Source organism: Cronobacter sp. JZ38 (assembly GCF_008932145.1).
Lineage (GTDB): Bacteria > Pseudomonadota > Gammaproteobacteria > Enterobacterales > Enterobacteriaceae > Cronobacter > Cronobacter muytjensii.
The window spans coordinates 57672-173014 of sequence record NZ_CP017662.1 but is presented as its reverse complement, the minus strand read 5'-3'; the positions used below and the strand labels follow the sequence as shown (position 1 = coordinate 173014).

General features: G+C 56.4%; 99 protein-coding genes and 5 pseudogenes (2 of these 104 cut by a window edge). 64 read left to right on the top strand and 40 right to left on the bottom strand.

All coding sequences use genetic code 11. The features are described 5' to 3' along the window. The 44 genes and pseudogenes from tssG to BJP61_RS00535 all read left to right on the top strand — a co-directional run. Positions 1-397 carry the final stretch of a type VI secretion system baseplate subunit TssG gene (tssG, locus tag BJP61_RS00740; protein WP_161579410.1) on the top strand. 647 nt of this gene lie to the left of the window's left edge, so the window shows 397 of its 1044 coding nt (coding positions 648-1044); its start codon lies off the left edge, out of view; the stop codon is at positions 395-397. A 218-nt stretch (positions 398-615) separates the two neighbouring features. Next, positions 616-3231 (top strand): type VI secretion system ATPase TssH, encoded by a 2616-nt coding sequence (gene tssH / locus BJP61_RS00735; protein WP_075192951.1) that lies wholly within the window; start codon positions 616-618, stop codon positions 3229-3231. Positions 3232-3261: 30 nt separating this feature from the next. Further along, complete coding sequence (locus BJP61_RS00730) at positions 3262-4692, top strand: serine/threonine-protein kinase (protein ID WP_171997607.1); 1431 nt, start codon at positions 3262-3264, stop codon at positions 4690-4692. A 125-nt stretch (positions 4693-4817) separates the two neighbouring features. Next, positions 4818-6284 carry a phospholipase gene (locus BJP61_RS00725; RefSeq protein WP_171997605.1) on the top strand — a complete coding sequence of 489 codons (1467 nt, stop codon included), beginning with the start codon at positions 4818-4820 and terminating at the stop codon, positions 6282-6284. Beyond that, positions 6281-7039, top strand: coding sequence for an ankyrin repeat domain-containing protein (locus BJP61_RS00720; protein ID WP_171997603.1), 759 nt, complete (start codon positions 6281-6283; stop codon positions 7037-7039). The genes BJP61_RS00725 and BJP61_RS00720 overlap by 4 nt, the downstream gene beginning before the upstream one ends. A gap of 145 nt (positions 7040-7184) precedes the next feature. Further along, positions 7185-9437 carry a type VI secretion system tip protein TssI/VgrG gene (gene tssI, locus BJP61_RS00715; RefSeq protein ID WP_171997601.1) on the top strand — a complete coding sequence of 751 codons (2253 nt, stop codon included), beginning with the start codon at positions 7185-7187 and terminating at the stop codon, positions 9435-9437. 5 nt (positions 9438-9442) lie between these two features. After that, positions 9443-9790: a DUF3592 domain-containing protein gene (locus tag BJP61_RS00710; RefSeq protein ID WP_105660850.1), complete on the top strand. Its 348-nt coding sequence runs from the start codon at positions 9443-9445 to the stop codon at positions 9788-9790. A 152-nt stretch (positions 9791-9942) separates the two neighbouring features. Then, positions 9943-10176, top strand: a complete 234-nt coding sequence (locus BJP61_RS21620) for a hypothetical protein (protein ID WP_255485433.1) — start codon at positions 9943-9945, stop codon at positions 10174-10176. A gap of 301 nt (positions 10177-10477) precedes the next feature. After that, positions 10478-10861: a DUF3592 domain-containing protein gene (locus BJP61_RS00700; RefSeq protein WP_171997599.1), complete on the top strand. Its 384-nt coding sequence runs from the start codon at positions 10478-10480 to the stop codon at positions 10859-10861. 140 nt (positions 10862-11001) lie between these two features. Further along, the gene (locus BJP61_RS00695) at positions 11002-11334 is read left to right on the top strand and encodes a hypothetical protein (RefSeq protein ID WP_171997597.1); all 333 of its coding nucleotides are present in this window, start codon (positions 11002-11004) and stop codon (positions 11332-11334) included. 204 nt (positions 11335-11538) lie between these two features. Then, positions 11539-11910, top strand: a complete 372-nt coding sequence (locus tag BJP61_RS00690) for a hypothetical protein (RefSeq protein ID WP_171997595.1) — start codon at positions 11539-11541, stop codon at positions 11908-11910. A gap of 321 nt (positions 11911-12231) precedes the next feature. After that, positions 12232-12597: a DUF3592 domain-containing protein gene (locus BJP61_RS00685; RefSeq protein WP_171997593.1), complete on the top strand. Its 366-nt coding sequence runs from the start codon at positions 12232-12234 to the stop codon at positions 12595-12597. A 147-nt stretch (positions 12598-12744) separates the two neighbouring features. Further along, complete coding sequence (locus BJP61_RS00680; protein ID WP_171997591.1) at positions 12745-15285, top strand: DUF2169 domain-containing protein; 2541 nt, start codon at positions 12745-12747, stop codon at positions 15283-15285. Beyond that, positions 15282-16352 (top strand): pentapeptide repeat-containing protein, encoded by a 1071-nt coding sequence (locus BJP61_RS00675; RefSeq protein ID WP_171997589.1) that lies wholly within the window; start codon positions 15282-15284, stop codon positions 16350-16352. Before BJP61_RS00680 ends, BJP61_RS00675 begins: the two co-directional genes overlap by 4 nt. Positions 16353-16361: 9 nt before the next feature. Further along, positions 16362-16967 (top strand): DUF3540 domain-containing protein, encoded by a 606-nt coding sequence (locus BJP61_RS00670; RefSeq protein ID WP_171997587.1) that lies wholly within the window; start codon positions 16362-16364, stop codon positions 16965-16967. 5 nt (positions 16968-16972) lie between these two features. Next, entirely contained in the window at positions 16973-17365 is a 393-nt protein-coding gene (locus tag BJP61_RS00665; RefSeq protein ID WP_007679141.1) for a DUF4150 domain-containing protein, read from the top strand. A 177-nt stretch (positions 17366-17542) separates the two neighbouring features. After that, positions 17543-17992 carry a hypothetical protein gene (locus BJP61_RS00660; RefSeq protein WP_105632240.1) on the top strand — a complete coding sequence of 150 codons (450 nt, stop codon included), beginning with the start codon at positions 17543-17545 and terminating at the stop codon, positions 17990-17992. Positions 17993-18278: 286 nt separating this feature from the next. Next, the gene (locus BJP61_RS00655; protein WP_171997585.1) at positions 18279-19040 is read left to right on the top strand and encodes an ankyrin repeat domain-containing protein; all 762 of its coding nucleotides are present in this window, start codon (positions 18279-18281) and stop codon (positions 19038-19040) included. 145 nt (positions 19041-19185) lie between these two features. Beyond that, positions 19186-21777 carry a type VI secretion system tip protein TssI/VgrG gene (gene tssI, locus BJP61_RS00650; protein ID WP_171997583.1) on the top strand — a complete coding sequence of 864 codons (2592 nt, stop codon included), beginning with the start codon at positions 19186-19188 and terminating at the stop codon, positions 21775-21777. A 44-nt stretch (positions 21778-21821) separates the two neighbouring features. Next, complete coding sequence (locus BJP61_RS00645; protein ID WP_255485430.1) at positions 21822-22343, top strand: hypothetical protein; 522 nt, start codon at positions 21822-21824, stop codon at positions 22341-22343. 66 nt (positions 22344-22409) lie between these two features. Next, positions 22410-22835 carry a DcrB-related protein gene (locus BJP61_RS00640; RefSeq protein ID WP_038875639.1) on the top strand — a complete coding sequence of 142 codons (426 nt, stop codon included), beginning with the start codon at positions 22410-22412 and terminating at the stop codon, positions 22833-22835. A 13-nt stretch (positions 22836-22848) separates the two neighbouring features. After that, positions 22849-26834 (top strand): annotated as a pseudogene (locus BJP61_RS00635) (DUF6531 domain-containing protein); the annotation flags it as partial. Positions 26835-26858: 24 nt separating this feature from the next. Next, positions 26859-27239, top strand: coding sequence for a hypothetical protein (locus tag BJP61_RS21615; RefSeq protein WP_255485538.1), 381 nt, complete (start codon positions 26859-26861; stop codon positions 27237-27239). Next, positions 27236-28237: a hypothetical protein gene (locus tag BJP61_RS00630; protein ID WP_171997581.1), complete on the top strand. Its 1002-nt coding sequence runs from the start codon at positions 27236-27238 to the stop codon at positions 28235-28237. Before BJP61_RS21615 ends, BJP61_RS00630 begins: the two co-directional genes overlap by 4 nt. 111 nt (positions 28238-28348) lie before the next feature. After that, positions 28349-28857: pseudogene (locus tag BJP61_RS21610) on the top strand (RHS repeat-associated core domain-containing protein); the annotation flags it as partial. After that, positions 28834-29355, top strand: coding sequence for a hypothetical protein (locus tag BJP61_RS21605; protein ID WP_255485529.1), 522 nt, complete (start codon positions 28834-28836; stop codon positions 29353-29355). The pseudogene BJP61_RS21610 and the gene BJP61_RS21605, both read left to right, overlap by 24 nt. Further along, positions 29356-29601, top strand: coding sequence for a hypothetical protein (locus BJP61_RS00620; protein WP_105720452.1), 246 nt, complete (start codon positions 29356-29358; stop codon positions 29599-29601). Between the two features lie 623 nt (positions 29602-30224). Then, positions 30225-30395: a hypothetical protein gene (locus BJP61_RS21600; protein WP_171997579.1), complete on the top strand. Its 171-nt coding sequence runs from the start codon at positions 30225-30227 to the stop codon at positions 30393-30395. A 451-nt stretch (positions 30396-30846) separates the two neighbouring features. Beyond that, positions 30847-31830 (top strand): hypothetical protein, encoded by a 984-nt coding sequence (locus BJP61_RS00610; protein ID WP_161580526.1) that lies wholly within the window; start codon positions 30847-30849, stop codon positions 31828-31830. A gap of 153 nt (positions 31831-31983) precedes the next feature. Continuing rightward, positions 31984-32667, top strand: a pseudogene (locus BJP61_RS00605) (RHS repeat-associated core domain-containing protein); the annotation flags it as partial. Positions 32668-33117: 450 nt separating this feature from the next. Next, positions 33118-33501, top strand: a complete 384-nt coding sequence (locus BJP61_RS00600) for a hypothetical protein (protein WP_171997577.1) — start codon at positions 33118-33120, stop codon at positions 33499-33501. A 238-nt stretch (positions 33502-33739) separates the two neighbouring features. Further along, positions 33740-34081: a hypothetical protein gene (locus BJP61_RS00595; protein ID WP_171997575.1), complete on the top strand. Its 342-nt coding sequence runs from the start codon at positions 33740-33742 to the stop codon at positions 34079-34081. Between the two features lie 800 nt (positions 34082-34881). Continuing rightward, entirely contained in the window at positions 34882-35394 is a 513-nt protein-coding gene (locus BJP61_RS00590; protein ID WP_171997573.1) for a hypothetical protein, read from the top strand. 733 nt (positions 35395-36127) lie between these two features. Next, positions 36128-38056: a type VI secretion system tip protein TssI/VgrG gene (gene tssI, locus BJP61_RS00585; protein ID WP_171997571.1), complete on the top strand. Its 1929-nt coding sequence runs from the start codon at positions 36128-36130 to the stop codon at positions 38054-38056. Beyond that, a complete protein-coding gene (locus BJP61_RS00580; RefSeq protein WP_171997569.1) occupies positions 38053-38484 on the top strand; it encodes a DcrB-related protein in 432 nt (143 codons plus the stop codon). The genes tssI (BJP61_RS00585) and BJP61_RS00580 overlap by 4 nt, the downstream gene beginning before the upstream one ends. A 2-nt stretch (positions 38485-38486) precedes the next feature. Beyond that, positions 38487-43037 carry an RHS repeat-associated core domain-containing protein gene (locus BJP61_RS00575; RefSeq protein WP_171997567.1) on the top strand — a complete coding sequence of 1517 codons (4551 nt, stop codon included), beginning with the start codon at positions 38487-38489 and terminating at the stop codon, positions 43035-43037. Positions 43038-43044: 7 nt separating this feature from the next. Beyond that, entirely contained in the window at positions 43045-43395 is a 351-nt protein-coding gene (locus BJP61_RS00570) for a hypothetical protein (protein ID WP_161591558.1), read from the top strand. Between the two features lie 432 nt (positions 43396-43827). Continuing rightward, positions 43828-44073 carry a hypothetical protein gene (locus BJP61_RS00565; RefSeq protein ID WP_171997565.1) on the top strand — a complete coding sequence of 82 codons (246 nt, stop codon included), beginning with the start codon at positions 43828-43830 and terminating at the stop codon, positions 44071-44073. A gap of 123 nt (positions 44074-44196) precedes the next feature. Next, positions 44197-46251, top strand: a pseudogene (locus tag BJP61_RS00560) (RHS repeat-associated core domain-containing protein); the annotation flags it as partial. Between the two features lie 403 nt (positions 46252-46654). Then, positions 46655-46948, top strand: coding sequence for a hypothetical protein (locus BJP61_RS00555; RefSeq protein WP_171997563.1), 294 nt, complete (start codon positions 46655-46657; stop codon positions 46946-46948). Positions 46949-47139: 191 nt separating this feature from the next. Then, on the top strand, positions 47140-47298 hold the full coding sequence (locus tag BJP61_RS21595) for an SMI1/KNR4 family protein (RefSeq protein WP_346341555.1): 159 nt from the start codon (positions 47140-47142) through the stop codon (positions 47296-47298). A gap of 372 nt (positions 47299-47670) precedes the next feature. Beyond that, entirely contained in the window at positions 47671-48204 is a 534-nt protein-coding gene (locus tag BJP61_RS00545; RefSeq protein WP_161581003.1) for an SMI1/KNR4 family protein, read from the top strand. A gap of 308 nt (positions 48205-48512) precedes the next feature. Further along, entirely contained in the window at positions 48513-48953 is a 441-nt protein-coding gene (locus tag BJP61_RS00540) for an SMI1/KNR4 family protein (RefSeq protein WP_171997561.1), read from the top strand. A 588-nt stretch (positions 48954-49541) separates the two neighbouring features. Then, a complete protein-coding gene (locus BJP61_RS00535) occupies positions 49542-49949 on the top strand; it encodes a DcrB-related protein (protein ID WP_038866112.1) in 408 nt (135 codons plus the stop codon). Between the two features lie 60 nt (positions 49950-50009). Here the strand turns inward: BJP61_RS00535 and tpiA are convergent, their stop codons facing one another. Continuing rightward, the gene (gene tpiA / locus BJP61_RS00530; RefSeq protein ID WP_038866110.1) at positions 50010-50777 is read right to left on the bottom strand and encodes a triose-phosphate isomerase; all 768 of its coding nucleotides are present in this window, start codon (positions 50775-50777) and stop codon (positions 50010-50012) included. A 106-nt stretch (positions 50778-50883) separates the two neighbouring features. Then, positions 50884-51483, bottom strand: coding sequence for a YiiQ family protein (locus BJP61_RS00525; RefSeq protein ID WP_171997559.1), 600 nt, complete (start codon positions 51481-51483; stop codon positions 50884-50886). 114 nt (positions 51484-51597) lie between these two features. On the opposite strand from BJP61_RS00525, the gene BJP61_RS00520 reads away from it, so the two are divergent. Further along, positions 51598-52017: a DUF805 domain-containing protein gene (locus tag BJP61_RS00520; RefSeq protein WP_075193919.1), complete on the top strand. Its 420-nt coding sequence runs from the start codon at positions 51598-51600 to the stop codon at positions 52015-52017. On the opposite strand, the gene fpr is transcribed toward BJP61_RS00520, so the two are convergent. The 5 genes from fpr to BJP61_RS00495 all read right to left on the bottom strand — a co-directional run bounded on the left by fpr (position 52018) and on the right by BJP61_RS00495 (position 57818). Continuing rightward, a complete protein-coding gene (gene fpr, locus BJP61_RS00515; RefSeq protein WP_038866103.1) occupies positions 52018-52764 on the bottom strand; it encodes a ferredoxin--NADP(+) reductase in 747 nt (248 codons plus the stop codon). It abuts the gene before it with no gap. A 93-nt stretch (positions 52765-52857) separates the two neighbouring features. Then, entirely contained in the window at positions 52858-53868 is a 1011-nt protein-coding gene (gene glpX / locus BJP61_RS00510) for a class II fructose-bisphosphatase (protein ID WP_171997557.1), read from the bottom strand. 110 nt (positions 53869-53978) lie between these two features. Next, on the bottom strand, positions 53979-54518 hold the full coding sequence (mtlR, locus tag BJP61_RS00505) for a mannitol operon repressor MtlR (RefSeq protein WP_038866099.1): 540 nt from the start codon (positions 54516-54518) through the stop codon (positions 53979-53981). A gap of 48 nt (positions 54519-54566) precedes the next feature. Then, on the bottom strand, positions 54567-55715 hold the full coding sequence (gene mtlD / locus BJP61_RS00500; RefSeq protein ID WP_171997555.1) for a mannitol-1-phosphate 5-dehydrogenase: 1149 nt from the start codon (positions 55713-55715) through the stop codon (positions 54567-54569). A 186-nt stretch (positions 55716-55901) separates the two neighbouring features. Continuing rightward, a complete protein-coding gene (locus BJP61_RS00495) occupies positions 55902-57818 on the bottom strand; it encodes a PTS mannitol transporter subunit IICBA (protein WP_075193916.1) in 1917 nt (638 codons plus the stop codon). A 533-nt stretch (positions 57819-58351) separates the two neighbouring features. On the opposite strand from BJP61_RS00495, the gene BJP61_RS00490 reads away from it, so the two are divergent. The 4 genes from BJP61_RS00490 to yiaY all read left to right on the top strand — a co-directional run bounded on the left by BJP61_RS00490 (position 58352) and on the right by yiaY (position 63677). Next, positions 58352-58960 (top strand): glutathione S-transferase, encoded by a 609-nt coding sequence (locus BJP61_RS00490; RefSeq protein ID WP_171997553.1) that lies wholly within the window; start codon positions 58352-58354, stop codon positions 58958-58960. 119 nt (positions 58961-59079) lie between these two features. After that, the gene (gene selA / locus BJP61_RS00485; protein WP_171997552.1) at positions 59080-60462 is read left to right on the top strand and encodes an L-seryl-tRNA(Sec) selenium transferase; all 1383 of its coding nucleotides are present in this window, start codon (positions 59080-59082) and stop codon (positions 60460-60462) included. Beyond that, positions 60459-62306 (top strand): selenocysteine-specific translation elongation factor, encoded by a 1848-nt coding sequence (selB, locus tag BJP61_RS00480; RefSeq protein ID WP_171997551.1) that lies wholly within the window; start codon positions 60459-60461, stop codon positions 62304-62306. Before selA ends, selB begins: the two co-directional genes overlap by 4 nt. A 219-nt stretch (positions 62307-62525) precedes the next feature. After that, complete coding sequence (gene yiaY / locus BJP61_RS00475) at positions 62526-63677, top strand: L-threonine dehydrogenase (protein WP_171997550.1); 1152 nt, start codon at positions 62526-62528, stop codon at positions 63675-63677. A 24-nt stretch (positions 63678-63701) separates the two neighbouring features. Here the strand turns inward: yiaY and BJP61_RS00470 are convergent, their stop codons facing one another. Then, positions 63702-64574: an ROK family protein gene (locus tag BJP61_RS00470; RefSeq protein WP_038866083.1), complete on the bottom strand. Its 873-nt coding sequence runs from the start codon at positions 64572-64574 to the stop codon at positions 63702-63704. A gap of 156 nt (positions 64575-64730) precedes the next feature. Here BJP61_RS00470 and BJP61_RS00465 point away from each other — a divergent pair, with 156 nt between their 5' ends. After that, positions 64731-65333 carry a LysE family transporter gene (locus tag BJP61_RS00465; protein WP_171997549.1) on the top strand — a complete coding sequence of 201 codons (603 nt, stop codon included), beginning with the start codon at positions 64731-64733 and terminating at the stop codon, positions 65331-65333. A 22-nt stretch (positions 65334-65355) separates the two neighbouring features. Here the strand turns inward: BJP61_RS00465 and BJP61_RS00460 are convergent, their stop codons facing one another. Beyond that, entirely contained in the window at positions 65356-67323 is a 1968-nt protein-coding gene (locus BJP61_RS00460; protein ID WP_171997548.1) for a glycoside hydrolase family 127 protein, read from the bottom strand. Between the two features lie 11 nt (positions 67324-67334). Beyond that, positions 67335-68738: an MFS transporter gene (locus BJP61_RS00455; RefSeq protein WP_171997547.1), complete on the bottom strand. Its 1404-nt coding sequence runs from the start codon at positions 68736-68738 to the stop codon at positions 67335-67337. A gap of 261 nt (positions 68739-68999) precedes the next feature. Here BJP61_RS00455 and BJP61_RS00450 point away from each other — a divergent pair. Next, positions 69000-69823: pseudogene (locus tag BJP61_RS00450) on the top strand (AraC family transcriptional regulator). Positions 69824-70198: 375 nt separating this feature from the next. Here BJP61_RS00450 and fdhE read toward each other — a convergent pair. The 4 genes from fdhE to fdnG are packed head-to-tail and all read right to left on the bottom strand — an operon-like array spanning position 70199 to position 75722. After that, positions 70199-71128: a formate dehydrogenase accessory protein FdhE gene (gene fdhE / locus BJP61_RS00445; RefSeq protein ID WP_038866071.1), complete on the bottom strand. Its 930-nt coding sequence runs from the start codon at positions 71126-71128 to the stop codon at positions 70199-70201. Beyond that, on the bottom strand, positions 71125-71760 hold the full coding sequence (gene fdoI, locus BJP61_RS00440; RefSeq protein WP_038866069.1) for a formate dehydrogenase cytochrome b556 subunit: 636 nt from the start codon (positions 71758-71760) through the stop codon (positions 71125-71127). Before fdoI ends, fdhE begins: the two co-directional genes overlap by 4 nt. Then, positions 71757-72659, bottom strand: a complete 903-nt coding sequence (fdxH, locus tag BJP61_RS00435; protein ID WP_007711061.1) for a formate dehydrogenase subunit beta — start codon at positions 72657-72659, stop codon at positions 71757-71759. Before fdxH ends, fdoI begins: the two co-directional genes overlap by 4 nt. Before the next feature lie 12 nt (positions 72660-72671). Next, entirely contained in the window at positions 72672-75722 is a 3051-nt protein-coding gene (gene fdnG / locus BJP61_RS00430) for a formate dehydrogenase-N subunit alpha (RefSeq protein WP_171997545.1), read from the bottom strand. Positions 75723-75887: 165 nt separating this feature from the next. Between fdnG and fdhD the strand changes: the two genes are divergently transcribed. Together fdhD and BJP61_RS00420 are read left to right on the top strand one after the other, a co-directional pair. Beyond that, complete coding sequence (fdhD, locus tag BJP61_RS00425) at positions 75888-76730, top strand: formate dehydrogenase accessory sulfurtransferase FdhD (RefSeq protein ID WP_171997543.1); 843 nt, start codon at positions 75888-75890, stop codon at positions 76728-76730. A gap of 130 nt (positions 76731-76860) precedes the next feature. Further along, positions 76861-77070: a DUF1471 domain-containing protein gene (locus BJP61_RS00420; RefSeq protein ID WP_007711067.1), complete on the top strand. Its 210-nt coding sequence runs from the start codon at positions 76861-76863 to the stop codon at positions 77068-77070. Positions 77071-77108: 38 nt separating this feature from the next. On the opposite strand, the gene BJP61_RS00415 is transcribed toward BJP61_RS00420, so the two are convergent. Both BJP61_RS00415 and BJP61_RS00410 read right to left on the bottom strand, forming a co-directional pair. After that, positions 77109-77432 (bottom strand): AzlD domain-containing protein, encoded by a 324-nt coding sequence (locus tag BJP61_RS00415; RefSeq protein ID WP_038866144.1) that lies wholly within the window; start codon positions 77430-77432, stop codon positions 77109-77111. Then, positions 77432-78094, bottom strand: coding sequence for an AzlC family ABC transporter permease (locus BJP61_RS00410; protein ID WP_053531588.1), 663 nt, complete (start codon positions 78092-78094; stop codon positions 77432-77434). Before BJP61_RS00410 ends, BJP61_RS00415 begins: the two co-directional genes overlap by 1 nt. Positions 78095-78195: 101 nt before the next feature. On the opposite strand from BJP61_RS00410, the gene BJP61_RS00405 reads away from it, so the two are divergent. The 4 genes from BJP61_RS00405 to BJP61_RS00390 all read left to right on the top strand — a co-directional run bounded on the left by BJP61_RS00405 (position 78196) and on the right by BJP61_RS00390 (position 83386). Beyond that, positions 78196-78744, top strand: a complete 549-nt coding sequence (locus BJP61_RS00405; RefSeq protein ID WP_038866038.1) for an XRE family transcriptional regulator — start codon at positions 78196-78198, stop codon at positions 78742-78744. Between the two features lie 74 nt (positions 78745-78818). Then, the gene (locus BJP61_RS00400; protein WP_171997541.1) at positions 78819-79826 is read left to right on the top strand and encodes a LacI family DNA-binding transcriptional regulator; all 1008 of its coding nucleotides are present in this window, start codon (positions 78819-78821) and stop codon (positions 79824-79826) included. 117 nt (positions 79827-79943) lie between these two features. Next, positions 79944-82067 carry an alpha-galactosidase gene (locus BJP61_RS00395; RefSeq protein ID WP_038866033.1) on the top strand — a complete coding sequence of 708 codons (2124 nt, stop codon included), beginning with the start codon at positions 79944-79946 and terminating at the stop codon, positions 82065-82067. A gap of 56 nt (positions 82068-82123) precedes the next feature. Then, positions 82124-83386, top strand: coding sequence for an MFS transporter (locus BJP61_RS00390; RefSeq protein WP_171997539.1), 1263 nt, complete (start codon positions 82124-82126; stop codon positions 83384-83386). Positions 83387-83511: 125 nt separating this feature from the next. Here the strand turns inward: BJP61_RS00390 and rhaM are convergent, their stop codons facing one another. The 9 genes from rhaM to rhaB all read right to left on the bottom strand — a co-directional run bounded on the left by rhaM (position 83512) and on the right by rhaB (position 93392). After that, the gene (gene rhaM / locus BJP61_RS00385; RefSeq protein ID WP_075193908.1) at positions 83512-83826 is read right to left on the bottom strand and encodes an L-rhamnose mutarotase; all 315 of its coding nucleotides are present in this window, start codon (positions 83824-83826) and stop codon (positions 83512-83514) included. Further along, positions 83823-84971, bottom strand: coding sequence for a lactaldehyde reductase (gene fucO / locus BJP61_RS00380; protein ID WP_038866029.1), 1149 nt, complete (start codon positions 84969-84971; stop codon positions 83823-83825). The genes rhaM and fucO overlap by 4 nt, the downstream gene beginning before the upstream one ends. Positions 84972-85042: 71 nt before the next feature. Beyond that, a complete protein-coding gene (locus BJP61_RS00375; RefSeq protein WP_075193907.1) occupies positions 85043-86053 on the bottom strand; it encodes an ABC transporter permease in 1011 nt (336 codons plus the stop codon). Beyond that, positions 86050-87051, bottom strand: a complete 1002-nt coding sequence (locus BJP61_RS00370) for an ABC transporter permease (protein ID WP_161581018.1) — start codon at positions 87049-87051, stop codon at positions 86050-86052. The genes BJP61_RS00375 and BJP61_RS00370 overlap by 4 nt, the downstream gene beginning before the upstream one ends. Continuing rightward, entirely contained in the window at positions 87051-88562 is a 1512-nt protein-coding gene (locus tag BJP61_RS00365) for a sugar ABC transporter ATP-binding protein (RefSeq protein ID WP_038866022.1), read from the bottom strand. Before BJP61_RS00365 ends, BJP61_RS00370 begins: the two co-directional genes overlap by 1 nt. Positions 88563-88740: 178 nt before the next feature. Next, entirely contained in the window at positions 88741-89733 is a 993-nt protein-coding gene (rhaS, locus tag BJP61_RS00360) for a rhamnose ABC transporter substrate-binding protein (protein ID WP_038866020.1), read from the bottom strand. Positions 89734-89832: 99 nt separating this feature from the next. Beyond that, positions 89833-90657: a rhamnulose-1-phosphate aldolase gene (gene rhaD, locus BJP61_RS00355; protein ID WP_038866017.1), complete on the bottom strand. Its 825-nt coding sequence runs from the start codon at positions 90655-90657 to the stop codon at positions 89833-89835. A 9-nt stretch (positions 90658-90666) separates the two neighbouring features. Further along, on the bottom strand, positions 90667-91923 hold the full coding sequence (locus BJP61_RS00350) for an L-rhamnose isomerase (protein WP_038866015.1): 1257 nt from the start codon (positions 91921-91923) through the stop codon (positions 90667-90669). Next, positions 91920-93392, bottom strand: a complete 1473-nt coding sequence (gene rhaB, locus BJP61_RS00345; protein ID WP_171997537.1) for a rhamnulokinase — start codon at positions 93390-93392, stop codon at positions 91920-91922. The genes BJP61_RS00350 and rhaB overlap by 4 nt, the downstream gene beginning before the upstream one ends. A 300-nt stretch (positions 93393-93692) precedes the next feature. Between rhaB and rhaS (BJP61_RS00340) the strand changes: the two genes are divergently transcribed. After that, positions 93693-94529 carry an HTH-type transcriptional activator RhaS gene (gene rhaS / locus BJP61_RS00340; protein WP_171999214.1) on the top strand — a complete coding sequence of 279 codons (837 nt, stop codon included), beginning with the start codon at positions 93693-93695 and terminating at the stop codon, positions 94527-94529. Between the two features lie 71 nt (positions 94530-94600). Next, the gene (rhaR, locus tag BJP61_RS00335) at positions 94601-95452 is read left to right on the top strand and encodes an HTH-type transcriptional activator RhaR (protein ID WP_171997535.1); all 852 of its coding nucleotides are present in this window, start codon (positions 94601-94603) and stop codon (positions 95450-95452) included. Here the strand turns inward: rhaR and rhaT are convergent. Further along, positions 95449-96486 carry an L-rhamnose/proton symporter RhaT gene (gene rhaT / locus BJP61_RS00330; protein WP_171997533.1) on the bottom strand — a complete coding sequence of 346 codons (1038 nt, stop codon included), beginning with the start codon at positions 96484-96486 and terminating at the stop codon, positions 95449-95451. The two genes, rhaR and rhaT, sit on opposite strands and share 4 nt — an antisense overlap. Before the next feature lie 372 nt (positions 96487-96858). Between rhaT and sodA the strand changes: the two genes are divergently transcribed. Together sodA and yiiM are read left to right on the top strand one after the other, a co-directional pair. Next, a complete protein-coding gene (gene sodA / locus BJP61_RS00325; RefSeq protein ID WP_032967551.1) occupies positions 96859-97479 on the top strand; it encodes a superoxide dismutase [Mn] in 621 nt (206 codons plus the stop codon). Positions 97480-97549: 70 nt separating this feature from the next. Beyond that, positions 97550-98227 (top strand): 6-hydroxyaminopurine reductase, encoded by a 678-nt coding sequence (gene yiiM / locus BJP61_RS00320; RefSeq protein WP_038866006.1) that lies wholly within the window; start codon positions 97550-97552, stop codon positions 98225-98227. Between the two features lie 114 nt (positions 98228-98341). Here the strand turns inward: yiiM and lldD are convergent, their stop codons facing one another. The 6 genes from lldD to BJP61_RS00290 form a co-directional block, all read right to left on the bottom strand. After that, positions 98342-99547 carry an FMN-dependent L-lactate dehydrogenase LldD gene (lldD, locus tag BJP61_RS00315; RefSeq protein ID WP_075193901.1) on the bottom strand — a complete coding sequence of 402 codons (1206 nt, stop codon included), beginning with the start codon at positions 99545-99547 and terminating at the stop codon, positions 98342-98344. After that, on the bottom strand, positions 99544-100332 hold the full coding sequence (gene lldR / locus BJP61_RS00310; protein ID WP_171997531.1) for a transcriptional regulator LldR: 789 nt from the start codon (positions 100330-100332) through the stop codon (positions 99544-99546). Before lldR ends, lldD begins: the two co-directional genes overlap by 4 nt. Next, complete coding sequence (lldP, locus tag BJP61_RS00305; RefSeq protein ID WP_038866000.1) at positions 100329-101984, bottom strand: L-lactate permease; 1656 nt, start codon at positions 101982-101984, stop codon at positions 100329-100331. The genes lldR and lldP overlap by 4 nt, the downstream gene beginning before the upstream one ends. Positions 101985-102352: 368 nt before the next feature. Further along, positions 102353-102715, bottom strand: a complete 363-nt coding sequence (locus BJP61_RS00300; RefSeq protein ID WP_038865998.1) for a YibL family ribosome-associated protein — start codon at positions 102713-102715, stop codon at positions 102353-102355. A 129-nt stretch (positions 102716-102844) separates the two neighbouring features. Next, positions 102845-104359, bottom strand: coding sequence for a glycerol kinase GlpK (gene glpK / locus BJP61_RS00295; RefSeq protein WP_038866043.1), 1515 nt, complete (start codon positions 104357-104359; stop codon positions 102845-102847). A gap of 22 nt (positions 104360-104381) precedes the next feature. Next, positions 104382-105230 carry an MIP/aquaporin family protein gene (locus BJP61_RS00290; RefSeq protein WP_038865996.1) on the bottom strand — a complete coding sequence of 283 codons (849 nt, stop codon included), beginning with the start codon at positions 105228-105230 and terminating at the stop codon, positions 104382-104384. Positions 105231-105664: 434 nt separating this feature from the next. Here BJP61_RS00290 and zapB point away from each other — a divergent pair, with 434 nt between their 5' ends. Continuing rightward, on the top strand, positions 105665-105904 hold the full coding sequence (gene zapB / locus BJP61_RS00285; RefSeq protein WP_007667757.1) for a septal ring assembly protein ZapB: 240 nt from the start codon (positions 105665-105667) through the stop codon (positions 105902-105904). A gap of 50 nt (positions 105905-105954) precedes the next feature. On the opposite strand, the gene rraA is transcribed toward zapB, so the two are convergent. The 7 genes from rraA to priA all read right to left on the bottom strand — a co-directional run bounded on the left by rraA (position 105955) and on the right by priA (position 114118). Continuing rightward, on the bottom strand, positions 105955-106440 hold the full coding sequence (gene rraA / locus BJP61_RS00280; protein WP_007729210.1) for a ribonuclease E activity regulator RraA: 486 nt from the start codon (positions 106438-106440) through the stop codon (positions 105955-105957). A gap of 92 nt (positions 106441-106532) precedes the next feature. After that, positions 106533-107465: a 1,4-dihydroxy-2-naphthoate polyprenyltransferase gene (gene menA, locus BJP61_RS00275; protein WP_075193899.1), complete on the bottom strand. Its 933-nt coding sequence runs from the start codon at positions 107463-107465 to the stop codon at positions 106533-106535. 180 nt (positions 107466-107645) lie between these two features. After that, positions 107646-108977: an HslU--HslV peptidase ATPase subunit gene (hslU, locus tag BJP61_RS00270; protein ID WP_004385733.1), complete on the bottom strand. Its 1332-nt coding sequence runs from the start codon at positions 108975-108977 to the stop codon at positions 107646-107648. Between the two features lie 9 nt (positions 108978-108986). Then, positions 108987-109517 (bottom strand): ATP-dependent protease subunit HslV, encoded by a 531-nt coding sequence (gene hslV / locus BJP61_RS00265; RefSeq protein ID WP_032967548.1) that lies wholly within the window; start codon positions 109515-109517, stop codon positions 108987-108989. Between the two features lie 91 nt (positions 109518-109608). Next, positions 109609-110643, bottom strand: a complete 1035-nt coding sequence (ftsN, locus tag BJP61_RS00260; protein WP_075193898.1) for a cell division protein FtsN — start codon at positions 110641-110643, stop codon at positions 109609-109611. A gap of 86 nt (positions 110644-110729) precedes the next feature. Continuing rightward, entirely contained in the window at positions 110730-111764 is a 1035-nt protein-coding gene (gene cytR, locus BJP61_RS00255) for a DNA-binding transcriptional regulator CytR (RefSeq protein ID WP_171997529.1), read from the bottom strand. Positions 111765-111922: 158 nt separating this feature from the next. Then, the gene (priA, locus tag BJP61_RS00250; protein WP_171997527.1) at positions 111923-114118 is read right to left on the bottom strand and encodes a primosomal protein N'; all 2196 of its coding nucleotides are present in this window, start codon (positions 114116-114118) and stop codon (positions 111923-111925) included. A gap of 203 nt (positions 114119-114321) precedes the next feature. Here priA and rpmE point away from each other — a divergent pair, with 203 nt between their 5' ends. Continuing rightward, a complete protein-coding gene (gene rpmE / locus BJP61_RS00245) occupies positions 114322-114534 on the top strand; it encodes a 50S ribosomal protein L31 (protein ID WP_004385728.1) in 213 nt (70 codons plus the stop codon). A gap of 92 nt (positions 114535-114626) precedes the next feature. On the opposite strand, the gene metJ is transcribed toward rpmE, so the two are convergent. Next, positions 114627-114944 (bottom strand): met regulon transcriptional regulator MetJ, encoded by a 318-nt coding sequence (gene metJ, locus BJP61_RS00240; protein WP_038865977.1) that lies wholly within the window; start codon positions 114942-114944, stop codon positions 114627-114629. A 281-nt stretch (positions 114945-115225) separates the two neighbouring features. On the opposite strand from metJ, the gene metB reads away from it, so the two are divergent. Continuing rightward, on the top strand, positions 115226-115343 hold the start of the coding sequence (metB, locus tag BJP61_RS00235; RefSeq protein WP_161581021.1) for a cystathionine gamma-synthase. The gene runs 1037 nt beyond the window's last position; 118 of the gene's 1155 nt are visible here — the first part of the coding sequence; the start codon lies at positions 115226-115228; its stop codon lies beyond the right edge, outside the window.

The following is a 115343-nucleotide window of genomic DNA, read 5'->3' as shown; positions in this document are numbered from 1 at the left end:
GACCATCGTACAGAACATCCCGCAGTGGATGCCGTTAACCGAACGTGAGAAAGCGCGGCTCGGCGCGGGCCGCCGGCTGCCGCGGCTCGGTGAGGCGGCGTTTCTCGGCGTGGCGGTGCGCGACGTACAGCATAAATTCCGTATCGAACTCGGCCCGCTGGATGAAGAGACGTACCAGCGTTTTCTGCCCGGCGAGCCGTGGGTTGAGGAGCTGCGCGACTGGGTGCGTCAGTACATGGGCATTGAGTACGAGTGGGAGGTGCGCGTTATCCTGCGCGCCGACGCGGTAAAAGGCGTCACGCCGGGCGGCACCGGCCGCCTGGGCTACAGCGCCTGGCTTGGTAAGCAGCCTGACCCACAGCCGCGCGGCGATCTGGTTTTTCGCGCGGAAAGGTAATCACGCTTCGCTCCGTTTTTACGCTGTCCTCGTCGGGGCGAGGAGTACAACATTTAACGTCATCTCCGCCTGCGTTTTTCTGAAAAATATCGGGCGTAAATTAAGCCAGACACCAGAATTCATGCCTGCCCCGAATCTGCCTTTTCCTGACAGGAAAACGGCCGGGGAGGGGCATTGTTATCTGACACACACTTCATCATCTTCAAACGGAACCGATCATGTCAGAAATCAGCCGTGCCGTACTGTTCGGCAAACTGGATACGCTGTTGTTTACCTCGCTGGAAAGCGCCACCTCCTTCTGCAAGCTGCGCGGCAACCCGTATGTGGAGCTGGCGCACTGGCTGCATCAGCTGATGCAGCAGCAGGACGGCGACTTACAACATCTGATCCGCCATTTTTCACTGGATGAAGAGGCGCTGAGCCGGGATATCGTGGCGGCGCTGGATCGCCTGCCGCGCGGCGCGAGTTCCGTTTCCGATCTCTCGGAGCATATCGACAGCGCGGTTGAGCGCGCGTGGGTGTACGGCTCGCTGAAATTCGGCGTGACGCGTATTCGCGGCGGGCATCTGCTGATCGGCATTCTGAAAACCTTCAACCTGGCCAATGTGCTGAAAGGCATCTCCAGTCAGTTCAACCGCATCAGCGCCGATCTGCTGGTGGAGCAGTTCGACGCCATTTTCGCAGGCAGCAAAGAGGCCCAGCAGGCGGTCGCCGCCGCGCCGGACGCGGCCGGTAACGCCCCGGTGCAACAGGGAACGCTGGCGCAGTACGGCCAGGATCTCACTGCGCGCGCCCGCGAAGGCAAAATCGACCCGGTCGTCGGGCGCGATGAAGAGATCCGCCAGATGGTGGATATTCTGATGCGTCGTCGTCAGAACAACCCGCTGCTGACCGGCGAGGCGGGCGTGGGTAAAACCGCGGTCGTGGAGGGCCTCGCGCTGCGCATCGCCGCAGGCGACGTGCCGGAGCCGCTGCAAAACGTTCAGCTGTGGCTGCTGGATATCGGCATGTTGCAGGCGGGCGCGGGCATGAAGGGCGAGTTCGAAGCGCGCCTGCAGGGTCTGATTAACGAAGTGCAGTCCAGCGCCACGCCGATTGTGCTGTTTATTGATGAAATCCACACGCTGATTGGCGCTGGCGGCCAGCAGGGCACCGGCGACGCCGCCAACCTGCTGAAACCGGCACTGGCGCGCGGCCAGTTGCGCACTATCGGCGCGACCACCTGGGCGGAATATAAAAAATACATTGAGAAAGACCCGGCGCTGACCCGCCGCTTCCAGACCGTGCAGGTGCACGAGCCGGACGAAGAAAAAGCCGTGCTGATGCTGCGCAGCACCGTGTCGCCGCTCGAAAAACATCACCGCGTGCTGCTGCTCGATGAAGCGGTCAGCGCAGCGGTGAAACTGTCTCACCGTTACATCCCCGCGCGTCAGCTGCCGGATAAAGCCGTCGCGCTGCTGGATACCGCCTGCGCCCGCGTCGCCGTCAGCCAGAGCGCGCCGCCGCCGCAGTTAGAAGATTGCCTGCACCGTATCGCGGCGCTGGATGTCGAAGCGGAAATCGCCGAGCGTGAAGCCCGCGTCGCCGTGGGCGACAACGATCGCGTGGCGCGTCTGAAGGCCGAGCGTGAGGCGCTGGAAGCCGAACGCGACGCCCTGACCGCCCGCTGGGAAGAGGAGCGCGCGCTGGTGGATGCCATCATCGCCCTGCGCGCCGAGCTGCATATGGCCGATGAAGAAGCCCAGCCTGCGCTGCGCGAGACGCTGGCGGAGCGCCAGAACGCGCTCGCCGCCGTCCAGGGCGACGCGCCGCTGCTGTTCGCCGCCGTGGACGCTAACGTGGTGGCGGCGGTGGTTTCCGACTGGACCGGCATCCCGCTGGGCCGCATGGTGAAAAACGAAATCGACGCGGTGCTGAACCTCGCCGACACGCTGAACCAGCGCGTTATCGGCCAGCGTCACGGGCTGGAGCTTATCGCCAAACGCGTGCGCACCTCCCGCGCGCGTCTGGATGATCCGAACAAACCGGTGGGCGTCTTTATGCTCTGCGGGCCTTCCGGCGTCGGTAAAACCGAAACCGCGCTGGCGCTGGCTGAGTCGCTGTACGGCGGCGAGCAGAACGTCATTACCATCAACATGAGCGAGTTCCAGGAAGCGCACACCGTCTCGACGCTCAAAGGCGCGCCTCCGGGTTATGTGGGGTACGGCGAAGGCGGCGTGCTGACTGAAGCGGTGCGTCGTCGTCCTTACAGCGTGGTGCTGCTGGATGAAATCGAAAAAGCGCACCCGGACGTGCATGAGATTTTCTTCCAGGTGTTCGATAAAGGCTGGATGGAGGATGGCGAAGGCCGCCATATCGACTTCCGTAATACGATTATTATCCTGACTTCGAACGTTGGCACTGACCTTATCAGCGCCATGTGCGCCGACCCGGAGCTGATGCCGGAGCCGGATGCGCTGAGCGGCGCGCTGCGCCAGCCGCTTTTGCAGGTTTTTCCGCCCGCACTGCTGGGCCGATTGCTGGTTGTGCCGTATTATCCGTTAAGCGACGCGATGCTGGCCGAGATTGTGAAATTGCAGCTTAAGCGGATCCAGCGTCGTCTTTCGGAAAATCACGGTATTATTTCCGAATTCGACGACAGCGTGATTACCCAGATTGTGGCGCGTTGCACCGAGGTGGAGTCCGGCGGCCGTATGGTCGATGCGATTCTTACCAACACCCTGCTGCCGCAGATGAGCCAGATATTGCTCACCGCCAGCGCGCAAGACGAGAAATACCGCCGTCTGCGCGTCACCTTCGAGCAGGGTGAGTTTCAGTGTCAGTTTGCGGCGTAACGCCATCATCAAGCAGAGAGTTTTCCAAACATGACGGATTACGAAAACAACCGGACTGTACCCAACGCCCTGCCGATTGGTTACCGTTTCAATGAGTTTGAAATTAAGGAAGTGATTGGTGGTGGCGGTTTCGGCATTGTCTATCGCGCCTGGGACCATCAGCTTGAGCGTACCATTGCGATTAAAGAGTTTATGCCGTCGTCGCTGGCGGTGCGTAATGACGACATGCGTCTGGTGTTGCGCAGCGACCGCTTCAGTAAGGCGTTTACCGCAGGCCTGAACAGCTTTATCCAGGAGGCGCGCCTGCTGGCGCGCTTCAACCACCCGAACCTGCTGCACGTGCTGCGCTTCTGGGTGCAAAACGACACCGCCTACATGGGCACCGTGTTCTACAGCGGCACGACGCTCTCGCGCCTGAGCAAACAGCATCCGGAAATGATCAACGAGGCGTGGATCCGCCGCACACTGCCGATGCTGTTCGGGGCCATCAAAACGATTCATGCCGAAGGCTACCTGCACCGCGATATCTCGCTGGATAACATCCAGATCCAGGATAACGGTCTGCCAGTGCTGCTCGATTTCGGCTCCGCGCGCCGCAGTATCGGTAATATCTCCGACGAGACCGAAACCATGCTGCGCCCGGGCTTCGCGCCGATTGAGCAGTACACCGACGACAACGAAAGCGAGCAGGGCCCGTGGACCGATATCTACGCGCTCGGCGCGGTGCTGCATACGCTGATCATGGGCTCGCCGCCGCCGGTGAGCGTGGTGCGCAGCATCGCCGACAGCTACCGTCCGCTTGCCGAACTGCGCCCGGAAGGCTACTCGCTGCCGCTGTTGCAGGCCATTGACCGCGCGCTGTCGCTGAAAATGGAAGACCGCCCGCAGTCGATTGATGAATTCGCCGCGCTGATTGAAATGCCGGTGGCCGGGCTGGACGACGTAATGAGCGTCAAAAAGCCGGGCACGATGCTGGTGCCGGTGGAAGAAGAAGAGACAACGCCTGCCGCCGAAACCGGCTGGCGCCGCTACAAAGTGCCGGGGCTGATTGCCGCAGGCGTGCTGGTGGGCCTGATTGCGGGCGGATTGCTGTTCAGCGGCGGCGCGGATAACCCGGCCCCGGAAACGGCCAGCAACGACAGCGCGCCGCGCGAGCAGGAGCCGGTTTCGCCGCCGGTGCAAAACACTACCACCGCGCCTGCGACCACCACGCAGGAGGCCACGCCCGCGCAGAACGCGCCGGTGCAGGGCGCGCTGGTGGCGCAAATCTACGTGCGCATGAGCGACGGCGAACAGCTCTCGCTTAACGGCAAAACGCAGACCGTAACGCCTGCCGAGAACGGCTTCGCCTCGCTGCAACTGCCGACCGGCGAGTATCAGCTGGTTATTAAAGGGCACGGGCAGGCGCGCAGCCAGACTATCAATGTTTCCCGTCCAGGCACCTGGCTTGTAAACCCATAAGGATGCCGGGAGGCGTTCAGGGCTGCGGGTTTGCGCAGCCCAACCCGCGACGCCTCCCGTCCTGACTCCGGCATGTTACTTCCTCTTAATGCCGGCAGGCGAATACCCGCTACAGGACAAAGCGTATGTACCACATCAAAATTGTCTCTATTTTCCGTGAGAACGTCCCGCCCGCGCGTTTTGAAAGGATCATGCGTCCTGACATCGCCGCGCAGTGGATAAACTCCGTACCGGATAACACCGTGCGCTCGCTGTTTTCGCGTTACGATCGGTTTCAACCGACGACCCGCTCCAGCCCGTATCAAACCGGGCGCGACCTTCGCAAGCTGGTGGCGCAGGAGTTCTGGTATGGCAACCTGGTGGCGATTGATGAAAGTTCGCGGCCCTGGTCGTCCACGACCGAGCTCTATTACATCAACCAGAAAGGGGAACTGACCCCCACGCACGCGCCGCGATCTTTGTCGTTCCCTTTAGGCTATATCATCGTTCGCTACGGCGAGATGGTGCGCGCTTATGGCACGCTTCCGCCGCCGACGGTCAGACCGGCGCAGGTGGTGAAATCGAAAGCCGCAGCGGGCCCTGAGCTGGCGACGCCGGGCAAAGACATGAAACAGACCGCCGCGCAGCTTAAAGCGATGACCAAGGCGGAACGCTGGCAGGCGCGTAAAGATCTCATCAGCAAGGGCAACGCCAGTATCTACCCCGATGCGCAGATAGCCGCGAAGCGCCTTGCGGATAACAACATCGCTGTCGAAAAAGCCAAGCTTGCGGAGAACGTCTACAAGACGGTAAACCCGCTGGAAACCACACCCGGCGTGCCGGAGGGTTGGAAAGATATCAGTAATGACGCTGATGCCCTGAATAAGCTCGGCCTGAAAAGCAAAATGCTGTATGACGACCCCGCCTCGCCCAATTTTCTGGCGCGCGTCTACGAGCCGGACCAGGCCGTCTTTGGCAACGATATGAACCCGACGGTGGTCTTCAGGGGCTCAAGGGAGCCAGAGTTTGCCTCTGTGGGAGATAACCTCTCTTCGCTGTGGAATAAAGGCGAGCTTGCGCCGGTGAAAAACGGCGCTGACTGGTCAAACAACTTTGCGCAAGGGGTGGGTAAAAATTCCACCTATTACCAGAGTGCGGTGGGTATTGGCGACACGCTGGCGAAATCGGGCCAGAACGTGGATATCGCCGGCCACTCGCTCGGCGGCGGCCTGGCATCCGCCACCGCCATGGCGAGCGGCAAACCGGCCTGGACCTTTAACGCCGCAGGGCTCAACAGCGGCACCGTGGAAAAATATGGCGGCACTGTGCTGGGTAAAACCGATGATATCCAGGCTTACCGCGTTGAGGGCGAGCTGTTGACGAAAGTGCAGGAAGTGAATGTCTGGGAAGATCTTAAGACAATGAAAGGCCTCCCCGGTCCGACCCTTCTTAAAGAAGGCGTTTCTGCACTTAGCCCAAACGCCGCAGGTATTCCGCACGATCTGCCTGGCGGTACGGGGAGCGCGCTTGAACGCCACGGCATCGGCCAGGCCATTAACTGTATTGAGCAGCAAAAAGACGAAGATATTGCCATCATCGGGAGTCGCCTGTGAAAACGCTTTTTTCATGCTGCCTCGCGCTGTGTTTTACCTTCATGATTCAGGGGTGTAAGCAAGATATGGATTTAAATCCGCAGGATTATTTCAGCGGCCAGCAACTGACGCTTGCGAAGGCTATCGAAGACGGCAACGTGGAAGACGTCGAAAAACTCGCGCCGCAAACCGAGCTTAATAAACCCGGCCAGCAGGAGATGACGCTGCTGTTCTGGGCGCTGGGTAACGCCATTGAGGATAAAAGCCCCGCCCGGTTAAAGATGATTACCTTGCTGGTTAAGGCCGGCGCCGATCCCCTGCAGCCGCGTCCGCAGGGACAAAGCAGCCCGGCTGAATTTGTGCTCAACGCTGACAGCGGCGTCTGGATCAAGGCGATGCTCGACGGCGGTTTATCACCGGATGCGAAAGATAAACAGTTCCATGAGCCTATTATTTTTGAAACCATCAAAGCCAAAAATACGGAAACGCTGAAAGCCATGCTGGATGCGGACGCGAATATCAACATCACCGATTCGCTCGGCAATACCGTGCTTATCGAGGCGCTGGATTTTCACGCCTACGACCATGTTCTGCTACTGCTGGACCGCGGTGCTGACCCGGAGATCCACGGTAAATTCGGCTGGACAATGGGCAACCAGCTTGAGCGCTTCCTGAAGCGGGCAAAAGCGGGCAGCGACGAGTATCAAAAGCTCACTGAAATAAAAGAGAAACTGATCGAGCACGGCGGGAAATGGCCGCCTGCCCCGGTTAAATAATCTCTGCACGGCCTTACCCGCTGACACACGCCTGCATAAGCCCCTGTTTATGCAGGCGTATTAGCCTCTGAAGCACGCGTTTGTCCCACTTCTCCTTTTGCTGCTACACACATCTGCACGCATAAAACATTACGGAATGAAGATTATGCTCAACCGAATCACCGTTCAGCTCCCGGTCGAGGGGCTGCTTTTCTGGAAACTCTCCGGGCGCGAGTCGCTGTCGGAGCCGTTTTTATTCACCCTGACGCTGCTCGGCACCGACGCACGCGCCGAGCGCAGCGCGCTGCTGGGCCAGCCGGTGACGGTGACCATCCCGACGCAGGCGCTGATGACGCCGCGCTACCTTAACGGCAAGGTCACCCGCGTGGCGGTGAGCGCGGTGGAGATGTCGGGCACCCGCTACGCGGCGTACGAGCTGACGGTGGAGCCGGACCTGTGGCCGATGCAGCGCGACCGCAACCTGCGTATCTTCCAGGGCCAGACGGTGCCGCAGATAGTGAAGACGCTGCTGGGCGAGAGCCGGGTGAACGTGGAGGAGCGGCTGTCGGGGAGCTACCGGGTGTGGGAATACTGCGTGCAGTACCAGGAGAGCAGCCTGGACTTCATGAGCCGGCTGCTGGAGCTGGAGGGCATCACCTACCACTTCCGCCACGAGCAGGACCGCCACACGCTGATTCTCACCGACGCCCCCGGCCAGTACGAGCCGTTCCCGGGCTACGAGACGATTCCGTACCACGTGACGCCGTCGGGCGGCACCACGGACGAAGAGGGCATCAGCCAGTGGGCGCTGGAGGACAGCGTGACGCCGGGCATCTACAGCCTCGACGACTACGACTTCCGCAAGCCGAACGCGTGGCTGTTCCAGGCGCGGCAGAACCCGAAATCGCCACAGCCGGGAAGCATCGACGTCTACGACTGGCCGGGGCGCTTTGTGGAGCACGGCCACGGGGAGTTCTACGCCCGCATCCGCCAGGAGCGGTGGCAGGTGGAGCACCGCCAGACGCAGGGCACGGCGACGGCGCTGGGTATCGCGCCGGGGCACACCTTTGTGCTGCGCAACGCGCCGTTCTTCGGCGACAACGGCGAGTACCTGACCACCGTCGCGCACTACCACTTCGAGGAGAACCGCTACGCGAGCGGGGCGGACAGCAACACCATTCACGAGACGCGCTTTGAGGTGATACCGGCGGACGTGCCGTACCGCCCGGCGCAGAAGACGCCATGGCCGCGCACGTACGGCCCGCAGACGGCGAAGGTAGTGGGCCCGCAGGGCGAGAGCATCTGGACGGACAAATACGGCCGGGTGAAGGTGAAGTTCCACTGGGACCGTCTGTCGAAGGGCGACGACACCAGTTCGAGCTGGGTGCGCGTGTCGAGCGCCTGGGCAGGCCAGGGCTTCGGTGGGGTACAGATACCTCGCGTGGGCGACGAAGTGGTGGTGGATTTCATCAACGGCGACCCGGACCGCCCGCTGATAACGGGGCGGGTGTACAACGAGGCGAGCATGCCGCCGTGGGAATTACCCGGTGATGCCACACGCATGGGCTTTATGACCCGCAGTAAAGACGGACATCGCGACAATGCCAGCTATCTTTTCTTTGAAGACAAGATGGGCGATGAGTTGCTGGATATGCATGCCGAGAAAAACATGAATATCTCGGTAGAAAACGACAAAACAGTCGCGATTGATGGCAGCCGCACCACGACTATCGGACGTGAGCAAAAAGATGAAGTGACGGGCGATGCTTCGTTTTACTATAAGCAGAAGCGTACGACGGTAGTCGATAATGTTGAGCTCAAAGATTTTAATAATAGCGAAATCATAAATATCAAAGAAGGTCGCAAACTGACGATCTCTGGTGGAGGTGAGTTAAATAACATTACCGGGAGCCAGACAACGACCATTGCGAAAGGTGACCAAAACACTACGATCAAGGATGGAAAGCAAGAAACCATTATTAGTACCGGTGGGCGTAATACAGAAATTAAAAATGGTGATCGTTTAATAGTTAGTAGTGGTGGTCAACATACTGAAATAAAAGGTGGCGTAAAAACAGTCATTGATGGTGGTTGGACACAGACTATAAAAACCGGTGAGACTTTGATTACATCGCCTAATAAAATAACAATAAAAAGTAGTGCTAGTGTTGAAATAGAAGCGCCGTTTTTATCAAGCGATGTAAAAGGGACGCAAATGTCTATTACGGGATTGTCGGGTGGTATAACAGGCATGTCATTTGGATTGACTGGCGTTGCCGTATCTCATAACATTGTAGATAGGTCTACAAAAAATATCGATTTGAGCGATGCAGAAGTTAAAGCTCGATTAAAAAATAAAATCGAAATCGCAAAGTCTGGTATTAAAACTTATCTTAATAACCTTTTTATTATAGGGTGAATTAAATGATTAACTCTGGTTCTGTAACAGTAATTTTAGCAATTATTATATTGGGGGGGCTTCTGTTTTCTTGTTATAACACTGGCGTTTCTTATGAGAAATTCCAAAAAGAAGGTATTCGCACAGAAGCTAAAATACTCAGTATGGAGAAAATCGGTGCTAGTGGAACAGGTAATACAAAGATGAAAATGAAGCTTCAGTTTGAATCAGAACAAGGTCCCGTCACCGTGACAGCGAAAGAGTATATATCTCCACAAAACCTGATAAAAATTATGCGGAATAATACAATATATATATATTACATGCCAAAAGATCCTAAGCAAGTTTTTCTGGTTCCGTTTGAAATGGAGTAACTTTTATAAATGGAGGGCTTCTGAATGGAACTCACAGAAAGTTTTGGCCTTATTATTACGCTCGGCGTTACTATTTTTATTATATATTTGGTTTTTCATACAGGTGTAGTACATGATGACTTTAAAAAAATGGTATTAAAACTGAAGCGGAAGTGACTAATATCAGGCAGATAGGATCATCAGGGGCTGGTTCTCCAAAATGCATTTTTTCACTACGTTTTTTTACAAAAAATAACACTGAGATTAACACTGAGCATACTGAGTTTGTATCAGTTTTGGATCTTACTGTTCTTGAAAGAGAGCGAAAGGTCGATATTTATTATAAAGAAAGCGATCCAAAAAAGGTATGGATGATTTTAAGCGAAGAAAAAGAGCGCGGACTATAAATTAATATTAAACTTAAGGACCTCTATAATAACTTTATGGAGGCCTTTTGAAATGAAAAATTTTAATGAGATGGTAATTTAAATGATGTGATAGAACATATTGGATGGCTGGTAATAACCGATGCTTTATCTTTTATGGTGTATCCAAACATGCATTCACGCCGAGAATAAGCTGATTTTAAGTAAATGAAATAAAAAATAAATGCCTTTAATCTCTTGCTAAGAATACAGTAAAGGATTCATTGACTTTGCATCGGTTCACTCTTCTTTTGTGGTTTAATTCTTGCTGTGATCTTTTATTATGTTTGATTCGTCTTCTTTTGCTAAAGGCTATGCGATTGTATTTCTGTCTGTTGTTGCAATAATAATATTAACTGTAATTGTTAAGGATATTAGAAGCAAAAAAATCAAAGATAATATTCGTCGTAATGGCATTTATGTGTTGGCTGAAATTATTAACGTAGAAAGCAATACTGGAAAAATTTCGCAGTATACAAATATAAGGTTATACTATCGATATAAAACAGAGCAAGGACGCGACATGTTAAATGAGGGTACTGCAGTAATCTTTACTTCTGATCTTAAAAAATATAGCCCCGGCGAGACTTTTCCTATTATATATAGCAAAACCAATCCAGACTTAGTCATAATTGAAATTGAAAACGCCTCTTTAAAACACAAGTAAATTTGTTTTTTATGAACGCGTAAAAGATAGCTATTTCTTCTATTTTTTCATCAATTATAATAGAGAGGGTCTGTAATTTTTCTTGTTTAATTGTTGACTGGTTAAATATCAGCCTGATTAGGCCGATTTTGGGAGTTAATATGACAATGGATGTTATTATCGCACTGTTGATGGTTGGAGTTCCGGCTTATATTGTTGGGAAGTCCTTTTATGACAATGCATTGATCGAGAAAAAAGGTACTACTATCACCGCAGTGGTTTTAAAATCGGAGCAGTTAAGCAGTAACGAAACTGGCAGTATAAACGGAGCCTTTATAGTAAAATTTAATGATGCCGAAAAAGGACCGACGATAATAGGATTCGAATCGACGATTCCCCAGTTATATGCGCCTCGTGCTCAGCCAGGATGTGAAATAAAAGTGAGGTATCTGGGGGAAGGCGACATAGTGAAAGCCTACTTCATTTTTGAATAAGGACGAAAGTAAAGAATGGACATTAAAGGCAGCGTAGGCAGGCATATTGGGAGCCTCGATTAATAGTCCGAAGTTAAGAGTGGAGTCGCCGCATTGAAATGCATAGGTGGTAAATTTGAAGTGCATATGTGATGTACATAAAGAAAAATCCGCACTTTCTCACAATATATTGCTGCTTAATAGATTTTAGTTAATCGAGGGATTATGAATACTCTATCTTATATCATGCCGAAATTAGCGTGGATCATACCTTTGGTAGCAATGTTTTTCGTTGCTTATGTTATATTTAAAAACAAGCAATCTGAGAAAATCGATGCATTTATCAAAGAAAATGGCGTTAATGTTGATGCTGTTATGGTGGAGATGGTTCCAGATAAGTACCAGAGAGTTAAAAATAAAATTGTTGCTGTAATTACAGTACAATATGAGTTTAAAGGGAAAAGCATAACCTCAAAACGTGGCCTTAGTTTTTATATAACGGACAAAGATAAATTTGAAGCTGGTAAGAAGATAAAAATAAGAATAAACCCTGGCAATCCGACACAATTTTACTACCCTGATTACCGAACATATTAAATAGAAGATTGAGCCTTATTATAAATGATCGGCTAGTTTTTTTGGTGGCTTACAGGTTGATAGAAAAAAGAACTACTGTGACGGCAGTAGTTTTAAAATCGGAGCAGTTAAGCAGTAACGAAACTGGCAGTATAAACGGAGCCTTTATTGTAAAATTCAATGATGCTGAAAAAGGGCCGACGATAATAGGATTTGAATCGACGATCCCCCAGCTATATGCGCCTCGTGTTCAGCCAGGATGTGAAATAAAAGTGAGATATCTGGGGGACGGCGACATAGTGAAGGCGAATTTCATTTTTGAATAAGGGATGAAGATAAAAAGTGCACTGGATTTTGTACGTTGTTTACGGCATTCCGATTGGGTTGTTTAGTTTTCTGATTGGTTATTTATTGATTCGGGACCGGAAGAGAAATCGCATTAAGCAGAACATACAGTGCAATGGTGTCGATACCACGGCGGTCATCACCAAAGCCCGGAGTCGTTCAGGTGGTGCGGGATGTCTCAACATTACGCTTGAAATTACCTACCGCACTGAAACAGGAGAAGAGGTTCGTAACCAAGCCGATGCAGTAATTAATGCTATGGATACGGCAAATTACCAGACCGGAAAAACCGTTGCGTTGCGCTATCTGAAAAGCGATCCGTTAAAGGTAATTTTGGATATTCCTCATCCATTGCGCCGTTGATTCACCCTTGCCGCCAGCGCGTACGGAGGCTGAGAAAGACCTCATCCTCTGGTTAACGCACTTATAAAAATAAGGCGTCAGTCATTTTCCTTCAGGGCCGTTGAGCTCTGTCTCTGCTTTCTTTGTCGTTCATAAAGGACACATGGCATGAAAATCGTTAAGCCCCTGCGCCTGAGCGTACTGAACCGGCCTTTTCGCTGGGAGGGGAAAAACTATCTGGGCGTATCGGTTATTGCCCTCGCGGACATGGGGCCCAGCCCAAAACTGCGGCCGGAGGTTGAGCTATGGCAACTGGCGGCGGGTGAGCTGCAAACCAGCGGTGGGATTATCGACATGGCCATCCCGAAAGTGCGCGCCGAGTTTCTGGCGACCGGCCATGCTTACACCCACCATCAGCAGGAAAAAACCGCGTGCGCAGTGCGTATAGATGTGGAGAACCTCAGTAAAACGCTGGCTGTCTTTGGCGATCGCTACTGGGCGGGCAGCAAAATGACGATGCCCCGACCTTTTGATGAGATGCGTCTTGACTGGAGCCGCGCCTACGGCGGCGAAGGTTATGAAGAAAACCCGCACGGCGTCGGGTTCCGGCCGGAAATCCATCAGGGGCATGAGTTTCGTCGTCTGCCGAATATCGAACCTTTCGAAGGGCGCATGATATCGCCAAAACAGAAGCCGGAGCCGGCAAGCTTCGGGCCGCTGGATATTCTCTGGCCGCGCCGGTTCGGCCGCATGGGCAAAAAGTATGACGCCAGCTGGCTGCAGAACGATTTCCCCGGCTTTGCGAAAGATATCGACTGGAAAGTGTTTAACGCCGCAAGCCCTGACCAGTGGTGGCAGGATCGGGATACGCTGCCGCCGCAGGCAAAATGGCGCATCTGGAATATGCACCCTGAAAAGCCGCTTCAGGAGGGTACGCTGCCGCCGTGGCAGGCACGCTGCTTTATCAATCGCCAGCGTGGCGATGAAACCCTTTTTGAAGAGGTGGCGCTGCGGGCGACCACCGTCTGGTTCTTCCCGCATCTCGAACAGATGATGCTGATCTGGCAGGGGCACATCCGCATTAATGAGGATGATGCGGCTGACGTGCTGCAACTCCTGCCAGCGATGGAAAAAGTGGGCGCGTCCCGTTCGGTGAATCACTACCGTAAGGTACTGGCCCAGCGCATGGATAAAGAGAAAGGGGCGCTGTTCGCCTTTCGCGAGAAAGATCTGGTGCCGGAGGATGCTATCGGCCCCTGGATTGACAGCGAAGTGGAAGAGTCCGCCAGCCCGATGCGCGACAACATGAATAATCGCGCCAGTCAGCTTCGCGAGCAGCACCGCGCCCGTATTGAAGCCAGCGGCGGTGACGTAAACGATCTGCTGGGAGATTTCGAAGAGCCCGCCATGCCGAAGCTGGATGAACTCCCCGAGTTTATCGAAAAGATGGAAAAGCAGGCCGCAGAGATGCAGGCGAAAGCCGAAGCGCGTAAGCGTGAAATGGAAGCGCGTTTTCCGCAGGGAAATAACGAAGATAACCAGCCGCGCGGCCCGGAAGCGATGCACCGTATGCAGGAGATGCTATATCGCAACCGCGACAGCCTCGGTGAGAAGAAGCTGGCGCAAAGTCGCGACGCGCTGCATCAGATGTACCTGATGTCCGTTCAGCACCAGCCGCCAGCACGCCGCCTGAAAGGCGATCTGGCGCAGATTATCCGTCAGCGCGCCGAACGCACGCTGGCGCAGGGCGGGGATTTCAGCGGTATGGATCTGACGGGCGTGGATTTCTCCGGTATGGATTTGCGTGGTGCGAATTTCAGTAAGGCGCTGCTGGAATGCGCCGACCTCAGTCAGTGCCAACTGGACGGGGCGAATTTCCACGGTGCGGTACTGGCGCGGGCCGAGCTGCATCATGCCTCACTGCGTGAGTGCAATTTCGAAGGCGCAAGCCTGTCGCTGGCCCAGTGCTGCCACAGCGATTTTAGCGGCGCACGTTTTAAAGACACGCAGTTGCAGGAGGCTCTGCTGGATGACTGCACGTTCGACGACGCCACGCTGGAAGGGCTTCTGTTACGGGAAACCTGGTTTACCCGCTGCCGGTTCCACCGGGCAACGCTCGACAGCTGCGTCTTCCTTGAGTTGACGTTGCCGGGGCTCGATTTCCAACAGGCGCGTCTGCATAAGACGACGTTTGTGAAATCAACGCTCGAAGCGGTGAATTTCAGCGAAGCGATGCTGGACGGCTGCTCCTTTGTGGAAACGCACGCCGACGAGGCCCGCTTTGTCAGCGCGACCTGGATAACCTGCGCGGCGGCATCGGAAAGTACGTTCAACCGTGCCGATTTCACCCATACGACGCTGCGGCAAAGCAACCTGCGCCAGACGGCGCTGTGTGGCGCAAGCTTTGCGCTGGCAAAACTTGAGAACACCGATCTCAGCGAAGCCGACTGCCGTGGCGCCAGTTTTGAGCGCGCCTGTATGGTGGGCAGCATGTTTATTCGTACGGATTTCCGTGGGGTGGATTTTACCAACGCCAACCTGATGGGGGCGTTGCTGCAAAAAAGCCAGCTGGGCGGTGCGGATTTCAACGGCGCTAATCTGTTCCGCGCGGATCTTTCCCAGTCGTTCACGAATGATGAGACCCGCATGAACGGCGCGTTTACCAAACGCGTAAAAACCCTGCCGAAGCGTGACGGAGAAGTGGTATGACAACGCTCAGCGCAGCGGAGCTGCAACAGAAAATCAAAAACGGCGAAGCCATCAGCGAACTCACATTAGACGGGCTCGATTTACAGGGCTGCGATTTGTCGGGAGGGATTTTTCAGGAAGTGTCGTTCACTGGCGCTAACCTTCGCGACGCAAAGCTACATGAGACGCTTTTTACCGAATGCACGTTGGATCAGGCGACTCTCAGCGGCGCGCATCTGGAGCAGACGGTCTTTAACCAGTGTGAGCTTAATAATATTCACGTGCGTGAAACGACGCTTAAAGAGTGTGTGTTCAACCAGTGCGCACTCAGTGGCAGCGATTTTTCACACAGCGCGTTGTTAAGCACGCAGTTTATGAACTGTACGCTTAACGACAGTCACTTCACGCAGGTGCAACTCGACCGTAGCGTCTTTTTTGAATCGCCACTGGAAAACGTCGTACTTAGCGGCTGCCAGAGTTTGATGGCCACGTTTTATGGCATCGATTTGCGTACCACGTCGCTGGAGCACGGCACGTTTGAGCGAACCGTCTTTTTTGACTGCGACCAGCGCGGCAAAAACTATTCGCAGCAGCAGTTTGTCGGTTGCCAGTTTACGGACTGCCAACTGGAAGGCGCGCGGTTTGAAGGCGCGCAACTGCCGCAGTGCAATTTCAAAGGCGCAACGCTTAAAGGTGCACAGCTTCAGCGCGTTAACGCCAGCCAGGCGCTGTTTATGGAAGCCGATCTGAGCGAGGCGCAGTGCCAGAACAGCGTGTTTGATCAGGCGATCTTCGTGGGCGCGACGCTGCAACAGACAGACTTCAGCCACAGCCGGTTATTCCAGTGCATTTTCCAGCAGGCGAGTGCGGCGGGTGCCCGGTTTATCCAGAGTGACCTGACCTACAGCGACTTTTCCGGTGCCGATCTGCGTCTTGCCGATTTACGCGGCGCCACTTTTTCCCGCACCCGTTTACACCGGGCGCGCCAGGACAATGCCCTGTTTTCCAATCGTCAGGGCATTCTGGAATATGACGAAGAATTATTGACGGCTGAAGCCTGGAGCGCGCAGCGCCAGAGCCGTATCTAAGGAGAGAACATGAGCAATATTAATCACAAGCTGGCCCAGACGATTACACCGCCTGTTCAGGCGTCCGGCACCGTTACCCACTGTTTCGCCGATGGCAGTCTGATGGTGGAAAGCGAAGGCCGCGGCTGGCACTGCCGCCGCGCCGCCAGTTGCGTTATCGCGCCGCAGGCGGGCGATACGGGGCTGATTGCCAGCGTCGATAATCAGCTTTGGTTGCTGGCGGTGCTGGAGCGCGCCAATCCACAAAGCGCGGAGCTTAGCGTACCGGGCGATCTGCATATCCGCAGCGCAGGTGAACTCAGCCTCAGCGGCGAGGCGCTACGCGTCAGCGCGCAGCAGGGTGACTGCCACATCAGCGAGATGAAATATAGCGGTGATAAGCTCTCGGCATGGGTAAGCCTTTCGCGCATCGTTGGCAAGCGCGCGGAGTCAGTCTGGCAGACGGTAACGCAGATAAGCCATAACCTGTTTCGCTCCACACGGCAGACAGAGCAGGTGCGCGCAGGCCAGCTGGATATGAAAGCTGAAGATTACGCACGACTGCATGCGCACAATACGGTGATTACGTCCAAAGCGATCACCAAAGTCGATTCTGAACAGATCCACATGGGGTAATCACTATGTTTGCTAACTGCCAGCTGTTTGGCATGGATTTGGCGTTTCCGGACGTCTGCCTGACGCCAATGCCTGCACCAACGCCGATCCCTTACCCTGATATCGCACTCGGCCCAACGGCCATCCCCAATGCGCTGAATATTCTCTTTATGGGCATGCCCGCGCATAACATGGCAACGGTCACGCCGCTCACCAATGGTGATAACCCAGGTGTAGCGACGGGTGTCGCCTCAGGTACGGTCATGGGACCGTCGCGCCACCTGACGGGCGCGTTTACCGTTCTGCTTAAAGGTACGCCCGCCACGCGCCTGACCAGCGTCAGCCTGCAAAACTCAACCAACGCTGTGGGGATGCGTATTGTCCCCAGCCAGTTCAAAGTGTTAATGCTCGCCCCCTGATTCGGCGACTGGTCGCTCAGAGAAAAGTCCCCGGAGCCGGGCTTTTGCTGCAGGCAGGGGCCCGGCTTTTCTGCCTGAAGCCTGTGCAGAGCGCTGTTTTTAAGACCTAAAAAACGCGGGTGACGCGTGCTTTTATACAATTGACTGGCGATGACTTACGCTATCAGAGGCAACGGAATGTTCTTTGCAGTATTTGTTTTTTTTATGGCGTGTGCGCTGTATATCATCTGGAAAGGTAAAACGTCCTTTACCCGCAGGCAGTGGCTTTTCTTTGGTCTTAAGCTTGTCGGCATTTTTATTCTTTTCGGCGTCGTCTCTTTTGTTTTTCTCGCGATGGCGCTCGTCTGGAATATTATCTCGCCTGACGCAGCTGAACATTATTCATGCACTGTGTTTCTGTCAGCCATTGTGCTGTGGGGATTACAGTTTGCTGCTGTGTGCATAAACACGCAGTTTTTTCTTATTATGAAATTTCATGAGAATTTCAATCAGGATAATTATCAGACAATACAGTCAGCCGTTAAAAATGTCCGCCCGCTGGCGCCATTACTACTCAGGGTGGCGCTTTCGCTGGGCGCCGCGCTGATTTATTACGGGATATGGCTAGACCAGTTTCATCCGCAATGACAGGGTACAGAAATGGCCCTGGCAAAAGAAAAAATAATCGTCTCTTAACGTCATCACGGTAAACAGGCAGCGCCTGGTTACTGGCCATGCGCGTATTCGCCAGTAAACCCCCTGGCGGACCTGTCATGTTCCCCTGCTATATGGACTGAAGTTATGCTCAACCGAATCACCGTTCAGCTCCCGGTCGAGGGGCTGCTTTTCTGGAAACACACCACGGTATCGGTCAGGATATCAACTGTATCGAACAACAAAAAGATGGGGACATCGCCATCATCGGGAGTCGACTGTGAAATCACTTGTAACTGGCTGTCTGGCGCTTTGTTTAATGTTCTTGGTTCAGGGGTGTAAACAGAATATGGATTTAAAATCTGAAGATTATTTTAGCGGTCAGCAACTACCCTTAGCGCGCGCGATTGAAAAGGGCGATAGTAATGAAGTCACTAAATTAGCTTCAGAAACTGACTTAAATAAGCCCGGCAAAGAGGATATGACGCTATTATTCTGGTCGGTCATGAATTCCATCAACGATAAAAAAACGCCCGAACATTTGAAGGTTATTACGGTTCTCGTAAAGGCAGGGGCAGATCCTCTCCAACCGAGACCACAGGGTAAAAGTAGCCCCGCCGAATATGTTTTAATGGCAGATAGCGGGGACTGGATCAAGGCAATGCTGGATGGCGGTTTATCGCCATATGCGAAAGATAAAACCTTTGATAAACCGATTATATTCCAGACCCTTGAAGCCAAAAAGACTGACACGCTGAAAACCATGCTGGATGCGGGTGCTAATATCAACATTACTGACTCATTGGGTAATACCTTGTTGATCGATGCACTGGATTTCCATTCCTATGACCATGTTTTGCTGCTGCTGGAAAGAGGCGCCGACCCGGAAATCAGAGCCGACAACGGCTGGACGATGGGCAACCAGCTTGAGCGTTTACTGAAGCGGGCAAAAGCGGGCAGCGACGAGTATCAAAAGCTCACTGAAATAAAAGAGAAACTGATCGAGCACGGCGGGAAGTGGCCGCCTGCCCCGGTTAAATAATCTCTGCACGGCCTTACCCGCTGACACACGCCTGCATAAGTCCCTGTTTATGCAGGCGTATTAGCCTCTGAAACACGCGTTTGTCCCACTTCTCCTTTTGCTGCTACACACATCTGCACGCATAAAACATTACGGAATGAAGATTATGCTCAACCGAATCACCGTTCAGCTCCCGGTCGAGGGGCTGCTTTTCTGGAAACTCTCCGGGCGCGAGTCGCTGTCGGAGCCGTTTTTATTCACCCTGACGCTGCTCGGCACCGACGCACGCGCCGAGCGCAGCGCGCTGCTGGGCCAGCCGGTGACGGTGACCATCCCGACGCAGGCGCTGATGACGCCGCGCTACCTTAACGGCAAGGTCACCCGCGTGGCGGTGAGCGCGGTGGAGATGTCGGGCACCCGCTACGCGGCGTACGAGCTGACGGTGGAGCCGGACCTGTGGCCGATGCAGCGCGACCGCAACCTGCGTATCTTCCAGGGCCAGACGGTGCCGCAGATAGTGAAGACGCTGCTGGGCGAGAGCCGGGTGAACGTCGAGGAGCGGCTGTCGGGGAGCTACCGGGTGTGGGAGTACTGCGTGCAGTATCAGGAGAGCAGTCTCGACTTCATGAGCCGCCTGCTGGAGCTGGAGGGCATCACGTATCACTTCCGCCACGAGCAGGACCACCACACGCTGATTCTCACCGACGCCCCCGGCCAGTACGAGCCGTTCCCGGGCTACGAGACGATTCCGTACCACGTGACGCCGTCGGGCGGCACCACGGACGAAGAGGGCATCAGCCAGTGGGCGCTGGAGGACAGCGTGACGCCGGGCATCTACAGCCTGGACGACTACGACTTCCGCAAGCCGAACGCGTGGCTGTTCCAGGCGCGGCAGAACCCGAAATCGCCGCAGCCGGGGAGCATCGACGTCTACGACTGGCCGGGGCGCTTTGTGGAGCACGGCCACGGGGAGTTTTACGCCCGCATCCGCCAGGAGCGGTGGCAGGTGGAGCACCGCCAGACGCAGGGCACGGCGACGGCGCTGGGCATCGCGCCGGGGCACACGTTTGTGCTGCGCAACGCGCCGTTCTTCGGCGACAACGGGGAGTACCTGACCACCGTTGCGCACTACCACTTCGAGGAGAACCGCTACGCGAGCGGGGCGGACAGCAACACCATCCACGAGACGCGCTTTGAGGTGATACCGGCGGACGTGCCGTACCGCCCGGCGCAGAAGACGCCGTGGCCGCGCACGTACGGCCCGCAGACGGCGAAGGTGGTGGGCCCGCAGGGCGAGAGCATCTGGACGGACAAATACGGCCGGGTGAAGGTGAAGTTCCACTGGGACCGTCTGTCGAAGGGCGACGACACCAGCTCGGGCTGGGTGCGCGTGTCGAGCGCGTGGGCGGGCCAGGGCTTTGGCGGGGTGCAGATACCGCGCGTGGGCGACGAGGTGGTGGTGGACTTCATCAACGGCGACCCGGACCGCCCGCTGATAACGGGGCGCGTGTACAACGAAGCGAGCATGCCGCCGTGGGCATTGCCGGCGGCGGCGACGCAGATGGGTTTTTTAAGCCGGTCGAAGGACGGCTCGCCGGACAACGCCAACGCCCTGCGCTTTGAGGATAAAGCGGGTGAGGAGCAGGTGTGGATCCAGGCCGAGCGCAATCTTGATACGCATGTCAAAAATGATGAGTCGCATACCGTAAACGGTGCGCGCAGCCATTATGTACGTAAAAATGAGCTGCATCGCGTAGAGGCCAATCATACTCACGCAGTTAAAGGCGGCACCGAGATCCTGACAGGTAAAGGCAAACTGGATGCTGCGGTTGAACAATATGTTCTGGCCTCAGGAACGCAACTACGTCTGGTTTGTGGCGAAAGCGCGATTGAGCTAAACGCCAACGGAAAAATAAACCTTGTCGGTAAAGATTTTAATTTCTTTGTCGAAGGGGATGGCTATATCACGACCGGCGGCAAGTTACACCTTAATACTGCCGGTACCCCACCGGGGACGACGGCACCGGGTGATAAACATAAAGAAAATATCGATGCGGCCGTAGAACAACACTTTACGCCTCAAAAGAAGAGTAAAAATTTTGCTCCGACTACAGCTTCTGGAACAAGCAGCAAAAATGGGCCAGCTTTTAAGGCAGCGGCACCTTTGAAAGGCGACTATGTTTTTAAAAACGAGCCTTCAAGCTCACAAATTATGCCTTTTAATGAAGAAGTCGTTAATGAAATTAATAAATCAGCTACGTTACAGGAGCAGATGAAGGCTTTAAAGTCCCAAGGGTGGTCGATTCTACCTGGCCCCAAAGGGGGAGGGTGTTATACAGATAATGCTAACCAACTTATTATTATGGACCCGGATTATATGGAAACGCCGGCAGATACGGTGCAAACACTGGCGCATGAGGTGGGGCACGCGACGTATCCTGTTCCTGAGGATTATTCTAGCCGGGAAAATTTTATTAATAGTCAACTTACTAATGAAGGCGGTGCAACGCTAAATAATATAAAAGTACAGCGTGAGATATTGGCCAATGGTGGTATTGACATTGGTGTTGCAGGGTCTGAAGACAATTTGGCAGCATATAATTCAATGTATGACAAAATGATGAGTGGTGAGTTATCGCGAACCGATGCTGCAAAGGCTATAGGTAAAGTTTATGGCAAAGGTGAAATAGCTTCAAGCGGTGATATTAACTATAGCGAAAAATACGGTAATTATTATGATAGTAAATTCGGAGAATAGTTTTCCATGCTATCATATATTATAACGATCATTGAGAGGTTATTATGGGAATAGCCGTGATAAAAAAAATATTGGTTATTTTTATATTCTCATCATTATATTCATTTACTTATGCAGGCCAAAAAGATATGAATCAAGATTCCTTATGGGACATTGTTAAAGCGCTAAAATCAGTTTGGGGTAAGCAAGCGAATGATGTCAGCCAGCTTCTTCGTCAGCCTCTTGTGCGAGTTCTGCCAACAGCAGATGACCGCTTCACTTCCGCACCGTTTACATTACTGGACGGCACCCGACTCAGCGGGTTGGACGTTCGCTTGTGGAATAATGGGGAAAAAACGGTTTCTATGGTTTCGTTTATAGTTGATAGTCCTTGTATAACTCTTAAGCAAGTTAAAGAATATTTCCCTGACGCTAAATTGTTTAACGTACCGAATGGGCACGCCATCGGACAAATGATAGGTTATCGGACTGCGAAAGATAGCAGAGGGCTCGCATGGGCCTTTAGCTTTCCGGAGCAGGATTCAAGATGTCTGAAACGTATTACGATGGCTAAATACGTATATTAAGGGTCACTACACATGGACGCACTTCTCATTATTATTTAACACAGTAATTTAATTACAGGCCCCACCATGAAATATACCCTTCAGGAAGGTTCGTTTTCCCTTTTTCCTGCTGCCTGGCAGGACACCAGCATGACGATGTTACGCGACGATGAGAGTGGGCTATCGTTAATTGTCAGTCGTGGCGCAATTCCGGATGACAGCGATTTCGAAAAGGAATTCCACCGCCAGTGGGAGGTGCTGCGCGCGCAAATGGGTGAAATCGAACAGAGCGATTTTTCGCGTATTGTCGTTGGGCAACCGTCGCTGCGCGCCGTTGAAGTCGAAACGGCATTTGTGCGGCAGGGGCAGCAGATCTGGCAGAAGCAGTTCGCTGTACAGGCGCCGGATGCTCCACGCCTTTTAATCTTCACCCTTTCCGCGCTGCGCCCCTTCACTGATGAAGATGCGGAACGCTGGAATACCATCAAACAAAGCCTGACGCTGCATAAATAATGGAATACATGGCATGAGCGACAAACATGCAGCCCGCCAGGGCGATAAGATCATTCACTCCAGTGTCTTTGCAGATATCACAAGCCTTGTAGCTGAAGGCATCGCGTATGCAGCCATTGGCTCAGCGGTGGCGTTTGCCGCAACGGCCGCCGCACCGCTTGTGGGTGCGGGCGCGGCGGCGGCTACCCTGACGGCGATAGGTTCCAGCTGTGCACTGAGCGGAATTATCGGTGGTATCCTGGCGAATGCCGCAGGCATCACGGATGACATCAGTAATATGGCGACGGGGATCGGCAATGCGATATTCCCGCCATCACCGGCTGGTTTCATCGCCACCGGCTCAGGCAATGTGCTGACCAACAAGCTTCCAGCCGCTCGCGCGGCAGGCGAACTGACCTCGGTCGACACGCCACCGCCGGAGCCACAAAAGCCTGCCAGCTTCGCCGATTACGGCGGCATGTTGCTCTCCGCTGCGGCGCAGTTCGGTAGCGAGATGTGGCAGCCTACCGTCGCCACTGCCGCACCCGGTACGTCGTCACTGGAACTGGATAAAGTTCTTTGTGATAAACATTCTGGCCCGCAATACCTGGCCGAAGGTTCAAAAAGCGTCTTCATTAACGGCCAGCCTGCCGTGCGCGCCAAAGACCGCACCACCTGCGAAGCCACTATCTCAGAGGAGGTATCGCCCAACGTAATCATCGGTGGCGAAACACTGACGGTGCGCGATATCAAAAGCGGTAAAACCGCAGGCCTTGCGGTGGCGATGCTTGCACTTTCGCTTATCCGTGGCCGACCCGGTAAAGTCCTCAAAAACATGCCCTGCGCCCTGGTCTCGGCAGGTGCAGGCATGCTCACAGATATGGCAATAAATGCCGTTTTCTCATCATCGCACCCGGTGCATGCCGCCACGGGTGTAAAAGTCCTGAACGACAATAATGAACTGGATTTTTCGCTGCCGGGCCGTTTTCCCCTGCGCTGGCAGCGCAGCTATAACAGCTTAACCACCCGCGAAGGATTATTTGGCCTGGGCTGGGCCACGGCATTCGACAGCTATCTGACGCTGGATGACGGCGAGGTCACCTGGTTTGACGAGACCGGGCGTGAGCTGCGCTTTACGCTGCCGCCGCTCAATCAGGCGCTATACAGTATCAGCGAAGGGCTTATCGTTCGACGCAATGAGAACGGCGATGTGGCGATCGCCGACGACGATGGCGCCGTCTGGCGTCTGTTTAAACCTACCCGCGCCAACCCTTCGGTGCTGCGTCTGGCGTCGCTGAGCGACGAATATGGCAATGCGCTGGAAACCGGCTGGGATGAGCATGGCCGCCTGGTGCGCATTCACGACGCCCCCTGCGCCATTGATGTCACGCTGCACTATGAGGATGCGCGTTTTCCACAGCGTGTCACTTCAGCCTCACATTTTGACGGCGACAAAACGTGGCCGCTGGTGACTTATCGCTATGACGTACGCGGACAACTAGCCGCAGTGACTGACGCAACCGGCATCACGACGCGCGAGTACCGCTACAACGATGCTGGTCTGATGATCTGGCACCGGTTACCCGGCGGCCTGGAGAGTGAGTATCGCTGGGAAAAATTCGATCACTGGCGCGTGGTAGAGAACCGTACCAGCACCGGCGATGGTTGCCGTATCGCTTACGATCTGGCCGCAGGGCTGACCACGGTCACGCAATACGATGGTCAGACGCGCCTGCATTACTGGAACGCGCAAGGGCTTATCATACGTTTTGTTGATGAGCGCGGCGAAACCTGGCGCTACGAGTGGAATGAACACGATCTGCTGACTCGCCGTGTCGATCCTTTGGGCAACGCGACGACGTTCGTTTATGACGACATGGGCAACCGTGTCCAGGAGGTGGATGCAGAAGGGAATACCCGCGCCACGCAGTGGCTGGAACATCGCGCATTGCCTGCGGTTATCACTGAGGCGGACGGTACCGCCACGCGCTTTTACTACGATGAACATCACGGGCTGGCGCGCATCGCCGATGCGCTCGGACAAACTACACTTTTGCGCCGCGACGAGTTTGGTCAAATTGTCGAGGAGACAGATGCCGCCGGTAACAGCCGCCGCCAGGAATACAACGACGCGGGGCAGGTTATTCGCGCGACAGACTGTTCGGGGCGCGTTACCCGTTACCGCTATCATCCGCTCGGTTGGTTAAGTACTGCTATTACGGCGGATGGCGAAGAGACCCGCTACCGCTACGACGCCGCAGGCCGTCCGATCCAGCTGGAACGCCCGGAAGGCTGGGAAGAACGCCTGTTATGGAATGCGCGCGGTCTGCCTGAAGCGCATGAAGGGGCCGACGGCAAGCGCAGCGAGTTTAGCTATGATGGCGCGGGTCGTCTTATTGCGACGTCAAACCCGCAGGGTGAAGCGGTGCGCCGCCGATGGGACAGCCGTGGCCGCCTGATTGCGCTCGAAAACGAAAAAGGCGAGGCATACCAGTTCCGCTGGGGCGCAGATTCCCGGCTGCTTGAGGAAGAAAGTTTAGACGGCGTGATTACCCGTTACGGGTATGACGCCTGCGGACGCACCATCTCGCGCACTTTCGCTGCCGGGCACCCGGAGGCGATTACCCATACTTTTGCCTGGAGCGCGGCAGGGCAGCTTCTTGCGCGCACTACGCCGGAAGGCCAGACCCGCTACGACTACACGCCAGCGGGATTAATAAGCCGTGTTGCACTGCATGCATCGCTTGCGGAAAACGTCTGGAGCCGTGAGGCGGAACAGGAACTGCGCTTTGAGTATGATGCTCTGGGGCGCGTCATCAGCGAACAGGGTGAGAACGGCGCGCTGGGCTGGACCTATGATGCGCTCGGCAACCGTACGTCCGTGCAACTGCCTGACGGACGGACGCTAAAACATCATTTCTACGGCAGCGGGCACTTGCTCTCTATCGCACTGGATAACCTGCCGGTGACCGATTTTACGCGTGATGAACTGCACCGTGAGATAAGCCGTACACAGGGGCTGCTCACGACCCGCAGCGATTATGACCGGCTGGGCCGTCTGACGCGCCGCGACGTTTTCACCGGCGATGCGCAACGCCCCGCGCCGCGCCGCTGGTCCCGCCGCTGGGATTACGACTACCGTAACAATCTCATTCGCGAGGAGCGCGACGACAATCCATTTAACTGGTATCGCTGGAAGTACGATAACGCCGGACGTCTGCTGACCCAGGACGGCACGCTGCCAGGTCAGGAGCAGTGGCAGTGGGACGCGGCGGGTAACCCGCTTGATAACAGCGCGACGCAGACGGTGCGCTTCAACCGCGTAACGCAGCTTAACGGCATTCAGTGGCGTTATGACATTCATGGCCGTACGGTAGAGAAAGACAACGGGCAGACCCGCTGGCGCTACCGCTACGACGGCGAGCATCGCCTGTCGGATGTTATCAGCCAGCCACGCGACCGCAATAAGCCGCAGGTGGAAGTCAGCTTCCGCTACGACCCGCTGGGGCGGCGCATCAGCAAGACCCGTCGTCAGTCGCTGGCGGGCCAGCCAACCGGTAAAATGGTCACCACACGCTTCGTCTGGGAAGGATTCCGGCTGCTACAGGAAATCCATGACGAGGTGCCGCTGACCTACGTTTACAGCGACCCGCACAGCTACGAGCCGCTGGCGCGCATCGACGGCACGCAGTCACCGGATATTTACTGGTTCCACAATCAGCCGAACGGCACGCCGGAGCGGCTGACCGATGTGGAAGGCAAGGTGCGGTGGGAAGGGCGAAACAGCGCGTGGGGCAAACTGGCGCATGAGTCGACGCCGCTGCCGACGGGCTATCACCAGAACCTGCGTATGCAGGGTCAGTACCTGGACCGTGAAACCGGGCTTCACTACAATCTGTTCCGCTACTACGACCCGGACTGCGGCAGGTTCACGCAGCACGACCCGATTGGACTCGCGGGGGTATTAATCTCTACCAGTTTGCACCGAATGCGCTTGGGAAAATAGACCCACTTGGATTGAAGCAAAATGAAGTAATAAGATATATGGGAAAAGCCGAAGCGATTGATGTTGCTGCTGAGCGTGGGGGTAAAGGAGGACTCATTCCTCATCACAAAGGCGCTAAGGCTGTATGGGTTAATCATGACAGTCGCCCAGGATTTAACCCGGGAGATGAAAAATATCGCGCAGTTATTACTGTAAATGATGAGGGCGTAGAAATGCTCAACAATCATAAAGATATATCTTCAGTGGATTATAAAGAAACAGGCTTAAAAGATGGGGTTTTATCTAAAGAAAATGAACCGGGCGCGAAAGGGATCGGGAAAAATATTCTCAAAGATTTCAATGATAAAATTACCTCGCTCCATATTGAGAAAAGGGATCAAAAAGGTAATTGGAAAAAATGCGGCACAAGGATTACATGATGAATTTTGAAATTTATCTCCATAAAATTAATCATTTCGTAAATGCAAGAGCTGAAATACGTACTTTTGGTGATTATGGATATTTACAAAGGGAACCCGGATTATTTCTCTTTTCATTTATGAATGAAAATGGGACGCTATGTTCCTTGAGTCGCTGGTTAGATTTTTTACCAGAAGGGGAATTTAACCGGATAATGGCAAAAGAAAAGCTAACAGAAGACGAAATTTATGCTGTTAAATTATTTCTTTCTCGATTGGGATATCTATTTCAAATTGATAATAGGCAAAGGATCGATAAAGATATATTTATATTGTATTATTTAAAGCAGCTAATTTCCTTGAAAAACGCTAACGTCGCAAATAAATTAAAGGCGCAAAACTTCTTTTTTAGATTCTTATGTTTTGAATTAGGTATAGATCACGATTCATATAACCTCCTTCATATCAATGAAGAAGGTGTTTGCTTGAAAGCAAAAGAGCGAAAAAGCATATCAATAACTCACCTTTTAAACGTTTTCTATACATCTTTAAATAAAGAAAAATATAATTTGGTAGCGGCTAAAATAAAGAAATTTCAGATGGATGCTGTATCGTTACTGGCAGACCGCGATAATAATGATTACACTTTACCCTTTGATGATGTGAATGTTTCTTTAATTGAACCGGATATTTTTATTAACACATTTAAAAGAGCCAATAAAAATCTTTATAGAGTATTAGCTGAATGCTTTGATAGATATCAATCAACGATAAATTTACTTGTCTCTAACTTTTTTTTAATGAATTATTCCTACTACATAATTAGGAAAAACCCAAGAAGGCTTTTATCGCTTAAAAAACATATGGATGATGAGCTTTTTTCTAATATTTTATCAGCTATAGTATATAGGGGAGTATTTGTAGACAGAAAGAGAATAAGTCAGCTAGAACTTAATCATTATATAAAAATCCCAGAGCGCTCAAAGTGCAGGCTTTTTAATTTGATATATCAGGTTTAAATTTACAGTATATTTTTGAGGTGTTGCATATACTGAAGGTGGTTGTTTTTATGTTAATAATAAATGTCATATAATACCTATTTCGTTAATGTGAGATAAGGTGCTACAAAATCACGCGATATGACCCGTCGTCAGTCGCTGGCGGACCAGCCAACCGGTAAAACGGTCACCACACGCTTCGTCTGGGAAGGATTCCGGCTGCTACAGGAAATCCATGACGAGGTGCCGCTGACCTACGTTTACAGCGACCCGCACAGCTACGAGCCGCTGGCGCGCATCGACGGCACGCAGTCACCGGATATTTACTGGTTCCACAACCAGCCGAACGGCACGCCGGAGCGTCTGACCGATGTGGAAGGCCAGGTGCGCTGGGAAGGGCGAAACAGCGCGTGGGGCAAACTGGCGCATGAATCGACGCCGTTGCCGACAGGCTATCACCAGAATCTGCGTATGCAGGGTCAGTACCTGGACCGTGAAACCGGGCTTCACTACAATCTGTTCCGCTACTACGACCCGGACTGCGGCAGGTTCACGCAGCACGACCCGATTGGACTCGCGGGGGTATTAATCTCTACCAGTTTGCGCCGAATGCGCTGGTGTGGGTAGATCCGTGGGGGTTAGATCGTGAATGCAGCGGAGGAGGGAAAAGCAAACCCAATTTTTACGTAGGACCAGATGGGCCTAGTGCAACGATGCCTTCAACGGCTTACCGTTATGTTCGTTATTTAAATGATGATGGAAGTTTAAATCAATGGGCCCCCGATCTTATTAAAAACAAAAATGCACCTGTAACATATTTTGGGTTCGATAAATTTGAAACAGGGAAAGCTGCAAGAGATGGGTTCCAAATAAAGGGTCCTGATAAAGTTGATCCAACATTACCTGCGGATGTTTCATGGAGTGATGCAAGATTGAGAGGTACATTTGACACTTTACAACTCTATGAGAATGGGCGACCGCAAGTAAGGCATCCAAGGATGTTTGGTGACGAAGCTGGGGCACCATTGGAACCTTTTACTGCTGCTTATCCTGAATATGGAAAAGGTGGCGTGCAACAGATGCATGCTGACAAGCGTAAAATTTATTTTGATGAAATTGATATATTGCCGGAGGAGTGAATGGATTATAGCTCATATAATGAAGTGCTGGATTATCTCAAGTCTTTTTTTTCCAGCAGGGTTAAGTCATTGGCTTACCGAGAGGAATTAGATAAGCTGATAGAAGGGTCTCGCTCAAATAAAACAGTAACGATAAGAGCTATTTATCAGCTTTATATGAAATACATAGCTGAAAATCGAGGCGATGTTAAAGAAATTCCGGGTGAGAAAGAGCTTTGGATAAATCTCTTGGATCACTGGCAATAACAATAAAATAAAGGAATTCTATATCTTTATCGGAGGTTGATGCTGTGAGTGTATTTCTAAATTTACCTTGACTCCTAGAGTCTTTATAAAATTGGCTGCGCAGGACGACCGCTGACGAAGGTATACAATGAAAATGAACCGGGCGCGAAAAAGAACGAGGAAACGTAGTCGTTTGATTGATAGAGTGTGAATTTTAACAAGTAGACAATGTTGCAAAGAATAAATGGATTCAAAATCAGTATAAAGAACTCTATTGTTAAGTTGGCTGAGAATTTCAAGTTAAATAATCAAAGCATGGGAGTGGTTGATTATACAGATCATGATAATAATTTAGAGAGTACCCTTTCTCTAAGAGGAGAGATTGAGTTTTTTTACCATCATTTAACCTTAAAAGATAAATCGACACTGGATGGCGTTTTCTTTATGCATTTTATCGAGCCGTCTGAATTAAAGAGGATATTGTCAGGCTGAAATACAGGTGATAACACCTGGAATGAAACGTATATTATTTTTGCTGAAAGAAACGGTGATGTTCTTTTTTGCGATACAACATCTGATGCATGCGCTGTATATGGGAGTATCCAAAAAAGGCATTTTATTATAGCTGATTCGTTATAACCTTCTTGGATAGATTAAATTCAGCAGTAGATATCGAACGTGATAAATATAACGGTGAGGTTTTTGATGAAGATTTTAATGTTGAAGCATCATTCATAGGTGATATTAAAGATATGCTATCTAAAAAATTAGATGAAAAAGAAGCTGAAGGATTTATGAGATTTTTCTTTGGTTAGCTTTAATCTACATTAAACTAAAATAACTGCAAGCTAAAATATAACACTCTTGATTTTATAAGTATGAGCGTTTTAAATGAGTTGTTATCAATCAACTTATTAAACATAGTATGCAATAACTAATCCAGCATGGTGCACTTGGTGGTATGGATGTGCCAAGTATTCCCGTAAAAGTAGATAAGGTGAAACCAAGAAAATATCCTAATCGACAGTTGATTATTTAAAAGCAATCCAGAGGTTCAAAAGTTTGGCGCAACCCAGCACGCTTTTAAACTTTGTTCAATTTCCATCAGAGTCTGCGTTTTGATACTAGAAAAATGATGGGTGGGGAAATTTAACTTTAGAGGCCGGGAAATAAATAGCTAGCTGCTTGGCCAAGATATTGTAATGGGTATAAGAAATGGAATCCTTAGGTTAAAGAAGTACAAGGTTATCTCAAGACGAGGTAAATATGAAAGAGCTACAATATGCAGTTGATAATGTCAACTTGATTAATAAAATAGAAATACAAACTAGTAAAGAGGTTTTCGACATTTCTTCGCATCTCAACTATACCTTTAAAGGTAAAGTGGCAATTAATGTTGAGGCGGTTGAGTCGGGAAGTCTTTCTTTTTTAGAAAAATATGTGGACAATTTTGAGCCTATTTTAGAATCAGAAATTATAACTAATAAACCGTTCAATGTAACCATTAATGGCGCGATAGGAGAGGAGGTTATTTTTGGTAATCAGCAAGAATTGAATGTCCCTGTTTATAAGATAGGCGCTTATTTATATGAAGATGTTCCTCATGCCGGTGAGGAAGTAACTTTCTCAAGTAAAAAAGAATTATTAGAGCGAGCCAGTATTCTTAATATTCATTTGGTTTTCAAAAAAGCAGATGATAAATCCCTTCGCCCTTTTAAAAAAGAGAATGATTTAGTTCGTTATTGTGGTGGGCTGAGTGAGCTAGGTTTTATGCTTGCAGATATAGAATTATTAAAAATATTCCTGGAGAACAAGGAGTTTAATAATGATCTTATTGAAGAATTTACAACGACAGAATTAGCAAATGATATATTTAATGAAGGTTTAATGGTTCTGTCATGGGGCAACACGCCATGGGTTTATTATATTCTTTCTTGTTGTGAAAGTAATATGCAGTCTCCATTTATAGGGGATGAAACTCCTTATAATGGCAAGTACTATCTAAAGGAAGATATTAAAGAGGTAAGTGTAATTCCGGGGCATGCTTTGAGAAATTGGGAGGAACTAACTAAAGTCAATTGGCCGAAAATCACGATAAAAGGCAAAGGAGATTTTATTTCTTTAAAACTTTATGTGAAAAGTGCCCTTTCACAGAGCGATTCCAATTACCCTATTCCGACTTTTACAATTACAAGAGAAGACAAGGATCCAGTGTCAGAACCTCTGCTTCAATCTTACATCTTCCCCTAAAATATCAAAATTAAGTGTAGGCCAGTTATCAAATCTGGCCATCTAATAAATAAAAATTGAATGGTTGCGGATGCAAATTTGTTTAACTCTTTTTACTGTTGCTGATGATAACACGACAGTGTTATTCCTGTGCTGACGCAGACGGTGCGCTTCAACCGCGTGACGCAGCTTAACGGCATTCAGTGGCGTTACGACATTCACGGCCGCACGGTAGAGAAAGACAACGGGCAGACCCGCTGGCGCTACCGCTACGACCGCGAGCACCGCCTGACAGACGTTATCAGCCAGCCACGGGACCGCAATAAGCCGCAGGTAGAAGTCAGCTTCCGCTACGACCCGCTGGGGCGGCGCATCAGCAAGACCCGTCGTCAGTCGCTGGCGGACCAGCCAACCGGTAAAACGGTCACCACACGCTTCGTCTGGGAAGGATTCCGGCTGCTACAGGAAATCCATGACGAGGTGCCGCTGACCTACGTTTACAGCGACCCGCACAGCTACGAGCCGCTGGCGCGCATCGACGGCACGCAGTCACCGGATATTTACTGGTTCCACAACCAGCCGAACGGCACGCCGGAGCGTCTGACCGATGTGGAAGGCCAGGTGCGGTGGGAAGGGCGAAACAGCGCGTGGGGCAAACTGGCGCATGAATCGACGCCGTTGCCGACAGGCTATCACCAGAATCTGCGTATGCAGGGTCAGTACCTGGACCGTGAAACCGGGCTTCACTACAATTTATTCCGCTACTACGACCCGGACTGCGGCAGGTTCACGCAGCATGACCCAATTGGTCTGGCGGGCGGTATTAATCTCTACCAGTTTGCACCGAATGCGCTGGGGGGTGGATTCGTGGGGGGCGAATAAGACAAAATTTTATCATGCTGGAGATATACAAGGGGATATCGATCCATCAAAAGGGCGTGTTGGGTTAGATTTTAATCCTGCTAATCAAGGAAGTTTTTATGTTACAACTGACAAGGCTCAGATGACCGAGTGGGCGAATATGCGAAATCATCCATCCATAACAGAATTTGAAACCCCAAATTAAGAGTTGGAAAAATTAAACATAAAAACCTTTGATACGGCAAACAGCGAATGGGCTGACTTCGTAACGAAGGGACGAGCAAATACGTTAAATCATAATTATGAAGGTGTCAGTGGACCTATGCTCGCTAATCAAAGCGCAGCACGAGAAGGGGCTTCTCCGCGGCCCATAGGCCAACAATTAGCTGTATTCAATAATAAAGCAGCGAAACTATTTAATAAATACTAAAGTAATGGTTGTAAAAAATGATTAAAAACAACATTGCCGATGGAATTGTTTTTGAAGAAAATAGTTCGTCAACCAATAAAATAGTTTTCAATTTCCGCTCATGGGTGGCTGTTATTATCGGGCTTGTGGTTAAATGCACCGATAAAAGTAAGCAAGAGGCTGAGGGTTTAGTATTTAACTCACCTATAATATGTGGAGCATTAAATAATTATATGAGTGTGGCTTTGCGAAGCCATGAAACAGAATATCATTGGGCAATGACTATAGCTTATGGGGACAGGTATTGGGATAAAGATATTAGAGCAGAGGAACCGAATGATTATTTCGAATGGGAAAGCGAGTATAGAGAAAAAAATGGTCTTGCAAAGGAATCTTTCGAGTTTATTGATGGCTCTGAGTAAGTCTAATTATTGTTTGGTAAATTTACAGCGTGGAATTGTGAAATTTTAATTTGGTTTTTCTAATTTCTCAAGATAAGGTTTGGAGTATTAAGGTATGAGGCCTTTCAAATATTTTAAATCTCTGTTTGTCTTGAGAAGGTTCAAAGAGCTAAATCGATGTTTTTATCATGATTAATCGCATTTCTCAGAAAACTAAGCCAGGGTGGCAGTCTGCATAAATATGATTGAAGATTTTAGTGTGGATAAGACTAATCTTTACTGGACTGTTGATGCGAAAGAAGTGAGTTTACATATAGAGGGCCTTGATCAGGCTATACTTGATGATCATCGCCAGAAAGTTATTATGTTATGTAATGCCCAACCTCTTCCTGATAAGTTATTGGTGCTGGATGAAGATGGCAGCGAAGCTTTTTCTTTTTCTCCTCCGGATGGGGCTGTATTTTATTATTTAACGAAGAATGAAATGCGTGAGGTTTTGGTGGTGTGTGTTTTTCATGAAAAACTTGAAGGGTGGCATGATTGGCATTTTTCTATAGATATAAAAAATAAAAAACTTATCAAAAATTCGCCTGCTTATTAAACGGCATATAGTTAGATATTAAAGGCTCGCCTCAGGCATGCAATACAGAATTGTCAGGCGACGAGAAGGATTAAATAAAACAAGCTTCAATAAGTGTGGCAAAGTCCATAAAGCTGTATCTGATATTCCCGATGCGTCAGCCGAAAAAGCCATTGAGTTCCAGAAATCGCAATTAGGAAAAAAATCCTGGACCTTACGATATTCGCACCCGCCGTTGCCTTACGCATGTTATGGAAGTCCTTGCGGCGGGCGATGTAGATGTCCCTGATAGTGCGATGCGCCAGTATGGGTTTATTCAAAAGAAACTGGGTCTTAGTAAATGTAAGCAAAGGGGGGATTGATGCCAGGATTATGCCCAATACACAATGAACCTGAATACACTAACGTATCGAAAAAGGTTAAAGAAATACTCCATAAAAACAATCCCTTATCACAGTATCATTTTTGCCGACTGACAGTGCACAAATGGGAGGACGGGGTTGAAAACGGAGCCCATAATTACTTTCTTGAAAAAGAGGACGTGCTTACATTAGGGCTGCCGTTTGATACCGTTATTCATCTGAACGATAGAGATATAGCAAAGAAATTGCTTAACGACCGATTTGTCATTCAAAAGATGCGGCTGCTTTTATCGACCATTTGCATGCAGTGTATTGCTCCGTTAAAAGCGTTAAAATTGTGGCGTGATTAACAGCAAGGGCGCAGTGCGCTGCGACGCTTTTTATATGAACACGCTCCTCAGGTTTAACGCTCACTCAACAGGTTATTCAGCGGCGCGCCACGCGGGGGAATACAGGATCATGATGGCAATAAAGAACACTACCGCTGCCGTCGCCTTCCTGGTGGCGTTGAACTCTGCCAGTGCCGTGGCTGATATGCGCCCGGCTTCGCTGTGGGATTTTATTACCGCCCTGCGTTCATCTTTAGCGGATATCAATGTTGCGACGCTTAACCGCGCGCCTTTAAAATTTTATCTCATCTCGCAGAACGAGTACATCAATTTTTACGGCGCTGACGATGTCGCGTTTGCGGCGGCGGGAAGGGCTACGGATATTGAATTAAGGCTCAGCAGAGATCCGCAGGAGAAAACGCTGGTATGGATATCGCACTGGCAGGGCCCGTGCCTGACGCTTAACGACGTGAAACAGCATTACCCCGTATTGACGATAACCGACACCCCGCGCGGCCACTCGAAAAACGAAGTGACCAGCTACACCACGCCTGCCGGTGCGTCTGGCGAGGCCGTAACGTTCAGCTTCACCGTCAAAGCGCCTGATTGCCTGAGCGATGTCATTATTAGCCGGGGGGCGTAACGGCGGGCGCGCGTGCCAGCGGTATCGATTCGGCGTAATGCGTGCGCATCACCCCCTCAATACCCATTGCCACACGCCGCAGACGTATCCGTCTCACCGCTCCAAAACGCGCCTCGCCATACAATGAGCGGTAAAATAAGCCGGTATTTTCCCGACCCACCATAACTAGGGGTTTCCTTAAGTGAAATATTATTCTTTCTTATAAAGAATCCTTTCATCACGCGGTATTACAAAGCCAAACCTCTTTCCTTTATGAATATTTCAGCGCGTTATTAGTGACGCCCTCCATAAAAATACCCCGCCCTTATTCTGTTTTTATCCCAACTTTCAACCCGACCAAATATTGGAATAGGAATAGTCTGCATATGAAAAACAATGGCGGTTTTTTGCCGGGCGACTTATTGGTATATTTACACAGCGAGCGCGCGTCGGTTTTGTATAACCCGTAATAGCCGCTTCGTTATCTGACATTTCCTGATACGACTGGCCGCAGGCGACGTGTACGACACGAGCGTACCTGCCTCGGCGGTAGCCGTAGCCGTATTATGAAATTTCATGCAACCTGCGACGTGAATTAACTAAAACTGCAAAGTGTTTCTGGCAGAGTGTCTCCTGCGCTGTCAGAGCCCTGAAAATAGTGCGTCATTTGCTGCTGTGCTGTGATTGATGTAGAGCATAGCCTGCTGGACTCCGGCTCTGGTTTGCACCGCACAGACACATAGGGATGGAAGTTATGCTCAACCGAATCACCGTTCAGCTCCCGGTCGAGGGGCTGCTTTTCTGGAAACTCTCCGGGCGCGAGTCGCTGTCGGAGCCGTTTTTATTCACCCTGACGCTGCTCGGCACCGACGCACGCGCCGAGCGCAGCGCGCTGCTGGGCCAGCCGGTGACGGTGACCATCCCGACGCAGGCGCTGATGACGCCGCGCTACCTTAACGGCAAGGTCACCCGCGTGGCGGTGAGCGCGGTGGAGATGTCGGGCACCCGCTACGCGGCGTACGAGCTGACGGTGGAGCCGGACCTGTGGCCGATGCAGCGCGACCGCAACCTGCGTATCTTCCAGGGGCAGACGGTGCCGCAGATAGTGAAGACGCTGCTGGGCGAGAGCCGGGTGAACGTCGAGGAGCGGCTGTCGGGGAGCTACCGGGTGTGGGAGTACTGCGTGCAGTATCAGGAGAGCAGTCTCGACTTCATGAGCCGCCTGCTGGAGCTGGAGGGCATCACGTATCACTTCCGCCACGAGCAGGACCACCACACGCTGATTCTCACCGACGCCCCCGGCCAGTACGAGCCGTTCCCGGGCTACGAGACGATTCCGTACCACGTGACGCCGTCGGGCGGCACCACGGACGAAGAGGGCATCAGCCAGTGGGCGCTGGAGGACAGCGTGACGCCGGGCATCTACAGCCTGGACGACTACGACTTCCGCAAGCCGAACGCGTGGCTGTTCCAGGCGCGGCAGAACCCGAAATCGCCGCAGCCGGGGAGCATCGACGTCTACGACTGGCCGGGGCGCTTTGTGGAGCACGGCCACGGGGAGTTTTACGCCCGCATCCGCCAGGAGCGGTGGCAGGTGGAGCACCGCCAGACGCAGGGCACGGCGACGGCGCTGGGCATCGCGCCGGGGCACACGTTTGTGCTGCGCAACGCGCCGTTCTTCGGCGACAACGGGGAGTACCTGACCACCGTTGCGCACTACCACTTCGAGGAGAACCGCTACGCGAGCGGGGCGGACAGCAACACCATCCACGAGACGCGCTTTGAGGTGATACCGGCGGACGTGCCGTACCGCCCGGCGCAGAAGACGCCGTGGCCGCGCACGTACGGCCCGCAGACGGCGAAGGTGGTGGGCCCGCAGGGCGAGAGCATCTGGACGGACAAATACGGCCGGGTGAAGGTGAAGTTCCACTGGGACCGTCTGTCGAAGGGCGACGACACCAGCTCGGGCTGGGTGCGCGTCTCAAGCGCGTGGGCAGGCCAGGGCTTTGGCGGGGTGCAGATACCGCGGGTGGGCGACGAGGTGGTGGTGGACTTCATCAACGGCGACCCGGACCGCCCGCTGATAACGGGGCGGGTGTATAACGAGGCGAGCATGCCGCCGTGGGCGCTGCCGGCGGCGGCGACGCAGATGGGCTTTTTAAGCCGGTCGAAGGACGGCTCGCCGGACAACGCCAACGCCCTGCGCTTTGAGGATAAAGCGGGTGAGGAGCAGGTGTGGATCCAGGCCGAGCGCAATCTTGATACGAAAGTGAAAAAAGATGAGACCCACAGTGTCGGTGGCTCGCAAATACTTGCCATTAAGCAGGATTACACCGGCAAGGTGGAAGGCAAACACGAACACGCCATCCAGATGACGCGCAACGAACTGGTGGGTGGGCAGTACGACATCAAAGGCCAGGGCACGGTGACCGTTTCTTCCGCGACCAGCATCCGTCTGGTCACGGGCGATACGGTACTGGAGCTGGGTGCGAACGGCGAGGTCAATCTTTACTGCTCGAAATTCGCGATCAACGCCAGCGGCACAGGACAAATCAATACCGGCGGCACGCTTGATCTCAACCTCAAGGATCCGGACAAAGCGCCAAACGTCGCGCCGACGCCCGCAGACATTCAGAACGAAGTGGCAAAAACATTTAACCCCGACGGAGAAGGGCAGGCATGAGCGACGTGAAATATACGCTATCAGAAGGGACGCTGACGCTGCCGGAAGCCGTACAGGATCGCAGCATGACTATCCTGACATTACCTAAAGCGCGCGCGTCGCTGGTGCTGACCCGCGCGTGGGACGTGAAGCCTGGCGAAGAAGAAGCGTACCTGAAAAGCCAGGTTGCCAAACTCAAACGCGACATGAAAAAGTTCTCTGGCGGCGAAGTGGTTAATACTCAACTGGGCGGCAGGCCTGCACAGGAGGTGGCTTTGCGTTTTGATAATCACAGCGTGACCGTGTACGAGCAGTTAATCGCGACGATGCTTGACGATCATCTGCTGGTGATGGCGATGAGCCGCAACGCGCCCTTTGATGAAGACGCGATTGCGGTATGGGAATCCATTAAAGCGGGTCTGGAATTTACGCCGGGAGAGGGAGCGTAAGCGTGTCCGAACTGTTAGCTGCCCGTATTCACGATCCGCTGGTTCACAGCTCTCTGATTGCCGATGTGGTTAGCGGCGTGGTGGAGGGGGCCATCTGTCTCGCCGCGCTGGCGGGAGGCATGGCCCTCATGTCGAACCCGTTTACCGCTGTGATAGGCGTGGCGGTTATTGGTGTCGCCTATGCGACCGACTGGCCGGAAAAGATCGGTGATTTTGTCGGTAAGGGCGTTGACGCCATCAGCAACTTTTTTGGCGGGGGCGGCCCGCCCGATGCCACTATCAGCAGCGGTTCTCCCAACGTTTTCATTATGCGCAAAGCGGCAGCGCGCGCGGCAGGTACCGTCGATCATAACTATCTCAACAACCCCGTTCCGCAAGAGAGCTTTTTCGACGCCGCTAAAAAGATGGCGGTGGGCATGGCTATCGATATTCTTGAGCTGACGCAGATTACTATGCCCACCATGGATGAGATATGGGCGGGAACGAAAGCCGTCGCTAAAAACAGTGGAAGCACCATCAAAAACTTCGCGACCGGCGTCTGGGATAACCTCACCCAGCCGGTGGTCGAGGGCGCCAGCCCTTACGCCGAAGCTGCGCCGGGCGATACCGTCGATTGCACTAAAGGCCATATGGCCACCGGCACCAACTTTCTGGCGGAAGGCTCGAAAAAAGTGCTGATTAACGGGCAGCCAGCGAGTCGCAACGGCGACCGCAGCACCTGCGAAGCCAAAGTCCAGGTCAAAGAAAACTCCCGCGTGTACATCGGCGGCGAGAGCATCGTGGTGCGCGATATCCGCAGCGGTAAGAATTTCTGGGCGCGGCTTATCGGTAACGCCATCGGCAGCCTCGGGCCGGGGCTGCTGCGCAATCTCAGCAAAGGGTTGTTCAGGGCGATATTCAACCGTCGCATGGGCAAGATGTTCTGCTGCCAGCTTCTTTCTGATTTCACCATGGGGCTGACGACGATTGCCCTGCTTCAGGCGGGACGCATTGGCAGCGAATCGCGCCAGACGCAGCACCCGGTGGATATCGCCAGCGGCGCGAAAATCCTCGCGGGCGGCGAAGACCGCGATTTCACGCTGGAAGACCGCATTCCGCTCATCTGGCAGCGTGTCTACAACAGCCGCAATCTGGCGACCGGTATGCTCGGCACCGGCTGGCTGCTGCCGTTTGAGACCCGCTTCTTCCGCCTTGAGAACAACGAATTTATCTGGCGCGATATGTCGGGCCGCGATCTGGGCCTGGGCGAGCTGACCCCCGGCGACGTGGTGGATTATCTCGAAGACGGCGTTACGCTCTATTACACCGTCAGCGGCACGCTGATGCTCCAGATGACGAGCGGCGAATACCACGTCTACGAACCGGACCCGACGCGTCCGGGCGAGTGGCGGCTGTTCCGCATCTACGATCGTCACGAGAACTGCCAGTACTACAGCTGGGACGAGCACGGCAGGCTGGTGCGGATTTCCGGCGACAACGAAGCGCTGGATGTCGAACTTGCGTATGAGAAAACGCATGGCCGTCTCGCCAGCGTGCATCAGGTATGCAACGGCGAGCGCCGCCTGCTGGTGACTTACGGTTATAACGAACACGGCCAGTTGACTGACGTGACCGACGCGGACGGCATCGTCACGCGCCGCTTCGGCTGGGATCGCGCCAGCGACATGATGGGCTGGCACAGCTACTCCACCAACCTCAGCGTGCATTATCAGTGGCAGCCCGCCGCCGATGCGCCGAACTGGCGCGTGTACGGTTATCAGGTGCTGGACGACCAGGACAACGTGCTGGAGCGCTGGCGCATCGATGCCGACGAGGCGAAACGCTGCGCCACGGTAAGCTGCGACGCGGGTTTCTCGACGCGCCACTGCTGGGATTTCCTCTACCGCATCACGGAATACACCGACCGCCACGGCGGCGTGTGGCGCTACGAGTGGGCAGATTATGCCGAGCTGCTGACCGCGGCCACCACGCCGGACGGCAGCCGCTGGGTATATGGCTATGACGAGCACGGCAACCTGACGGAAGTGCGCGCTCCGCTCGGTAACAGCACGTTCACCACGTGGCACCCGGTGTTCGCGTTCCCGGTGAAGGAAGTGCTGCCGGACGGTGCCACCTGGCAGTACGAATACAACCCGCGCGGCGATGTGGTCTCGCTTACTGACCCGAAAGGCGGCGTGACGCGCTTTGAGTGGAACGAGCAGGGCGACCTGGTTCAGCAGACTGATGCGCTGAACAACACGCACCGGTTCTGGTGGAACGAGCGCGGGCAGCTGGTGCGCGACGAGGACTGCTCCGGCAACCAGAGCCACCGGCTCTACGACGCGGCGGGGCGACCGCTGAGCGCCAGCGACGCCGAAGGCAACACCGACCGCTGGACGCTCACCGCGGCGGGGCGTCTGCGCACCTGGCGGCGGGCGGACGGCCGTGAGACGCACTACGAATATGACAGCGCCGGGCTGCTGTGCGGGCAGGACGACGACGGGCTGCGCGAGCGCAAGGTCACGCGCAACGCGCGCGGGCAGGTGGTGAGCGCCGCCGACCCGGCGGGCCACCTCACGCGCCTGCGCTACGACCGCTTCGGCCGCCTGACGACGCTGGTGAACCCGAACCGCGAGAGCTGGCGCTTTGAGTATGACGCCACGGGCCGGCTGACGGGCCAGCGCGACTACGCGGGCCGCCTGACGGAGTACCGCCACGACGCGCTGGGCCAGGTGACGGAGGTGATTCGCCATCCGCTGCCGGGCAGCGGTGAGGCGCCGCTGGTCACCGCGTTTGAGTATGACGTGCTGGGGCGCCTGACTGCGCGGGAAACCGCCGACCACCGCACCGAGTACCGCCACAACACGCTGTCGCTGGAAATCCGTCGCGCCACCCGCGCCGAATGGCGCAGCGCGCTGCTGGAAGAGCGCGAACCGCAGTGGGATGCCGTACTCATCTTCACCCGCAACGCGGCGGGCGAGCTGGTGAGCGAGGAGAACCACGGCGGGAAGTTTGAGTACGAGTACGACGCGCTCGGCAACCTCAGCAGCACGCGGTTCCCGGATGGCCGGGAGCTGGCGGCGCTGCGCTACGGCACCGGGCACCTGCTGGAGATGCAGCTGCGCCACGGCGGGGCGACGCACACGCTGGCGGCGTATGGCCGCGACCGCCTGCACCGGGAAATCTCCCGCAGCCAGGGCGTGCTCTCGCAGGAAACGCGCTACGACACCGCAGGACGCGTCACGCAGCGCACGGTGCTGGATGCCCGCCGCGAGCTGGTGTTTGAACGCCGCTACCGCTGGGACCGCACCGACCAGATAGTCCAGCAGATACACACCGACGCGACGCCCGCCACGCCGGGCGAGAAGTACAGCCAGTACCTGTGGGGCTACGATGCCGCGGGCCAGGTGACGAAAGCCGTTGAACCGCAGAAGGAGGAACGCTTCTTCTGGGACCCGGCCGGCAACCGCACCGAAGAGCACCGCAACCCGGTGTGGCACAACCTGCTGCTGCGCCTCGACGGGCTGAAGCTGGATTACGACGGATTCGGCCGGCTGGTTCAGCGGCGGGACAAATCCGGCCTTATCCAGCAGTTCTCGTATGACGATGAGCAGCGGGTGAAGGAAATTATCTTCACCGGTCATGCGGAATACAGAAAGGTCGAATACCGCTACGACCCGCTTGGCCGACGTACTCACAAGATTCTGTGGCGTTACGGTGAGAAAGACCCGGAGACCATCCGCTTTGACTGGCAGGGCCTGCAACTGGCGGGTGAACAGAGCGACCGGGAGCCGGACCACTACGTTCAGTATGTTTACACCGAGGGCAGTTATGAGCCGCTGGCGCGCGTCGACAGCATTTTCGACGACTGCGAAATTTACTGGTACCACACCGAACTCAACGGCCTGCCGGAGCGGGTGACGGACGCGGACGGCCAGACCGTCTGGCGCGGGCAGTTCAGTACCTGGGGCGAAACAGAACGCGAGCTCAGCGTGCCGCAGTGGCAGGTGCCGCAGAACCTGCGTTTCCAGGGCCAGTACCTCGACCGGGAAAGCGGGCTGCACTACAACCTGTTCCGTTATTACGACCCGGTGGCGGGGCGTTACACCCAGATGGATCCGATTGGGTTAGCGGGCGGGATTAATACCTACAGTTATGTGGGTGATCCGCTGGTGTGGGTGGATCCGTTGGGGTTGAAAGCATGTAAACCTGAAAAATGGGATGTTAATTCTCATCAGGCAAATAAAAATGCTGTCAAAGGGTTAAATTTAGGCCTGGATTCACACCATGTTGGTCAGAAGAATATAATGAAGGATTTTATAGAAGGATATGATCCTGCGACAGCTCCAGCTATATTAGTACCACGTGTAGGTCATACAGTCTCCAAAGAAGGTGTGGGCATCGTATCGCGTAGCAGTATTAACAAGAAAACTGGTCTTCCTTTTACGAATGCTCGTGATGTAATTGCTAGAGATATTAGAGAGCTTAGGAGAGTATATCCGGATATACCAAATGCTAAATTGCAAGAGCTTATTGATTTAAATAAAAAAATGTATCCTGAACTAAGAAAGTGAGGAAGATATGAAGCTTGACCAGAAAGTTGTAGATTCAATATTTCGGGAGCTGCTTGAAGAGAATTCAAAGCGCTATAGGCAACTTCTAGATAAGCCAGCAAATAATGATGATGACACATATTCTCGTGCCAGGAATGCTCTTGCAAAACTCAGTGAAAAAGAGAAAGAATTTGTTTTTGCCTTTATAGATCTGGCTATTGCTGACAGTGCTTCAGTTATCTTTGGCACGCTTGATGGATCCCACTTTCCAGATGGAATAGAAGATGACTTTATCGTTACTTATAAAAATGAAGAAATACAAGGTAGCCTGCAAGATATTTTTATAGAAAAAGCAGAAGATAAAGGCGTTTATAAATAAGGATGTAGGGGCGACATGGGCGCCCCTGATTAATTAAAAGCAATTTAATTAGTGTCATGGATTTTACGGAATCGTAAATTAATGAGTATATGTCTTTTTATCTTTAATGTCTTAGTTGAATAGTGCTGTGATTGTTTTTGATAGATTAAGTATGAGGTCAAAAAGGCTGTTGTTATTAATGTGGTGCTCTGAAAATTTGTCTAATAGATTTTATAACCCAAACTCTCATGCCGTAAAGGATACTTAAAGATATGGGCTCCACAACACCATAGATTATCTGTATTTAAATTGACCAGCTTGATAAACTTCCGTTTGAATGCGTTTCGCCTGGTGAGTTTTTCTAAACAAATGTGTGAGATATTAAAAAAAGATGATAATTAAATCATCCTCAAGTTGGGTAATGAAATAAAGAAAATGTTGGGGTGATATTTTATGAACTCTAAGGAAATAAAGACCAGGCAAGATCTTATTGAACTTATTGAGTTCTTGTCTTCAGATGCGAAAGGCAATTTAAGTGAATGGGAAAATAAGGATTTACCTTCATATTTTGAAGCGATGGCATCCTGGATAGAAGACATGGATGGATATTATTTAAATAAAAACTTACCAGTCCCCGATGATAATGTTAATTGGGCATTTATTGCTGATATTTTAAGGGCTGCAAAGGTTTATGAGTAATTCTGTATCGGGAGGTTTATATCTCCCGGTTTATCCTTAGCCCACTAAACCCAAGGGTTCTTAACCTTCTTCATTACCTGCCCCACCTGATAGATCCACCCATCTAATTGCCATACGTCGTTGCATGAGTACAACGCGCGCGGCGACGTGGTTTCACTCACCGACCCGAAAGGCGGCGTGACGCGCTTTGAGTGGAACGAGCAGGGCGACCTGGTGAAGCAGACGGACGCGCTGGAGAACACGCACCGTTTCTGGTGGAACGAGCGCGGGCAGCTGGTGCGCGACGAGGACTGCTCCGGCAACCAGAGCCACCGGCTGTACGACGCGGCGGGACGACCGCTGAGCGCGGGCGACGCCGAAGGCAACACCGACCGCTGGACGCTCACCGCGGCGGGGCGTCTGCGCACCTGGCGGCGGGCGGACGGCCGCGAGACGCACTACGAATATGACAGCGCCGGGCTGCTGTGCGGGCAGGACGACGACGGGCTGCGCGAGCGCAAAGTCACGCGCAACGCGCGCGGGCAGGTGGTTAGCGCCGCCGACCCGGCGGGCCACCTCACGCGCCTGCGCTACGACCGCTTCGGCCGCCTGACGACGCTGGTGAACCCGAACCGCGAGAGCTGGCGCTTTGAGTATGACGCCACGGGCCGGCTGACGGGCCAGCGCGACTACGCGGGCCGCCTGACGGAGTACCGCCACGACGCGCTGGGCCAGGTGACGGAAGTGATTCGCCATCCGCTGCCGGGCAGCGGGGAGGCGCCGCTGGTCACCGCGTTTGAGTATGACGTGCTGGGGCGCCTGACCGCGCGGGAAACCGCCGACCACCGCACCGAGTACCGCCACAACACGCTGTCGCTGGAAATCCGCCGCGCCACCCGCGCCGAATGGCGCAGCGCGCTGCTGGAAGAGCGGGAGCCCGAGTGGGATGCTGTACTGGTCTTCACCCGCAACGCGGCGGGCGAGCTGGTGAGCGAGGAGAACCACGGCGGGAAGTTTGCGTACGAGTACGACGCGCTGGGCAAACTCAGCAGCACGCGGTTCCCGGACGGTCGCGAGCTGGCGGCGCTGCGCTACGGCACCGGTCACCTGCTGGAGATGCAGCTGCGCCACGGCGGGGCGACGCACACGCTGGCGGCGTACGGTCGCGACCGCCTGCACCGGGAAATATCCCGCAGCCAGGGCGCGCTCTCGCAGGAAACGCGCTACGACACCGCGGGGCGCGTCACGCAGCGCACGGTGCTGGATGCGCGCCGCGAGCTGGTGTTTGAACGTCGCTACCGCTGGGACCGCACCGACCAGATAGTCCAGCAGATACACACCGACGCGACGCCCGCCACGCCGGGCGAAAAATACAGCCAGTACCTGTGGGGCTACGACGCCGCAGGGCAGGTGACAAAAGCCGTCGAACCGCAGAAAGAAGAGCGCTTCTTCTGGGACGCCGCAGGCAACCGCACCGAAGAGCACCGCAACCCGGTGTGGCACAACCTGCTGCTGCGCCTCGACGGGCTGAAGCTCGATTATGACGGGTTCGGGCGGCTCACGCGCCGTCAGGATAAAAACGGCGTGGTGCAGCATTTCACGTATGACGATGAGCAGCGGGTGAAGGAAATCACCTTCACCGGTCATGCCGAGTTCAGAAAGGTGGAATACCGCTACGACCCGCTGGGGCGACGTACTCATAAGGTGCTCTGGCGTTACGCTGAGAAAGACCCGGAAACCATCCGCTTCGACTGGCAGGGATTACAGCTCGCCGGTGAGCAGAGCGACCGCGAGCCGGACCACTACGTTCAGTACGTTTACACCGAGGGCAGCTACGAGCCGCTGGCGCGGGTGGACAGCGTCTTCGACGACTGCGAAATTTACTGGTACCACACCGAACTCAACGGCCTGCCGGAGCGGGTGACGGACGCGGACGGCCAGACCGTCTGGCGCGGGCAGTTCAGTACCTGGGGCGAAACAGAACGTGAGCTCAGCGTGCCGCAGTGGCAGGTGCCGCAGAACCTGCGTTTCCAGGGCCAGTACCTCGACCGGGAAAGCGGGCTGCACTACAACCTGTTCCGTTATTACGACCCGGTGGCGGGGCGTTACACCCAGATGGATCCGATTGGGTTAGCGGGCGGGATAAATACTTATGCTTACGTTAAGAACCCATTTTCGTATATTGATCCGTTGGGATTAAAACCATGTGCGGCGACTAGTGAATTTGAACGCATAAATAATGGGAAAGTCTATAGAGTCATTAGGTCTGATGAAGATCCATTATCAGGCCTATCTTCACTTAATCCGAGTAATATAAAGACTGCTGCGGGACATGTAACTTCAGGAAGTCGTTCTCCATCGCAATTTATATCTGCAACAAAAGAGTTGAGTATTGCTGAAAAATGGGCAGCAAAAACAGGGAATCGAATTGTAGAGATTGATTTGAGTAAAGTCCCCGGTGGTGTAATTGATATATCATCGCCTAAAGGCCTTGATCTGCTGGGTAATGATTTTGCAAGGCGGTTGGCTAAAGGTTCAGCGGAAGTGTTATTTGATGCACCTGTTCCAGCCAGCGCGATAAACATTATTAAATAGGTGAGCTATGAGTAATAATAAATTTGACTTTAATGAAGTAATTATTGATGTGGTGGAAAAAATCAGATTAGCAGATGAGTTGGATGAAGGTATTATTAATAGGCTATATGAATCACTTGATAAAGCTAGTGCTTTTTATGAGAGTGAAGAGTTTATCCCAAAATTGCTGGCGTATGATCTTTTAGTTCTTCATGATAACCTGGAGGGAGCTTTGGGGGTTTATTCTGGTGATGATAAAATAAAAATTTCAAATATCAATACAAGAATAAACGAATACATCGAGAAAATATTTCTGAATTGAATTAAAAGTCGGGGAAGGTTTTAAATCTTCCTTGGCTTAAAATATAATGCTATCTAATAATAGTTGGGGCTTATTGGAACATAAATACTGGGGTTTTAAGAGGCTAACATGAATGATGTTTATGATGAGTTTAACATATTAATTAGCAAAAGCGGCGAAAAACTCGACAAAGGGGTCATACCACTGACGAGATAATTAGAATTTATGAGCAAGAGCTCAAAATAAATTTTCCTTACACCTACAAACTGTTCTTAGAAAAATATGGGACATTGTCATTTAATGGAGGGTCATTTTATGGCATCTCAAAGTTAGGCCTGGCCGCACAATCTGCACTTGCTGTCAGGTATTAAGGCCAGGGAACTTGGCGATATTGATAACAATATGATTTTGATAAAATCCTCTGGTTATGACCCGCTATTTTCTATTGACATGTCTGTCCAGAATGATGGCGAGGCGCCGGTGTTGGAAACAGACTTATCATTCAAGAGAGATGGCAGTAAAAAATCGTGACTAAGAATTTCGCAGATTTTTGATTGGTGAAATTAAAGAGTCTTTGGAATATTTATAGTTCCTTCGAAGAAATGCATAGTGAATTTTTTAGGTTGAATGTGCCTCTTTCATCGTTAAATTCTATTTTTAGCGTAGGTTTGAAACTATCTTTCAGGCGTGAGAAAAAATGCACGTTTGTTTAAAATAAAAATTTAAAAAAAGGGGGGGCAGAGTTGCTAACAATTTTAGATATAGAGAAAAAATTGCGTGAAAAATTCTATCCGTATCATGATGAAATGGATGATTTGATTCTTAAAAAGAGGGCCAGCGCTCTTGCTAACTTATCAAAACTGGAGTCAGAGCTTAATATTAAAATATGTAATGATTTCTTACTATTTTTGGAGACTTATGATCTTGATAATTTCTCTCTCGGGAATGTTGCTTTTGGAACGGGTGAGGATTATGTAAACACCTTAATTGAACTAAATAAAGAAAACGAGTTCAATCACTGGTGGTTGGGTCATAGAAGACCTGAGAGTGTTATTGTAATTGCTATTTGTGATCCTTATACCATTTTGCTGAATAACAATAATAATAAAATTTATGGTATGAGCGGAGAATCCTACCAATTTGAAAAAGAAGAGATTTCGAAGACTTTCGAACTATTTGTAAGAGGCGTTGGCACACTTTTTTTGAAAGAAGGTACTGTTTCAGAGGTTGCAGGTGCAGTTGGCGCTGTAAATCAAGATTTTTGGCAGAGCCTCTGAAAGTACATCTGTCATGATTAATACTTTGTATTTATAGATTTTCCTCTGCAACATCATCGAATACACGGGCCTTTAAAACAATATGCCGCGCTTTGAGCAGAACGAGCAGAGCGACCGGGAGTCGGGATTTTGTTATTCCCTCATGATAATTTACCGGGCGCTTTAACCCTTTCACGAAGAAAAATAATGCTGTTTTATCGAGGGTTTCTTCAGTCGTTGATATTATACTCAAGCGATCTTTTCTGGATATAAACGCGTTATAGCAGCAGGGTTATTTCAGGTATGACCTTCCTCAGGAGCAACACTATATGGTTGAGTTAGTCGATGCTGAAAAGCACATTGATGAAAACGAATTTATCGAATTTGCAAAGGGCTTTACCGGGCCATTACCAGATTCCTTCAAAGACCATTACTTACGGATTAACGGCAGTTCTTTAGGCGAGGAGGATGTTGAGGCGGGCCGGTGGGGAATACCGATCGGTGGTTTTAATCCCGTAAAATATGGCGAGCTCACCATTGAGGAACTCATTACGGATATCGGAACTATTTCTCCTTCTGACAGTGATTATGGCCCCTGGCATGAAAAGGAGTTTGTTCCGTTCGCTTACGATAACGGCGGTAACACCGTTTTCCTGTCACTAAAAGAAAGCGATTACGGCTGCATATATATCTATGCGCAAGATGGGGATGATCTCTTTGAAGTTGCAGATTCTTTTGATGATTTTATAAGCGCGCTATACCGGCGCTGAATGGGGTTAACGGGGTGGCGATGCGCCCCGGGCGAATGCCGACATTGCTGTTTGCGGCGAGTACTACGCGAAGAGGCTTATACTTTTGCGTGCCCCAAAAAAGAGTTTAACCCTTCGCGAGTGCGCCAACGCGTTAAGTTATCGCCTTAATAAGGCTATTCACCTGGTTTTTTAACACTCATAGCAGGGGTTTTCTGTTATTACTCATATTTTGAAAGCGAACAGTCTGTCAACGGCATCTTATAATTTATCAATTAATGCTTATCTTTCACCGTATCGCTTATTTATCCTGATCGTATGCACAGTAAAACGAAATGACAGGCTGAATTTGTCCTGTCCTCATACATAAAAAATTCAGTAACTTACTGTCTATAAACAACAAATTTCACATAAGGCAGGAAATTGCCGTCAGGTCTTTTAATTGCCTGACGAAACGCGTTATCCTCTGCCGGAAATGAGTTCTGTCTTAACTCAAATACACCCATTAGAAATGTGCGATTTTTATTATGGCGGTCACCCGTGCGGTGTCGTGTTCTCTTTTTTACAGGTAGCAAAGTGTGTTACGCACGAAATAGATAAAGATAAGTTATGAATTTATTCCCCGTTAGTGACAGTAACGTTAGTGAATTAACCTTTGTGGTTTCCCGAGCCTCTGCCAATGCGGATGATAAGGTTCATGCCGTCGCCGCCCGCATCGTCAGAGAAATGGAAACGTCCCTGCCTGAGTTCCGCCTGATCTCCACGGAGATGACGCTTATTGACGGCGAGCCGGCCGTCGATATGTTCTGGCAGTATCTGGAGGACAATGCGACGGTGTATCAGCGCCAGACGGTGATCCTGTTAAACGATCCGCCAGAGGGCAAAAAAATGGTGTGTTATAGCGGCACCTGCGTTGGCGAATTCCTTGAGTCGCATCACCAGCAGTATCAGGAAATCCTGCAAAGCATTAAGTTTCATCGTCAGCAGGCGTCGCGCGTGCAGACGGCAGAGCGGTAAAACAGAGGGAAGCGGGAAGGGAAGAGTGAAAACGCCGCCCCGAAGGAGCGGCGTTATGGCTTAGGCTTTTTTCGCTTCTTCAGCGGCTTTCACGATAACCGCGAAAGCGTCCGCCTTCAGAGAAGCGCCGCCAACCAGCGCACCGTCGATGTCCGGCTGGGTGAACAGCTCTGCCGCGTTGGACGCGTTAACGGAACCGCCGTACTGAATGATAACCTGCTCGGCGATTTTCGCATCGGCTTTGGCAATGTGGTCACGGATGAATTTGTGAACCGCCTGGGCCTGCGCCGGGGTCGCGGATTTGCCGGTACCGATAGCCCAAACCGGTTCGTAAGCAATCACTGCGCCTTCAAAAGCAGCGGCGCCCTGAGTTTTCAGGACGGCGTCAATCTGGCGCGCGCACACTTCTTCAGTTTTGCCCGCTTCGTTTTCCGCTTCAGTTTCACCGATGCACAGTACCGGGATCAGACCCTGCTCTTTCAGCACGGCGAATTTCTTCGCGATCAGCTCGTCAGATTCCGCGTGGTAGGTACGACGCTCAGAGTGGCCGATAATAATGTATTTCGCGCCGATATCTTTGAGCATTTCAGCGGAAGTTTCACCAGTGAACGCGCCGGAGAGGTTAACGTCGACGTTCTGGGCGCCAAGAATGATGTGGCTGCCTGCGGCGGCCTGCTTAGCCAGATCCAGATACATCGCCGGCGGGGCGATAGCAACGCCGCAGCCGCTCACGCCAGCCAGTTCTTTACGCAGGTTAGCTACCAGCTCGTTCACCATGTGGCGGCTGCCGTTCAGTTTCCAGTTACCCATCACTAAAGGATGTCGCATTTTCATTCTCCACGCGCTAAGCGAATTAAGGAATATTGCTGCCCCGTGGGCAGCGCGGTCTGTGAAACAGTATAGAGATTCGTCTCTGGAAAGGCTTTGCTTTTTGTCATTTATTGCTCCCTTCCAGCGTTTGCGATAGCGCCAGCTTAATCGGTTCAACAGCGAAGGTCAGCCCTTTTTCGCCGCTGTCCGCTACCACATAGCGTATCGCGCCTTCCGCCTGGCTGAAGTAGCGTTTACCTTTGCCTTCGTTAAGCAGCCGCGTCAGCCGCTGCTGGCTCTGCGCTTTGCCCATTTTGGGCGTAAAGCTTCTGAGCAGTGCCGCCATATAGTCCAGCGCTTTCGCCTTCGCGGCCTTTTGCTCCGGCCCCTGAATGGGCAGCCAGGTCATCTGTATGCTTTTGATTTTCAGCGTGCCGCGCTCCAGCGCCGTCGAGGCGTAGAGGTTTTCGTTGATCTTACTGGCCGCGCGCATCAGGTTAACCTTATCGCCTTTCACGTCGATGGCACGGAATTCATTCAGCGGCAGCGTAGGGTTATCGGCGTTAAAGTGCTCGCGAAACTGCGAGATGGAAAGGTCAAACGTGGGCGAGCCGGGCAGGAGATAGGGCGCGGTCGGCGTCAGGGTCTCCGGGTCGGTTTCGGCATCGGCGAAGCGCGCTACCAGCGGCAGCGTCAGAAAAAGAAGATAAAACAGCGGCTTCATGATTCACCTTTCCCGGTTGCGTATCACAGGGATTAAAACGATATCGGGCTGGCTTGTCAAAACCCGTCCGCACCAGGGTAAACTGTGCGCCACGCACACAGTAAGGTTTAGGTTATGACCCTTCAGCAGTGGTTGTTCTCATTTAAAGGCCGTATTGGCCGCCGTGATTTCTGGGCCTGGATGGCGCTCTGGGTGGCGTTGATGATTATTCTTTTCACCCTGACCGGTAACAATTTGCTGAACACGCAAATGGCAGCATTTATGCTGGTCTGCATGTTGTGGCCAACGGCGGCGGTGGTGGTAAAACGCCTCCACGATCGCGGTAAATCGGGCGCCTGGGCGCTCCTGATGATCCTCGCGTGGATGCTGCTCGCCGGGAACTGGGCGGTGCTCGGCGGCATCTGGCAGTGGGCCGTGGGACGCTTTATCCCGACGCTCATTATGGTGATGATGGTGCTGGACCTGGGCGCGTTTCTCGGCACCCAGGGCGAAAATAAATACGGGAAAGAGACCCGCGAGGTGAAGTACCGCTGATTACCAGTAGTGCTCCGCCGTCATATGGCCCGGACGACGGCGCAAATGCTTCGCCATCTGGCGGGTATCTTTCAGCAGTTGCTGAGTATCACGCACCATCTGCGGGTTCCCGCACAGCATCACGTGGCTGGTCGCGGTGTCCATCGGCAACCCGACCGCCGCTTCCAGCGCGCCGCTTTCAATCAGCGCCGGCACGCGGCCCGTAAGCGAGCCGGAGACCGTTTCACGACTCACGACGGTCTGTATCCGCAGCTTACCTTCGTAGCGCTGTTGCAGCTCCAGCATCAGCGGCAGATAGCTTAAATCCCGGGCGTAGCGCACCGCGTGGACCAGCACGATGTTTTTGAAACGCTCAAGATCGCTGCCTTCCTGGAGAATCGACAGGTAGGGGCCGATAGCGGTACCGGTCGCCAGCATCCATAACGTCTCGCACTCGGGGATTTCTTCCAGCACGAAAAAGCCCGCCGCGTCGCTCACCACCATTATTTCATCGCCGGGCTGCATCGCGTGCAGTCGCGGGCTGAGTTTGCCCTCCGGCACCGTCACCAGATAAAACTCCAGATCCGGATTGCCCGGCGCGTTGACGTAAGAATAGGCGCGCTGCACGCGCTCGCCGTCTATCTCAAGGCCAAGCTTGGTGAATTGTCCGGCGGTGAACGGCGCGACAGGGGCGTGAACAATGAGACTGAAGAGAGAATCGGTCCAGTGCTGAACCCGAACCACTTTACCTGTAACCCAATCCGCCATGTTTCGCTCCTGTGTTAACTGTTGCTTTATCTTCGCCAGAGAAGCGCGCCATTTCCAGCCCGGGCGGGCCGGAAAGCTCATTCAGACAAACTTTCAGAGGATGTGCGTCTGGATCTCCGGATCTTTGCGATCGAGATAGTGAATGGACTGAATGCGACGAATGGTGCGCGATTTGCCGCGAATCAGCAGCGTTTCGGTGGTGGCGATGTTGCCCTTGCGGGTAATGCCGTCCAGCAGGTCGCCTTTGGTGATGCCGGTCGCTGAGAAAATCACGTTATCGTTGCGCGCCATGTCGTCAAGTTTCAGCACGTTGCCCGCCCCGATGCCCATCGCCTGGCAGCGCGCCAGTTCCTGCTCGCCGATGCGGCGGTTTTCCGGCGTGTCGCCCTTAACCACGTGGCGCGCCAGCAGACGGCCCTGCATGTCGCCATCCAGCGCGCGGATCACGGCGGCGGACACCACGCCTTCCGGGGCGCCGCCGATGCCATACAGCACGTCCACTTCGCTGTCCGGCATGCAGGTCAGGATAGATGCCGCCACGTCGCCGTCAGGAATGGCGAAGACGCGCACGCCAAGCTGCTGCATCTGCGCGATGACGCTATCGTGACGCGGTTTAGCGAGAATAGTGACGGTGAGCTCGTGAAGGGGTTTATTGAGCGCGACGGCGATGTTTGCGAGGTTCTGCTCAAGCGGCAGATTAAGATCGATAACGCCTTTCGCGCCGGGGCCGACGATGAGCTTTTCCATATACATATCGGGCGCGTTCAGGAAGCTGCCTTTATCGCCCACGGCCAGCACCGCCAGCGCGTTGGCCTGGCCCATCGCCGTCATGCGCGTACCTTCGATAGGATCTACGGCAATATCTACGGCGTCGCCGGTGCCGGTGCCGACGTTCTCGCCGATGTAGAGCATCGGCGCTTCATCGATTTCCCCTTCGCCAATCACAATGTGCCCGTCGATATCGACTTTATTGAGCATAATGCGCATGGCGTTGACGGCAGCGCCGTCAGCAAGGTTTTTATCGCCGCGTCCCAGCCACTTGTACCCGGCCAGCGCCGCCGCTTCGGTAACGCGTGAAAATTCGATGGCAAGTTCTCGTTTCATGACTCTTTTCCGCAAGATTAACTGCGTCGGAGTGTAGCACAGAGCGGATAGCGGCTGTTACGGACGGGCTGGCCGGTGGGGAAGTCAGAAGCGCTACGCGGCCCTCGCAGCTACTTCTGGAAGGCTTTTTTTAAGCTGATCCTCGACAGTAGCTCGGTCAGGGAAAGTACCATGGTGGAGCGCACCACCTGCTGGTAACGCTGTTTTTGCATCTGGAGCAATTGCGGATCGCTGCTTTCCAGCGCGGGCGGCGCAGGAGGCAGCGCGACGACGCAATGCAGCTCGCCAAACGGGCCGAGGATTTCATCATCGGTAAAGGCGTAGTCGTTGCCGTCGTGATTCAGCTCTTCACGCAGCGCCATCAGCAGTTCGCAATCTTCATACTCGGCGCGGCTGATTACGCCAAGCCCATAAATCAGCTTCAGGCGCACGGAGAGATCGCCCAGCGGGCCGCTGCCGTCGAGCAGCGGCTCAACGGCATATTTGACCGCGTAGTCGTCTTTGCGAAACACCTGCAATACCAGAATGTTGACCGCCTCGGTGAGGAGCTCAACGGCGGCGATCAACAGGCTTCTTACGGTTTTGCCAGCATTCAGACGCTCAAGCACACGGTTTTCAAAGGCCTGGGTTTCTTCCATCATTGCCTGCATATCTGACAAGTCATCAGCGGGCGCAGACTCAGCCGCGCCCGTTAGTTATTACGCTTTTGCGTTATACGCGTTTACCGCCTCGGCGACGACGTCGCTGTTCGCGTCCAGACCAGACACCTGCGCCAGCGCGGCCTGCGGGCCTTTATCGGCGATAAGCTGCGCGAGCTCCTGCGCCTGCGGATCGTCTGCGCTGCGGAAGTGCATGGCAGCGGCGATGCCCAGCACCAGATTCTGATGCGGCAGGCCATATTCCAGGGTGCCCAGCAGCGGCTTAATCAGGCGATCGCCCGCGCTCAGTTTGCGCAGCGGCTGACGGCCCACACGCTCCACGTCATCTTTCAGGTACGGGTTTTCAAAGCGGCCAAGGATTTTCTCGATGTAAGCGGCATGCTTCGCGTCGTCAAAGCCGTAGCGTTTAATAAGTACCGCGCCGCTCTCTTCCATCGCGCCACGTACCACCAGACGAATTTTCTCATCCAGAATGGCGTCGCGAATGGTCTGATGACCGGCCAGTTTTCCGAGGTAGGCGGTTATAGCATGCCCGGTGTTCAGGGTGAAGAGCTTGCGCTCAACAAAAGCCATCAGGTTGTCGGTGAGTTCCATACCGGCGATGGCCGGCAGCTCGCCCTTAAACTGGGTTTTATCGACAATCCATTCGCTGAACGTTTCAACGGTCACTTCAAGCGGATCGTTCGCGGCGGATTCCGACGGCGGCACGATACGGTCAACAGCGGAATCCACGAAGCCGATGTGGCTTTCCACCCACGCTTTGTCGTCTTGCGCCAGCGCGTTAAAAACGTGCGTTTTCAGCTGGCTGGTGCCGCGCACCATGTTTTCGCAGGCGATAATATTAAGCGGGCGCGCGTTGCCCTGGGATTTACGCAGCGCCAGCCCTTTGGCAATCGCCGGAGCGATACGCTCCAGCACAACCGGGCCAACAGCGGTGGTCACGAGGTCGACCTGCGCGATGAGCGTTACCACGTCGTCGCTGGTGCTGTTGACCGCATCGACGCCGGAGACGGTATCAATCTGCTCCTGTTCGCCCACCACGCGCACCTGGTAGCTGTGGCGCGCGTTCAGCGCATCCAGCACCGTCTGGTTAACGTCGGCGAACGTCAGGCTGATGCCTGCGTCCGCGAGGAGTTTGCCAATAAAGCCACGACCAATATTACCTGCGCCAAAATGTAATGCTTTCATGGGAATACCTTCTTACTTAAAGCGGAAACTGTATCACCCGAGAGGGCGGGGGAAAGGGTGCTGCGTGCGACCTCCCTTTCCCTTGCCCTCTCCCTGTGCGGGAGAGGTAAGGTTGCCCTGGTGGAGCACAAACATCTCAATAACGTCTCAATAGCGAAGAGAGGGACAGTGCCCTCTCTTCCGGCGTTACGCCACGTTTTTACCCGACAGCAGCGCCAGCACTTCGTCCACACTTTCGGTGTGCGCCAGTCGCTCAATCACGCTTTCATCATCCAGCGCGTTGGTCAGGCTGGTGATGACCTGAATGTGTTCGTTGTTGCGCGCGGCGATACCGATAACCAGACGGGCGATATCGTCTTCTTCTTCGCCGAAACGCACACCCTGCGGATATTGACAGAACACGACGCCGGTTTTCAGTACGCGGTCTTTCGCTTCAACGGTCCCGTGCGGAACTGCGATGGACTCGCCGAGATACGTCGGGGTGAGTTTTTCACGTTCCAGCATCGCCTCCACATACTCCGGCTGCACGTAGCCGCCTTTTACCAACTGCTCACCGGCAAAGCGAATCGCGTCTTCTTTATTGCTCGCCTGACGGCCGAGGAAGATGTTTTCCGCACCGAGCTTAAACAGGTGGCTGTCGCTCGTATCGAAGCTGTCCTGCAGGCTGGTGCGCACTTTCTCTTCGTTCTGGGTGTGGCGCTGCGCGGCGACCAGACGCTCGGTCAGGCCCGCATACAGGCCGCTGTCCAGGAAGTTGGTCAGCGAAATATGCTGCGCATGCGGCGCCTGACGCATCGCGCGCTCGGTGAGGTCGCGGTGGGTGATCACCAGATCCACATCGCCCGGCAGGCTGTTGATGGCGCTGTTGGTGACAGAAATCTGGCTTAAGCCCGCATCCTGCACTTTCTTACGCAGCACGCCCGCGCCCATCGCGCTTGAACCCATACCGGCGTCGCAGGCGACGATGATTTTACGCACGTGGCTCAGGTCGTTGCTCAGATCAGCAGCCGGTGCGCCAGCGCCTTTAGACTGCGCTTTCATATCCTGCATACGACGAGTAGCCGCATCAATATCGTCTTCTTCTTTCACTTTGCTGGTTTTCAGCAGGATAGCCGCCACCACGAAGGAGACCGCCATCGCGGCGAAAATCGCCACCAGGTTTGCGAAGTACGCGCCTTTTGGCGTCATCGCCAGCACCGCGAGGATAGAACCCGGGGAGGCCGGAGAAACCAGGCCGCCGTTCAGAATGGTCAGGCAGAACACGCCGGTCATACCGCCCAGGATAACGGCGATAATCAGACGCGGGTTCATCAGCACATACGGGAAGTAAATCTCGTGGATACCGCCCAGGAAATGGATGATGGCCGCGCCGCCCGCAGACTGTTTCGCGCTGCCGCGACCAAAGAACATGTACGCCAGCAGGATGCCCATGCCCGGGCCCGGGTTGGCTTCAATCAGGAAGAAGATAGATTTGCCAAGCTCATGCGACTGCTGAATACCCAGCGGCGAGAAAATGCCGTGGTTGATGGCGTTGTTCAGGAACAGGATTTTCGCCGGTTCAACGAAAATCGACGCCAGCGGCAGCATGTCGTGTACCACCATGAAGTTCACGCCAGCGGCCAGCACTTTGGAAAGCACTTCTACCGCCGGGCCAATGCCGAGGAACGCCAGAATCGCGAGGATCATACCGATGATGCCCGCGGAGAAGTTGTTCACCAGCATTTCAAAGCCGGATTTGATTTTGCCGTCGACCGAGGCGTCGAACTTCTTAATGCAGAAGCCGCCCAGCGGGCCTGCGATCATCGCGCCCAGGAACATCGGGATGTCCGCGCCGACGATAACGCCCATAGTGGTAATTGCGCCCACCACGCCGCCGCGCTCACCGCCGACCAGCTTACCGCCGGTATAACCAATCAGCAGCGGCAGCAGATAAGTGATCATCGGGCCAACCAGCTTCGCCAGCGTCTCGTTGGGCCACCATCCTGTAGGAATAAATAACGCGGTGATAATACCCCAGGCGATAAACGCGCCGATGTTAGGCATTACCATATTGCTGAGAAAACGACCAAAGCTTTGCACTTTGATCTTGATATCGGATGACATAGAACACCCCTTCTTATGTTTACGCGCAGGCTTGCGGCCCGAGGTTTATTGTTAACGTGGCGGCAGAGGTAGCCGGACCCATGCTCTGATGACGCGAAATCTGGCACTGAATTGCGATGGTGTCCAGACAGGTGCTTTTAGTGTGATCGCGATCACGTGAAGCTGGGGTGATCGGGGTATGGTTGCGTGATTCAAATCACAAAAGCGGCGTGTAAAAAAAAGACAATGCGCAAAATATCGCCGCAACCACCCGATAAGTGTGAATAAAATCACATTTTGTTGCGGGGGTTTTGTTATTCATTTGTGATGTAAATCACAAAATATTTCCCAGGAAAAATCCGAACGAAGGCCGTTCATTTTTTATCCATGACACAAAGCATAGTCTGTAAGAAAGTTACAGCAGCCAGATGACAACAAAACCTCGCTTGTACAGCCGTTCCGCCTGTGCGTTTTACCGCGCCGCTGCCCGCCTTTTTCGCGTATCCTGACCCATACTTACCCTTCCGTTGGCGTTAACGTAAAAGGACCCGGTCATGAAACTTGTCGGTAGTTACACCAGCCCGTTTGTGCGCAAAATCTCCGTGATGCTGCTCGAAAAAGGCATCACGTTTGAATTCATCAATGAGCAGCCGTATGCCGAAGAAAACGGCATGGCGCAGTACAACCCGCTCGGGAAAGTGCCGGCGCTGGTGACTGACGAGGGCGAGACCTGGTTTGATTCGCCGATCATCGCGCAGTATATCGAGCTGCTGGATACCCCACCGGCGCTGCTGCCTCAGGCGCCGCTCGCGGCGCTGAAAGTGCGTCAGCTGGAGGCGCTGGCGGATGGCGTGATGGACGCGGCGCTGGTATCGGTGCGCGAACAGGCGCGCCCGGCGGCGCAGCAGTCGGAAAACGAGCTGTTGCGCCAGCGCGAGAAAATCAACCGCAGCCTGGATGCGCTGGAAGGCTATGTCGCCGACGGTACGCTGAAGGCTGATGAACTGACGCTCGCCACCATCGCTGTCGGCTGCGCCATCGGTTATCTTAACTTCCGCCGCGTGGCGCCGGGCTGGTGTGCGCAGCGCCCGCATCTGGTGAAGCTGGTGGAGGCGCTGTTTGCCCGCGAAAGCTTCGCGCGCACCGAACCGCCGACCGCCTGAGCCGCCGCCTACAAAGGGCGGCGAAACCGCCCTTTGTTGCGCTTGCTGCAAGCGGGGACTGAACTGCCGCACGATTCCTGCTAAATTATCGCCACGTTTTATCCAGGTTTATGCACGCCATGACGACCGATTCCCGTCTGCTTTACAGCCAGCTTCCCGCTACCGACCGCCTGCTGCGCGACCCCGCATTCCAGCCGCTGCTGGATACCTACGGCCATACGCGCGTGGTCAACACCCTTCGCGCGATGCAGGACGAGGCGCGCACGGTTATTCGCGAGCATCAGGCGCTGCCGGCGTGGTGCGACGGCTGGCCCACGGAGGCCGCAGCCCGGCTGCGACGCGCCGCGCAGAGCGCGCTGCGCCCGGTCTTTAACCTCACCGGGACGGTGCTTCACACCAATCTTGGCCGCGCGTTACAGGCGGAAGAGGCGGTGGAGGCGGTCGCCCGCGCCATGCGCTCGCCCGTGACGCTGGAGTATGACGCTGATAGCGGCGAGCGCGGTCACCGCGACCGCGCGCTGGCGGATCTGCTCTGCGAGCTGACCGGCGCGGAAGACGCCTGCATCGTGAATAACAACGCGGCGGCGGTGTTGCTGATGCTGGCGGCGCTGGGCGCGGGCAAAGAGGTTATCGTCTCGCGCGGCGAACTGGTGGAAATCGGCGGCGCGTTCCGCATTCCGGATGTGATGCGCCAGGCAGGCTGCCAGCTGGTGGAAGTGGGCACCACCAACCGCACGCACCTGAAAGATTATCTTGAGGCCGTCAACGAGCAGACCGCGCTGCTGATGAAAGTCCACACCAGCAATTATCAGATTGAAGGCTTTACCAAAGCGGTGGAGGCGGGCGAGCTGGCGCAGGCGTCGACGGTTCCGGTGATTGTCGATCTCGGCAGCGGCTCGCTGGTGGATCTCAGCCTGTATGGCCTGCCGAAAGAGCCGATGCCTCAGGAGGCGCTCGCCGCCGGGGCGAGTCTGGTGAGTTTTTCCGGCGATAAACTGCCGGGCGGGCCGCAGGCGGGGATTATCGTCGGCAGGAAAGCGCTGATCGCCGCGCTGCAAAAGCACCCGCTTAAGCGCGCCCTGCGCGCCGATAAAATGACGCTGGCGGCGCTCGACGCCACGCTGCGTCTTTATCTGCACCCGGAAAAACTCGCCGGGCGCCTGCCGACGCTGCGGCTGCTGACGCGTCAGGCGGATGACATCAGCGCGCAGGCGCAGCGCCTGCGACCGGCGCTCGACGCCCGCTATGGCGACGAATTTCTGGTTGAGGTGATGCCCTGCCTGTCGCAGATAGGCAGCGGCTCGCTGCCGGTAGACCGGCTACCCAGCGCCGCGCTGACGTTCACCCCGCGCGACGGGCGCGGCAGCCGTCTTGAGGCGCTGGCGGCCCGCTGGCGTCGGCTGCCCGTGCCGGTGATTGGCCGGGTGGGCGAGGGGCGCTTATGGCTCGATTTACGCTGTCTTGAAGATGAAGCAGGAGTGATGGAGATGTTGTTGCAATGATTATCGCCACCGCCGGTCACGTGGACCACGGCAAAACGACGCTGCTTGAAGCGCTGACTGGCATCAACGCTGACCGTCTGCCGGAAGAGAAAAAACGCGGCATGACTATCGATCTCGGCTACGCCTACTGGCCGCAACCGGACGGGCGCGTTATCGGTTTTATCGATGTGCCGGGCCATGAAAAGTTTCTCGCCAATATGCTGGCGGGCGTCGGCGGCATCGATCACGCGCTGCTGGTTGTGGCGTGCGACGATGGCGTGATGGCGCAGACCCGCGAGCATCTCGCTATTCTGCAACTGACCGGCCAGCCGACGCTCACCGTGGCGCTGACCAAAGCCGACCGGGTGGATGAGGCCCGCGTGGGGCAGGTGCGGGAAGAGGTACAAGCGACGCTGCGGGCGTCCGGCTGGCACGACGCCTGCCTGTTTGTGACGGCGGCGACCGCAGGCGCAGGCGTGGACGCGCTGCGCGACCATCTGCGCCAGTTACCGGAGCGCGCGCACCCTGGCGGACAGCGTTTTCGCCTGGCGGTCGATCGCGCGTTTACCGTTAAAGGGGCGGGGCTGGTGGTGACTGGCACCGCGCTTTCCGGCGAAGTGAATGTCGGCGATACGCTGTATCTGACCGGCGCGAATACGCCGATGCGCGTACGCGGCCTGCATGCGCAGAACCAGCCGACGGAGCGCGCCTTTGCCGGGCAGCGCATCGCGCTCAACATCAGCGGCGACGCGCAAAAAGCCGATATACGGCGTGGGGACTGGCTGCTGACTGACGCGCCGCCGCAGGCCGTGGAGCGAGCCATCGTCACGCTCGACCGTCACGCGCCGCTCCAGCAGTGGCAGCCGCTGCATATTCACCATGCCGCGAGCCACGTCACCGGGCGCGTCTCGCTGCTGGCAGATGATCTGGCGGAGCTGGTGCTCGACACGCCGCTGTACCTTGCCGACAACGATCGGCTGGTGCTGCGCGATATCAGCGCGCGGCAGACGCTGGCGGGCGCGCGGGTTGTCACGCTGGAAACGCCGCGCCGCGGCAAACGCCAGCCAGAATTTCTCGCGTTCCTGGGGCAGCTTGCGGGCGCGCAGAGCGACGCCGACGCGTTGCGGCTTCACGCCGCGCGCGGCGCGGTGGCGCTTGCGACATTCGGCTGGGCGCGCCAGCTGTCCGCCCCTGCGCTCGATACGCTGGCAGGCGGCGCGGATTATCTCCAGGCGAGCGGCTATCTGCTGAGCGGCGAACTGGCCTCACGCTGGCAGGAGAAGCTGCTTGCGACGCTCGCCCGCTACCATGACACCCACGGCGAAGAGCCCGGCCCTGGCCGCGAACGCTTGCGGCGTATGGCGCTCCCTTCCGAGCCGGAGCCGCTGGTACTGGCGCTGACAGAGAGAATGCGCCGCGACGGGCAGATAGCAAGCCGTGAAGGCTGGCTCCATCTGCCGGGCCATAAGGCGGGCTTTAGCGAGGCGCAACAGGCGCTGTGGGCGAAAATCCACGGCCTGTTTGGCGATGAACCCTGGTGGGTGCGCGACCTGGCGCGCGAAGCGGGTGGAGAGGAGCAGGCGATGCGCCAGCTATTGCGGCTCGCCGCCCAGCAGGGCTTTATCACCGCGATCGTGAAAGATCGCTATTACCGTCACGATCGCATCGTGGCGTTCGCCGATCTGATCCGCACGCTCGATCGCGAAAAAGGCGCGACCGTCGCCGCCGATTTTCGCGACAGCCTGAACGTGGGCCGCAAACTGGCAATTCAGATTCTGGAATATTTCGACCGCATCGGCTTTACGCGTCGTCGCGGTAATGAACATCTCCTGCGCGACAGCGCGCTGTTTAATTCCACGTTATAACACGGGAAATATCGCGAATTTTGGGGAATATATATTGGATAAATATATATTCCTCTTCTTTTAATTATCGCCTGAATAATCATTACTGGTTTCGGTAACTGTTTTATTTTATGGTGCTTTTTATCTGCCAATTGCCGTTTATTCACGGCGTCTCGCTTTTTTCACATGGCTATGCGGTGTATTTTCTCAGACTCATTTCATTCATTAAGGATAATGAGTATGACGGCGTCTGTGTTTTATATTCCCTCAGTTAATATGATTGGCATGAACAGTCTCGACGAGGCTTTAAAAGCCGCCAGCGAATATGGCTATCGCAATGCGCTGGTAGTGACGGACGGTATGTTGTCGGCGCTTGGTATGGCGGGCCAGTTGAAAGAGATGCTGGCGCAGAAAGGCATTCACAGCGTGATTTTCGACGGCACGCACCCGAATCCGACCACCGAGAACGTTGAAGCCGGTTTAACTCTGCTACGCGCCCACCGCTGCGACTGCGTTATTTCACTTGGCGGCGGCTCGCCGCACGACTGCGCGAAAGGCATCGCGCTGGTGGCCACTAACGGCGGCGATATCCGCGATTACGAAGGCGTCGACCGCTCCCGCAAACCGCAACTGCCGATGATTGCCATCAATACCACGGCGGGTACGGCGTCTGAGATGACGCGCTTTTGCATCATCACCGATCCGGAGCGGCACGTGAAAATGGCGATTGTCGATAAGCACGTGACGCCGGTAATGTCAGTCAACGATCCAGCGCTGATGATGGGCATGCCGAAATCGCTCACCGCCGCGACGGGCATGGATGCGCTGACCCATGCGATTGAAGCCTATGTCTCTACTGCCGCCACGCCGATTACCGACGCCTGCGCGCTGAAAGCCATCACCATGATTGCCCAATCGCTGCCGCAGGCGGTGGAAGAGGGCGACAATGTCGAGGCGCGCGAAGCGATGGCCTGGGCGCAGTTTATGGCCGGTATGGCGTTTAACAACGCGTCGCTGGGGTATGTGCATGCGATGGCGCATCAGCTGGGCGGCTTTTACGATCTGCCGCATGGGGTGTGCAACGCGGTGCTGTTGCCGCATGTGCAGCGTTTTAACAGCCGCGTGGCGGCCCATCGGTTGCGCGACTGCGCGGCGGCGATGGGCATCGACGTGCGCCGCCTGAGCGACGCCGAAGGGGCCAACGCCTGCGTCGCCGCCATTTGTCAGCTGGCCCGTCAGGTAAATATTCCCGCCGGCTTGCGGGAGCTGAAAGTGCGCGAGGAGGATATCGCGCAGCTGGCGCATAACGCGCTCAAAGACGCCTGCGGGTTAACCAATCCGATTCAGGCGAGCCACGCGGAGATCATGGCGATTTACCGCGCGGCGATGTAATGCTCATGCCCCGCTGCGGCGGGGCTACGATTTCTGTTTCGCCAGCCACACCGCGCCGAGGCGTCCAGCCTGGTTGCCGAGCTGGCAGGGCTGAATCGGCACCTGGAGCGCATCCCAGAAGTTGTATTTTTCAAGGCTGCGCCCGAGCATCGGATAGAGATCTTTTTGCTGACTGATACCGCCGCCAATCAGCACCACCTGCGGATCATAGAGCGACACCACGCTGTAGACGCCGCGCGCCAGATAATCGACCCAGCGCTCCACCACCTCTCGCAGATGCACGTCGTTACCCATGCGCTCAAAAATCTCTTTGCCGTGCAGCGGCGCGTCGGAAGGCAGCGCCAGCGCCTGACGGCTCGCCTCCACCAGCCCGCGCGCCGAGGCGATCTGGTGCATATTTTCGCCGTTATCGCCCACCGGGATCACGCCGAACTCGCCTGCGCGAAAGTGCGCGCCGCGCAGCAGCTCGCGATTCAGAATAAGGCCGCCGCCGATGCCGGTGCCGATGGTCATGCAGATAAACGAGTCGTAACGCTGGCCCGCCCCGCGCCACATCTCGCCGAGCGCCGCGCAGTTCGCGTCGTTTTCCACCGTGACCGGCAGCGACGTCAGTTCGCCGAAGAGCTCCAGCAGATTACAGTCGTCGAGAAAATCGAGCGCGCCCGCTTTCGGCACATGGCCGGTGCCGGGGTTGATATAGCCGGGAAAACTGACGCCGATGCCCGCAATCTCCTCCTGCTGCTGATAATGCTCAACCACATTGCGCCAGGCGTTTTTAAAGGCTTCGGGATCGTAGTGGGTGTCATATTCGTCGCTGGAAAGTTCTTCGCCCTCTTCGGTTATCAGGCCGTGTTTGATATGGGTGCCGCCTACGTCAAAGCCAATAAATTTACGCATGGGTTTTCCTTGTATGACCAACCGGGTTCCATCTTTGAGTATGGCGCACCTGACAAAACGCAACGTAAAGGAAGGTAATGGACCGCAATTTCTGGTGAATATCGCGCGCGCCGCGATTGTGGTTAAGTAACGGCGGATGTGAACAGAGGCGGACGTGTGGATATTTCAGGTTTCGTGCTGGCGATTGCGCCGGTGGCGCTCTCTCCCGGCGCCAGTTTTACGCTTGCGATGAACAATGTGATTCACCGGGGACTTGCCGGCGTGTTCAGCGTTATCACCGGGACGATGGTCGGGATCTACATTCACGCCTCGCTGGTGGGGCTTGGCGTGACGCAATTGCTGGTACGCTACCCGCCGGCGATGAAAGCATTACAGCTGGCGGGCACGCTCTTTCTGCTCTGGCTGGCGCTGCGGCTTATCGTCAGCGGCATTCAGGCCTGGCGCCGCCCTCAGCGCAGCGTGGAGATTCGGGGCGCGGGCATGAAAGAGGCGCTGTTCGCGAACCTGTTTAACATCAAGGCCATCCTGCTCTGGCTGACCGTGGTGCCTGCCTTTGCCGGCCCGGCCTTTGCGCATTATCTGGTGCTCGCCAGCGTGCATGTCGCCATGATGGCGACCTGGCTGCTGATGTGCGCCGGGGCTATCATCTTCACCGCCCGCCGCTTTTCGGTGCGCTGGCTGAAAGTCGTCGTCGATACCGGCGGCGGCGCGTTTCTGCTGGCGTTGACGCTCTCGTCCGCGCTCGCGCTGTTGAAATAAGCGGGGCCATGCCCCGCCTGCGTTACGGGCGCTCGTCAACCCAGACGCGCATCTCGCCCTCTCCCCGGTTGGCCCAGCTGAACCACGGAATAAACGTGAGTGTCTGCGGCGTGGCTTCTGTCGGCGCGCGATCATAGTGCCAGAGCGGCTGCGATTCTGGCTCTGCGCTCGCCTGACGCCAGCCTTCGGCCTGAATCAACACCTGCCTGGCGAAAATGCCTTTTCCCGGCATTTCACGAAAGGCGGCCGTGGCGGGCAGGCGCAGGTTATGCAGTTCGCTGCCGTTGTCAGCCTCTTCCAGGCAGTAGATCAATGGCCCACGCTGAACCGCCACTTTACCCGCGACGTGGCGCGCCAGCGGATTGCCGTAAACGCGTCGCACGGGCATCGGCAGCGTCAGCGTCAGGGTGTCGCCCTCCCGCCAGGCGCGACGCAGCCAGAGATAGCCTTTACGCGTGTCGCCTTCGCAAGGGCTGCCATTCAGCATAACGCGCGGCGCGTCGCACCAGTCCGGCAGGCGAAGCGCCAGGGCGTGCTCTACCGGCTGCGGTGAATCGATATGGATCTGCACTTCTTCATGCCACGGAAAATCGCCGCTGACGCGCAGGCGCAGCGTGCCCTCGCCCACTGGCAGCTCGACGCGGTTGCCAATATAGAGGTTGATAAACAGCGCATCTTCCCGCGCGGTGTAGAGATAATGGCCGAGCGACGTCAGCAGGCGCGCAATGTTCGGCGGACAGCAGGCGCAGCCGAACCAGCGCTGGCGCACCGGTTTGACGTGGTCATAGATATGGTTGAATTTGAGCGTTTTCGGATGCACTTCCAGCGGATTGACGTAAAAGAAGTGTTTGCCGTCCAGCGCCATGCCGCCCAGTACGGTGTTATAGAGCGCGCGCTCCATGACGTCTGCGTACTGGCTGTCGCCTTCCATCTCCAGCATCCGGCGCGCAAACATCATCAGCCCAATCGAGGCGCAGCTTTCCGCATACACCGTGTCGTTGGGCAGGTCGTAGTCGGAGCTGAACGCTTCTCCGCTGCTCTGCGCGCCGATACCGCCGGTGATATAGAGCTGACGGCGCGCCATGTTCTCCCACAGCCGCAAACAGGCCTGACGTTTTTCTTCATCGCCGCTCAGGCGCGCCAGATGGGCGACGCCCGCCATCAGGTAGACGAAACGCACCGCGTGGCCCACCGCGCGATCCTGCTCCGTCAGCGGCTGATGCGCCTGACTGTAGGCTTTGTCCTGCACCATCCAGGCCGGGCCGTAGGTGTTCCAGTATGAGGTGCGGCCGCGCTTTTCATATTCGATATCGTAAAAGTGCGGCTGCGTCCCGCGCTGCTCGATAAAGTAGCGCGCCAGCGCCTGATAGCGCGGCTCCTGCGTGGCGTCGTACAGGCGCATCAGGGCCAGCTCTATCTCCGGATGTCCCGGATAACCGTGGAGCTGGTTTTCGCCTGGCCCAAACACGTCGCTGATATGGTCCGCCAGACGACACACCACGTCCAGCAGGCGGCGCTTGCCAGTGGCCTGCCAGAAGGCGACGCCTGCTTCAATCATATGGCCCGCACAATAGAGTTCATGGCATTCGGCAAGGTTTGTCCAGCGCTCGCCGGGCGCCTTCACGGTGAAATAGGTATTCAGATAGCCGTCATCGCACTGCGCCGCGGCAATCAGCGCAATCACCTCATCCGCCGTTTTTTCCAGTTCCGCGTCCGGCTTCTGGCACAGCGACCAGGCGACCGCTTCCAGCCATTTCGCCACGTCGCTGTCCTGAAAGACCATGCCGTAGAACTCGCCGTGAGCAAGGCCCGCGGCGAGGCGGAAGTTGGCGATGGCATGGCTCGGCTCCGCCTCGGGTAGCCTGTCGTTCAGCGCATCCCACTGATAAGGAATGACCACATCGCGCACCAGCTGCTGATACTGGCCGAGAAAAGGGTCGGTGATTTTCAGGTGATGCAGATCCATTTCCCGCACGTCTGGCTGAGTCATTACGTTCTCCTTCAGGACTGTTGCACGTGGCGCTGACGCAAATCGCCGGAAATGCGCGCCATGAGCGGATTATTGAGTTTGCACCAGCGAATCGAGATCGCCAGCAACAGGTGGAACAGGGCAGGCAGGAGGCTCTCCATCGCGGTCATCCCCTGGAGCGAGGCCGCAGTCTGGTTGCCTGCGCCGGGCTGGTAGGCCACCAGAATAAACACCAGGCTGATAATGCCGGCGCTGGATGCCCAGGCGAGCTTGATGAAAAAGAGGTTAAAAGCGAAATTCATCCCGGAGGAGCGCACGCCGGTTTTCCATTCGCCATAGTCGTCGGCAAACGCCATCAGGGCGAAGTGCAGCGGCAGCGTAAAGCCAAGAAGAATGCCATTGCCGAGAATCACGCCAAGCCACAGGCTCTGATGCGCCGGGCCTGCGGGCAGCAGCCGCATCATCGCCGCCAGCGCCGCCAGGATAAGATTGGTGTAGAAATAGAGCCTAACGGTGTCGAAACGGCGCGAAAGTGGGCTGATTATCATGGCGCCCAGAATGGCGGCGAACGTTACCATAGTAAAAAACAGCGAGGTATATGCGGTGCTGCCCTGGAGCACATACGTGATGAAATACATATAGCCGCCGCCGCGAATGTTAAACACGTTAATCAGCAGAAATGACATCACCAGCATCAGCAGCAGTTGATCATTATTACGCAGCCCGGCCAGATGCTCGCGCAGCGTAAATTTGCCCATCAACGCCAGCGATACGCGTTCGCGTACCCAAAAAAAGCAGCACAGGAACATCACCACGGCCAGGCCGCAGAGTACGCCTACCCCGAGCTGCCAGCCACGGGCAACATTGCCGTCGCCCAGCGCTTTCACCAGCCACGGCAGCCCCACCGAGACCAGAAACCCTGCCACGCCGCACAGCACAAAACGCCACGACTGGCAGGCCAGCACTTCGTGGTGGCGCGTGGTCATGGTGTTGATAAGCGCGCAGTACGGCACATTAATCGCGGTATACCCGACAGAAAGCAGCAGGTAAGTGCCGAACGCCCAGGCGATTTTGACGCCCATGCCCGCCTCCGGCACCGTGAACGTCAGCACGCCGATAATGCCGATGGGCAACGCTACCCATAGCTGCCACGGGCGGAAGCGGCCCCAGCGGCTCTGGGTGCGGTCGGCGATGACACCCATTACCGGGTCGGAAACCGCATCAAAAATGCGCAGGGCGATGAACAGCGTCCCCACCAGCGCGGGCGTCAGGCCGAAGACGTCGGTGTAAAAGAAGGTTAAAAAATTCATGATCAGGCAGGTGATAATCGTGCCGCCCGCATCACCTAATCCGTAGCCGATTTTTTCCCGGAGCGACAGCTTATCGTTAATGGCCGTGACGGAAATATCCGCTGTCGTAGCAGAGGTAGCATTCATGAGTAACGCCTCGCGTTATCGGGTGAGTTATGCCAGAAATAAAACCGCGTCATTTGCTGGGTTAGCGTGTCACTGGCCAGTAACGTTATTTATTCTGCACGCGATACGCGGGGTAACAAGGCAACGAGAAAGTATAAAAAAGGGACGATTCCGACCTGGGTGCAAATTTGTGAGGCAGATCCCTCCGTGCGCAAAAAAATCAGGCCGCAGGCCGCTTGCCGCTAAAATCAGGAAGCAGAGACTGTCGTCGGTGGGTTCTATATGCTTGATATTTTGTTAAATATTCCGGTGAGGGTACAAAACGGCGGACGGTTTATCTCCCGCGGCGTCGGCCAGCATCCGGCGCGCAGGCTCGACTCATGGGAAATTATCTTTGTCGAAAAAGGGACGCTTACGATCCGCGAAGAAGAGACGGTATTTGAGGTCAATGCCGGAGAAAGTTTACTGTTATGGCCGGGCAGAAAGCATCAGGGCGTCGGTATTTTCCCGCCCGAGTTGAAATTTTACTGGCTGCATTTTGAGTATCATCCTACGGCTGAAAATAACCCTGGATGCGATTTATCTTTATTGTCGATTCCCCAACACTGCCGGGCGCGCGAGCCGCAACACATTATTTCACTGTTCCGCCAGTTTCTGAATGAACAGGAGAATATCGCGCGCACGCTGGCGCTGGAAATGATCCTGCTGCTGATACTCCAGCAATTGGGTGTCGGCGCGGGCGATGCCCAGCCTGCCGAGGGCAATGGCGCAGCGCTCGCCTGGAAGGCGCAGCAGCTTATCCGTACGCAGTATCATCTGCCGCTCTCTACCTCGACGCTCGCCGCCAGCCTGCACTGTAACGCTGACTATCTGGGCCGCGTCTATCGTCAGACATTTCATCTGACCATTACTGCGGCGCTGCAGCGTCAACGCGTAATCGCTGCGGAAAAACGGTTGATTAACGATTCTCTGTCGCTGTGCGAGGTGGCGAAAAGCTGCGGCTTCCCGGACGTCGGGTATTTCCGTCGGGTCTTTCGCCGCCACCACGGCCTCACGCCCGCCGCGTGGAAAAACGCTACTGCAAAGAGCATATCAATTCCGACTAAATATTTGTCCCGATGATGTCACAGTAAAAATCATTCCAGAAGGCGGCCCGCAGAAGGGAAATTCCCCCTGTGCAAACGTTGCCGCGCATGTTTCGACACGCCAGCGTGTTGCGTTAATGGTACGCCGTTGACGTACTTTTCTGTGGAGCTAACACTGTTCAGTGGCGTAGGCGATATGCTCTTTATTGAAACGGAAATCTTTACCCGGGCCGTGACACCCTTCTTAATGCTCCGGGGCCTGCGCGTGCGTTGCCGCGCGCCATCGCCAGAGGCCCACAGCGCGTGATTTCAGCCCTGGCTTCGGAACGCTTAATCGTGATGTTGTTTCAGGGAGAAGTGAAGTAGCCCGCCCTGAAAGCGCGGGCTACAGGCAAGTTACTCGCCTTCGCCGGGGAACAGGAACGGGTTGATGGAGCTTCGGGCGAAGCCTTCCTGCTCCATGCGGGCGTCAAGCACCAGCGAGGCCAGGTCATCCGCTACCGCTTCGACGTTCGGGTCTTTTTCCTGGTAGAGAATTTTCAGGTAAGTGCCGCAGTCGCCGCAGCTTTCGGCTTTGATCGACGCCTGCTCGCTCTCCAGCGACCAGTAGTGCAGATCGCGGGTCTGCTCGCAGTTGCTGCACTTGATGCGCACCACGTGCCATTCCGTTTCGCACAGGTTGCAGTGCAGGTAGCGCAGCCCCTGGCTTGAGCCGATATGCACCATGCTTGAAACCGGCATGCTGCCGCAGACCGGGCAGAACTGCCGCGCTTCGCCATATTCCGCACGGGCTTTGCCGGGAATGAGGCTTGCCATCTGCGCCCAGTAGAGCGAGAGCGCGGCCCAGATAAACGGCGCTTTATCGCTGCTTACCGCGCTGAAGTCAGCGCTGAACAGCGCGCTTGCCATCGCTTCCAGCTCCTGCGCGGAGGCTTTTTCGAGATTCTCGATAACCGCCAGCGCCGGGCCGCTCATCTCCGGCTTCAGCTCGGCAATCAGCGACTGCAACAGCTTCTGCCAGTGCGCGTCGCGCGGCAGCACGTGAATATCCAGCGGGGGTTTGCCCTGTTCCGCCGCCGCTTTAATGCGGGCCGTTAAATCCATCTCCAGCGGGTGGTCATACAGCACCACTTCCTGGGCATGTGCGATCAGCGCGGCAAAACGCAGGTAATCGCCCAGAGGATTGTTTTCAGCCAGCTCGCGCAGACGGGCGGCGCGGCGGTTATACAGGTTTTTCAGTCTGGGGAACAATAACGGCGGAATCACTTCCGCCGTGCGTTTATCGCTCTTCTCCAGCTGGTCTTGCGGGATGATGCGAATACTCATTCAGTCGATTTTTCCTGTTTCTCGCGCACTTCGCGATACCAGCGCGGGTGATGTTTCTTCGCCCAGGTTTTGGTAACCCAGCCTTCCACCATGGCGGTAATAGTGCCTTTGACCCACAGGGCCGCGTAAATATGCACCATGATAACCACAATCAAGGCCACCGCGGCAAATGAATGCGCCAGCAGCGCCAGGCGAATCACCGGGATGGGGAACATCGGCGCGAACCACGGACGCCAGATAACCACGCCGCTTGCCAGCAGCAGCAGCAGCAGCAGGATGGCCGCCCAGAAGACGCACTTCTGACCGAAATTATAGCGCCCGGTATCGCCCACTTCCTCGTTCATGGCGATTTTGTGGATATTTTTCGCCCACAGAATATCGTCACGGTTAATGAGGTTGTGGTGCCAGTAACGCAGGAACATCAGCATGAACGAGGCGAACATCACCACCCCAACGAAGGGGTGGAGGATGCGCGCCAGCTGCGGCGTGCCGAGAATGTTCATCAGCCAGTTGAAGGAGGGGAAAAAGAACCCCAGCCCGCTCACCGCCGCCAGCACGAAGGCGAAGGCGGTGATCCAGTGGTTGATTCGCTCTGGCGCGCTGTAGCGCACGATGGTGTCACGTCTTTTCATTTACGCACCTCATCATCGTCATGGTGCAGGTTCTCATCATCTTCCTCGGCGCGGTTCGGACCGATACCGACGTAGTGGAAGACGCTGGCTGCGAAGGTCGCCGCGAAGCCGATGGCCGCGAGCGGTTTCCAGATGCCTTTCCAGAACTTAACGGCTTCACTGATTTCCGGGTTCTCCGGCAGACCGTGATACAGATTCGGCTTGTCGTTGTGGTGCAGCACATACATTACGTGCGTACCGCCAACGCCTGCCGGATCGTACAGGCCCGCGTTTTCGTAACCACGGGTTTTCAGCTCCGCCACGCGCTCGCCGGCCAGCTGTTTCATATCCTCTTTGGAGCCAAAGTGGATAGCGCCGGTCGGGCAAGTCTTCACGCACGCTGGCTCCTGGCCCACGGTCACGCGATCCACGCACAGGGTGCATTTGTAGACGCGGTTATCTTCCGGGTTCAGGCGCGGTACGTCGAACGGACAGCCTGCGATGCAGTAGCCGCAGCCGATGCACTGTTCAGACTGAAAATCGACGATGCCGTTAGCATACTGAATGATAGCCCCTTCCGACGGACACGCCTTGAGGCAGCCCGGATCGGCGCAGTGCATACAGCCATCCTTGCGGATAAGCCATTCCAGTTTGTCGTTCTGCTCGACTTCCGAGAAGCGCATCACGGTCCATGACTTGGCAGTCAAATCCGCCGGGTTGTCATACACCCCGACGTTATGACCGACCTCGTCACGCAGATCGTTCCACTCCGAGCACGCCACCTGACAGGCTTTACAGCCGATACAGGTGGTCACGTCGATAAGCTTCGCCACTTCCTGCTGGTGGTCCCGCGCCTGAGGCGCGGGCGTGAAACCGTTAGTCGCGGAACGACGGATAATGTCTTGAGATTGATAAGCCATAAGTCGTCTCCGTTACACCTTTTCCACGTTCACCAGGAACGCCTTAAATTCCGGCGTCTGTGTGTTGGCGTCGCCCACAAACGGCGTCAGCGTGTTGGCGATAAAGCCTTTCTTCGCGACGCCTTCGTACCCCCAGTGGATCGGAATGCCGATGGTATCTACCTGCTTGCCGTCCACGTTGAGCGTGCGAATACGCTTGGTCACCACCGCCTTGGCTTTGATATAGCCGCGGTTGGAGGAGACTTTCACGGTGTCGCCCTGCGCGATGCCAAGCTTGCCGGCGAGTTTCTCGCCAATCTCCACAAACTGCTCCGGCTGCGCGATGGCGTTCAACAGCGCATGCTTGGTCCAGTAGTGGAAATGCTCGGTCAGACGGTAGGTCGTACCGACATACGGGAATTTATCGGCTTTGCCCATCGCTTCCAGATCGCCTTTGAACACGCGCGCCGCCGGGTTAGACACCACGTTCGGGTGCAGCGGGTTGGTGCCAATCGGCGTCTCGAACGGCTCGTAGTGTTCCGGGAACGGGCCTTCGGCCATTTTATCGATGGCGAACAGGCGGCCCATGCCTTCCGGCTGCATGATAAACGGACCGACATCGCTGCCCGGAGGCGCGGTGCTGTAATCCGGAATATCGGCGCCGACCCACTTGCCGTTGGCGTAAGACAGCAGCTGACGTTTCGGGTCCCACGGTTTGCCCTGCGGGTCCGCGGAGGCGCGGTTATACAGGATGCGGCGGTTAAGCGGCCATGCCCATGCCCAGCCCAGCGTATTGCCAAGGCCCGACGGGTCGGCGTTGTCGCGACGCGCCATCTGATTGCCGTCCGGCGTCCAGCTCCCCGCGAAGATCCAGCAACCGCTCGACGTCGTGCCGTCATCACGCAGGTGCGCGAAGGTGCCAAGCTGATCGCCTTTTTTCGCCAGAACCTTGCCGGTAACCGGGTCAATGATGTCCTCAAGCGCTTTACCGTTGCTCTCCATGGCCACTTCTTCCGGCGACGGGTTTTCCGGCGTCGAATAGTTCCAGGTCATATTGAGCACCTGTTCCGGACAGGCGCCGCCCTCTGCGGCATACATCTTGCGAAGGCGCAGGAAAATACCGGCCAGGATTTCGCCGTCGTTCAGCGCTTCGCCCGGCGCGTCCTGACCTTTCCAGTGCCATTGCAGCCAGCGGCCAGAGTTAACGATAGAGCCGTTCTCTTCAGCAAAGCAGGTGGAAGGCAGGCGGAACACTTCGGTCTGAATGTTCGCGGTATCGACATCGTTCTGCTCGCCGTGGTTCTGCCAGAACGTGGCCGTTTCGGTGTTGAGCGGATCGATAGTCACCAGGAATTTCAGCTTAGAAAGCGAGGCGACCACTTTGTTTTTGTTCGGGAACGAGGCGACCGGGTTAAAGCCCTGGCAGATATAGCCGTTGACCTTGCCCTGATGCATCATCTCGAAATATTGCAGGACGTCGTAGCCTTTGTCCCACTTCGGCAGCCAGTCGAAGCCCCAGCTATTCTCGGCCGTCGCTTTATCGCCATAGAAGGCTTTCATCAGCGAGACGAAGAATTTCGGGTAGTTGCCCCAGTAGTTCACCTGGCCTTCCAGCAGCGGTTTCGGCGTGTTGGCGGTCAGGTAAGTCTGCAGATCGGCTTGTTTTTCGCTTGGCAGCGTCATGTAGCCGGTCAGGCTCTGGGTCAGCAGGCCGAGGTCGGTCAGGCCCTGAATGTTGGAGTGTCCACGCAGCGCATTCACGCCGCCGCCCGCCATGCCCATGTTGCCCAGCAGCAGCTGGATCATAGCCATAGTACGGATGTTCTGGGCGCCAACGGAGTGCTGCGTCCAGCCGAGCGCATACAGGAACGACGCGGTTTTGTCGTGCACGCTGGTTTCGGCGATGTATTCGCAGACTTTCAGGAAGTCGGCTTTCGGCGTACCGCAGATATTTTCCACCACATCCGGCGTATAGCGGGAGACGTGCGTTTTCAGCAGGTTCCAGACGCAGCGCGGATGAGAAAGCGTGGTATCGCGTTTGGCGAAGCCTTTTTCGTCCAGCTCATAGTGCCAGCTGGTTTTGTCATATTTGCGTTTTTGCGCGTCGTAGCCGGTGAACAGGCCGTCATCGAAACCGTAATCCTCACGCACGATCAGGCTGGCGTTGGTGTAAGCCTCGACATATTCGCGGTTAAACTTGTTGTTGTTCAGCAGGTACAGCAGTACGCCTGACAGGAAGGCGATGTCAGTACCGGAGCGGATAGGCGTATAGAAATCGGCCACCGACGCCGTGCGCGTAAAGCGCGGGTCAATTACGATAAGCTTCGCGCCATTGTGGATCTTGGCTTCCATCGCCCAGCGGAAACCCACCGGGTGCGCTTCTGCCGCGTTCCCACCCATCACAACGATGAGGTTGGCGTTCTTCATATCAACCCAGTGGTTGGTCATCGCACCGCGACCAAATGTTGGAGCAAGACTTGCTACCGTTGGTCCGTGTCAGACACGCGCCTGGTTATCCACGGCTAACATGCCGAGGGCGCGGGTAAATTTCTGGGTTAAATAGCCGGTTTCGTTACTTGACGCGGAGGCGCACAGCATACCGGTGGAGAGCCAGCGGTTAACGGTGGTGCCTTCAGCATTTTGCGCGATGAAGTTAGCGTCGCGGTCTTCTTTCATCAGTCTGGCGATGCGATCGAACGCGTCTTCCCAGCTGATACGCTGCCATTTGTCGGAGCCTGGCGCGCGGTATTCCGGGTACTTAAGACGGGATTCAGAATGGATAAAATCCACCAGACCTGCGCCTTTCGGGCAAAGCGCCCCGCGGTTTACCGGATGATCCGGATCCCCTTCGATGTGGAAAATCGTGGATTTTGCGTTTTTCGCGCCGTCGCCGAGGCTATACATCAAAAGCCCACAGCCAACGGAGCAGTACGTACAGGTATTACGGGTTTCGCGGGTGCGCAGCAGTTTATATTGCCGTGTTTCCGCCAGCGCGACGCTGGGGGCAAATCCCAGTGCGGCTGCCGTGGTGCCTGCCATACCGCCAGCGCAGATCTTAAAGAACTGCCTTCTGCTGACCTGCATGGATTGCTCCTTGTTCAGACATTGTCACAAAGTAAGTCGTATGGTTTTTCTTTTGCGGATGCCGCCGCATCGGTTCACAATCGTAATTCCCTTCTTAACGAGGAGGGATTAGGCGCAACAGAATACCACAATGTTGCTGAGGCTGTTTCAGACGGTTAATAAAAAGTGAATAAGAACCATCCAGAACTGTTGCAAAACGTGACCGACGTCACCGCCGCTCGTTCCCTTCCGCTCTGGAAAAGAGAGAATCTCACCACCACACAGCTGGACTGGCTGGCGGAAGAAGTGCCGGTAGCGCTGGTCTACAACGGTATATCCCACGTCGTGATGATGGCGTCTCCCAAAGATTTGGAAATCTTCGCCCTTGGATTTTCTTTATCGGAAGGAATTGTCGAATCTTCACACGAAATTTACGGCATGGATATTATCCATGGGTGTAATGGTATCGAAATTCAGGTGGAACTTTCCAGCCGTCGCTTTATGGGGCTTAAAGAGCGGCGGCGCAATCTGGCCGGGCGTACCGGCTGCGGCGTCTGCGGTGTGGAACAGCTGAACGATATCGTGCGGCCTCTGGCGCCGCTGCCGTTCACGCAAACTTTCGCGCTTGATAATCTCGACGGCGCGCTGCGCGCGCTTGCGAGCGTTCAGCCCGTTGGCGAGCTGACAGGCTGCACCCACGCCGCCGCCTGGCTCACGCCGCAGGGCGAGATTGCCGGCGGGCATGAAGATGTCGGGCGTCACGTCGCGCTCGATAAACTGCTGGGCCGCCGCGCGCGCGAAGGCTGGCAGCAGGGCGCGGTATTGGTTTCAAGCCGCGCCAGCTATGAAATGGTGCAGAAAGCCGCCACCTGTGGTGTCGAGATCCTCTTTGCGGTCTCTGCCGCCACCACGCTTGCGGTGGAGGTCGCCGCGCGCTGTAACCTGACGCTGGTGGGCTTCTCGCGCCCTGGCCGCGCCACGATTTACACGCACCCGCAGCGGCTGATAGCAGGCAATACTAACGCATAATTATTGTTCAGTTTTTCTGAAAAAGAATGGCAAATCCTTCCGCTTTTGGTTTCCGGTGTGCAGGTCTACTATTACACACATCGAAGGCAATGCGCCTTCTCACTTAAACCAGACCTGAAGGAATATTGCCATGAAAACTATCAAATCTTTTGTTGCAGTTATGACCCTTGCTACCGCTTTCGGCGCGTTCGCTGGCCAGTCCGTCACCGCGACCGACACCACGCTCTCCGGCGCTGAAGCCAAAATCGCCGCGCAGGCGGAGCAGCTCGGTGCGACGTACACCATCACCGAAGCGTTCACCGGCAACCAGGTCCATATGACCGCCGAACTGAACAAATAATCAAGAAGTTGTCGAAAGAGCGCCTGCGGGCGCTTTTTTTATGGCATACCCGCCAGGCGCAGCAGCGCCGTCACCACTGCCGCGGCGACGATCACCGCAATTAAAGGCGCTTTACGCCAGGCCAGGAAGACCGCGAACGCCACGCCCAGTACTCTCGCCATCCCCGCAACGCTTTCGCCTTCATAAAAGGTGGCCGCCAGCGCCACAGCAAATAACAGCGTCGTCGCCGCGTCAGAGAGCAGCGCCTGCGCGCGTTCGCTCAGCGCGAGCTTATTGCCAAGCTTCGCCCCGCCAAAGCGCATCAGATACGTGCCGACGGAAAGCACGGCGATACCGGAAAGCGTCATCATGGTGCTCGCCATTATTTCCTCCTCATGAGTAAACCGGCCAGAGAGAGCAGCACCGGCAGCCCTACCGGGGCGAACGGCACGGCGGCGAGCGAGAGCGCCGCGCCGCTGCCCGCGCGGATAAGCGTGGTCTTATTCTTCAGGGCGGGCAGCACCAGCGCCAGCAGGATTGCCGGGAAAACCGCATCAAGGCCGATAGTTTCCGGCGCGGGCAGCAGCGCGCCCATCGCCACGCCGATAATCACGCCGAGCGGCCAGCATAGCGCCACGCCAAGCCCGCACAGCCAGTAGGCGGCTTTGCGCGTCTCGGGCGTCGCCTGCGATAAACCGAACACCACGCTTTCGTCATTCATAATGTGCGAGCCGAGCAGCCGCATCGCGCCTTTACCGACCAGATCCCGCACCGTGATGCCAAACGGCAGGTGGCGGGCGTTAACCAGCAAACCCGCCGCCGCCGCGGCAAGCGGGCTGCCGCCGCTTGCCACAATGCCGATAAAAATAAATTCTGACGCGCCCGCCAGCACAGAGACCGACAGCAGCAGCGGCACCCACAGCGCGAAGCCGTACGCCATCGCCAGCGTGCCGTAAGAAATGCCGACCACGCCGACCGCCAGACAGACCAGCGCAATAGCCTTTATAATGTCGCCTTTCAGGCAGGCGAAACGTTGCATCACCATACTTTTTCACCCATAACGAACGAATGACCATTATAATGAACACACCGCTGCCAATTTTCAACGCGAACGTTCGTTCATTTTAACGAACGATGGAGCCATACATGACACAGCCAATCAGCGTGATCGCTAAAAGCCTGGTGCGCGAACGCACGCGCGCCGGGTTATCGCTGGCCGAAGTGGCCCGCCGCGCCGGGATCGCTAAATCCACGCTTTCCCAGCTTGAGGCTGGCAACGGCAACCCGAGCCTGGAGACGCTCTGGGCGCTTTGCGTGGCGCTGGATATTCCCTTTGCGCGCCTGATGGAGCCGCAGGTTAACAAAACGCAGGTGATCCGCCGGGGCGAAGGGCCAAAAGTTGTGGCGGAGCTTGCTAATTATCAGGCGATTTTGCTGGCCACCTGTCCGCCGGGCGCGCGGCGCGATATCTACCTGCTGCTGACCCAGCCGGAAGGCGAACGGTTCTCGCAGCCGCACCCGACGGGCTCAGTAGAACACATCATCGTGACTCAGGGGCGCGCGCTGGTGGGGCTTGCGGAATCACCGGAAGAGCTCAATGCCGGGGATTACATCTGTTATCCCGCCGATCAGACGCATATTTTCCGCGCGCTGGAGCCGGATACGCAGGCAATTCTGGTGGCGGAACAAAATTAGGCCCTGAAGAATTTGTGGAAATGGGCGAAACCCCGGTTACACTCTTATGCACTTTGCAATCAGGCACCTAACGTATGTCGCTTAAAGCTATCGCCGCACAACTTGGCCTCTCCGTAACGACCGTCAGCCGCGCGCTGAATGGCTATGACGATGTTTCTCAGGAAACCCGCGCGCGGGTAGAGGCTGAGGCGCAGCGGCGAGGCTATCGTCCCAACACCTTCGCCCGCCGCCTGAAGATGGGCAAAATCGACGCTGTCGGGCTGGTGTTCCCGGTGCATCCGGTGCCGCTTAATAACAGCGTTTTTATGGAAATGGTCGGCGAAATCAGCCGCGAACTGGCGCAGCATGAAGTCGATTTGCTGCTGATTGCCGATGACGATCTTGCCGACAGCCATAGCTATATGCGGCTGGTGCAAAGCCGCCGCGTGGATGCCCTGATCGTGGCGCATACGCTCGATAATGACCCGCGACTGCAGCAGTTGCAGGCCGTGAATTTTCCTTTTCTGGCGCTCGGGCGCAGCCAGCTGCCGCAGCCTTACGCCTGGTTCGATTTCGACAACTACGCCGGTACGCATCAGGCCACCGAGCGGTTAATCGGGCTCGGCCACCGGCGCATCGCGATGCTTGGCGAAAACAACAGCCAGGCGTTTATCACCCAGCGCCGGGAAGGCTGGCGCGACGCGCTACGCGCCCATCAGCTTGATGAAAGCGGGCTGCGGATGCTGCCGCCCACCCGCCGTGCAGGCTATAAGGCGGTGCTTGAACTGATGGCGCAACCCACGCCGCCTTCGGCCATCGTGACCGACTGCAACTCGCTGGGCGATGGCGCGGCGATGGCGCTCCAGACGCTTGACCGGCTGCACGGCGTGCGCGCCGTCTCGCTGGTGGTGTATGACGGCCTGCCGCCCGACAGCATTGTGGAGACCGACGTGGCGGCTGTTATCCAGTCCACCCGCGAAGGCGTAGGCCGCCAGATTGCCGATATGGTGCAGCGTCTCATTGCCGGCGAGCCTGTGGCGCAGTTACAGGTGCTCTGGCAACCCGATTTTCTGCCTGGCGCCACCCTGCATGCCGCGCCCTGAATCGGGGCGAATTCCTCAGTAAATTTCCGCCCGGATCACACATCAGAAACGTTTTGGTTGGCATCCGAAACGTTTCGGATCAACAGTAAAAGCATTCCCGCAACCGGAGATGCTTTTATGGAAACCCACATTCATCGTCTTACCAGCCCCGTTACCGACGTTATTATCAAAACGCAGCCGTTCGCTGAAATTGTCTACTGGGGGCCGCATCTTGCCCACTTTTCGCCGCAGGATTGCGCCAGCCTGCTACGCCCGGTCGCCAATGGACGACTGGACGTCGATTCGCCTGTCACCCTGATGGCGGAAAACGGCCACGGGCTGTTCGGCGCGCCGGGGCTGGAAGGGCACCGCAACGGCCTTGACGCCTCGCCGCTGTTCACGACCTGTAACGTGACGCAGGACGGGCAGACCCTGACCCTCGTCAGTGAAGACGCCACCGCCGGGCTGCGGCTTGAGAGCGAGCTGGCGCTTAGCGACAGCGGCGTGCTGAAGGTGCGCCACGGGCTGACGAATCTGCGCGCCGGCGCCTGGCAGGTAGACCGTTTCGCCGTCACGCTGCCGGTGGCGGAGCGGGCAGGCGAAGTGATGGCGTTTCATGGCCGCTGGACACGCGAATTTCAGCCGCATCGTGTGGCCTTAAGCCATGACGGCTTCGTGCTGGAAAACCGTCGCGGGCGAACGTCGCACGAGCATTTCCCAGCGCTTATCGCAGGGACGGCGGGTTTTGGCGAGCAGCACGGCGACGTCTGGGGCGTGCATCTTGGCTGGAGCGGCAACCATCGGCTGAAGTGCGAGGCGAAAACGGATGGACGCCGCTACCTGCAGGCCGAGGCGCTCTACCTGCCGGGCGAAATAGCGTTACAGGAAGGCGAAACGCTCCACACGCCCTGGCTCTATGCCAGCCACTCCACGCGCGGCCTCAACGGCATGAGCCAGCAGTTCCACCGCTTCCTGCGTGATGAGGTCATCCGTTTTCCCGGCAACAAGCCGCGGCCGGTGCATCTCAACACCTGGGAGGGGATCTACTTCGACCATAAGCCGGAATACATCATGCAGATGGCAAGCCAGGCGGCCGCGCTTGGCGTGGAGCGTTTTATCATCGACGACGGCTGGTTTAAAGGCCGCAATGACGACCACGCGGCGCTCGGCGACTGGTATCTGGATGAGCAGAAATACCCGGACGGCCTGATGCCGGTTATCAATCACGTGAAAGCGCTCGGCATGGAGTTCGGCATTTGGGTGGAGCCGGAGATGATCAACCCTGATTCCGATCTCTACCGCGCGCATCCGGACTGGGTGCTGGCGCTGCCGGGCTACCCGAAAACGACCGGCCGCCACCAGTGGGTGCTCAACCTGAATATTCCCGAGGCGTTCGATTACCTGCTGGAGCGCATGAGCTGGCTGCTTGGCGAACACCCGGTGGATTACGTGAAATGGGACATGAACCGCGAGCTGGTGCAGCCAGGGCACGCAGGCCGGGCGGCGGCGGACGCCCAGACGCGCCAGTTCTACCGCCTGCTGGACCGGCTGCGCGAGCGCTTCCCGCACGTTGAATTTGAATCCTGCGCCTCCGGCGGCGGGCGTATCGACTATGAAGTGCTGACGCGCACGCACCGCTTCTGGGCCTCCGACAACAACGACGCGCTGGAGCGCAATACCATTCAGCGCGGCATGAGCTACTTCTTCCCGCCGGAAGTTATGGGCGCGCACATCGGCAACCCGCGCTGCCACGCCACGTTCCGCCAGCACAGTATTGAATTTCGCGGCCTGACGGCGCTGTTCGGCCATATGGGGCTGGAGCTGGATCCGGTTGCCGCCGGTGCCGACGAGGCGGCGGGCTATCGGCGCTACGCCGCGCTTTACAAGCAGTGGCGCGGGCTGATCCACACCGGAAATCTGTGGCGGGTGCCGATGCCGGACGCCGCCACGCAGGTGCAGGGCGTGGTAAGCCAGGACAGCGCACAGGGGCTGTTTCTGGTCAGCCAGCTGGCGATGCCGGATTACACGCTGCCGGGCGCGCTGCGCGTGCCGGGGCTGGATCCGCAGGCGCGCTACCAGGTGCGGCTGGTGGATCATCCGAATATTCAGCTCACCGGCGCGGGCGGCCACACCATGCGTCAGTTGCCGGGCTGGATGAACGAGCCTTTGAGCGCGACGGGGGAGTGGCTGGCGCAGGCCGGTCTGCAACTGCCGGTGCTGGACCCGGAAACCGCCATATTGATTGCTTTTGAACGCGTGTGATGGTGGAGGCGCCGCGCGTGCGGCGCCGTAATGGTGTGCCCTGCGAGGATACGATAATGACAACAACCGCCTGTACCTACAAAAATAACGCTAACTTCTGGATTTTCGGTCTCTTTTTCTTTTTCTATTTCTTCATTATGGCCACCTGCTTTCCGTTTCTGCCTATCTGGCTGTCGGACGTCATTGGCCTGAATAAAACCGATACCGGCATTGTTTTCTCCTGCATGTCGCTGTTTGCTATCGCGTTCCAGCCGGTGCTGGGCGTGATTTCCGACAAGCTGGGGCTGAAAAAACATCTGCTGTGGATTATCACCACTTCGCTGGTGCTGTTCGCACCGTTTTTCCTGTGGGTCTTTGGGCCTCTGTTAAAGGTCAATATCTGGCTCGGCGCGCTGGCGGGCGGGCTGTATATCGGCTTCTGCTTTTCGTCCGGCTCAGGGGCTATCGAGGCGTATATTGAGCGCGTGAGTCGCAGCAGCGCGTTTGAGTACGGCAAAGCGCGTATGTTCGGCTGCCTCGGCTGGGGGCTGTGCGCCTCGACGGCGGGAATGCTCTTTAACGTGAACCCGGCGATGGTGTTCTGGATGGGCTCCGGCGCGGCGCTGGTGTTGATGGGGCTTCTGGTGATCGCCCGCCCGCGGGCCAACCCGACGGCGCAGGTGATGAACGCGCTCGGCGCGAACCAGCCGCAGGTGACCGCGAAGATGGCGCTGAGCCTGTTTCGCCTGCCGAAGCTGTGGATGTTTATCCTCTATGTGGTGGGCGTGGCCTGTGTTTATGACGTTTTCGACCAGCAGTTCGCGACGTTCTTTAAATCGTTCTTCCCGACGCCGCAGGCAGGCACCCAGGCGTTCGGCTTCGCCACCACCGCAGGCGAGCTGTGCAACGCCATTATCATGTTCTGCTCGCCGTGGATAATTAACCGCATCGGCGCGAAAAACACGCTGTTGATTGCCGGCGCGATTATGGCGACGCGCATTATCGGCTCGGCGTTTGCGACATCGGTGTATGAAGTGATCGCGCTGAAGATGCTGCATGCCCTGGAAGTGCCGTTCCTGCTGGTGGGCGCGTTTAAATACATCACCGGCGTGTTCGACACGCGGCTCTCGGCGACCATCTACCTGATTGGTTTTCAGTTCGCCAAGCAGATGGCGGCGATTTTCCTCTCCGCCTTCGCCGGTAATATGTATGACCGCATCGGTTTTCAGGATACCTACCTGATCCTCGGCGGCATCGTGTTAGGGATAACCGTAGTCTCCGCGTTTACGCTCTCCAGCCACCGGCCTGGCGTGGCATTGAAAGAGACGGTGAAAGCGTGAGGCAAGCAGCGGATGAATAACGGCGGGCGCGCTGCGCTTACCCGCCTTACATGGGTGAGGCAGAACAGGGCGGGTAAGCGTCAGCGCGCCCGCCATCTCAACACTCTTCTATTCACACAACCCCTTTAATCCAGGTAAAACACCGCTTTTAATTCACGGCTTACCGGGCTGTTGTCCGGGTTGCTCGGCATAATGTCGCGCATATGCCGCCACCAGCGCTGGCACACCTCGGTTTGCGCCACGGCGTTCCAGCGCGCCTCACTTTCGATTTCTACGGTGGCAAACAGCAGGTGGCGCTCAGCGTCCAGATAAATGGCGTAATGGTGCGCGCCGTGCTGTTTAAGCACCGCCTCCAGTTCCGGCCAGATCGGCGAATGGCGGCGTTCATATTCTTCGTGGGCGTCAGGGTTTACCTGCATCACAAACGCTTTGCGGATCATAACGCCTCCAGATAGAGTTCGCGGACCTCATCGCGCGAGGCGGTGCGCGGGTTACACGGCGCGCACGGGTCGGCGAGCGCTTTATCCAGCCAGCCTTCGATATCCGCTTTGGTCACGCCAAGCTGGCGGAAACCGGAAGGAATACCGACGCGGGCCGACAGCGCGCGAATGGCGTTGATGGCTTCATGGCTCGCCTGTTCGTCGCTCATGCCGCGGGTATCGACGCCCATCGCCTGCGCCACGCGGGCGAACCGCTTCACGGCGTGCGGGCGGTTAAAGTTTTCAATCACCGGCAGCAGAATGGCATTACAAACGCCGTGAGGCAGGTTATGCGTCGCGCCTGGCTGATGGGCCAGCGCATGCACCAGCCCCAGGCCTGCGCTGTTAAAGGCCATACCCGCCAGATACTGACCGCACGCCATCTGTTCGCGCGCCTCAAGATCATGGCCATCTTCCACCGCTTTTGGCAGCCACTGGTGAATCAGGCGAATCGCCTCCAGCGCGTTGGCGTCGGTCAGCGGATGCGCGCCGACCGAGACAAACGCCTCCACCGCGTGCGTCAGCGCGTCCATGCCGGTCGCGGCGGTGACGGCGGGCGGAATATCGAGCATCACGCTCGCGTCATCCACGGCGATATCCGGGATCAGGTTCGGGTCGATAATCACTTCTTTTACGCGCCGCGCTTCGTCGGTGATCACCGCGTTGCTGGTCATCTCGGCGGCAGTGCCTGCGGTGGTGTTAATGGCGACCAGCGGCACGCCGGGGTTTTTGACTTTGCCGACGCCGGAGTAATCGGTAGAGGCGCCAGGGTTGGCGGTAAGAATTTTAATGGCTTTGGCGGTATCTATTGGGCTGCCGCCGCCGAAGGCTATCAGATAGTCGCACTGCGCGCGCCGCCAGGCCGCGTAGCCTTTTTGCACCAGCGCCTCGGTAGGGTTGGGGAAAACCTCGTCAAACAGTTCATAAGAGAGCTGATGCGCGTCGAGCGCGGCAAAGAGGCTCTCCAGCAGGCCGAGTTTCACCAGTTGCCCGTCGGTGACAATCAGCGCCTTGCCCCAGCGCTTGTTCGCCACCAGCTTCACCATGTCATCGATAGCGCCCGCGCCGTGCAGGCTGATTTTGGGAAGGGCTAACATAAAGCTCATGATAATTCTCCTTAACGTTGATATTGGGAAATCTTCCTCTCACCCAGGCGGCTGGCGCTTCGTTGACTGCGCTACATTTTCTGCGGTTTTCGCGCCATCAGGCGGCGGGTCATAATCGGCAGCGAAATCACGGCAATCAGCATCAGGCCGACGATAATCGACATCACGATGCCCGGCACGTTGAGCAGGCTGAGCCCGAACGTCACCAGCCCCATCAGGAACGCGGCGATAATTACGCCGCCCATGCTGCCCGAGCCGCCCAGAATGCTGACGCCGCCCAGCACCGCCATCGTCACCACGCTCAGCTCCCAGCCGAGCGCGATAGTCGGACGCGTACTGCCAAGCCGTGAAGTCAGCAGCACGGCGGCCAGCCCGGCCATCAGCCCCACCACGGCGAACAGGATCAGGTTGTGGCGCTTCACATTGATGCCCGAAAACCAGGCGCCGGTGGGGTTATTGCCGATGGCGTAAGTGCGGCGGCCAAAGTTGGTTTTATGCAGCACGAACCAGAACACGGCGGCGAGCGCCAGGAACAGCGCGAACTCAAACGACAGCGCGCCCCAGACGTAGCCCTGCCCGAACCAGGCGAAACTTTCCGGGTACTGGTTCAGCGCCTGGTCGCCCAGCAGAATGTAGGTCACGCCGCGATAGAGGCTCATGGTGCCGATGGTGATAACAATCGATGACAGGTTAAAGCGCGTCACCAGCACGCCGTTAAACACCCCGCACAGCAGCCCCACGCCAAGCCCGACGCCGACCAGCAGCGGCGTGTCCATGCCCGCCTGGGCGCAAAAACCCATGAGGGTCGAGCTGAGCGCCATTGTCGACGCCACCGACAGATCGATTTCGCGGGCGATAATCAACATCGCCATCGGCAGTACGATGATCGCCTTTTCGGTGAAATTGAACGTGGCGTCTGACAGGTTCCAGATATTCAGGAAATAGGGCGACGCCCAGACGTTGGCGATAAACACCAGCAGGGTCACTACCAGCAGAAACCCTTCCCAGCACAGCAGCCGACGCAGCGGCGACGGCGTAACGGGCGTCGGGGCGGAAGGTTCAGTAATCAGCGTCTTGCTCATGATTTCACCGCCTGTTTTTGTCGGGCCAGCGCGACATCGCGCAGGATGAGCCGTCCTTTGCGTTTGTTACCGCGCTCGTTCAGCAGCACCGCCACCACAATGACCACGCCGGAGACGGCCATCTGCCAGAACGGCGAGACGCCGATCACCGGCAGCGCGTTATTGATAACGCCCAGGAACAGCGCGCCGAGCAGGCACCCGGCGACGCGCCCGATCCCGCCCATAGTGCTGATACCGCCGATGACGCACGCGGCGACAATTTGCAGCTCGAAGCCGTTCGCCACGTCGACGTAAGCCACGGCGAAGCGCGAGATCCACAGATAGCCGCAGAACCCGGCGAGCGCGCCGGAAAGACAAAAGCTGATGAACTGCATTTTTCCGGCGTTGATCCCGGTGTAGTACGCCGCCGTGGCGTTGCCGCCTGCGGTATAGAGCGCGCGGCCCGTGCGGCTGTAGCGCAGGAAGTAGCTCACCAGGAGCAGGGCGACGATAGCGCACCAGCCGAGCAGCGGCAGGCCCAGCACCGGCGTGCGCGGCAGACCGAGGAAATTACCGCTCATCTGGTGCGCGTTCACCCAGGCGCCGTCGGAGAGCAAAAAGATAATGCCGCGGTAGACGCTCATGGTGCCGAGCGTCACCACAATCGCCGGGATGCCGAGCTTCCAGACCAGCAGACCGTTAATCGCGCCCATCAGCAGGCCCAGCAGCGTGGCGAGGATGAGCAACAGCGCGACGGATATGTCCGGATGATGGGCGTTAATCAGCGCCACGATCATGCCGGTCAGCGCCAGGTTGGCCGCCATCGACAGGTCGATGCCTTTAGTGAGCAGCACCATCATCTGGCCGAGCGCGAGGATTATCAGAATGGCGGTGTCGTTGAAGATCTCCACCAGGTTAGCTGGCGCGAGAAACGACGGCATGCGGCTGCCTGTCATCAGCAGCATTAACGCAATCACCAGCGCGAGCAGCGCTTCGCGATGTTTTAGCAACGTTTTCATTATGCCGCCTCCCGGCCCGCGCCGCTGGCGGCGCTGACGATACTTTCGGCGGTGGCTTTCCCGGCGGCATATTCCGCCACCATCAGCCCTTCGTGCATCACGATGATGCGATCCGCCATGCCCATCACTTCCGGCAGCTCGGACGACACCATAATTACCGCCAGCCCCTGACCCACCAGCTCGGACATAAACTGATGCACCGCGGCTTTGGAGCCGATATCGATGCCCTTGGTCGGTTCATCGAGAATGATGACGTCAGGCCGGGTGGCGAGCCATTTGCCGATGACGACCTTCTGCTGATTGCCGCCGGAGAGTGTCTCAACCGGCTGACGCCAGCTAAACGCCTTCACCTGCAGGCGCTTTGCGTACTCATCGGCAAGCGCCCATTCGCGCTCGTCATGCAGAATGCCGTTCGGGTTGAGACGGCTTAGCTGCGGCAGGCTGATGTTCTGGGCGATGGGCAGCGCGATAATCGCGCCCTGTTTCTGACGCTCTTCCGGCACGCAGACAATCCCGGCATCTATAGCGTCTGCGGGCTGGCGGAAGCGCACCGTTTTGCCGTTGAGGATAATCTCACCGGCGGAGGGTTGCGTGACGCCGCACAGCGCCTGCATAAGCTCAGTGCGCCCGGCGCCGACCAGGCCGTAAAAGCCGAGGATTTCGCCTTTACGCAGCGAAAAATGGATATGCGCAAATTCGGTCGGGTGGCAGAGATCGCGCACCTCCAGCACCCTGTCGCCCGGCTCGCAGGCCACTTTCGGGTAGGTCTGCGTAATGGCGCGTCCGACCATCATCGCGACCATGCGCTCTTCGGTGATCTCCGCGATGCTGCCCGCGCTGACGAAGACGCCGTCGCGCAGGATGGTGTAGTGATCCGCCAGCTCGAAAATCTCGTCGAATTTGTGAGAGATAAACAGGATGGCTTTGCCTTCGTACTTAAGGCGCTCGACAATCTGATAAAACTCCAGGATTTCATGCTGAGACAGCGCGGCGGTGGGCTCGTCAAGGATCACGACCTGCGCGTCGAAAGAGAGCGCGCGGGCGATCGCCACCATATGGCGCTGGGCGATGCTCAGGGTTTTCAGCACCGCATGCGGGTCGATGTTAACCTCAAGGCGGTTGAGGATCTCCCGCGCCTGGCGGTGCATGGCGGGCCAGTCGAGGGTTTTGAAAAGCCCTTTGACGAGGTAGTGGCCGGTGAAGATGTTTTCGGTGACGGTGAGTTCGTCAAACAGCACCGTTTCCTGATGAATGGCCGTGATGCCCACCTTATGCGCCGCCTCCGGGTTGGGCAGCGCGATGGGGATGGCTTTATACAAAATCTCGCCGCCATCCGGCTGGTAGATGCCGGTCATCACTTTGACCAGCGTGGATTTGCCCGCGCCGTTTTCACCGATAAGCGCGGTGACACGGCCAGGCCAGAGCTCAAGTTGCACATTTTCCAGCGCACGCACGCCGGGAAAGGTTTTGCAGATCCCCTTGAGCGAAAGCAGAGGGGTGGATGCCGACATGATTAGTCTCCTGGCAGGGTTCCGGGTGTTGTGACGCAGCGGGATGGCGGCGGTTTTAGGGTTACGCTGGCGGGGCGCTTCAGCGTGGCGGGTGCGCTGCGCGTACCCGCCCTGCAAAACAGCCCGTTCAACGTCCCTCTGGCTCACCATCAAAAACGTCTTACTTGCCTGTTTACACTCAGAAAATCTTCGAAAACTTATCAATATTGCTGGCATCGTAGATAAACGGCTCTGCCATTGCGCCGTTGCCGTCGGCATCCAGTTTCACCGTGCCAAGCTTGCCCATGCTCGCTTCGGTTTTGGTGGCGGTGCCTTTGACGAGATCATCCGCCAGATAGGTCGCGGCGTATCCCAGATCGATGGGGTTCCAGATGGCAAAACTTTTGGTCGCGCCCGATTTCACCGCGCCTGCCATTTCAGACGGCAGCCCCAGGCCGGTTACGTAAACCTTGCCGATTTTGCCCTGGTCTTTCACCGCCTGCGCCGCCGCCACAATGCCGACCGACGACGGCGACACAATCACTTTTAAATCCGGGTAGGACTTCAGCAGCCCCACCGCCTCGCGGTAACTCTTATCCGAGAGATCGTCGCCATACGCCACCGTCACCAGGTTCACCGACGGGTACTTCGGCAGCACCTTTTTCATCTCGGCAATCCAGGTGTTCTGGTTGGTCGAGGTTGGCGTGGCGCTTAAAATCGCCACGTCGCCTTTCTCGACGTTCAGCGCTTTCAGCGCGTCGGCGGCAAGCCGGACGTTGGTGTCGCCAATCAGCGCGTTGTTGGAAGGGTTAAGATGGATCTGGCGGCCCTGTTTCGCGACGCCGGAATCCCAGGAGACAACCTTAATGCCGCGCTGCATTGCCTTTTTCAGCACCGGCACCACGGCGTCCGGGTCGTTGGCGGAGATGGCGATGGCGTCCACGCCCTGGGCGATCAACCCGTTAAGCACTTCGATCTGCGCCTCGGCGGTGGTGGTGGTCGGGCCGGTATAGATAACTTTCACATCCCCGAGTTCTTTAGCGGCTTCCTGAGCACCCGTGTTCGCGGCTTCGAAAAATCCATTGCCGAGCGATTTCGCCACCAGCGCGATTTTGACTTCCGCAGAGACGGAACCTGACAACGCCCAGGCGGCGACAGCGAAGGTACAACCTAAAATGGCTTTTATTTTCATTGCTTGTACTCCACGTAGTGACTCAGTTTGCAGGTGTAAGAGGTTCACGATCGCGCCAGGCCGCCCGTGGGCGACCTGAACGTCGTGCGATGTTGTTATTTAAAGGGCGATGGCGCCGGCGTGCGGCGTCACGCCGAAACGTTCGCCGAGCGCGATTAACTCGTCACGCGTAATGGTCTGTTTCATGCCTCCCATAGAAATCACTTTGACCAGGATCTCTGCCGATTTCTCGGCGGTGTCGATAAGCCCGAACGCCTCATCAAGCGTTGGCCCGGTACCGAAAATGCCGTGATGCGGCCACAGCACCAGGGTGTGGGTTTTCATCTGCTCTGAGGTGGCGCTGCCGATGCCGTCGGTGCCCGGCACCATCCACGGCACGATGCCGACGCCATCCGGGAATACCACCAGGCACTCGGTGCTGCCTTCCCACAGCAGGCGGGTAAAGCGCGCTTCGTCAAGCTCCAGCACGAAGCTCAGCGCGATGAGGTTAGTGGCGTGGCAGTGCATGATGACCCGGTCTTTGCCGCCGGAGACCGCCTTGCGCACCGCGTGAGACTGGAAGTGCGACGCCAGCTCCGAGGTCGGCAGGCCGCCGTGGGTCAGCCCCCAGTGAATGTGGTACGCCATGCCGTCGTCGGTGATTCGCAGCAGCACCAGTGTGTCCGCCGGGTCGAGCTGCACATTGCGGAAAAATTTCCCGGAGCCGGTGACAAGAAACCAGCAGCCAGCTAATTCAGCGCGCGGCTGGCTCAGCTCCACGCAGCGCGGCTCCGGGTAAAATTCATCGCGGTAAGGCTCTACGTCGGCCGCGTCAAGGCGCAGGCTCACGTTGCCGCCGTTACGTTCATCCCAGCCTTTCAGCCACATATCGCTGGTGGCTTTCACCATACCCTGTACGAACCAGGAAGAAAGAATGCGTTGCATGAGTGCTCCTTAGCGCTTGCTTAAAACGTGTTGTTCATAATGACGGACCGTGGTGAGCCACGAGGCATCGGCTGGGGTGTCGTGGCGCAGGCAGTACATTTCCCAGACCGCCTGCCACGGCAGCGATTTTTGCTCTTCAAGCAGGGCCAGCCGGGCGGTGTAGTCGCCTTCCTGCTCCAGCTGACGCAGCTGTGCGGTAGGCTCAAGCAGCGCGCGCAGCAGCGCTTTTTTCATGTTGCGGGTGCCAATCACCCATGCGGCGATGCGGTTGATGGAGGCATCGAAGAAATCGAGCCCGATATGCACGCGGTCGAACAGATCGTGGCGGATGATTTCACCGGCGATGGCCTGGGTTTCGTCATCCAGCAGAACAACGTGATCGCTATCCCAGCGCACCGGGCGGCTGACGTGCAGCAGCAGGCGCGGCACATAGAGCATGGCGCTGGAGATCTTGTCGGAAATCACTTCGGTCGGGTGGAAGTGCCCGGCGTCGAGGCAGAGCGCGGTCTGGCGGCTGGCGGCGTAGCCGAGATAAAACTCGTTAGAACCGACGGTGTAGCTCTCCGCGCCGATGCCGAACAGTTTGCTCTCTACCGCGTCGATATGGTGTGCCGGGTTAAGTTTCTCGCTGATGACCTCATCAAGCGCTGACAGCAGGCGTTGACGCGGCGCGAGGCGGTCTACCGGCGTATCTTTCATGCCGTCCGGGATCCAGATATTCATCACCGACGGCGTGCCGAGCTGTTCGCCGAACGAGGCCGACACGCGGCGGCTCGCCTGACAGTGTTCAATCCAGAACTGGCGGATTTCCGGGTTGGCGTGCGACAGCGTAAAGCCATCGGCGCTCAAGGGGTGCGAGAAGCAGGACGGGTTGAAATCAAGCCCCAGGTCGTTTTCACGCGCCCACGCGACCCAGTTCGCGAAATGGCCTGGTTTAATTTCATTGCGCGCAACCGGCGTGTCAGATTCCAGGTAGATGGCATGCAGGTTCACGCGTTTCGGGCCGGGGATCAGGCTCAGCGCCTGGCCGAGATCGGCCCGCAACTCTTCGGCGTTACGCGCCTTGCCCGGATAGTTGCCAGTGGCCTGGATGCCGCCGGTCAACTGCCCCTGCGGATTTTCAAACCCGGCCACGTCGTCGCCCTGCCAGCAGTGCATCGATACCGGCAGGCGGTCGAGCTGGCGCAGCGCGGCGTCAGCATCGACGCCCACGGCGGCGAAGCGCTGCTTCGCCAGTTCCCATGCCTGGTTGATTTGAGTGGTCATGCGTAAAGCTCCTTCCTGGTTTGGCGATACGGCGAAACTCGCGCCGCATGGCGGGCAATCTCGCTGTCAGTCTGAGGTTGAAAATGGGTCAGCGGCTGGCTGGCGGTCACCACGCGGCGAAACGCGTCGACGTCGGTTATTTCGTCGAGCGCCATCAGCTGGCAGCCGATATTGCCAAGCGTGGAGGCTTCCACCGGGCCCGCCATCACCGGAATGCCGCAGGCGTCGGCGCAGAGCTGATTAAGAAACGGGTTCTGGCTGCCGCCGCCCACGATATGCAGCACCGTGAATGGCCGCTCGCGCAGGGCGGTCAGCTCATCCAGCACGCGGGCGTAGAGCAGCGCCAGGCTGTCGAAGATGCAGCGCGCCAGCTCCGCCGCGCTTTCCGGCGCAGTCTGGCCGTTCTCACGGCATGCGGTTTGCAGCTCGCGGCTCATGTTGTCCGGGTTGATAAAGCGGTCGTCGTTAGGGTTCACCACAAAGCGGCAGGCGGGAAGCGCGCGGGCCGCGTCGATAAGCGCAGGGAGGTTGTCGACCCGCTGCTCTTTGCAGACGCGCTGCAACAGCCACAGCCCCATAATATTTTTCAGCACCCGATAGCGGCCCTCGGCGCCGCCTTCGTTGGTGATATTGGCGGCCAGCGCGCGGTCGCCGGTGTAGGGCGTTTTGCTCTCAAAGCCCATCAGCGACCAGGTGCCAGAGGAGATCCAGGCGGCGTCATTGCCCTCCAGCGGCGCGGCGATCACGGCGCTGGCGGTGTCGTGCGTCGCCACGGATACCACCGGAATATCGATGCCCTGCGCGCTGCGCCAGCGGCCGATGACATTACCCGGGTGCGTCGGCACTCCCAGCCAGTGTTTCGGCACGCCCGCCCAGTCGAGCAGCGTCTCGTCCCAGTTATCGGTGTCGATATTAATAAGCTGCGTCGTGGTGGCGTTGGTGTAATCCCAGTTCAGCGCGCCGGTCAGCCGGTAGCAGAGATAGTCCGGAATGAGCAGCGCATGCGCCACACGCCCGACCAGCTCCGGCTGTTGTTCCACCAGCGCGCGGAACTGATAAAGGGTGTTGAACGGCAGAAACTGAATGCCGGTGCGGCGGTAGATAGCCTCCCGGCCCACCTGCTGCTGCGCGCGGGCCATCACGCCGTCAGTGCGGCTGTCGCGGTACGACACCGGCAGGCCGACGCGCTCGCCGCGCTCATCCAGCAGCACATAATCAACGCCCCAGGTGTCGATGCCGATGCTGTCGATGACGACGCCGCACCCGCAGGCTTTTTCCAGGCCGAGGCGCACTTCACGCTCCAGCGCATCCACATCCCAGGTGTCGAAACCGTCTACGCGGCGCAGGCCGTTGGCGAAACGGTGGATTTCCTGAAGCGTCAGGCGCTGTTCCTGGCTGTCGTAGCGGGCCAGCATCACGCGGCCGCTGGAGGCGCCCAGGTCGACCGCGACGCTATGGCGAATAGTCATGGTAGGGGTCCTTGTTGAAATCTCTGACGCCAGTCTAGGGAGCGGCGCGGCGGCGCACCTTCATCCCACTGACAGCGCGTTACCGGCGCTGGCAAGGAAGCAAAGATGAACGTGAGGGAGTTCACAGAACGGCGTTTGCAGGCCAGGCGTGGCGCATGTGAGCCGCGCCGCATTTCCAGAAATTTCACGACGTTTCTTAAAAATCCGACGGGCTTTGCGCGTTTTGACGTCGAAAATTGAAGGTGTAGTTGAGAACCGTTATCTACTATCAGGCAGGTTTTACTGAAAGCGGGGGCGATGATGACGGTACTACAGTGCGTTGATTTTTTCCCAACCGGCGCGGCGTCGGTAACCATTGAACCGCGTCTGCCGCAGGCGGCTTTTCCTGAACATCACCATGATTTCTATGAAATTGTCATCGTCGAGCACGGCACGGGCACGCATGTCTTTAACGGCCAGCCGTACACATTAAGCGGCGGTTCCGTCTGCTTTGTGCGCGACCACGACCGCCATCTGTATGAACATACCGAAAACCTCTGTCTGACCAACGTGCTGTATCGTTCGCCGCAGGCGTTCAGTTTCCTGTCAGGGCTTGAAAAACTCCTGCCGCAGGAGCTGGACGGACACTATCCGTCGCACTGGCGCGTCAGCCAGCAGACGCTGCATCAGGCCCGTCCGCTGGTGGATCAACTGGAGGCGCTGCGCGAGAGCAGCGACGTGCACGCCATCGCCAGTATGGAAATGCTGTTTATGCAACTGCTGATCCTGCTGCGGCGCGGCAGCCAGGCGCAGGGCAGCGGCCATGCCGACGAGCGGCTGAATCAGCTGATCGCCTGGCTTGAAGATCACTATGCGGAGGATGTCTGCTGGGAACAGCTCGCCGGGTGCCACCGGCTCTCGCTGCGCACGCTGCATCGGCAGTTGAAGCAGCGCACCGGCCTGACGCCGCAGCGCTATCTCAACCGTTTACGCTTAATGAAAGCGCGCTATCTGCTGCGCCACAGCGAAGAGAGTGTGACGGAGATTGCCTACCAGTGCGGTTTTGGCGACAGCAATCATTTCTCCACGCTGTTCCGGCGCGAGTTTTCCTGGTCGCCGCGCGACATTCGCCTCGGGCGCGACGGGCAGATGCAGTAACGCGAAGAGAATCACCGTTTTCTGGCGCAAAAAATTGCATACTTTGCAGCTATTTGTCCCGGAGACGCCCAGTGGCCCCTCAGTTAGTGCTCAGGAAAGCGGACTTTTTCGCCACGCCTACCCAGCCGGTGGTGGTGGCGGATCGCTACCCGCAAAATGTCTTTGCCGAGCATACCCACGAGTTCTGCGAACTGGTGCTGGTCTGGCGCGGCAACGGCCTGCATGTGCTGAACGACCGGCCTTATCGCATTACCTGCGGCGATCTCTTTTATATTCGCGCCGAAGACCGCCACCGCTACGAGTCCGTAAACGATCTCGTGTTGCATAACATCATTTATTGCCCTGAACGGCTGCAACTGAACGTGAACTGGCGCGATCTACTGGAAAATCCGCGTGGTCCTGGCGGCGATCCGCGCTGGCGGCTCAGCAGCCACGGCATGGTGCAGGCGCGGCAGGTTATCGATCAGCTGGAACATGAAAGCCCGAAGCACGATGCGCTGTCGCACTGTTTAGCCGAAAGCCTGTTTTTACAGCTGGCGATTACGCTGCGTCGTCATCGCTACCAGCCGTCGAGCGGGGCCGGGCCGGACGAGGGCGAAAAGCTCGATCTGCTGATGGCGGCGCTTGGCAACAGCCTCGACGTGCCGTTCGATTTGCAGCATTTTTGCAGCCATTATCAGATTGCCGAACGCCCGCTGCGCCAGCTCTTTCGCCAGCAGACCGGTATGACCATCAGCCAGTACTTGCGCCAGCTGCGTATCTGTCAGGCGCAGTATCTGCTGCGCCACTCCGATCTGCTGATTAGCGATATCGCCGCGCGCTGCGGCTTTGAAGACAGCAACTACTTCTCGGTCGTATTTACCCGCGAAACGGGCGTGACGCCACGGGTGTGGCGTCAGCAGTGCGGGGTGATGACCGGTTAGTTGGCCGCCATCCCCAGCCCGACAATATTCGCCGCCACGATAATCACCACGCAGCCCAGGCTCAGTACGCTGACCGGGCGGCGGCCCGCCGCTTTCCACTCGCGTAGCACCAGTCCGACCAGCCCGCCGCACAGTACGTAGAAGCTCATATGCAGCATCCAGCTGATGTAGTCATACTGCGCCGGAATGCGCGCATGGCCCCAGGCGTAGAAGAAAAACTGTAAATACCACATCAGCCCGCCCAGCGCGGAGAGCAGCACGTTGGCGATAATCAGCGGTTTCGCCAGCGAGAAATCGGCTTTTAGCGACAGGTTGCGGACTCTGGCAAGACGGATAAAACAGAAGCCGAGATTCACCAGCGCGCCGCCGCCCATGATAACGACATAGCTCGGCAGGCCGATGTAAAGCGGGTCGACGCCGAGCGCGGCGGCGGCCTCATGCATTGGCTTTGCCGCGTCCATCGCAAACGACATGCCTGCGGAGAACACGCCGCACATCACCGCCAGCAGCAGCCCTTTTTTCAGATTAAATTCTTCGGCTTTGATGCCCATCTGGCGCTCTTTCAGTTGACCGGCGCGGGTCACGATGCCGACGCCAATCAGCGCCACGAAAACGCCCAGCAGCGTCATCCGCCCGCCGGGCGTACCGATAAGCACCGCGAATTTGCCGTTCAGCAGCGGCGTCATCAGCGTGCCGACAATGAGCGTAATGCCGATAGCGATGCCGATGCCCATCGACATGCCGAGATAGCGCATGGTCAGGCCATAATTAATATTGCCGATGCCCCACATCGCGCCGAACAAAAACACCGGCAGCAGCGTGGTGGCGCTGAAAGCGCCGTAGTAGGCCCAGAAATCGGGCAGAAGCAGGGCGCTTACCGCCCAGGGCAAAATCAGCCATGAGACAATACCGCCTACCGACCACATGGTTTCCCATGACCAGTGCCGGACTTTTTTAAACGGCGCGTAAAAGCAGGCGGCGCTCGCTGCGCCAATCAGGTGCCACAGTATCCCCATGGTTATCGCGTTATTCATGCTTAGCGTCCTCGTTTCCGTCGTAGGGCAGGCGGGAGCGAAAGCCGCTCCCTAACCCAAACGAGTCTATGGAGGCGCGTTTTTATTCACCTTCGACGCGCTGCCGCTGCGGCGCAACGGGTGGCAAAAAACAGCGGGTAAGCCGAACGGCGATCACACTTTGCGGTGAATTCAGACAATGCCTGACGCATGGATATCTGTGCGAAAATCGCCGTCAGATGTCCATTTTTAGCCGTTAGTGCGTTAAGTTATAACCATATAAAAACTGCGGCATTGATAAACATTTTCAATATCATTTAATTAACTATAATGAACCCACTGCTTACGCGGCGTTAACACCTCTGCCGCCCGACAATAATGGAGATGATGAACATGAGCTATACACTGCCATCCCTGCCGTACGCATACGACGCCCTGGAACCGCATTTCGACAAGCAGACGATGGAAATCCATCACACCAAACACCACCAGACTTACGTTAACAATGCTAACGCAGCGCTGGAAAGCCTGCCGGAACTGGCGAACCTGCCGGTTGAAGAGCTGATCACCAAACTGGATCAGGTTCCGGCTGACAAAAAAACTGTGCTGCGCAACAACGCAGGCGGCCATGCTAACCACAGCCTGTTCTGGAAAGGCCTGAAAAAAGGCACCACCCTGCAGGGCGACCTGAAAGCGGCTATCGAGCGCGATTTCGGCTCCGTTGAGAAATTCAAAGAAGAGTTCGAGAAAGCCGCAGCGACCCGTTTCGGCTCTGGCTGGGCGTGGCTGGTGCTGAAAGGCGACAAACTGGCGGTGGTGTCTACCGCAAACCAGGATTCCCCGCTGATGGGCGAAGCGGTCGCTGGCGCATCCGGTTACCCGATCCTGGGCCTGGACGTGTGGGAACACGCCTACTACCTGAAATTCCAGAACCGCCGTCCGGACTACATCAAAGAGTTCTGGAACGTGGTTAACTGGGACGAAGCCGCAGCGCGTTTCGCTTCCCAGAAATAAGGTTGCAACCTGACCTGTAAAAAGCGAGCCTGACGGCTCGCTTTTTTTATATCCGCAAAAGGAGGCGCGCATGTATTTCCCGGTTCAGGTTTATCTTGGCAAAATCCGCGACTACGAGGGCAGCCGGCCCAGCGCTATCGGCAAAGTGCAGGCAGAAGGGGAGTTATCGCTCACCAGCCGCGGGCTGGTCGGCGATCAGCAGGCGGAGAAGAAAATCCACGGTGGGCCGGATCGCGCGCTGTGTCATTATCCGCGCGAACATTACGCCATCTGGGCGCGGGAATACCCGGAACAGGCGGCGTGGTTTGCGCCGCCCGCGTTCGGCGAGAATCTCTCGACGCTGGGGCTGACCGAGGATAACGCCTTTATCGGCGATATCTTTCGCTGGGGCGAGGCGCTTATCCAGATTACCCAGCCGCGCTCGCCCTGTTTTAAGGTGAATTTTCACGCAGGCATCAGCGAACTTTCCGGACGGATGCAGGATACCGCGCGCTGCGGCTGGCTGTATCGGGTGATTGGCGAAGGCAAAGTCTTTACCGACGCGCCGCTGGAGCTGGTGTCGCGCGTGAGCGCGATATCGGTGCGGGAAGCCGCCGCCATCGCCTGGCATACGCCGTTTGATGACGAGCAGTATCACCGGCTGTTAAGCGCCGCCGGGCTTTCCGCGAGCTGGGCGAAAACGCTGCAAAACCGCCGGTTAAGCAGGAAAATCGAGAGCTTTTCGCGCCGGTTGTGGGGGCGCGGGTAAGCGGGCGCGCGTCTTACCCGCCCTGCAGTATCGGCGACATCAGGTCGTGTTTTCAGCAAGGCAGGTAAGCGCGTCCGCTATCAAACGCTCTTTCAGCGGCGAAGCGCCATCCGCTTACGCCGCGTCGTCCCGTTTGGGCTGCGCGCTGGCGGCGGGCAGCTCCGCTAACACGGACGTGAATTCCGGTGCCGGCACCAGCGACTCGCGGGTGATCGCTTTAATCGATTTCGCGCCGGTCAACGTCATCGCCACGCGCATCTCTTTCTCAATCAGGTTCAACAGGTTCGCCACGCCTTTCTCGCCGTGGGTCGCGAGCGCGTACAGATAGGCGCGGCCCAGCAGCACGGTGTCAGCGCCGAGCGCAATCATCCGCACCACATCCAGGCCGTTGCGAATGCCGCTGTCGGCGAGGATCGCGATATCGCCTTTCACCGCGTCGGCGATGGCGGGCAGCGCGCGGGCCGAAGAAAGCACGCCGTCGAGCTGTCGGCCGCCGTGGTTCGACACCACAATGCCGTCGGCGCCGAAGCGTACCGCGTCGCGCGCATCTTCCGGGTCGAGGATCCCTTTGATCACCATCGGGCCGTCCCAGAACTCCCGGATCCACTCCAGGTCTTTCCATGAAATAGACGGATCGAAATTGTTCGCCAGCCAGCCGATGTAATCTTCAAGACCGGTCGGTTTGCCAAGGTAGGTGGAGATATTGCCGAGATCGTGCGGGCGGCCATGCAGGCCCACATCCCACGCCCACTGCGGGTGCGTGACGGCCTGCCAGTAGCGGCGCATGGCGGCATTGGCGCCGCTCATGCCGGAGTGGGCGTCGCGGTAACGCGCGCCGGGGGTTGGCATATCCACGGTAAACACCAGCGTTGAACAGCCCGCCGCTTTGGCGCGCTCCAGCGCGTTGCGCATAAAGCCGCGGTCGCGCAGTACGTAGAGCTGAAACCACATCGGGCGGTTGATGGCGGGCGCCACCTCTTCTATCGGGCAGACCGACACGGTGGAGAGCGTAAACGGAATGCCCTTCGCCGCCGCCGCCCGCGCGGCCTGCACTTCACCCCGCCGGGCATACATGCCGCACAGCCCGACCGGCGCGAGCGCGACCGGCATAGAGAGCGTCTCGTTAAACAGCGTCGTCTCAAGGCTCAAATCCGACATATTCTTCAGCACACGCTGGCGCAGCGCGACCTGCGAGAGATCGTCCACGTTGCGTTTAAGGGTATATTCAGCGTACGCCCCGCCGTCGATATAGTGGAACAGAAACGGCGGCAGGATACGCTGGGCCGCTGCGCGGTAGTCGCTGGCTGCGGAAATAATCATTCATCATTCTCCCTGGAAGGTTTTATCACATCGTCGGGCAGGCGGGTGACGCGCGCCTGACGGGCGACATCTTCATCAAGCTGTTTAATGGTCGAGTGGACAAAGCCGAGGTGACGCAGCGTCGCTTTGCGCGCGCGCTCGGCGTCGCCCGTCTCGATGGCCTCCAGCATCTCGCGGTGCTGGCCGGTGAGCTGGGCAAAAATCGGCTGCTGCTGATACATGCGCTGACGGCTCTCCATCACCGACGACTGCAACAGATCGAAAAAGCCTCGCATGGTCTGGAGCAGCACCACATTGTGCGAGGCCTCGGCAATCGCCAGGTGAAAGCGCACGTCAGCCTGGGAGGCGAGATCCGGGTCGTCGCGCTCGGTAAATTGCAGCATCGCGTCAAAGCAGTAGCGCAGCTTTTCTTTATCCTGCGCGGTGGCGCGCAGCGCCGCGTACCAGGCGGTGCTGGCCTCAATGGCGTGGCGCGCTTCTAAAATGTCGTAACGATAACCCGGATCGTCGGCCATCAGGTTGCGGATGGGCTGAACGATACGTTGTTCCGACCACGGCTCCAGCTGATAGCGCACAAAGGTGCCGCCGCCACGACGGCTTATCAGCAGCCCGTCTCGAATCAAAATCTGCAACGCCTCGCGCAGCGAATTGCGCGACACGCCAAGCTCTTGCGCCAGCTGTCGCTCCGAGGGCAGGCGCATTCCCGCTTCCAGGCCGCGCTCGGCGATAAGCGCGCGGATGCGCTCCACCAGATGGTCGGCCAGCCGTCGGGTCATTAATGTCATGGGATCATCCAGGTAAAGTAGTAAGCCTGCAGTAGCGTAATCAGCCCCACCATGCAGGTGAATGCCAGGCTGTGCTTCACGGTGAAACGGAACAGATCGGACTCTTTACCGACCAGCCCCACCGCCGCGCAGGCGATAGCGATAGACTGCGGCGAAATCATTTTGCCGGTCACGCCGCCAGTGGTGTTCGCCGCGACCATTAAAATATCGGAGACGCCGGTCTGCTGCGCCGCCGTCGCCTGAAGCGCTGCGAAGAGCGCGTTCGACGAGGTATCTGAGCCTGTCAGGAACACGCCGAGCCAGCCGAGGAACGGCGAGAAGAACGGAAACGCGCTGCCGGTATGCGCCAGCGCCAGCGCCAGCGTCGAGGACAGTCCTGAGTAGTTCGAGATAAACGCGAAGGCCAGCACCATGCCGATGGAGTAAATCGGCAGCATCAGCTCTTTCATCGTCTGGCCGAAGGTTTCCACGGCGGCTTTTGGCTTCATGCGCAGCCAGAGAATCGAGATGATGGCCGCCACGAAAATCGCGGTGCCGGTGGCGGAGAGCCAGTCGAATTTATACACGGCGGCATAGGAGGTCGCCTGCGCGACGACGGGCGGCATGCGCGCGACCAGGCCATCCAGGAACGGTACGGAGACGTTAAATACCAGATCCGCGAGCGGGCCGCCTTTGGCGAACAGCGCTTTAAACGGCGGAATGCTCCAGAGCGTGACCGTGGCGGTCAGGAACAGGAACGGTGTCCAGGCGCGCACTACCTGGCCTGGGGTGTAATTTTTGCGCGCCAGCGTCTGATCGACCACCGAGGCGCCCACGTCGCCGAAGCGGAAAATGCGCACCGGCTGCCAGCGTTTGAGAAACAGCGTCAGGCAGACCAGCGATACCAGTGAGGAGATGATGTCCGGCAGTTCCGGGCCGATAAAGTTCGAGCTTAAATACTGGGCGATGGCGAACGAGCCGCCCGCCACCAGCACTGCCGGCCAGGTCTCTTTAATACCGCGCCAGCCGTCCATAATCGCCATGATCCAGAACAGCACGATAATGGTCAGGAAAGGCAGCTGGCGGCCCACCATCTGGCCAATCGCAAAGCTGTCGAGGCCGGTCACCTGGCCTGCCACCAGAATCGGAATGCCCATCGCGCCAAACGCCACCGGCGCGGTATTTACTATCAGGCACAGGCCTGCGGCGTAAAGCGGGTTAAAGCCAAGCCCCACCAGCAGCGCCGCGGTGATTGCGACCGGCGCGCCGAAACCCGCCGCTCCTTCGAGAAACGCGCCGAACGAGAAGCCGACAATCAACATTTGCAGGCGCTGGTCGGGCGTGATGGAGAGAATCGACGAGCGGATAATGTCGAACTGCCCGGTTTTCACCGAGATTTTATAGACAAACACCGCGGCGATAATAATCCACGCGATCGGCCACAGGCCGTAGAAGAAGCCGTAGACGACAGACGCGAACGCGCGTTCAACGGGCATTTTATAGAAAAAGAGCGCCACCAGCAGGGCGATGACGACGGTAATGGTCGCCGCCAGGTAGCCTTTCAGCTTGAGCTTAATCAGCGCGAAAAAGAAAAACAGGATTGGCAAAGCGGCTATCAGGCTTGAGAGCCAGATATTCCCTGCCGGGTCGTAATTCTGCTGCCAGAGGTGCATAGCGAATCTCCTGCGGGCCGGAAAACGTGCCGGAAGTCTGTGCTTCTTATGGCGCGGATTTTGTAAAAGTGGCCCAACCAATCGGTGGATGTAGGGTGAATGACAACAAAAGGTTAACTATTTGTTAGGCATCAGCAACAGAGTGGTTGCGTTTTTTTGGGGTTTTGTGAGAAGGCGGTAAGTTTGCGGGAGGATTGGTAGGACCAACAGGCAAATTTCAGAGAGCGTGAAAACGTGCCGGAAGTTGCCTCGCAAAGACGCAACGTGTCGGGGATTTCATGATTGGCACCGCGTTATACTTCACTGCGTTACTGTATTCGCGCCGATGAGCAACGCGACGGGCTGGCATGCCAACCCGTGATAAATCCTTAAAACGCGCTCTTTGCAAAGCCGGTCATTTCTTTCAGGCCCATTTCACGGCCCAGTGCGGTCATGGGGTGAACGACAACCAGCCCGCGCACGCTTTTCTTCAGCTTGCCCATGTCGGCCTGCTCTTTTTTAGTGATGGGGCGTTTAAACGGCATCGCCATCAGTTTCTGCGCCTCTTTGCTGAGCTTATCGGTGCGTACATCTTTCAGGCGTGCGATTTCCGCTTCCAGCGTCGCTATCTCCTGCTCAAGCTCGGCGTATTTGTCGGCCGCTTCCGTCAGGGAAACAGCAGCCTGCTGGTGACGCGCGGCATCAAGGCGGTCGCTCAGGCGTTTGATTTCAGCTTTTTCGATTTCTTTCATTTATAACGAACCATTAAAAAGGGGGAGATTGCTGCAAAGGATACACTATTGCGGAGGGTGAATGAAAAAACGGGGAAAAGTCTCCCGCCCGAAGGCGGGAGAAAAGGGGAATACCAATGAGGTTAACGCTTACTCTTTATCATGCTCTTCCCAGGCCATGGCGCGTTTTACCGCTTTGCGCCAGCCTTCGTAACGGTAGTTACGCTCGGTGGTTTCAATACCCGGGCGGAACTCACGCTCAATCACCGCTTTTTCCTGCAGCTCATCCAGGTTCTGCCAGTAGCCGACCGCCAGACCAGCCAGATAGGCTGCGCCCAGGGCTGTGACTTCACGGACTTCCGGGCGCTCCACGCGGGTGCCGAGAATGTCAGACTGGAATTGCATCAGGAAGTTGTTGGCCACCGCGCCGCCGTCCACGCGCAGGGCGTGCAGACGAATGCCAGAATCCGCCTGCATCGCTTCCAGCACGTCACGGGTCTGGAAGGCGATCGATTCCAGCGTCGCGCGGATGATGTGGTTTGAGTTCACGCCACGGGTCAGGCCGAAAATCGCGCCGCGGGCGTACGGGTCCCAGTACGGCGCGCCGAGGCCGGTAAACGCCGGCACCACGTAAACGCCGTTGGTGTCTTTCACTTTGGTCGCGAAATATTCGGAGTCAAACGCGTCGCTGATAAGTTTCATCTCGTCGCGCAGCCACTGAATGGACGCACCCGCCATAAACACGGCGCCTTCGAGCGCGTAGTTCACTTCGCCGCGAGGGCCGCAGGCGATGGTAGTCAGCAGACCGTGGGTAGACGCCACCGCTTTTTCGCCCGTGTTCATCAGCATAAAGCAGCCGGTGCCGTAGGTATTTTTCGCCATCCCTTCCTTCACGCAGAGCTGGCCGAACAGCGCCGCCTGCTGGTCGCCCGCGATACCGGCGATAGGAATACGGGTGCCGCCTTTACCGCCGATGTTGGTCTGGCCGTAAACTTCCGATGATTTACGCACCTGCGGCAGCATGGCGCGCGGGATATCCAGCACGTCGAGCATTCTGTCATCCCAGTCAAGCTCGTGGATGTTGAACAGCATAGTGCGCGAGGCGTTGGTGTAGTCGGTGACATGTACGCGCCCCTGGGTCATTTTCCAGATAAGCCAGGTATCAACGGTACCGAACAGCAGTTCGCCGCGTTTGGCACGCTCGCGAGAGCCTTCTACGTGATCCAGAATCCATTTTACTTTGGTGCCGGAAAAGTACGGGTCGATCACAAGGCCGGTCGTCTCACGCACGTAATCTTCCATGCCGTCGCGCTTCAGCTTCTCGCAAATCTCCGAGGTACGGCGGCACTGCCAGACGATAGCATTATGAATCGGCTTGCCGGTTTCGCGCTCCCAGACCACTGCGGTTTCGCGCTGGTTGGTGATGCCGATAGCGGCAATCTGATCGGAACTGATGTCTGCTTTGGCCAGCGCTTCCACCAGCGTGGAGCTCTGGGAGGCCCAAATCTCCATCGGATCATGCTCTACCCAGCCCGGACGCGGATAGATTTGTTCAAATTCACGCTGGGAGACGCTGACAATGTTTGCGTCATGATCCATCACCACGGCGCGGGAGCTGGTCGTGCCCTGGTCGAGTGCAACGATATATTTTTTTTCTGGAGTCATCATTTTTTATCCCGTAAATCGGTTACAGCGAAGCTTTCTGTTGTGCGCTGGCGGCAGAAGCGTTGTCCACGTCTTCCTCGCGAGTATCGCACGGTAAATGGCGGCCAATCAGTTTGCGGTAGCCGAACGCGCCAAGCGCCGCGCCAACCACCGGACCCAGCGCCGGCACCAGGAAGTAAGGGATGTCGCGTCCGCCGGTAAAGGCAACGTTGCCCCAGCCTGCGAGCCACGCGAACGCCTTCGGCCCTAAATCGCGCGCCGGGTTCATGGCGAAGCCGGTCAGCGGGCCCATCGACGCGCCGATAACCGCAATCAGCAGGCCAATCAGGAGCGGTGCCAGCGGGCCACGCGGAATGCCGTTGCCATCATCACCCAGCGCCATAATGACGCCCATCAGAATAGCGGTAATCACCATTTCAACCGCAAAGGCCTGAATCAGGTTGATGTGCGGGTTTGGATAGGTAGAGAAAATACCGGCCAGATCGAGACTTTCGACACTGCCGCGAACCATGTGGTGAGTCTGTTCGTAATCGAGGAAAAGATTGTAATAAAGCCCGTAAACTAACGCCGCTGCGCAAAAGGCGCCGGCAAACTGAGAAATAATAAAAGGAACAACTTTACGCCCGTCGAAACAGGCAAACAGCCACAACGCGATGGTTACCGCCGGGTTAAGATGCGCGCCGGAAACGCCTGCGGTCAGGTAGATGGCCATCGCCACGCCCAGACCCCAGATGATGCTGATTTCCCACTGACCGAAACTGGCTCCTGCCACTTTCAGCGCCGCCACGCAGCCCACACCGAAGAAAATCAACAACCCGGTACCGAGGAATTCAGCGATGCACTCGCCTTTTAAGGTTGATGTTTGACTCATAATCGGGTCCTGAAGGCTAATTGATGATTATTGTATGCACGGTGTCGAAGACGACCATGATGTCTTGTAGACATGGTGTTAACTTATCGTTAACGAACAAAAACGAGAAATATCGAAATTGAAATGTGTGTGTTACGTCAAGAAAATGAGCGTTTTCGCGCCCAACAGCGCGTTTTTCGGGCAGGGGAAAGTGAGAGCTGAATCATTTCATTAACTAACATGTTAACAATTTACCGCTTCATGAAGCGAATACACTCGGTTTAGACTGAAAAAGCGCGCAAACCGCAATCCGTGCGGGTTGTCGCTGGACAGGGGCACAAGGGCTTCATACAATCGGGACTAGTGTTGTGCGCACAGATTACTTAAGGCGTCGCCGGGCACCGGGACGAGGATAGTCATCCATCAACGCCTTGCAATTCAGGAGAGGTAGTACGATGTCATTTGAAGTGTTTGAAAAACTGGAAGCGAAAGTACAGCAGGCTGTTGATACCATCACCCTGTTGCAGATGGAAATCGAAGAGCTGAAAGACAAGAACAATCATCTTGCTCAGGAAGTGCAGAACGCGCAGGGCAGCCGCGAAGCGCTGGAGCAGGAAAACCATCAGCTGCGTGAACAGCAGCATGTCTGGCAGGAACGTCTTCAGGCGCTGCTGGGTAAAATGGAAGAAGTGTGATTACCGCACATTGACCAAAAAAGAACGGGCGCTCAGGGCGCCCGTTTTTATTACTCGATATCCAGCGGATCTTCAGAAAGGATAATGCCGGTGTTGTCGGCGTAGAGATGGTCGCCGGAGAAGAAGGTCACGCCGCCGAAATTAACGCGCACGTCGCTTTCGCCGATGCCTTCGCCTGCCGCGCCTACCGGGATCGCCGCCAGCGCCTGGATGCCGACATCCAGCTCCGCGAGGTCGTCAACCTGACGCACGGCGCCATAGACCACAATGCCTTCCCATTCGTTCTGCACCGCAAGGCGCGCCAGTTCAGCATCAATCAGGGCGCGGCGTACCGAACCGCCGCCATCAACCAGTAAAACGCGTCCGCGGCCATTTTCTTCGAGCAGCTCATACAGCAACCCGTTGTCCTCGAAACATTTCACCGTGATGATTTGCCCGCCAAAAGAAGAGCGACCGCCGAAGTTGGAGAACAGAGGCTCCACAACGTTGACCTCTTCCTGGTAGATGTCACAAAGCTCAGAAGTATCGTATTTCATAGGTTTAACGTTCAGTTGCTGCAAGAGCTGTCAGTATATCGCTTAACGCGCGCTGTTGGCAAAATCATCAATTGTTAATTGATGCGGGTCAGTTAACCCAGACGCTGGCTGAGGACCAGCCCGACGATAAACAGCAGGTTCACCAGCAGGGCCGCTTTCACGGTGCGTTCGAGCATCGGGCGCATCGCCGCAGGATCCGTATCGCGCAGCACAACGCGCGCCTGACGCGCCAGCAGCGGTGTAGCCAGCAGGAACGCCCAGCCCCACGGGCTTTGCAGCCAGAGCAGATTAAACGCCGCAAGACAGCCCAGCGCGCCAGCCAGCAAACCCACATGGTAACGGCGGGCGGCGACGGGGCCGAGGCGCACCGCCAGCGTGTTCTTGCCGTTGCGCCGGTCGCTGTCGATATCGCGCAGGTTATTGATATTCAGCACGGCCGCCGCCAGCAAGCCGCAGGCGGTCGCTGGTAGCCAGAGCGGGGAGATCAGCGTATGAGCCTGCAAATACCAGCTACCCAGCACGCTCAGCCAGCCGAAGAACACCAGCACCGAAATATCGCCAAGGCCCATGTAGCCATACGGGCGCGTGCCGACGGTATAAGTAATCGCGGCGAGAATCGAGAGCGCGCCGAGCGCGAGAAACCCGAGCACATCGGTAAGGCTGTGGCAGGCCACTTTGACGAGCGCCAGTCCGGAAACGCAAATCAGCGCCACGGTGAACAAAATGGCGCGCTTCATCTGCGGCGCGGTGATAGCGCCTTTCTGCATACCGCGCAGCGGACCGAGGCGATCGGGCTGGTCGCTGCCTTTTACGGCGTCGCCATAGTCGTTGGCAAGATTGGAGAGGATTTGCAGCAGCCCGGCGGTCAGTAGCGCCAGGAGCGTGATAACCGGATCGAAATAGCCCTGCCACCAGGCGAGCGCGCTGCCTACCATAATGGCGGAAAAAGCCAGCGGCAGCGTGCGCGGGCGCAGGCTTTCAAGCCAGGCCTGGGTACGGCTTACCGAATGCGAGTGTGTATTCATAGACGGATCTGAGCCAATAAAAATGAGGGCTTGCCTGCCTGATGAAGCTGCGGGTTGCCGGCGTTGCCTGAATATCCCGGCGTTTTAACGCCGCCGGGAACAGGCTGACCGCCTTACCGCACCTCACATCGGGCGGGGCAAAAACCCTCACCAAAAGTGATGAAAATGCGTTGAGCGCGATTATAAGATAAAACGGCTCAGATCTTCATCTGCCACCAGCGCATCCAGGTGTTTGCTCACATAATCGGCGTCGATAGTAATCGTCTGGCCGCCCAGATCGCTGGCGTCATACGAGATATCTTCCATCAGACGCTCCAGCACGGTGTGCAGGCGACGCGCGCCGATGTTCTCGGTGGTTTCGTTCACCTGCCACGCCGCCTGCGCGATACGCTTGATACCATCGTCGGTAAATTCGATATGCACGCCTTCGGTTTCCATCAGCGCTTTGTACTGCACGGTCACCGACGCGTTCGGCTCGGTGAGGATGCGCTCGAAATCTTCCGCCGTCAGCGCCTGCAGCTCAACGCGGATCGGCAGACGGCCCTGAAGCTCAGGGATCAGATCAGACGGGCTCGCCACCTGGAAAGCGCCGGAGGCGATAAACAGGATGTGATCGGTTTTCACCATGCCGTGTTTTGTGGAGACGGTGCAGCCTTCCACCAGCGGCAGCAGGTCGCGCTGAACGCCTTCGCGGGAGACATCCGGGCCGGAAACGTTGCCGCGCTTACAGATTTTATCGATCTCATCGATAAACACGATGCCGTGCTGTTCAACGGCTTCGATAGCCTGCTCTTTCAGCTCTTCCGGGTTTACCAGCTTCGCCGCTTCTTCTTCCACCAGCAGCTTCATCGCGTCTTTGATTTTCAGCTTGCGCGGCTTCTGTTTCTGGCCGCCCAGGTTCTGGAACATCGACTGCAGCTGGCTGGTCATCTCTTCCATACCCGGAGGCGCCATAATTTCGACGCCCATCGGCGCGGCGGCCAGGTTGATTTCAATCTCTTTATCGTCAAGCTCGCCTTCGCGCAGCTTTTTGCGAAACGCCTGACGCGCGGCGGACGGCTCCTGCTGCTGTTCCGGCTGGCCCCAGTTGTTTTTGGCAGGCGGGATCAGCACGTCGAGAATGCGCTCTTCGGCCATCTCTTCGGCGCGATAGCGGTTTTTCTCGATCGACTGCATGCGCACCATTTTAATGGCGGAATCGGTCAGATCGCGGATGATAGAGTCCACTTCTTTACCGACATAGCCCACTTCGGTGAATTTAGTCGCTTCGACTTTGATAAACGGCGCGTTGGCAAGCTTCGCCAGACGACGGGCGATTTCGGTTTTACCGACGCCGGTCGGGCCAATCATCAGAATGTTTTTCGGCGTGACTTCATGTCGCAGTTCTTCATTTAACTGCATACGGCGCCAGCGGTTACGCAGCGCGATGGCGACAGAACGCTTCGCCGCGTCCTGGCCGATAATATGTTTGTCGAGTTCGCTGACAATTTCGCGTGGAGTCATTTCAGACATGGGAGATCCTTACGCTTTAGAGGAGAGTTCTTCGATGGTGAGGAAGTGGTTGGTGTAGATGCAGATATCACCCGCGATCCCCAGCGACTTCTCCACGATGTCACGAGCGCCGAGCTCGGTGTTTTCCAGCAGCGCGCGTGCCGCAGCCTGCGCGTAAGGGCCGCCGGAACCAATGGCGATCAGATCGTTTTCCGGCTGCACGACATCGCCGTTACCGGTGATAATCAGCGAGGCGTTTTCATCCGCCACCGCCAGCAGCGCTTCAAGGCGGCGCAGCATACGGTCGGTACGCCAGTCTTTCGCCAGTTCAACGGCGGCTTTTACCAGGTGACCCTGGTGCATTTCCAGTTTGCGTTCAAAAAGTTCAAAGAGGGTGAAGGCGTCGGCGGTGCCGCCCGCGAAGCCCGCGATAACTTTGTCGTTATACAGACGGCGGACTTTTTTCACGTTGCCTTTCATTACGGTGTTGCCCAGGGTGGCCTGGCCGTCGCCACCGATCACTACCTGGCCGTTGCGGCGCACACTTACTATTGTTGTCACGAGCAAACCCCTTATTGCATAAGCTGAAGACAGCGCCCCGCGAGTGATGCGGGGCAGAATGCAATTATAGATGGGGGGCGTTTCGGGGGTTTCAACCCCCGGAGGCGAGACGAATGCAGTTTGAATGGCCCGCCATCTTCAGGCGGTTGAGGGTGCCGTCGGCGTTATCTTTGCCTTTAATCGGGCCGATAACGACGCGGTTCCAGCCGTTGTTGGACGTAATGCGCGAGTCAAAACCTTCAAACGCCAGCTGGGCGCGAACGGTTTCGGCCTGCTCGGTGCCTTTGAACGAGCCGCACTGCACCATCCAGCGGCGCTCGTCTTTCTTCTCGGCCGGCTTCGCGGTTTCCGCCTCGCGCGTGACCGGCGCGGTTTGCGCAGGCTTGCTCTGGACAGTTTCACGCTGCGTAGTATGCGGCGGCGTTTGCAGCAGATCCTGATACGGCGCGTTGCTCGTCTGCGCCTGGCGCGTCTGGGTTTGCGTTTGCTGCGTGGCGCGCGCAGGCTGCTGCGTCTGCACCGTGCGGGTCTGCGGCGGTTGGTAAGCCTGCGCCTGACGCGTTTCAACGCGTGGCGTTTCCGTGCGCGGCGCGGTGCGTGTCGGCTGCTGCGCGGTGTTGTTCCACTGCTGCATCTGTTGTTGCTGCTGAAGCTGTTTCTGGCGTTGCAGCGTCTGCTGGCGCTGCGCCGGCGTCTGTTCGTTCCACGGCACTTCGCTGAGCTGCGTCGGCTGCTGGCGCATATCCGCCTGCATCTGATCGAGCAACTGACGCTGTTCGTCGGTCAGTTGATCCTGATTCATGATTTCGCCGCCTGCGGAAGGTTCGGTGGGTTTCAGCACGCCTGGCTGGCGGCTTTCCAGCTCTTTGATATACCGCCAGCGTTCTTCCGGCTTCGGCGGCAGGCCATTGCCGGTGACTTTATGGCCCGGCAGGGTTTCCGACTCTTCTTTTTTATGATGCGTAATAAAGTACAGACCGCCAATAAAGGCGACCAGCGCCGCCGCTGCGATAGCGACCATCGCCGGTGAAACAGCAGGCAGGTTACGTTGCTTTTTGCGGGTGTTGGTTTTCTTGCGCCGCGCGGGCGTCGGTTGTCCGCGGCGTACATAATCTCGTTGTGCCACTATCGTTTCGCTGTATCCATTCGTTATCAGCCCGCCATGTTACTTAAGGGACGGGCCTTTGACCAGATAAGGAGTCTTAAAGGCGGTTAATTTCGCGGCTTCGGGGCGCGGGTGGTGCCGCGCAGCACCAGTTCGCAATCCAGCAGACGCGAACCGCTGCTGACGGTGTGGCCGTTGAGCTGGTTGAGCAACAGCAGCATGGCTTCACGGCCAATATCAAAACGCGGCTGCGCGACGGTGGTCAACGGCGGATCGCAGAACTCCGCTAACGCGATGTTATCAAAGCCGATGATAGAGAGATCGTCCGGTATGCGGTAGCCGCGACGTTTCGCCATCGACAGCGCGCCAAGCGCCATTACGTCGCTGTGGCAGAAAATCGCCGTCGGCGGCTGTGGCAGACTCAGGAGCTGTTCAAGCGCGCTGGCGCCTGCTTCAAAGGTAAAATCGCCGCGGGCGATATAGTGCGGGTCTACCGTCATGCCGCAACGGCGTAGCGCCTGAACGTAGCCCTGCAACCGGTAGTGGCACAGCGGCATCTCTTCCGGGCCTGCGATGCAGGCGATGCGCTGATGGCCCAGCTCGTGCAGATAGTTTACGGCGTTAAACGCGGCGGTGAGGTTGTCGATATGCACCGTCGGCAGCTCCAGCTCCGGCGCGAATTCGTTTGCCATCACCATCGGCGGCAGGTTGCGTTGCTCCTCTTTGCTGGCGTCAAATGGCAGACGCGAGCCCAGCAACAGCATGCCGTCTATCTGTTTCGTGATGATAAGGTCAATGAAGGTTTTTTCCTGCTGGTTCTGATGCGCGCAGTCGCCAATCAGTACCAGATAGCCTTGATCCGCCGCGGTGACTTCGATGCCGCGAATAATTTCGCTGAAAAACGGGTCGCAGATGTCCGGGACAATCACCAGAATGGTGCGGGATTCGTTGCGCTTCAGGTTGCGACTGAGCGAGCCTGGCAGATAACCCACGTCGATGGCGGCCTGCTCCACACGGTTGCGGGTGGCCTGTGAGACTTTTTCCGGGTTCATTAAAGCACGGGATACCGTCGCGGTAGATACCCTGGCGCGAACGGCGACATCTTTCATGGTTGCGGCGGCAACCTGCTTTTTGGACTTCACTTCATCTCCTCGTAGCGGTCCGCAGGCGCAGACTCGTCCTGTAATCTGACACGCCTCACATTCTTAACAGATCTTGAGCGCGGCGGTTACAAAAATTACATCGAAGATGTGATGGATATTAAATTTTACGATCCGTTTCGCAGAAGCGGGCGGGGCGGTCAGCCTTCGGTCGGGTCAACGTCGAGCGTCCATTTCACCTTGCGCGCGGCGGGCAGCGTCCCTACCAGCGGCAGGCTGCCCGCGACGATGCGCTGGAGCTGCAAACGCGAAGGATGTTGCAACAGCAACTGCCAGCGGTAACGGCCGCCGCGTTTGGGCTGCAACGCCGGAACCGGGCCGAGCAGCCAGAGTTTGTCATCCGCCAGCGGGCTTGCCTGGAGCAAATTGCGCAACTGCTGCAGAAACGCCGGCGCGTCCTGGTTATGGTGATCTTCCGCGCGAATCAAAATATGGCTGCTGTAAGGCGGCAGCCAGACGCTGCTGCGCTCCGCCAGCGCCTGGTCAGCGAAAGCGTCATAGCCCTGATGAAGCAACGTCTGGAGCAACGGATGTTCCGGATGATGCGTCTGAAGCACCACTTCGCCCTGTTTGCCCGCGCGTCCGGCGCGGCCCGCCACCTGGGTGTAGAGCTGGGCGAAACGCTCCGCCGAGCGGAAATCGGCGCAAAACAGCGCGCCGTCGACATCCAGCAGCGCCACCAGCGTGACGTCAGGAAAATGGTGCCCTTTAGCCAGCATTTGGGTGCCAATAAGGATACGCGCGCCGCCGCGATGCACTTCGGCGAGCTGTTGTTCAAGCGCGCCCTTGCGGCTGGTAGTGTCGCGGTCGATGCGCGACAGCGGCACGCCGGGAAAAAGCGGCGCCAGGCTCTGTTCAAGCTGTTCGGTGCCAAGCCCCACCGGCACCAGGTGCGTGGAGCCGCAGCCCGGACACTGGCGCGGCACCGGGCGCTGGCTGTCGCAATGGTGGCAGCGCAGCTGATGTTGCGCCTGATGTAGCGTGTAGTAGTGATCGCAGCGCGGACATTCGGCTATCCAGCCGCAGTCATGACACAGCAGCGCGGGCGCAAAGCCGCGGCGGTTAAGAAACAAAATAACCTGATTATCCGCCTGTAAATGCTGGCGCATGCGGGCCACCAGCGCGGGCGCGAGGCCGGCCTGCAACGGCTGGCCTTTAAGATCGAGCACGTGCTGAAGCGCCGGGCGCGCGTTACCTGCGCGGTGGGTCAGTTTCAGCACGCGGTATTTACGCTGACGCACGTTATGCAGGGTCTCCAGCGCTGGCGTCGCTGAGCCTAAAATAATCGGGATCTGCTCGCTGTGCGCCCGGTAGACTGCCAGGTCGCGCGCGTGATAGCGCCAGCCTTCCTGCTGTTTATAGGAGCTGTCATGCTCTTCATCGATAACAATCACGCCGAGATTTTTAAACGGCGTGAAAAGCGCCGAGCGCGTACCAATGACGATGGCCGCCTCGCCGCTTTTGGCTTTCAGCCAGGCCGCCAGCCGTTCGCTGTCATTCAGCGCCGAGTGCAGCACCTCAACGGGCGCGTTGAAGCGCTCGCGAAAGCGGGCAATGGTCTGGGGCGTCAGGCCGATTTCCGGCACCAGCACCAGCGCCTGTTTACCCTGCGCCAGCGTGTTTTCGAGCACGCTTAAATAGACTTCGGTTTTGCCGGAGCCGGTGACGCCCGCAAGCAGCCAGGCGCAGAAATTGTCGGCTTCGCCGCGAATGGCGCCCACGGCAGTGGCCTGTTCGGTGTTCAGCCGCAGCCGGTCGCCCGCGACGGAGAACTGGCCGCGCCAGTCGGCGACGGGCGGCAGTTCGCTGCCAAGTTCGCACAGGCCCTTCGTGCGCAGCGCCTGAAGCGCGGCGTCGTTGAACGCCATCTGCGCCACTTCATGTCGCCATAACCGGCCATGACGCAGCGCCGCCAGCGCCTGTTGCTGTTTCGGCGACCGCTTCAGGCTGTTGAGATCGACCGCCCGGCCCTCTTCGGTGGCGAACCAGTACCAGAGCGGCGCCGGACTGGCGGGTTTCCCCTGACGCAGCAGCACCGGTAGCGCGTGAAACAGCACTTCGCCGACCGGGTGGTGATAATAGTCCGCCGCCCAGAGCAGCATCCGCCAGAGCGTCGTCGGGTAGAGCGACGCGCCATCCAGTACCTCCACCACGCTTTTCAGCTCGCTGCGCGCCAGCTCGCTCTCTTCGCCCACCGCCACCACAACGCCGACGCGCTGCTGGCGGCCGAACGGCACGCGCACGCGACAACCCGCCGCCGCCGTCATGGTGTCGGGCAGCAGGTAGTCAAACGTGCGGGCAAGCGGAACGGGCAGAGCAACGCGGGCTACAGGCATGAAGGTATCCGGGCTGAGAAAAGAAGCGTCATAGTGTACACTGTGTGTTCATAAATTTGCGGATCAGTTTGCATGGGGCGGTTATTTTCTGTATGATTCGCCGCCTTTGATGCCCTTTAAAAGTATCAAACCGACTTTATCAACATCGCGTGGTGTCTGGCGTAAGGGCCGGAAGAGCGACGCGGCCTTAACTGAGGTTTCCCATGAAAAAAGATATTCACCCGAAATATGTTGAAATCACCGCTACCTGCTCTTGCGGTAACGTGATCAAAACTCGCTCCACCGTTGGCCACGACCTGAACCTGGACGTGTGCGGCAACTGCCACCCGTTCTTCACTGGTAAACAGCGTGTTGTTGATACCGGTGGTCGTGTTGAGCGTTTCAACAAACGCTTCAGCATCCCGGGCAGCAAATAAGTTTCCCGAAAAAAGGCGCCCAACGGCGCCTTTTTTGTTGCTCTCAAGCATAAAACAAAGGCGCCGATGGGCGCCTTTGTCGTTGATGCGAATCAGTATTCCCAGGTATCCGGGTCGATACCCATTTCACGCATGATTACCTTCGCCTCTTCCGGGATCTCGTCGCTGCGCTCTTTACGCAGGTCGTTATCGTCCGGCAAGGGTTGGCCGGTAAAGGCGTGAAGGAAAGCCTCGCACAGCAGCTCGCTGTTAGTGGCATGGCGCAGGTTATTCACCTGACGACGGGTGCGTTCATCGGTGAGGATTTTTAACACCTTCAGAGGAATGGAAACCGTAATTTTTTTGACCTGTTCACTCTTCTTGCCGTGCTCAGCGTAGGGGCTGATATATTCGCCGTTCCATTCAGCCATGAGATACCTTTAATCCTCTCAGTCATTAGAAAAAGATTAAAACCGGATAGGTCTCACGGTCTTAACCCGATAGTCTGTTGTTCAGCAGCCCGGAATAATACCGTGACTTCGGCACCGATGCTGCATCACTACCCTATAAAACACATAATTTTAACGGCTAATCCTGTTTTGCTCAATCTATACGCAAAGAAGTTTAGATGTCCAGATGTATTGACGTCCATAATGGCAATGTTTACTCTGTCACCTGACTTTTCTCCGATAATGCCAGGAAACGACTCCTCATGACGCGTAAACAGGCCACCATCGCAGTTCGCAGCGGGCTCAACGACGACGAGCAGTACGGCTGCGTCGTCCCGCCGATTCACCTCTCCAGCACCTATAACTTCACCGGCTTTAACG

Bases quoted from the DNA above. Each gene is read 5' to 3' on its own strand.
- BJP61_RS00640 (WP_038875639.1), top strand. From the start codon at position 22,410: ATGAAATATACCCTTCAGGAAGGTTCGTTTTCCCTTTTTCCTGCTGCC.
- BJP61_RS00405 (WP_038866038.1), top strand. From the start codon at position 78,196: ATGACACAGCCAATCAGCGTGATCGCTAAAAGCCTGGTGCGCGAACGC.
- BJP61_RS00350 (WP_038866015.1), bottom strand. From the start codon at position 91,923: ATGACCACTCAAATCAACCAGGCATGGGAACTGGCGAAGCAGCGCTTC.
- mtlD (WP_171997555.1), bottom strand. From the start codon at position 55,715: ATGAAAGCATTACATTTTGGCGCAGGTAATATTGGTCGTGGCTTTATT.
- rhaS (WP_171999214.1), top strand. From the start codon at position 93,693: ATGACGGTACTACAGTGCGTTGATTTTTTCCCAACCGGCGCGGCGTCG.
- BJP61_RS00460 (WP_171997548.1), bottom strand. From the start codon at position 67,323: ATGACTCAGCCAGACGTGCGGGAAATGGATCTGCATCACCTGAAAATC.
- rraA (WP_007729210.1), bottom strand. From the start codon at position 106,440: ATGAAATACGATACTTCTGAGCTTTGTGACATCTACCAGGAAGAGGTC.
- BJP61_RS21615 (WP_255485538.1), top strand. From the start codon at position 26,859: ATGGGAAAAGCCGAAGCGATTGATGTTGCTGCTGAGCGTGGGGGTAAA.
- BJP61_RS00400 (WP_171997541.1), top strand. From the start codon at position 78,819: ATGTCGCTTAAAGCTATCGCCGCACAACTTGGCCTCTCCGTAACGACC.
- BJP61_RS00370 (WP_161581018.1), bottom strand. From the start codon at position 87,051: ATGAAAACGTTGCTAAAACATCGCGAAGCGCTGCTCGCGCTGGTGATT.
- tssI (WP_171997571.1), top strand. From the start codon at position 36,128: ATGCTCAACCGAATCACCGTTCAGCTCCCGGTCGAGGGGCTGCTTTTC.
- rhaT (WP_171997533.1), bottom strand. From the start codon at position 96,486: ATGAATAACGCGATAACCATGGGGATACTGTGGCACCTGATTGGCGCA.
- BJP61_RS00365 (WP_038866022.1), bottom strand. From the start codon at position 88,562: ATGTCGGCATCCACCCCTCTGCTTTCGCTCAAGGGGATCTGCAAAACC.
- rpmE (WP_004385728.1), top strand. From the start codon at position 114,322: ATGAAAAAAGATATTCACCCGAAATATGTTGAAATCACCGCTACCTGC.
- BJP61_RS00495 (WP_075193916.1), bottom strand. From the start codon at position 57,818: ATGTCATCCGATATCAAGATCAAAGTGCAAAGCTTTGGTCGTTTTCTC.
- mtlR (WP_038866099.1), bottom strand. From the start codon at position 54,518: ATGCAGGCAATGATGGAAGAAACCCAGGCCTTTGAAAACCGTGTGCTT.
- fucO (WP_038866029.1), bottom strand. From the start codon at position 84,971: ATGAGCTTTATGTTAGCCCTTCCCAAAATCAGCCTGCACGGCGCGGGC.
- sodA (WP_032967551.1), top strand. From the start codon at position 96,859: ATGAGCTATACACTGCCATCCCTGCCGTACGCATACGACGCCCTGGAA.
- BJP61_RS00630 (WP_171997581.1), top strand. From the start codon at position 27,236: ATGATGAATTTTGAAATTTATCTCCATAAAATTAATCATTTCGTAAAT.
- fdhE (WP_038866071.1), bottom strand. From the start codon at position 71,128: ATGAGTATTCGCATCATCCCGCAAGACCAGCTGGAGAAGAGCGATAAA.
- BJP61_RS00695 (WP_171997597.1), top strand. From the start codon at position 11,002: ATGACAATGGATGTTATTATCGCACTGTTGATGGTTGGAGTTCCGGCT.
- BJP61_RS00725 (WP_171997605.1), top strand. From the start codon at position 4,818: ATGTACCACATCAAAATTGTCTCTATTTTCCGTGAGAACGTCCCGCCC.
- selA (WP_171997552.1), top strand. From the start codon at position 59,080: ATGACGACCGATTCCCGTCTGCTTTACAGCCAGCTTCCCGCTACCGAC.
- BJP61_RS00590 (WP_171997573.1), top strand. From the start codon at position 34,882: ATGATGGCAATAAAGAACACTACCGCTGCCGTCGCCTTCCTGGTGGCG.
- BJP61_RS00675 (WP_171997589.1), top strand. From the start codon at position 15,282: ATGACAACGCTCAGCGCAGCGGAGCTGCAACAGAAAATCAAAAACGGC.
- fdxH (WP_007711061.1), bottom strand. From the start codon at position 72,659: ATGGCTTATCAATCTCAAGACATTATCCGTCGTTCCGCGACTAACGGT.
- BJP61_RS00525 (WP_171997559.1), bottom strand. From the start codon at position 51,483: ATGAAGCCGCTGTTTTATCTTCTTTTTCTGACGCTGCCGCTGGTAGCG.
- BJP61_RS00580 (WP_171997569.1), top strand. From the start codon at position 38,053: ATGAGCGACGTGAAATATACGCTATCAGAAGGGACGCTGACGCTGCCG.
- BJP61_RS00690 (WP_171997595.1), top strand. From the start codon at position 11,539: ATGAATACTCTATCTTATATCATGCCGAAATTAGCGTGGATCATACCT.
- lldR (WP_171997531.1), bottom strand. From the start codon at position 100,332: ATGACATTAATGACCCGACGGCTGGCCGACCATCTGGTGGAGCGCATC.
- tpiA (WP_038866110.1), bottom strand. From the start codon at position 50,777: ATGCGACATCCTTTAGTGATGGGTAACTGGAAACTGAACGGCAGCCGC.
- BJP61_RS00535 (WP_038866112.1), top strand. From the start codon at position 49,542: ATGAATTTATTCCCCGTTAGTGACAGTAACGTTAGTGAATTAACCTTT.
- BJP61_RS00470 (WP_038866083.1), bottom strand. From the start codon at position 64,574: ATGCGTAAATTTATTGGCTTTGACGTAGGCGGCACCCATATCAAACAC.
- tssI (WP_171997601.1), top strand. From the start codon at position 7,185: ATGCTCAACCGAATCACCGTTCAGCTCCCGGTCGAGGGGCTGCTTTTC.
- BJP61_RS00415 (WP_038866144.1), bottom strand. From the start codon at position 77,432: ATGGCGAGCACCATGATGACGCTTTCCGGTATCGCCGTGCTTTCCGTC.
- BJP61_RS00645 (WP_255485430.1), top strand. From the start codon at position 21,822: ATGGGAATAGCCGTGATAAAAAAAATATTGGTTATTTTTATATTCTCA.
- zapB (WP_007667757.1), top strand. From the start codon at position 105,665: ATGTCATTTGAAGTGTTTGAAAAACTGGAAGCGAAAGTACAGCAGGCT.
- BJP61_RS00540 (WP_171997561.1), top strand. From the start codon at position 48,513: ATGGTTGAGTTAGTCGATGCTGAAAAGCACATTGATGAAAACGAATTT.
- rhaS (WP_038866020.1), bottom strand. From the start codon at position 89,733: ATGAAAATAAAAGCCATTTTAGGTTGTACCTTCGCTGTCGCCGCCTGG.
- BJP61_RS00455 (WP_171997547.1), bottom strand. From the start codon at position 68,738: ATGAATGCTACCTCTGCTACGACAGCGGATATTTCCGTCACGGCCATT.
- BJP61_RS00395 (WP_038866033.1), top strand. From the start codon at position 79,944: ATGGAAACCCACATTCATCGTCTTACCAGCCCCGTTACCGACGTTATT.
- priA (WP_171997527.1), bottom strand. From the start codon at position 114,118: ATGCCTGTAGCCCGCGTTGCTCTGCCCGTTCCGCTTGCCCGCACGTTT.
- selB (WP_171997551.1), top strand. From the start codon at position 60,459: ATGATTATCGCCACCGCCGGTCACGTGGACCACGGCAAAACGACGCTG.
- BJP61_RS00710 (WP_105660850.1), top strand. From the start codon at position 9,443: ATGATTAACTCTGGTTCTGTAACAGTAATTTTAGCAATTATTATATTG.
- hslU (WP_004385733.1), bottom strand. From the start codon at position 108,977: ATGTCTGAAATGACTCCACGCGAAATTGTCAGCGAACTCGACAAACAT.
- tssH (WP_075192951.1), top strand. From the start codon at position 616: ATGTCAGAAATCAGCCGTGCCGTACTGTTCGGCAAACTGGATACGCTG.
- BJP61_RS00665 (WP_007679141.1), top strand. From the start codon at position 16,973: ATGTTTGCTAACTGCCAGCTGTTTGGCATGGATTTGGCGTTTCCGGAC.
- rhaD (WP_038866017.1), bottom strand. From the start codon at position 90,657: ATGCAACGCATTCTTTCTTCCTGGTTCGTACAGGGTATGGTGAAAGCC.
- BJP61_RS00600 (WP_171997577.1), top strand. From the start codon at position 33,118: ATGATTAAAAACAACATTGCCGATGGAATTGTTTTTGAAGAAAATAGT.
- BJP61_RS00375 (WP_075193907.1), bottom strand. From the start codon at position 86,053: ATGAGCAAGACGCTGATTACTGAACCTTCCGCCCCGACGCCCGTTACG.
- BJP61_RS00410 (WP_053531588.1), bottom strand. From the start codon at position 78,094: ATGGTGATGCAACGTTTCGCCTGCCTGAAAGGCGACATTATAAAGGCT.
- BJP61_RS00620 (WP_105720452.1), top strand. From the start codon at position 29,356: ATGGATTATAGCTCATATAATGAAGTGCTGGATTATCTCAAGTCTTTT.
- rhaB (WP_171997537.1), bottom strand. From the start codon at position 93,392: ATGACTATTCGCCATAGCGTCGCGGTCGACCTGGGCGCCTCCAGCGGC.
- BJP61_RS00520 (WP_075193919.1), top strand. From the start codon at position 51,598: ATGACCCTTCAGCAGTGGTTGTTCTCATTTAAAGGCCGTATTGGCCGC.
- BJP61_RS00390 (WP_171997539.1), top strand. From the start codon at position 82,124: ATGACAACAACCGCCTGTACCTACAAAAATAACGCTAACTTCTGGATT.
- glpX (WP_171997557.1), bottom strand. From the start codon at position 53,868: ATGAAACGAGAACTTGCCATCGAATTTTCACGCGTTACCGAAGCGGCG.
- BJP61_RS00610 (WP_161580526.1), top strand. From the start codon at position 30,847: ATGAAAGAGCTACAATATGCAGTTGATAATGTCAACTTGATTAATAAA.
- BJP61_RS00730 (WP_171997607.1), top strand. From the start codon at position 3,262: ATGACGGATTACGAAAACAACCGGACTGTACCCAACGCCCTGCCGATT.
- tssI (WP_171997583.1), top strand. From the start codon at position 19,186: ATGCTCAACCGAATCACCGTTCAGCTCCCGGTCGAGGGGCTGCTTTTC.
- yiaY (WP_171997550.1), top strand. From the start codon at position 62,526: ATGACGGCGTCTGTGTTTTATATTCCCTCAGTTAATATGATTGGCATG.
- BJP61_RS00680 (WP_171997591.1), top strand. From the start codon at position 12,745: ATGAAAATCGTTAAGCCCCTGCGCCTGAGCGTACTGAACCGGCCTTTT.
- lldD (WP_075193901.1), bottom strand. From the start codon at position 99,547: ATGATTATTTCCGCAGCCAGCGACTACCGCGCAGCGGCCCAGCGTATC.
- glpK (WP_038866043.1), bottom strand. From the start codon at position 104,359: ATGACTCCAGAAAAAAAATATATCGTTGCACTCGACCAGGGCACGACC.
- BJP61_RS00290 (WP_038865996.1), bottom strand. From the start codon at position 105,230: ATGAGTCAAACATCAACCTTAAAAGGCGAGTGCATCGCTGAATTCCTC.
- lldP (WP_038866000.1), bottom strand. From the start codon at position 101,984: ATGCACCTCTGGCAGCAGAATTACGACCCGGCAGGGAATATCTGGCTC.
- BJP61_RS00660 (WP_105632240.1), top strand. From the start codon at position 17,543: ATGTTCTTTGCAGTATTTGTTTTTTTTATGGCGTGTGCGCTGTATATC.
- BJP61_RS00570 (WP_161591558.1), top strand. From the start codon at position 43,045: ATGAAGCTTGACCAGAAAGTTGTAGATTCAATATTTCGGGAGCTGCTT.
- BJP61_RS00555 (WP_171997563.1), top strand. From the start codon at position 46,655: ATGAGTAATAATAAATTTGACTTTAATGAAGTAATTATTGATGTGGTG.
- BJP61_RS00420 (WP_007711067.1), top strand. From the start codon at position 76,861: ATGAAAACTATCAAATCTTTTGTTGCAGTTATGACCCTTGCTACCGCT.
- rhaM (WP_075193908.1), bottom strand. From the start codon at position 83,826: ATGATCCGCAAAGCGTTTGTGATGCAGGTAAACCCTGACGCCCACGAA.
- BJP61_RS00300 (WP_038865998.1), bottom strand. From the start codon at position 102,715: ATGAAAGAAATCGAAAAAGCTGAAATCAAACGCCTGAGCGACCGCCTT.
- BJP61_RS00670 (WP_171997587.1), top strand. From the start codon at position 16,362: ATGAGCAATATTAATCACAAGCTGGCCCAGACGATTACACCGCCTGTT.
- fpr (WP_038866103.1), bottom strand. From the start codon at position 52,764: ATGGCGGATTGGGTTACAGGTAAAGTGGTTCGGGTTCAGCACTGGACC.
- yiiM (WP_038866006.1), top strand. From the start codon at position 97,550: ATGTATTTCCCGGTTCAGGTTTATCTTGGCAAAATCCGCGACTACGAG.
- metJ (WP_038865977.1), bottom strand. From the start codon at position 114,944: ATGGCTGAATGGAACGGCGAATATATCAGCCCCTACGCTGAGCACGGC.
- menA (WP_075193899.1), bottom strand. From the start codon at position 107,465: ATGAATACACACTCGCATTCGGTAAGCCGTACCCAGGCCTGGCTTGAA.
- fdoI (WP_038866069.1), bottom strand. From the start codon at position 71,760: ATGAAAAGACGTGACACCATCGTGCGCTACAGCGCGCCAGAGCGAATC.
- BJP61_RS00700 (WP_171997599.1), top strand. From the start codon at position 10,478: ATGTTTGATTCGTCTTCTTTTGCTAAAGGCTATGCGATTGTATTTCTG.
- BJP61_RS00565 (WP_171997565.1), top strand. From the start codon at position 43,828: ATGAACTCTAAGGAAATAAAGACCAGGCAAGATCTTATTGAACTTATT.
- BJP61_RS00490 (WP_171997553.1), top strand. From the start codon at position 58,352: ATGAAACTTGTCGGTAGTTACACCAGCCCGTTTGTGCGCAAAATCTCC.